Source organism: Pseudomonas sp. TH39(2020) (genome assembly GCF_016650715.1).
In the GTDB taxonomy this organism is placed as follows: Bacteria; Pseudomonadota; Gammaproteobacteria; order Pseudomonadales; family Pseudomonadaceae; genus Aquipseudomonas; species Aquipseudomonas mandelii_C.
On record NZ_JAEKFF010000008.1, the window covers coordinates 517,630 to 630,636 of the forward strand.

Annotated in this window: 107 protein-coding genes and 3 pseudogenes (2 of these 110 cut by a window edge); 53 read left to right on the forward strand and 57 right to left on the reverse strand. The window is 58.8% G+C overall.

Features of this window, described 5'->3' with window-relative positions:
• Together JFU47_RS30675 and JFU47_RS30680 are read left to right on the forward strand one after the other, a co-directional pair.
• Nucleotides 1-246 carry the final stretch of a carbohydrate kinase family protein gene (locus JFU47_RS30675; RefSeq protein WP_201187986.1) on the forward strand. It extends 654 nt beyond the left edge of the window, so only the last 246 of its 900 coding nucleotides appear in the window; the start codon falls outside the window, past its left edge; its stop codon occupies nucleotides 244-246.
• A gap of 148 nt (nucleotides 247-394) precedes the next feature.
• Complete coding sequence (locus JFU47_RS30680; protein ID WP_201187988.1) at nucleotides 395-835, forward strand: hypothetical protein; 441 nt, start codon at nucleotides 395-397, stop codon at nucleotides 833-835.
• 16 nt (nucleotides 836-851) lie between these two features.
• On the opposite strand, the pseudogene JFU47_RS33205 reads toward JFU47_RS30680, so the two are convergent.
• Nucleotides 852-1,062, reverse strand: a pseudogene (locus JFU47_RS33205) (hypothetical protein); the annotation flags it as partial.
• A gap of 97 nt (nucleotides 1,063-1,159) precedes the next feature.
• Here JFU47_RS33205 and JFU47_RS30685 point away from each other — a divergent pair.
• Nucleotides 1,160-2,086 carry a universal stress protein gene (locus JFU47_RS30685; protein ID WP_201187989.1) on the forward strand — a complete coding sequence of 309 codons (927 nt, stop codon included), beginning with the start codon at nucleotides 1,160-1,162 and terminating at the stop codon, nucleotides 2,084-2,086.
• 135 nt (nucleotides 2,087-2,221) lie between these two features.
• On the opposite strand, the gene JFU47_RS30690 is transcribed toward JFU47_RS30685, so the two are convergent.
• Nucleotides 2,222-3,037: a class I SAM-dependent methyltransferase gene (locus JFU47_RS30690; RefSeq protein ID WP_201187991.1), complete on the reverse strand. Its 816-nt coding sequence runs from the start codon at nucleotides 3,035-3,037 to the stop codon at nucleotides 2,222-2,224.
• Nucleotides 3,038-3,074: 37 nt separating this feature from the next.
• Nucleotides 3,075-3,344, reverse strand: a complete 270-nt coding sequence (locus JFU47_RS30695; RefSeq protein ID WP_033060295.1) for a DUF4242 domain-containing protein — start codon at nucleotides 3,342-3,344, stop codon at nucleotides 3,075-3,077.
• Between the two features lie 183 nt (nucleotides 3,345-3,527).
• Between JFU47_RS30695 and JFU47_RS30700 the strand changes: the two genes are divergently transcribed.
• On the forward strand, nucleotides 3,528-4,520 hold the full coding sequence (locus JFU47_RS30700; protein WP_201187992.1) for an AraC family transcriptional regulator: 993 nt from the start codon (nucleotides 3,528-3,530) through the stop codon (nucleotides 4,518-4,520).
• Between the two features lie 9 nt (nucleotides 4,521-4,529).
• On the opposite strand, the gene JFU47_RS30705 is transcribed toward JFU47_RS30700, so the two are convergent.
• The 3 genes from JFU47_RS30705 to JFU47_RS30715 all read right to left on the reverse strand — a co-directional run bounded on the left by JFU47_RS30705 (nucleotide 4,530) and on the right by JFU47_RS30715 (nucleotide 6,436).
• A complete protein-coding gene (locus JFU47_RS30705; protein WP_201187994.1) occupies nucleotides 4,530-5,741 on the reverse strand; it encodes a cytochrome c biogenesis protein DipZ in 1,212 nt (403 codons plus the stop codon).
• A gap of 170 nt (nucleotides 5,742-5,911) precedes the next feature.
• The gene (locus JFU47_RS30710; RefSeq protein ID WP_201187996.1) at nucleotides 5,912-6,124 is read right to left on the reverse strand and encodes a hypothetical protein; all 213 of its coding nucleotides are present in this window, start codon (nucleotides 6,122-6,124) and stop codon (nucleotides 5,912-5,914) included.
• 48 nt (nucleotides 6,125-6,172) lie between these two features.
• Nucleotides 6,173-6,436 carry a DUF2790 domain-containing protein gene (locus JFU47_RS30715; RefSeq protein ID WP_140683745.1) on the reverse strand — a complete coding sequence of 88 codons (264 nt, stop codon included), beginning with the start codon at nucleotides 6,434-6,436 and terminating at the stop codon, nucleotides 6,173-6,175.
• Between the two features lie 304 nt (nucleotides 6,437-6,740).
• On the opposite strand from JFU47_RS30715, the gene JFU47_RS30720 reads away from it, so the two are divergent.
• A complete protein-coding gene (locus JFU47_RS30720) occupies nucleotides 6,741-7,481 on the forward strand; it encodes a response regulator (protein WP_033060285.1) in 741 nt (246 codons plus the stop codon).
• A complete protein-coding gene (locus tag JFU47_RS30725) occupies nucleotides 7,478-8,779 on the forward strand; it encodes a sensor histidine kinase (RefSeq protein WP_201187999.1) in 1,302 nt (433 codons plus the stop codon). The genes JFU47_RS30720 and JFU47_RS30725 overlap by 4 nt, the downstream gene beginning before the upstream one ends.
• 120 nt (nucleotides 8,780-8,899) lie before the next feature.
• Here JFU47_RS30725 and JFU47_RS30730 read toward each other — a convergent pair whose 3' ends face one another.
• Genes JFU47_RS30730 through JFU47_RS30740 form a run of 3 tightly spaced genes read right to left on the reverse strand, consistent with a single transcriptional unit; the run spans nucleotide 8,900 to nucleotide 11,154 of the window.
• Complete coding sequence (locus JFU47_RS30730; protein ID WP_201188001.1) at nucleotides 8,900-9,310, reverse strand: SRPBCC family protein; 411 nt, start codon at nucleotides 9,308-9,310, stop codon at nucleotides 8,900-8,902.
• A gap of 27 nt (nucleotides 9,311-9,337) precedes the next feature.
• A complete protein-coding gene (locus tag JFU47_RS30735; RefSeq protein WP_201188003.1) occupies nucleotides 9,338-10,135 on the reverse strand; it encodes an SDR family NAD(P)-dependent oxidoreductase in 798 nt (265 codons plus the stop codon).
• Nucleotides 10,136-10,137: 2 nt separating this feature from the next.
• Entirely contained in the window at nucleotides 10,138-11,154 is a 1,017-nt protein-coding gene (locus tag JFU47_RS30740) for an aldo/keto reductase (protein WP_201188005.1), read from the reverse strand.
• A gap of 118 nt (nucleotides 11,155-11,272) precedes the next feature.
• Here JFU47_RS30740 and JFU47_RS30745 point away from each other — a divergent pair, with 118 nt between their 5' ends.
• Complete coding sequence (locus tag JFU47_RS30745; RefSeq protein ID WP_201188007.1) at nucleotides 11,273-12,169, forward strand: LysR substrate-binding domain-containing protein; 897 nt, start codon at nucleotides 11,273-11,275, stop codon at nucleotides 12,167-12,169.
• 186 nt (nucleotides 12,170-12,355) lie between these two features.
• A complete protein-coding gene (locus JFU47_RS30750; RefSeq protein WP_201188009.1) occupies nucleotides 12,356-13,276 on the forward strand; it encodes a LysR substrate-binding domain-containing protein in 921 nt (306 codons plus the stop codon).
• Here the strand turns inward: JFU47_RS30750 and JFU47_RS30755 are convergent.
• The 4 genes from JFU47_RS30755 to JFU47_RS30770 all read right to left on the reverse strand — a co-directional run bounded on the left by JFU47_RS30755 (nucleotide 13,197) and on the right by JFU47_RS30770 (nucleotide 17,553).
• A complete protein-coding gene (locus JFU47_RS30755) occupies nucleotides 13,197-13,793 on the reverse strand; it encodes a DinB family protein (RefSeq protein ID WP_123366452.1) in 597 nt (198 codons plus the stop codon). The two genes, JFU47_RS30750 and JFU47_RS30755, sit on opposite strands and share 80 nt — an antisense overlap.
• Nucleotides 13,794-14,037: 244 nt before the next feature.
• On the reverse strand, nucleotides 14,038-15,153 hold the full coding sequence (locus JFU47_RS30760; protein WP_201188011.1) for an FAD-dependent oxidoreductase: 1,116 nt from the start codon (nucleotides 15,151-15,153) through the stop codon (nucleotides 14,038-14,040).
• A gap of 16 nt (nucleotides 15,154-15,169) precedes the next feature.
• Nucleotides 15,170-16,483 carry an MFS transporter gene (locus JFU47_RS30765; RefSeq protein ID WP_201188013.1) on the reverse strand — a complete coding sequence of 438 codons (1,314 nt, stop codon included), beginning with the start codon at nucleotides 16,481-16,483 and terminating at the stop codon, nucleotides 15,170-15,172.
• 281 nt (nucleotides 16,484-16,764) lie between these two features.
• Nucleotides 16,765-17,553, reverse strand: coding sequence for an SDR family oxidoreductase (locus tag JFU47_RS30770; protein ID WP_140683718.1), 789 nt, complete (start codon nucleotides 17,551-17,553; stop codon nucleotides 16,765-16,767).
• Between the two features lie 154 nt (nucleotides 17,554-17,707).
• Here JFU47_RS30770 and JFU47_RS30775 point away from each other — a divergent pair, with 154 nt between their 5' ends.
• From JFU47_RS30775 to JFU47_RS30785, 3 genes are all read left to right on the forward strand, one after another.
• On the forward strand, nucleotides 17,708-18,874 hold the full coding sequence (locus JFU47_RS30775) for an iron-containing alcohol dehydrogenase (protein WP_201188015.1): 1,167 nt from the start codon (nucleotides 17,708-17,710) through the stop codon (nucleotides 18,872-18,874).
• Nucleotides 18,875-18,887: 13 nt separating this feature from the next.
• Nucleotides 18,888-19,202 (forward strand): NIPSNAP family protein, encoded by a 315-nt coding sequence (locus JFU47_RS30780; RefSeq protein ID WP_046055817.1) that lies wholly within the window; start codon nucleotides 18,888-18,890, stop codon nucleotides 19,200-19,202.
• 142 nt (nucleotides 19,203-19,344) lie between these two features.
• The gene (locus JFU47_RS30785; protein ID WP_201188017.1) at nucleotides 19,345-20,328 is read left to right on the forward strand and encodes a cyclase family protein; all 984 of its coding nucleotides are present in this window, start codon (nucleotides 19,345-19,347) and stop codon (nucleotides 20,326-20,328) included.
• On the opposite strand, the gene JFU47_RS30790 is transcribed toward JFU47_RS30785, so the two are convergent.
• The 5 genes from JFU47_RS30790 to JFU47_RS30810 form a co-directional block, all read right to left on the reverse strand.
• Nucleotides 20,321-21,253, reverse strand: coding sequence for a LysR family transcriptional regulator (locus tag JFU47_RS30790; RefSeq protein WP_201188018.1), 933 nt, complete (start codon nucleotides 21,251-21,253; stop codon nucleotides 20,321-20,323). The genes JFU47_RS30785 and JFU47_RS30790 overlap by 8 nt on opposite strands.
• Nucleotides 21,254-21,497: 244 nt before the next feature.
• The gene (locus JFU47_RS30795) at nucleotides 21,498-22,436 is read right to left on the reverse strand and encodes a cyclase family protein (RefSeq protein ID WP_140683712.1); all 939 of its coding nucleotides are present in this window, start codon (nucleotides 22,434-22,436) and stop codon (nucleotides 21,498-21,500) included.
• A gap of 163 nt (nucleotides 22,437-22,599) precedes the next feature.
• A complete protein-coding gene (locus JFU47_RS30800) occupies nucleotides 22,600-22,968 on the reverse strand; it encodes a DUF6124 family protein (protein WP_140683711.1) in 369 nt (122 codons plus the stop codon).
• Between the two features lie 1,065 nt (nucleotides 22,969-24,033).
• Nucleotides 24,034-25,374, reverse strand: a complete 1,341-nt coding sequence (locus JFU47_RS30805; protein ID WP_201188020.1) for a PQQ-dependent sugar dehydrogenase — start codon at nucleotides 25,372-25,374, stop codon at nucleotides 24,034-24,036.
• A 169-nt stretch (nucleotides 25,375-25,543) separates the two neighbouring features.
• A complete protein-coding gene (locus JFU47_RS30810) occupies nucleotides 25,544-26,482 on the reverse strand; it encodes a LysR family transcriptional regulator (protein ID WP_201188022.1) in 939 nt (312 codons plus the stop codon).
• 175 nt (nucleotides 26,483-26,657) lie between these two features.
• Here JFU47_RS30810 and JFU47_RS30815 point away from each other — a divergent pair, with 175 nt between their 5' ends.
• The 12 genes from JFU47_RS30815 to JFU47_RS30870 all read left to right on the forward strand — a co-directional run bounded on the left by JFU47_RS30815 (nucleotide 26,658) and on the right by JFU47_RS30870 (nucleotide 39,766).
• A complete protein-coding gene (locus JFU47_RS30815) occupies nucleotides 26,658-27,797 on the forward strand; it encodes an iron-containing alcohol dehydrogenase (protein WP_201188024.1) in 1,140 nt (379 codons plus the stop codon).
• A 75-nt stretch (nucleotides 27,798-27,872) separates the two neighbouring features.
• The gene (locus JFU47_RS30820) at nucleotides 27,873-28,652 is read left to right on the forward strand and encodes an enoyl-CoA hydratase-related protein (RefSeq protein WP_201188026.1); all 780 of its coding nucleotides are present in this window, start codon (nucleotides 27,873-27,875) and stop codon (nucleotides 28,650-28,652) included.
• 1 nt (nucleotide 28,653) lies between these two features.
• The gene (locus tag JFU47_RS30825; protein WP_140683701.1) at nucleotides 28,654-29,859 is read left to right on the forward strand and encodes a CaiB/BaiF CoA transferase family protein; all 1,206 of its coding nucleotides are present in this window, start codon (nucleotides 28,654-28,656) and stop codon (nucleotides 29,857-29,859) included.
• 166 nt (nucleotides 29,860-30,025) lie between these two features.
• Nucleotides 30,026-31,069 (forward strand): TRAP transporter substrate-binding protein, encoded by a 1,044-nt coding sequence (locus tag JFU47_RS30830; protein ID WP_140683699.1) that lies wholly within the window; start codon nucleotides 30,026-30,028, stop codon nucleotides 31,067-31,069.
• A gap of 15 nt (nucleotides 31,070-31,084) precedes the next feature.
• Nucleotides 31,085-32,983, forward strand: coding sequence for a TRAP transporter large permease (locus tag JFU47_RS30835; RefSeq protein ID WP_201188028.1), 1,899 nt, complete (start codon nucleotides 31,085-31,087; stop codon nucleotides 32,981-32,983).
• A gap of 63 nt (nucleotides 32,984-33,046) precedes the next feature.
• Nucleotides 33,047-33,505 carry a thioesterase family protein gene (locus JFU47_RS30840; RefSeq protein ID WP_201188030.1) on the forward strand — a complete coding sequence of 153 codons (459 nt, stop codon included), beginning with the start codon at nucleotides 33,047-33,049 and terminating at the stop codon, nucleotides 33,503-33,505.
• Nucleotides 33,506-33,520: 15 nt separating this feature from the next.
• On the forward strand, nucleotides 33,521-34,480 hold the full coding sequence (locus JFU47_RS30845; protein ID WP_201188032.1) for an amidohydrolase family protein: 960 nt from the start codon (nucleotides 33,521-33,523) through the stop codon (nucleotides 34,478-34,480).
• A complete protein-coding gene (locus JFU47_RS30850; protein WP_201188034.1) occupies nucleotides 34,473-35,432 on the forward strand; it encodes an amidohydrolase family protein in 960 nt (319 codons plus the stop codon). The genes JFU47_RS30845 and JFU47_RS30850 overlap by 8 nt, the downstream gene beginning before the upstream one ends.
• 31 nt (nucleotides 35,433-35,463) lie before the next feature.
• A complete protein-coding gene (locus tag JFU47_RS30855) occupies nucleotides 35,464-37,041 on the forward strand; it encodes an aldehyde dehydrogenase (NADP(+)) (protein ID WP_201188037.1) in 1,578 nt (525 codons plus the stop codon).
• Between the two features lie 118 nt (nucleotides 37,042-37,159).
• A complete protein-coding gene (locus JFU47_RS30860) occupies nucleotides 37,160-37,732 on the forward strand; it encodes a PPC domain-containing DNA-binding protein (RefSeq protein WP_201188039.1) in 573 nt (190 codons plus the stop codon).
• A gap of 102 nt (nucleotides 37,733-37,834) precedes the next feature.
• Nucleotides 37,835-39,142 carry an OprD family porin gene (locus tag JFU47_RS30865; protein WP_201188040.1) on the forward strand — a complete coding sequence of 436 codons (1,308 nt, stop codon included), beginning with the start codon at nucleotides 37,835-37,837 and terminating at the stop codon, nucleotides 39,140-39,142.
• Between the two features lie 306 nt (nucleotides 39,143-39,448).
• Nucleotides 39,449-39,766, forward strand: a complete 318-nt coding sequence (locus JFU47_RS30870; protein ID WP_123366494.1) for a DUF2388 domain-containing protein — start codon at nucleotides 39,449-39,451, stop codon at nucleotides 39,764-39,766.
• Nucleotides 39,767-39,818: 52 nt separating this feature from the next.
• Here the strand turns inward: JFU47_RS30870 and JFU47_RS30875 are convergent, their stop codons facing one another.
• Both JFU47_RS30875 and JFU47_RS30880 read right to left on the reverse strand, forming a co-directional pair.
• Complete coding sequence (locus JFU47_RS30875) at nucleotides 39,819-40,748, reverse strand: pyridoxal-phosphate dependent enzyme (RefSeq protein ID WP_201188042.1); 930 nt, start codon at nucleotides 40,746-40,748, stop codon at nucleotides 39,819-39,821.
• A gap of 67 nt (nucleotides 40,749-40,815) precedes the next feature.
• Nucleotides 40,816-41,607, reverse strand: a complete 792-nt coding sequence (locus JFU47_RS30880) for an SDR family NAD(P)-dependent oxidoreductase (RefSeq protein ID WP_201188044.1) — start codon at nucleotides 41,605-41,607, stop codon at nucleotides 40,816-40,818.
• 123 nt (nucleotides 41,608-41,730) lie between these two features.
• On the opposite strand from JFU47_RS30880, the gene JFU47_RS30885 reads away from it, so the two are divergent.
• Nucleotides 41,731-42,678, forward strand: a complete 948-nt coding sequence (locus JFU47_RS30885) for a GlxA family transcriptional regulator (protein ID WP_201188046.1) — start codon at nucleotides 41,731-41,733, stop codon at nucleotides 42,676-42,678.
• A 136-nt stretch (nucleotides 42,679-42,814) separates the two neighbouring features.
• Nucleotides 42,815-43,474, forward strand: a complete 660-nt coding sequence (locus tag JFU47_RS30890; protein WP_201188048.1) for a methyltransferase family protein — start codon at nucleotides 42,815-42,817, stop codon at nucleotides 43,472-43,474.
• Nucleotides 43,475-43,580: 106 nt separating this feature from the next.
• Here JFU47_RS30890 and JFU47_RS30895 read toward each other — a convergent pair whose 3' ends face one another.
• The 6 genes from JFU47_RS30895 to JFU47_RS30920 form a co-directional block, all read right to left on the reverse strand.
• Nucleotides 43,581-44,249: an HAD-IA family hydrolase gene (locus tag JFU47_RS30895; RefSeq protein WP_201188050.1), complete on the reverse strand. Its 669-nt coding sequence runs from the start codon at nucleotides 44,247-44,249 to the stop codon at nucleotides 43,581-43,583.
• A gap of 112 nt (nucleotides 44,250-44,361) precedes the next feature.
• Nucleotides 44,362-44,574, reverse strand: coding sequence for a DUF1059 domain-containing protein (locus JFU47_RS30900; protein ID WP_008156959.1), 213 nt, complete (start codon nucleotides 44,572-44,574; stop codon nucleotides 44,362-44,364).
• Nucleotides 44,575-44,749: 175 nt separating this feature from the next.
• Nucleotides 44,750-45,157 carry a response regulator gene (locus JFU47_RS30905; RefSeq protein ID WP_201188052.1) on the reverse strand — a complete coding sequence of 136 codons (408 nt, stop codon included), beginning with the start codon at nucleotides 45,155-45,157 and terminating at the stop codon, nucleotides 44,750-44,752.
• Between the two features lie 181 nt (nucleotides 45,158-45,338).
• Nucleotides 45,339-45,635, reverse strand: coding sequence for a pentapeptide MXKDX repeat protein (locus JFU47_RS30910; protein WP_201188055.1), 297 nt, complete (start codon nucleotides 45,633-45,635; stop codon nucleotides 45,339-45,341).
• 68 nt (nucleotides 45,636-45,703) lie between these two features.
• Entirely contained in the window at nucleotides 45,704-46,489 is a 786-nt protein-coding gene (locus JFU47_RS30915; protein WP_201188057.1) for a molybdopterin-dependent oxidoreductase, read from the reverse strand.
• On the reverse strand, nucleotides 46,486-47,106 hold the full coding sequence (locus JFU47_RS30920) for a cytochrome b/b6 domain-containing protein (RefSeq protein ID WP_201188059.1): 621 nt from the start codon (nucleotides 47,104-47,106) through the stop codon (nucleotides 46,486-46,488). The genes JFU47_RS30915 and JFU47_RS30920 overlap by 4 nt, the downstream gene beginning before the upstream one ends.
• 282 nt (nucleotides 47,107-47,388) lie before the next feature.
• Between JFU47_RS30920 and JFU47_RS30925 the strand changes: the two genes are divergently transcribed.
• Nucleotides 47,389-48,327, forward strand: coding sequence for a class I SAM-dependent methyltransferase (locus JFU47_RS30925; protein ID WP_201188061.1), 939 nt, complete (start codon nucleotides 47,389-47,391; stop codon nucleotides 48,325-48,327).
• A gap of 23 nt (nucleotides 48,328-48,350) precedes the next feature.
• Here JFU47_RS30925 and JFU47_RS30930 read toward each other — a convergent pair.
• A pseudogene (locus tag JFU47_RS30930) lies at nucleotides 48,351-49,124 on the reverse strand (helix-turn-helix transcriptional regulator).
• Nucleotides 49,125-49,235: 111 nt separating this feature from the next.
• On the opposite strand from JFU47_RS30930, the gene JFU47_RS30935 reads away from it, so the two are divergent.
• Together JFU47_RS30935 and JFU47_RS30940 are read left to right on the forward strand one after the other, a co-directional pair.
• Nucleotides 49,236-50,339: an extracellular solute-binding protein gene (locus JFU47_RS30935; protein WP_201188063.1), complete on the forward strand. Its 1,104-nt coding sequence runs from the start codon at nucleotides 49,236-49,238 to the stop codon at nucleotides 50,337-50,339.
• A gap of 205 nt (nucleotides 50,340-50,544) precedes the next feature.
• Entirely contained in the window at nucleotides 50,545-51,672 is a 1,128-nt protein-coding gene (locus JFU47_RS30940; protein WP_201188065.1) for a DmpA family aminopeptidase, read from the forward strand.
• Between the two features lie 251 nt (nucleotides 51,673-51,923).
• Here JFU47_RS30940 and JFU47_RS30945 read toward each other — a convergent pair whose 3' ends face one another.
• Both JFU47_RS30945 and JFU47_RS30950 read right to left on the reverse strand, forming a co-directional pair.
• Entirely contained in the window at nucleotides 51,924-52,646 is a 723-nt protein-coding gene (locus JFU47_RS30945; RefSeq protein WP_201188068.1) for a GNAT family N-acetyltransferase, read from the reverse strand.
• An 84-nt stretch (nucleotides 52,647-52,730) separates the two neighbouring features.
• Nucleotides 52,731-53,300, reverse strand: coding sequence for a YceI family protein (locus JFU47_RS30950; RefSeq protein ID WP_201188070.1), 570 nt, complete (start codon nucleotides 53,298-53,300; stop codon nucleotides 52,731-52,733).
• Nucleotides 53,301-53,504: 204 nt separating this feature from the next.
• On the opposite strand from JFU47_RS30950, the gene JFU47_RS30955 reads away from it, so the two are divergent.
• Nucleotides 53,505-54,260: an SDR family oxidoreductase gene (locus tag JFU47_RS30955; RefSeq protein WP_140683652.1), complete on the forward strand. Its 756-nt coding sequence runs from the start codon at nucleotides 53,505-53,507 to the stop codon at nucleotides 54,258-54,260.
• 1 nt (nucleotide 54,261) lies between these two features.
• Here the strand turns inward: JFU47_RS30955 and JFU47_RS30960 are convergent, their stop codons facing one another.
• The 4 genes from JFU47_RS30960 to JFU47_RS30975 all read right to left on the reverse strand — a co-directional run bounded on the left by JFU47_RS30960 (nucleotide 54,262) and on the right by JFU47_RS30975 (nucleotide 58,436).
• Entirely contained in the window at nucleotides 54,262-54,945 is a 684-nt protein-coding gene (locus JFU47_RS30960; RefSeq protein WP_140683649.1) for a phosphoribosyltransferase, read from the reverse strand.
• Nucleotides 54,946-55,192: 247 nt separating this feature from the next.
• Nucleotides 55,193-55,840: a hypothetical protein gene (locus JFU47_RS30965; RefSeq protein WP_201188072.1), complete on the reverse strand. Its 648-nt coding sequence runs from the start codon at nucleotides 55,838-55,840 to the stop codon at nucleotides 55,193-55,195.
• 596 nt (nucleotides 55,841-56,436) lie between these two features.
• Nucleotides 56,437-57,780: a HAMP domain-containing sensor histidine kinase gene (locus tag JFU47_RS30970; RefSeq protein WP_201188074.1), complete on the reverse strand. Its 1,344-nt coding sequence runs from the start codon at nucleotides 57,778-57,780 to the stop codon at nucleotides 56,437-56,439.
• The gene (locus tag JFU47_RS30975; RefSeq protein ID WP_046815239.1) at nucleotides 57,777-58,436 is read right to left on the reverse strand and encodes a response regulator transcription factor; all 660 of its coding nucleotides are present in this window, start codon (nucleotides 58,434-58,436) and stop codon (nucleotides 57,777-57,779) included. Before JFU47_RS30975 ends, JFU47_RS30970 begins: the two co-directional genes overlap by 4 nt.
• Nucleotides 58,437-58,568: 132 nt before the next feature.
• On the opposite strand from JFU47_RS30975, the gene JFU47_RS30980 reads away from it, so the two are divergent.
• The 5 genes from JFU47_RS30980 (at nucleotide 58,569) to JFU47_RS31000 (ending at nucleotide 63,387) form a co-directional block, all read left to right on the forward strand.
• Entirely contained in the window at nucleotides 58,569-58,892 is a 324-nt protein-coding gene (locus JFU47_RS30980; RefSeq protein ID WP_033060166.1) for a PepSY domain-containing protein, read from the forward strand.
• Between the two features lie 92 nt (nucleotides 58,893-58,984).
• Entirely contained in the window at nucleotides 58,985-59,455 is a 471-nt protein-coding gene (locus JFU47_RS30985; protein WP_201188076.1) for a DUF2271 domain-containing protein, read from the forward strand.
• 25 nt (nucleotides 59,456-59,480) lie between these two features.
• Nucleotides 59,481-61,661, forward strand: a complete 2,181-nt coding sequence (locus JFU47_RS30990) for a PepSY domain-containing protein (RefSeq protein ID WP_201188078.1) — start codon at nucleotides 59,481-59,483, stop codon at nucleotides 61,659-61,661.
• Entirely contained in the window at nucleotides 61,651-62,616 is a 966-nt protein-coding gene (locus JFU47_RS30995) for an FAD:protein FMN transferase (protein ID WP_201188534.1), read from the forward strand. Before JFU47_RS30990 ends, JFU47_RS30995 begins: the two co-directional genes overlap by 11 nt.
• 69 nt (nucleotides 62,617-62,685) lie before the next feature.
• Nucleotides 62,686-63,387 carry a VIT1/CCC1 transporter family protein gene (locus JFU47_RS31000; protein WP_201188080.1) on the forward strand — a complete coding sequence of 234 codons (702 nt, stop codon included), beginning with the start codon at nucleotides 62,686-62,688 and terminating at the stop codon, nucleotides 63,385-63,387.
• 66 nt (nucleotides 63,388-63,453) lie between these two features.
• Here JFU47_RS31000 and JFU47_RS31005 read toward each other — a convergent pair whose 3' ends face one another.
• On the reverse strand, nucleotides 63,454-69,405 hold the full coding sequence (locus JFU47_RS31005) for a peroxidase family protein (RefSeq protein WP_201188082.1): 5,952 nt from the start codon (nucleotides 69,403-69,405) through the stop codon (nucleotides 63,454-63,456).
• A 73-nt stretch (nucleotides 69,406-69,478) separates the two neighbouring features.
• Between JFU47_RS31005 and JFU47_RS31010 the strand changes: the two genes are divergently transcribed.
• Nucleotides 69,479-70,966 (forward strand): sensor histidine kinase, encoded by a 1,488-nt coding sequence (locus JFU47_RS31010; protein WP_201188084.1) that lies wholly within the window; start codon nucleotides 69,479-69,481, stop codon nucleotides 70,964-70,966.
• Here the strand turns inward: JFU47_RS31010 and JFU47_RS31015 are convergent, their stop codons facing one another.
• The gene (locus JFU47_RS31015) at nucleotides 70,967-71,662 is read right to left on the reverse strand and encodes a response regulator (RefSeq protein ID WP_201188086.1); all 696 of its coding nucleotides are present in this window, start codon (nucleotides 71,660-71,662) and stop codon (nucleotides 70,967-70,969) included.
• A gap of 315 nt (nucleotides 71,663-71,977) precedes the next feature.
• On the opposite strand from JFU47_RS31015, the gene JFU47_RS31020 reads away from it, so the two are divergent.
• The 3 genes from JFU47_RS31020 to JFU47_RS31030 all read left to right on the forward strand — a co-directional run bounded on the left by JFU47_RS31020 (nucleotide 71,978) and on the right by JFU47_RS31030 (nucleotide 75,562).
• Nucleotides 71,978-73,711, forward strand: a complete 1,734-nt coding sequence (locus tag JFU47_RS31020) for a type I secretion system permease/ATPase (RefSeq protein WP_201188088.1) — start codon at nucleotides 71,978-71,980, stop codon at nucleotides 73,709-73,711.
• Nucleotides 73,712-75,058 (forward strand): HlyD family type I secretion periplasmic adaptor subunit, encoded by a 1,347-nt coding sequence (locus tag JFU47_RS31025; protein ID WP_201188090.1) that lies wholly within the window; start codon nucleotides 73,712-73,714, stop codon nucleotides 75,056-75,058.
• Between the two features lie 90 nt (nucleotides 75,059-75,148).
• On the forward strand, nucleotides 75,149-75,562 hold the full coding sequence (locus tag JFU47_RS31030; protein WP_201188092.1) for a TolC family protein: 414 nt from the start codon (nucleotides 75,149-75,151) through the stop codon (nucleotides 75,560-75,562).
• Here JFU47_RS31030 and arsN2 read toward each other — a convergent pair.
• On the reverse strand, nucleotides 75,535-75,996 hold the full coding sequence (arsN2, locus tag JFU47_RS31035) for an arsenic resistance N-acetyltransferase ArsN2 (protein ID WP_201188094.1): 462 nt from the start codon (nucleotides 75,994-75,996) through the stop codon (nucleotides 75,535-75,537). The two genes, JFU47_RS31030 and arsN2, sit on opposite strands and share 28 nt — an antisense overlap.
• A gap of 26 nt (nucleotides 75,997-76,022) precedes the next feature.
• Complete coding sequence (locus tag JFU47_RS31040) at nucleotides 76,023-77,381, reverse strand: MATE family efflux transporter (protein ID WP_201188096.1); 1,359 nt, start codon at nucleotides 77,379-77,381, stop codon at nucleotides 76,023-76,025.
• 917 nt (nucleotides 77,382-78,298) lie between these two features.
• Here JFU47_RS31040 and JFU47_RS31045 point away from each other — a divergent pair.
• Both JFU47_RS31045 and JFU47_RS31050 read left to right on the forward strand, forming a co-directional pair.
• The gene (locus tag JFU47_RS31045; RefSeq protein ID WP_201188098.1) at nucleotides 78,299-79,252 is read left to right on the forward strand and encodes a reverse transcriptase family protein; all 954 of its coding nucleotides are present in this window, start codon (nucleotides 78,299-78,301) and stop codon (nucleotides 79,250-79,252) included.
• The gene (locus tag JFU47_RS31050) at nucleotides 79,249-80,592 is read left to right on the forward strand and encodes an AAA family ATPase (RefSeq protein WP_201188100.1); all 1,344 of its coding nucleotides are present in this window, start codon (nucleotides 79,249-79,251) and stop codon (nucleotides 80,590-80,592) included. Before JFU47_RS31045 ends, JFU47_RS31050 begins: the two co-directional genes overlap by 4 nt.
• Nucleotides 80,593-80,675: 83 nt before the next feature.
• On the opposite strand, the gene JFU47_RS31055 is transcribed toward JFU47_RS31050, so the two are convergent.
• Nucleotides 80,676-81,344 carry a hypothetical protein gene (locus tag JFU47_RS31055; protein WP_201188102.1) on the reverse strand — a complete coding sequence of 223 codons (669 nt, stop codon included), beginning with the start codon at nucleotides 81,342-81,344 and terminating at the stop codon, nucleotides 80,676-80,678.
• Between the two features lie 574 nt (nucleotides 81,345-81,918).
• Here JFU47_RS31055 and JFU47_RS31060 point away from each other — a divergent pair.
• Nucleotides 81,919-82,191: a hypothetical protein gene (locus JFU47_RS31060; protein WP_134098894.1), complete on the forward strand. Its 273-nt coding sequence runs from the start codon at nucleotides 81,919-81,921 to the stop codon at nucleotides 82,189-82,191.
• A gap of 141 nt (nucleotides 82,192-82,332) precedes the next feature.
• Here JFU47_RS31060 and JFU47_RS31065 read toward each other — a convergent pair whose 3' ends face one another.
• On the reverse strand, nucleotides 82,333-83,187 hold the full coding sequence (locus tag JFU47_RS31065) for a LysR substrate-binding domain-containing protein (RefSeq protein WP_201188105.1): 855 nt from the start codon (nucleotides 83,185-83,187) through the stop codon (nucleotides 82,333-82,335).
• 105 nt (nucleotides 83,188-83,292) lie between these two features.
• Here JFU47_RS31065 and JFU47_RS31070 point away from each other — a divergent pair, with 105 nt between their 5' ends.
• A complete protein-coding gene (locus JFU47_RS31070) occupies nucleotides 83,293-83,988 on the forward strand; it encodes an FMN-dependent NADH-azoreductase (protein ID WP_201188107.1) in 696 nt (231 codons plus the stop codon).
• Here the strand turns inward: JFU47_RS31070 and JFU47_RS31075 are convergent.
• Together JFU47_RS31075 and JFU47_RS31080 are read right to left on the reverse strand one after the other, a co-directional pair.
• Complete coding sequence (locus JFU47_RS31075) at nucleotides 83,965-84,291, reverse strand: AzlD domain-containing protein (protein ID WP_201188109.1); 327 nt, start codon at nucleotides 84,289-84,291, stop codon at nucleotides 83,965-83,967. The two genes, JFU47_RS31070 and JFU47_RS31075, sit on opposite strands and share 24 nt — an antisense overlap.
• Nucleotides 84,288-85,028, reverse strand: a complete 741-nt coding sequence (locus tag JFU47_RS31080; RefSeq protein ID WP_201188111.1) for an AzlC family ABC transporter permease — start codon at nucleotides 85,026-85,028, stop codon at nucleotides 84,288-84,290. Before JFU47_RS31080 ends, JFU47_RS31075 begins: the two co-directional genes overlap by 4 nt.
• A gap of 146 nt (nucleotides 85,029-85,174) precedes the next feature.
• Between JFU47_RS31080 and JFU47_RS31085 the strand changes: the two genes are divergently transcribed.
• Nucleotides 85,175-86,128 (forward strand): LysR family transcriptional regulator, encoded by a 954-nt coding sequence (locus JFU47_RS31085; RefSeq protein WP_201188535.1) that lies wholly within the window; start codon nucleotides 85,175-85,177, stop codon nucleotides 86,126-86,128.
• 49 nt (nucleotides 86,129-86,177) lie between these two features.
• Here the strand turns inward: JFU47_RS31085 and JFU47_RS31090 are convergent, their stop codons facing one another.
• Entirely contained in the window at nucleotides 86,178-86,522 is a 345-nt protein-coding gene (locus tag JFU47_RS31090) for a cupin domain-containing protein (RefSeq protein WP_201188113.1), read from the reverse strand.
• A 198-nt stretch (nucleotides 86,523-86,720) separates the two neighbouring features.
• Here JFU47_RS31090 and JFU47_RS31095 point away from each other — a divergent pair, with 198 nt between their 5' ends.
• Nucleotides 86,721-87,167: a GNAT family N-acetyltransferase gene (locus JFU47_RS31095; protein ID WP_201188115.1), complete on the forward strand. Its 447-nt coding sequence runs from the start codon at nucleotides 86,721-86,723 to the stop codon at nucleotides 87,165-87,167.
• A gap of 207 nt (nucleotides 87,168-87,374) precedes the next feature.
• Nucleotides 87,375-87,857 (forward strand): GNAT family N-acetyltransferase, encoded by a 483-nt coding sequence (locus JFU47_RS31100; protein WP_123366404.1) that lies wholly within the window; start codon nucleotides 87,375-87,377, stop codon nucleotides 87,855-87,857.
• 161 nt (nucleotides 87,858-88,018) lie between these two features.
• Here JFU47_RS31100 and JFU47_RS31105 read toward each other — a convergent pair whose 3' ends face one another.
• Nucleotides 88,019-89,110: a DUF3616 domain-containing protein gene (locus tag JFU47_RS31105; RefSeq protein WP_201188117.1), complete on the reverse strand. Its 1,092-nt coding sequence runs from the start codon at nucleotides 89,108-89,110 to the stop codon at nucleotides 88,019-88,021.
• Between the two features lie 350 nt (nucleotides 89,111-89,460).
• Here JFU47_RS31105 and JFU47_RS31110 point away from each other — a divergent pair, with 350 nt between their 5' ends.
• Both JFU47_RS31110 and JFU47_RS31115 read left to right on the forward strand, forming a co-directional pair.
• Nucleotides 89,461-90,129, forward strand: coding sequence for a polysaccharide lyase family 7 protein (locus tag JFU47_RS31110; RefSeq protein ID WP_201188119.1), 669 nt, complete (start codon nucleotides 89,461-89,463; stop codon nucleotides 90,127-90,129).
• Between the two features lie 267 nt (nucleotides 90,130-90,396).
• Nucleotides 90,397-91,449: an alpha/beta hydrolase family protein gene (locus JFU47_RS31115; RefSeq protein ID WP_201188536.1), complete on the forward strand. Its 1,053-nt coding sequence runs from the start codon at nucleotides 90,397-90,399 to the stop codon at nucleotides 91,447-91,449.
• A 151-nt stretch (nucleotides 91,450-91,600) separates the two neighbouring features.
• Here JFU47_RS31115 and JFU47_RS31120 read toward each other — a convergent pair whose 3' ends face one another.
• From JFU47_RS31120 to JFU47_RS31145, 6 genes are all read right to left on the reverse strand, one after another.
• Nucleotides 91,601-92,923, reverse strand: coding sequence for a purine-cytosine permease family protein (locus tag JFU47_RS31120; RefSeq protein WP_201188121.1), 1,323 nt, complete (start codon nucleotides 92,921-92,923; stop codon nucleotides 91,601-91,603).
• 111 nt (nucleotides 92,924-93,034) lie between these two features.
• Entirely contained in the window at nucleotides 93,035-94,009 is a 975-nt protein-coding gene (locus JFU47_RS31125; RefSeq protein WP_103315990.1) for a 5-oxoprolinase subunit C family protein, read from the reverse strand.
• Entirely contained in the window at nucleotides 94,006-94,878 is an 873-nt protein-coding gene (locus tag JFU47_RS31130; protein ID WP_201188123.1) for a 5-oxoprolinase subunit B family protein, read from the reverse strand. The genes JFU47_RS31125 and JFU47_RS31130 overlap by 4 nt, the downstream gene beginning before the upstream one ends.
• Nucleotides 94,875-96,248 (reverse strand): acetyl-CoA carboxylase biotin carboxylase subunit, encoded by a 1,374-nt coding sequence (locus tag JFU47_RS31135; RefSeq protein WP_201188125.1) that lies wholly within the window; start codon nucleotides 96,246-96,248, stop codon nucleotides 94,875-94,877. Before JFU47_RS31135 ends, JFU47_RS31130 begins: the two co-directional genes overlap by 4 nt.
• A gap of 10 nt (nucleotides 96,249-96,258) precedes the next feature.
• Entirely contained in the window at nucleotides 96,259-96,504 is a 246-nt protein-coding gene (locus JFU47_RS31140) for an acetyl-CoA carboxylase (RefSeq protein WP_201188127.1), read from the reverse strand.
• Between the two features lie 94 nt (nucleotides 96,505-96,598).
• On the reverse strand, nucleotides 96,599-97,357 hold the full coding sequence (locus tag JFU47_RS31145; protein ID WP_201188129.1) for a 5-oxoprolinase subunit PxpA: 759 nt from the start codon (nucleotides 97,355-97,357) through the stop codon (nucleotides 96,599-96,601).
• A 125-nt stretch (nucleotides 97,358-97,482) separates the two neighbouring features.
• Here JFU47_RS31145 and JFU47_RS31150 point away from each other — a divergent pair, with 125 nt between their 5' ends.
• The 3 genes from JFU47_RS31150 (at nucleotide 97,483) to JFU47_RS31160 (ending at nucleotide 101,038) form a co-directional block, all read left to right on the forward strand.
• Nucleotides 97,483-98,400 carry a LysR family transcriptional regulator gene (locus tag JFU47_RS31150; RefSeq protein ID WP_054598044.1) on the forward strand — a complete coding sequence of 306 codons (918 nt, stop codon included), beginning with the start codon at nucleotides 97,483-97,485 and terminating at the stop codon, nucleotides 98,398-98,400.
• Nucleotides 98,401-98,704: 304 nt separating this feature from the next.
• Entirely contained in the window at nucleotides 98,705-100,465 is a 1,761-nt protein-coding gene (gene arsA / locus JFU47_RS31155) for an arsenical pump-driving ATPase (protein ID WP_201188131.1), read from the forward strand.
• Between the two features lie 45 nt (nucleotides 100,466-100,510).
• Nucleotides 100,511-101,038, forward strand: a complete 528-nt coding sequence (locus tag JFU47_RS31160) for an aspartate carbamoyltransferase (protein ID WP_201188133.1) — start codon at nucleotides 100,511-100,513, stop codon at nucleotides 101,036-101,038.
• 243 nt (nucleotides 101,039-101,281) lie between these two features.
• On the opposite strand, the gene JFU47_RS31165 is transcribed toward JFU47_RS31160, so the two are convergent.
• A complete protein-coding gene (locus JFU47_RS31165) occupies nucleotides 101,282-101,851 on the reverse strand; it encodes a DJ-1/PfpI family protein (RefSeq protein WP_201188135.1) in 570 nt (189 codons plus the stop codon).
• Nucleotides 101,852-102,419: 568 nt separating this feature from the next.
• Here JFU47_RS31165 and JFU47_RS31170 point away from each other — a divergent pair.
• Nucleotides 102,420-103,433, forward strand: a complete 1,014-nt coding sequence (locus JFU47_RS31170) for an acyltransferase family protein (protein ID WP_201188138.1) — start codon at nucleotides 102,420-102,422, stop codon at nucleotides 103,431-103,433.
• 92 nt (nucleotides 103,434-103,525) lie between these two features.
• Here JFU47_RS31170 and JFU47_RS31175 read toward each other — a convergent pair whose 3' ends face one another.
• The gene (locus JFU47_RS31175) at nucleotides 103,526-104,815 is read right to left on the reverse strand and encodes an NAD(P)/FAD-dependent oxidoreductase (RefSeq protein WP_201188140.1); all 1,290 of its coding nucleotides are present in this window, start codon (nucleotides 104,813-104,815) and stop codon (nucleotides 103,526-103,528) included.
• Nucleotides 104,816-104,845: 30 nt separating this feature from the next.
• Nucleotides 104,846-105,685 carry an alpha/beta fold hydrolase gene (locus tag JFU47_RS31180; protein ID WP_201188142.1) on the reverse strand — a complete coding sequence of 280 codons (840 nt, stop codon included), beginning with the start codon at nucleotides 105,683-105,685 and terminating at the stop codon, nucleotides 104,846-104,848.
• A 107-nt stretch (nucleotides 105,686-105,792) separates the two neighbouring features.
• Between JFU47_RS31180 and JFU47_RS31185 the strand changes: the two genes are divergently transcribed.
• Nucleotides 105,793-106,413: a GntR family transcriptional regulator gene (locus tag JFU47_RS31185; RefSeq protein WP_242485190.1), complete on the forward strand. Its 621-nt coding sequence runs from the start codon at nucleotides 105,793-105,795 to the stop codon at nucleotides 106,411-106,413.
• 3 nt (nucleotides 106,414-106,416) lie between these two features.
• On the opposite strand, the gene JFU47_RS31190 is transcribed toward JFU47_RS31185, so the two are convergent.
• From JFU47_RS31190 to JFU47_RS31210, 5 genes are all read right to left on the reverse strand, one after another.
• The gene (locus tag JFU47_RS31190) at nucleotides 106,417-107,970 is read right to left on the reverse strand and encodes an ABC transporter substrate-binding protein (RefSeq protein ID WP_201188146.1); all 1,554 of its coding nucleotides are present in this window, start codon (nucleotides 107,968-107,970) and stop codon (nucleotides 106,417-106,419) included.
• 65 nt (nucleotides 107,971-108,035) lie between these two features.
• On the reverse strand, nucleotides 108,036-109,667 hold the full coding sequence (locus JFU47_RS31195) for an ABC transporter ATP-binding protein (protein WP_201188148.1): 1,632 nt from the start codon (nucleotides 109,665-109,667) through the stop codon (nucleotides 108,036-108,038).
• Nucleotides 109,667-110,539, reverse strand: coding sequence for an ABC transporter permease (locus JFU47_RS31200; RefSeq protein WP_201188150.1), 873 nt, complete (start codon nucleotides 110,537-110,539; stop codon nucleotides 109,667-109,669). Before JFU47_RS31200 ends, JFU47_RS31195 begins: the two co-directional genes overlap by 1 nt.
• Nucleotides 110,536-111,477, reverse strand: coding sequence for an ABC transporter permease (locus JFU47_RS31205; RefSeq protein WP_201188153.1), 942 nt, complete (start codon nucleotides 111,475-111,477; stop codon nucleotides 110,536-110,538). The genes JFU47_RS31200 and JFU47_RS31205 overlap by 4 nt, the downstream gene beginning before the upstream one ends.
• A 65-nt stretch (nucleotides 111,478-111,542) precedes the next feature.
• Complete coding sequence (locus JFU47_RS31210) at nucleotides 111,543-112,676, reverse strand: C45 family autoproteolytic acyltransferase/hydolase (RefSeq protein ID WP_201188155.1); 1,134 nt, start codon at nucleotides 112,674-112,676, stop codon at nucleotides 111,543-111,545.
• A 278-nt stretch (nucleotides 112,677-112,954) separates the two neighbouring features.
• On the opposite strand from JFU47_RS31210, the pseudogene JFU47_RS31215 reads away from it, so the two are divergent.
• Nucleotides 112,955-113,007: pseudogene (locus JFU47_RS31215) on the forward strand (nucleotidyltransferase domain-containing protein) (it continues 723 nt past the right edge of the window).

Consider the following 113,007-nt stretch of genomic DNA (forward strand, 5'->3'; position numbering starts at 1 on the left):
CACGGCATGGTTCTCTATACCCCCGACAGGCGGTACGAGCAGCCGGCTATAGCCGTAGACGTCGCAGATACCGTAGGTGCAGGTGACGCTTGCATGGCCGGCTGGCTGGCATCGGAGTTGCTCGGAATGACCGACTTGGCGGATCGCCTGCGATTTTCATCAGCCTGCGCATCCCTCTCCTGCCGCCATGCCGGGGCCCATGCTCCGACGTTGGTCGATGTTAAAGGGTTACTTAATGCGCCATAATCTTGAAGACACGCCGCTCCTTTACTACTGTAATTTGCATTGACATTGGACGGGGCTGGACCGGGTTCCGGTGCTACGCTTTCATTTCCTGATAGAGAACGAAGCGATGTCCACCGAACTCTCAACCCCCGGACTCACGACTGTAGCCATGAAACGGATCCTGATCGGTGGTATCACCGTAGCGATTATCGGCACGATGACGTATGGATTTTTCCAGTGGAAAACCGTCGAAAGCCAAAAACACGAGATGCTGTGCGGGCAGGCCAAGCAGACGCTGAAAGGCGTGGAAATCCGGGCGCGGGCGTTGGCTGCCGGACTGTCTGTAGAAGACTATGGCAAGGCTGAAGAACACGAAGTGGCGACACTCATTGGTGCGCTCGACGCCGCCAAGAGCGACGCTGAGGTCGACTCGGTCATAGAGGCTCATGCTGCCACCATAGAAGCAGAGGGTGCGGCTATTGACGCTCAGGTTGATACCCGAGGCGATCAGACATTCCTCGAGCAACGACTGGTGAAACAGCGGATACCGGTCGACGTCAAACAAGAACTGCAACGCGCCGCGAAGGCCGTTAGCGTCATGTGCAGCTAGTGTTCAACAATGCCCTACCCCACGGCCCCAAGTAATAGTTCTGGATATCCTCGCGCGCGGCCAACTCGGCAATATCGCCAATCTTGACCTCCCCGCGTTCCGCCCCGGAAAACCCGGAGCACATGATGTTCGGGGCACATCAGCACCTGTTTATCGCTGAGTCCATCGGGGAGCGGGCACAGGTTGGCCAACGCATCCGGCACCCGTACGAACCTCAACCTGCTCCCGGTTTGCGGACGGGAGGTTGATCATGGTCAATACTTAGAGACTGGATGTACGTCGCACGAGCCGCACGTCGGGCGGCTAATCCACGGGAGGTTCGTCATGTCTGGTCAATCCCGCTTCATGCTGGTTGCATCACCGCTGATGGAACACAGCCCTGCTTTCGACAGGGCCGCTGCACTGGCCAAGGCCGAAGACGCCGCGCTGCACATCGTCGCCTTCGATTACCTTGAAGGCCTGGCGACCGCCAGTCTGGTCAACGAAAAAGCCCTGGAACAGATGCGCGTGGGCTACGTCGAGCGCCACCGCCAATGGCTTGAGGAACAGGCCCGCCCCTTGCGCAAGATCGGGGTCCACGTCACCACCGAAGTGGCCTGGGTCGAACGCCCATTGGAGGAAATTCTGATTCACCTCAAAGAGCAGCCGATGGATGTGCTGATCAAGGCGCTGGAGCACGAATCGCTGCTGTCGCGGCTGATGTTTACCCCGCTCGATGTGCACTTGTTGCGCGAATGCCCGGTGCCGCTGCATTTCGTCAGCCACGCCATGCACGCCTTGCCGCGAAAGATCGTCGCGGCGGTCGACCCCTTTCATCGCGATGACCATTACAAAACCTTCAACGACCGGATCCTTCACGAGGCGGCGAAACTGGCGAGCGCCTGTAATGCCGAGCTCGATGTGGTCTACGCCTATGACCTTTCATCCATCAGCGCCGACGAATTCGGCTTCGACAACGGTTCGGCGTTCTTCTCATCGGGGAAGGCCAAGACCGTATTCGATTACCAGGAGGATGCCTTCAACGACCTGGCCGAGCGCAACGGCATCGCGCCGGAGCAGCGGCACATGATCATGGGCAACCCGGCCAAGGTCCTCACCCGCTATGCCGATGCCTATGACGTTGACGTGATTGTCATGGGCCGGATCGGCCATCGCGGCATGGGCCGGCTGATCGGCAGTACGGTGGAGCATCTGCTGTACAAAATGCCGTGCAGCGTTTGGGTGGTGTACACCGAGCGGCTGGATGAATAATTGATCTACCGGACACCACAAACCCCTGTGGGAGCGAGCTTGCTCGCGATGGCGGACTTTCAGTCAACATCGATGTTGAATGTAAGGTCCTCATCGCGAGCAGGCTCGCTCCCACAGGGGGGTTGTGTTGGCAGTTCAGCGCCGGGTGATGACTACTTCCAGGTATTCACTCGGCACCACCAGCGATTTTTCTCCCGCTCTGTTCATGCGATTGATCAGTTCGGTCATGTCGTTTTCCAGCGCTTTGGCGCCTTCAGGAGGCAGTGCCGCGAAGGCTTTGTGGACCGGGCCGTACCAGGTGCGGAACGTGTCGATGAAATGCGCGGCCGAGCGGTAACGGAAGTTGAAGGTCTTGCGCGTCACCTGGAGCAGAAAGTCACGTTCGTCGAACTGCGTGTGCAGCCAGGCTTCAGTGCCCCAGTTCGAAGGCGGTTGTGCCCCCGGCGGTGGCGGCGGCAGGTGGCGACCGAGGGTCTTGAACATCTGGCCGACAAACCCTTCGGGCGTCCAGTTCGCCAGGCCGATCCGCCCTCCGGGACGACAAACCCGCGCCAGCTCCGCGGCGGCCTTGGGTTGGTCCGGCGTAAACATCACCCCGAAGGTCGAAAGCACGGCATCGAAGCTGGCATCCTCGAACGGCAAGGCTTCAGCGTCAGCCACTTGAAACGTGACTTCCAGGCGTTCCGCCCTGGCCCGGTCTTCGCCGCGTTCCAGCAGCGTGGCCACGTAGTCGGTCGACGTGACATGGCAACCACGGCGCGCGGCAGCGAGCGTCGCGTTACCGTTGCCGGCGGCCACGTCGAGCACGCGTTCATCGCAAAGCAGGTCGCAGGCCTCGGCCAGTTGCTCGCCGACGATCTGCAAGGTGGTGCCGATCACGGCATAGTCGCCGCTGGCCCAAGAGGCCATCTGACGGTTTTTCAAGGCAGAAAGATCAATGGGTGTACTCATGAATTCCGCTCCGTTGCGGGTTGGAACGCAACCCGGCTTACTCGGCCGTGGTGGGATCGATGATGGCCGTGACCTGGGAAATGCGGTTGGCCGGGAAACCGCTCTGCCTGGCGTGTTCCTTGATCAACTCTTCGTTGGGCGCGATGTACACGCAGTAGAGCTTGTCACCGGTGACATAACTCTGCTGCCACTGCACTTCTGGCAAGTCGCGCAACGTCCTGCAGGACTTTTGCGAAGCCGCTTTCAAATCCCTTTCTGACAGTGTTCCAGCACCCGGAATCTCGCGTTCTATAACGAACTTAGGCATGGCAACCTCTCATTCTTGTTATTGATGACAGGGTCGGCAGACCCTGTGTGCCAACTATCGCGCCGGGCAACGCTGGCGTCCTGCCCGATCGTCGGCCAACCCTGTCCGATCGTCCGGAGATTTCGCGTTACGCGGCGACAGGGTCACAATCAAAAGCCGCCCCGCCAACACGGGAAAACCACCATGGATGCCTTGTCACAGACGCTGCGCGTCGTCCGCCTGGTCGGCGCGATTTTCATCAATGCCAGGTTTACTGCACCCTGGTGCTACCAATCGCCGAGCGCCGACACGGCGGCGCCGTTTCTGGAACCCGGCGCCGAACGCGTGGTGATCTTCCACTTGATCACCGAAGGCGAATGTTATGTCGAACTGGGTGATGATCCCCCGCTCCTGCTGACGGCCGGCGATGTGGTGGTTTTCCCTCAGGGAGATGCCCATCGCATGAGCTCACAACCTGGGCTCGCGCCTGCCACCGGTGCACGGCTGGACGTGGTGCTGGCGCGCCGTCCACGGCAATTGAGCTATGGCGGTGGCGGCGCAGTAACGCGTCTGGTATGCGGCTATCTGGCCTGCGATACCCGCCTGGCCGGGATGTTGCTGACCGGGTTGCCGGCGGTGGTCCGGGTCAATGTGCGCGGCTCGAATGCCGGTATCTGGCTGGAATCGTCGGTCCGTTATGCGCTGGCCGAAGCGCGCTCGCCCCGCCCCGGCGGCGAAGGTGTGCTGGCGAAACTGGCCGAGGTGTTGTTCATCGAGGTGCTGCGCCTGCACATGCACGAACAAGGCGAAGGTCGTACCGGTTGGCTGGCGGGTGTGGGCGACCGGATTGTCGGCGCCGCCCTCAACGCGTTGCACAAAAAACCGTGTCACGCCTGGACGCTGGATGAACTGGCGCGCACTGCCGGCACGTCAAGATCGGTGTTGGCGGAGCGCTTCCAGCAACTGGTGGGGAGTTCGCCAATGCAGTACCTGACGCAATGGCGCATGTTGCTGGCGGCCAACCTGTTACGCAGCAGTAACAGTTCGTTGATGCGGATTGCCGAAGAGGTGGGCTACCAGACCGACACGGCGTTCAGTCGGGCGTTTCGTCGAGAGTATGGAGCGCCGCCAGCGGCGTGGCGGCGCAGTCAGGAGAAAAAACCAATGGCCCACCGCGTGCAGCCTGTGAGCCATTGATTTGAAGCATTACGCAGCGGGTGCTTTAGCCTCTTCCAGCAACTGCTGGATCACTTTCTCCTGAGTCTCGTAGCTGCCTTCACCAAAGTGGGTGTAACGCACCTGCCCCTTGGCATCGATCAAGTAGTGAGCCGGCCAGTACTGGTTGTCGAAATTGCGCCAGATCGCATAGTTGTTGTCGATCGCCACCGGGTAGGTAATGCCGAGCTTTTTCACCTGATCCTTGACGTTGTCGATGATGCGCTCGAAACCGTACTCAGGCGTGTGCACGCCGATCACCACCAGGCCATCCTTCTCGTATTTCTTCGCCCAGTCCTTCACGTAGGGCAAAGTGTGCTGGCAGTTGATGCAGTCGAAGGTCCAGAAGTCCACCAGCACCACTTTGCCTTTCAGGGACTCGTTGGTCAGGGCTGGCGAGTTAAGCCATTGCACTGCGCCGGCAATGGACGGCATGGCGCCTTTGGCGTTGTCCATGGACGCGTCTGCGTTGACCTTGCTGACTAAGTAATCGACGATTTTCGGTACGGTTTCCAACACCCCCTTCTCAATGCTGCTGACGCCTTCGGACGAAGTGCCAGCCAGCAGTGTTTTGTCGGCACCGGTGGAAATCACCGCCGCAGCCGCCAGCACCGCAACCCCCGTACCACGACGCAGCCAACCGGTGACCGGAATCGACGACTTCAAGCGATTGACCAGGCCGCGACCGGCGAAGATCAAAGTGCCCAGGGACAATGCGCTGCCCAGGCCGTACGCCACCAGCAACAGGCTGGTTTGAGCGTTTGCGCCTTGCAGCATGGCGCCCGTGAGGATGACCCCGAGGATCGGCCCGGCGCACGGTGCCCAAAGCAGACCGGTAGCAACACCGATCATGACCGAACTCAACGGGCCGGACATTTTGCGAGTGTCCGGATCGAGGCGGTTGCCCAACGCCACGAAGGGACGGGCCAGCCAGTCACCGACGCGGGCGGAAATCAGCGACAGGGCGAACAGCACCATCACGATCAGCGCTACGTGGCGACCGGTGTTATTGGCGTGAACCACCCACTCGCTGCTGACCACGGCCAGGCTGGAGATCAGGGCGAAGGTCAGGACCATGCCGCCGAGGGTGAGCAGGATCGAGGAACGTGTGCGTTTAACACCGGCGAACAGGAACGGCACGACCGGGAGGATGCAAGGGCTGAGGACGGTCAATATGCCGCCCAGGAAAGCGATGAGAAACATGAGATCACCTTTGAATATAGAGAGGGCGACACACCACACATCCCTGTGGGAGCGAGCCTGCTCGCGAAGAGGCCATCACATTCAACATTTTCGTTGACTGACACCCCGCTTTCGCGAGCAGGCTCGCTCCCACACTGGAATTGTGGTGTTCACAAAACCTTGTCTGGGCCTCAGACCGTCTGGTTTTCCAGCTGCTGGCCCTGCGGCGTACGGTTCGAACCATCCTCTGCCAGAAAAGCGCTCCCACCCTTCTCCGCCACCGGCGTCAGCTGGAAGCAAGTCGCGCTGCCGCAGCTTTTTTGTTCCACAGCAGCGTTGGCATGGGCAGCGGCGCCAGCCGCGGAGAAGGCAATGGCAGTCAAAAAGCGGGTAACGTTATTCATGATGTGCTTCCTGTTTCAATTGGGATGGGCAATGGGTCAGCGCAGGACTCAGTTGTCCGAGTTGCAGCCATCAGCCAATTTGCGATAGTCCAGAACCTGGGTTTTGTTATGAGAATCCAGGTAAGTCAGCTGGGCATCCACAACCCCACAGGAAGTCGAGGCGTCCTGTTTCAGCGACACCACTTTCTTGATGTCCAGGTTTGTGCCGTAGGTGTAGGTTTTAGCGGTGACATCGGCTTCGGCGCGGGCCGACAAGGTGCAGATGTTCAGGGCGGCAAACAGGCAAGCGGCGTAGACGGCTTTGGTGTTCATGGTGGTTTCCTCAAGGCTTCAATAGGTCAATCGTTGATTGGGCCGAGGCGGTTTGATTTGCCTCGATGGAACCTATTAGAAGCCCGCGAGGTATCTCGACTGTGTCGGGAACAGGCGCGTGTAAATCGGTACGTATCAGAACCGGGCCGGGATACAGAGCGATACAAAAGCCCTGAAAATGGGTGTTTTTGCGTCCACGTGTATCCGCCGACAGGCCAGATACACTGCAATACAAAGGACTGCGGGCGAGCGGGCCAAGGCTCGATAGACTGCGCGACATCCCCATCTACAGAGGCCTGGCCAAATGGAACACGTCGATCACATTCTCATCGTGGACGATGACCGCGAGATCCGGGAACTGGTAGGCAACTACCTCAAGAAAAACGGCCTGCGCACCACCGTCGTGGCGGATGGACGGCAAATGCGCACGTTCCTGGAGTCCACGCCGGTGGACCTGATCGTGCTCGACATCATGATGCCGGGCGACGATGGCCTGATGCTGTGCCGTGAGTTGCGCGCCGGCAAACACAAGGCCACGCCAGTGCTGATGCTCACCGCGCGTAACGATGAAACCGACCGCATCATCGGCCTGGAAATGGGTGCCGATGATTACCTGGTCAAGCCGTTCGCCGCCCGTGAACTGCTCGCCCGAATCAACGCCGTATTGCGCCGCACGCGGATGCTGCCACCCAACCTGGTGGTCACCGAAAGCGGTCGCTTGCTGGCCTTCGGGCGCTGGCGTCTGGACACCTCGGCCCGGCACCTGCTCGATGAGGACGGCACGATGGTCGCGCTCAGTGGCGCGGAATATCGGTTACTGCGGGTGTTCCTCGATCATCCTCAGCGGGTGCTCAATCGCGATCAATTGCTGAACCTGACCCAAGGCCGCGATGCCGACCTGTTCGACCGTTCCATCGACTTGCTGGTCAGCCGCTTGCGCCAGCGCTTGCTGGACGATGCCCGCGAACCGGCCTACATCAAAACCGTGCGCAGCGAAGGCTATGTGTTTTCGCTGCCGGTGGAAGTCCTCGGGGCGCCCTCATGAACCTCTCGATGCGCTGGCCTCGCACCCTCGCCTCGCGGCTGTCGCTGATCTTCCTGATCGGCTTGATTCTCGCGCAGGCGCTGTCCTTCGGCGCGCAGTACTACGAGCGATACGAAAGCACGAAGAACACCATGCTGGGCAATCTGGAAACCGACGTCTCGACCTCCATCGCCATCCTCGACCGTTTGCCGGCCGAAGAACGCATGAGCTGGCTGCAACAACTGAATCGACGTAACTATCGCTATTTGTTGAACGAAGGCTCGCCGGGCGTGCCCATGAGCGATTCACCCATAGCGATGACTTCGATCAAAGAGGCCATCGGCAAGGATTACCCGATGACGGTGACCGACATCCCCGGGCCGGATAAACATTTTCAGGTCCACCTGAAACTGGCGGACGGCAGCCCGGTAACCATCGACGTGCGACCCTCGATGGTGCCGTTGTCGCCGTGGTTACCCATCGTGTTGCTGGGGCAACTGGCACTGATGCTCATCTGCACCTGGCTGGCCGTGAGAATCGCCATCCGCCCCCTGACCCGCCTGGCTCAGGCGGTGGAGACCCTGGACCCCAACACCCACGCGGTGCACCTGGACGAAAAAGGCCCGACCGAAGTCGCGCACGCCGCCATGGCCTTCAATTCGATGCAGGCGCGCATCGCCGCTTACCTCAAGGAACGCATGCAACTGCTGGCGGCGATTTCCCACGACCTGCAAACCCCGATCACCCGCATGAAACTGCGTGCCGAATTCATGGACGACTCCGCCGAGAAAGACAAACTCTGGAATGATCTTGGCGAGATAGAACACCTGGTGCGCGAAGGCGTGGCCTATGCCCGCAGCGTTCATGGCGCCACCGAGGAAAGTCGCCGCACCAATCTGGATTCGTTCCTCGACAGCCTGGTGTTCGACTATCAGGACATGGGCAAAGACGTTCAGCTGGGCGGTAAAAGTGACGCGGTGATCAATACCCGGCCGCACGCCTTGCGGCGGGTGCTGGTGAACCTGACGGACAACGCGCTGAAGTTCGCCGGCGCCGCCGAATTGAGGGTGGAAGCGAAGGCTGACGGCAGTTTGTCGGTGAAGGTGATGGACCGCGGGCCAGGGATTGCCGAGGAAGAATTGGCTCAGGTGATGGAACCGTTTTATCGCGTGGAGAACTCACGTAACCGCAGTACCGGCGGGACCGGGTTGGGGTTGGCGATTGCACAGCAGTTGGCGTTGGCGATCGGGGGATCGTTGACGTTGAGTAATCGTGAGGGAGGTGGGTTGTGCGCGGAGCTCAAATTACCGGCTGCATGATCGTTCCCACGCTCTGCGTGGGAATGCCTCAAGGGACGCTCCGCGTTCCAGCTCTGGAAAGGGACGCGGAGCGTCCCGGGCTGCATTTCCACGCGGAGCGTGGGAACGATCAGTACGGCGTCAGGCCGGGTAATTGGCGCGCAGGGCTTCGAGGCCGCCTTGGTAGATACCGGTAAACAGCGCCACCACTTCCTCGTCACTCACACCGACAGGTGCAAACCGCCCGGACCACGTCACTCGCGCGCCCTGCCCCTGCGCTTCAACACTGATAGTCGCCAGATAGTCAGTAGCCGGAAACGGCGCCTGCAAAATCGAATAACTGTAAGTCTTTCCAGCGTTATCAAACGCCTCCAACCGCTCAACCACCACCGCCCCATCCGCCGTTTGCAGGCTACGCACCCGGCCGCCTTCACTCAGCTCGCTTTGGGGAATGAACGGCAGCCAGTCCGGCAGCGAGTTAAAGCCGCCAATCAATTGCCAAACCTGGTCGGCGGTCGCCGGGATATCAATAAACGCTGATGCAGTTGCCATGAAATGTTCTCTCTTAATCAATAAGGTTCAGATCGCCATGCTGTCGACAACACCGCCGTCGACCCGCAAAGCCGCGCCAGTAGTGGCCGAAGACAGCGGCGAGGCAATATAAGCCACCAGGTTGGCGACCTCCTCGACATCCGCCACGCGCTGGATGATCGAGGTCGGCCGGGCCTTGCGCACGAAGGCGTCGGCTTCTTCCCGAACGCTGCGCCCCGATTTGGCTGTGGCGTCTTTGAGCATCTGCTCCAGGCCATCGGTCAGCGTCGGGCCAGGCAGGATCGAATTGACCGTAACCCCGGTGCCCGCCAACCGCTTGGCCAAACCATGGGACACCGCCAGGTTGGCGCTTTTGGTCACGCCATAATTGAGCATGTCGGCCGGTGTCGCGACCCCGGATTCCGAGGACAGGAAAATCACCCGCCCCCAACCCTGCTTGACCATGTCTGGCACGTAATGCCGTGACAGGCGCACGCCGGAGATCACGTTGACCTCATAAAAACGCGTCCACTCGCTGTCCGGTGTGTCGAAGAAATCCACATCGTTGAAGATCCCGAGGTTGTTCACCAGGATGTCCGCCCGTGGTTCGGCAGCGAACAACACCTCGGCACCTTCGGCCGTGCCCAAGTCAGCGGTCAAACCACGCAACTGCGCGTCCGGCACGCTCTGGCGAATGCTCGCCAGCGCCTGTTCGACTTTGGCCGTCTCACGGCCGATCACCACCACCGTGGCGCCGGATTCGGCCAGCGCCTTGCTGATGCCCAGGCCAATGCCGGCGGTGCTGCCGCTGACAATGGCGAGTTTTCCACTCAGATCGATTTTCATGCTCAACCTCCAATAATCGGCAATGGCGCACGTTCGGACACCAGTTTCGCGTCGCGCATCGCCTGCCAGAAAGCAGCGGGAATGACAGCCGTCATCGCCGCAACGTCTTCAGCAATCCGGTCAGGACGGCTGGAACCTGGAATCACCGCCGCCACGGCCGGGTTAGCCAACGAAAACTGCAACGCAGCTGCCTTGATGTCGACACCATGCGCGGCAGCAATTCGCTTGATGTGCTCGACTTTATTGATGATCGCCGGGCTGGCTTTCTGGTACTCGAAGTGTGTGCCACCGGCCAGAATGCCCGAGCTGTAAGGACCACCGACCACGATCTCGACGTTCTGCGCCAACGCGGCGTCCATCAGACGTTGCAAAGCACGGTCGTGGTCGAGCAGCGTGTAGCGACCCGCCAGCAGAAAACCGTCCGGCTGGGCTTCGGTCAAATCCAGGGTCAGCTCGCACGGCTCAACCTTGTTCACACCCAGGCCCCAGCCCTTGATCACGCCTTCTTCGCGCAAGCGGGTCAGCACTTTGAAAGCGCCGGTGCGGGCCTGGTTGAAGTATTCCAGCCATTGATCGCCATAGAAGTCCTGGGCGATGTCATGTACCCAGACGATGTCCAGACGATCGGTTTGCAGACGCTTGAGGCTGTCTTCGATGGAGCGCATCGTCGCGTCGGCGCTGTAGTCGTTGACGATCTTGTTCGGGCGACCGTGTTCGAACACTCCGCTTTTTTCGCCCAAGTCACGGGCCGCGGCGTCTTCGACTTCATCGAGAATCACTCGGCCGACTTTGCTGCTGAGTACATAGTCGTCGCGGTTGTACTGGGCCAACGCGGCGCCCAGACGAATTTCCGACAGGCCCGAGCCGTAAAACGGCGCGGTGTCAAAGTAACGCACACCGGCATCCCAAGCGGCGTGCACGGTGGCCAGCGCCTCGTCTTCAGGAATCGCGCGGAACATGTTGCCCAATGGGGCGGTACCAAATCCCAGCGCGCCGGGCAGTTTGTCTTTCAAGCTCATGGGTGAATCCTCTTGAGTGTCAGAGGTCAGCTGATGTGACCGATGAGCAGATCCTAGATTGCGATGATCGGACCGTCCAAGACATAATGCGCACCACTTGAGTCTCTATAGGTCTGACATGATCGACATTCGCCAATTGCGCTACTTCGTCGCTGTCGCCGAAGAAGAACACGTCGGTCGCGCCGCCGAACGCCTGCACATTTCCCAATCACCCCTGAGCCGGCAGATCGCCCAACTCGAAGAACGCCTGGGCCTGACCCTGTTCGAGCGTAGCCAGCAGCGCATTCGTCTGACCCGCGACGGCCAGACTTTTCTGGCTGAAACCCGTGCCCTGCTGACCCACGCCAATCGCCTGGAATCCCTGGGCAAGCGCCTCGGTCGTGGCGAAGAAGGCGGCTTGTGCATCGGCTACATCGAAAACGCCATGCACGCCGGCGTCTTGCCCAATGCCTTGCGGGTGCTGCGGGTCGACCGGCCGAACGTGCACGTCGCGCTGTACAACCTCAATTCCGCCGAACAACTCGAAGGCCTGCGTCAGCGTAGTCTGGATATCGCACTGGTCAGCGAACCGCCCGTCGCCGACGACCCGGACCTGCTGGGTTTTCAGGTGCTGGACGATCCGATGCTGCTGGCCTTGCCCGAACATCATCCTTTAGCGAACCACACAGCACTGACCCCGGCAGACCTGGCCGATCAGGAATGGATCGGCGTGCAACCCCGCCAAGACGCCGCCAGTCGCGACGACTTCGTCAGCGCCTGCATTCGCGCCGGTTTCACCCCGGACATCCGCATGGAAGCCACCGAACCTTTCACCGCGTTGGGATTAGTGGCGTCGGGGTTGGGCATCGCGATGATCCAGAAAGGCTTGAGCCGCAACGCACCACCCGGCGTGGTGCTGCGGGAAGTGCCATGGATTTCCTTCACCACACCGCTGTGGGCCGCGTGGCACCGGATCAATTTGCGACCGTTGGTGGAGACGTTCAGGAAAGTGCTGACGGAACCAGGCCCGCTATGATCGTTGATCGTTCCCACGCTCTGCGTGGGAATGCAGCCCGGGACGCTCCGCGTCCCTTTCTAAAGCTGGAACGCGAAGCGTCCCTTGAGGCATTCCCACGCGGGAGCGTGGGAATGATCAACCGGCTCGCTAAACAGGGTTTGGTGCTTTACTGAAAAGACCCCGAAATCCTGCGAGTAACCCCGCATGAACCGCAACGACCTGCGCCGCGTCGATATGAACCTGCTGGTGATTTTCGAAACCCTGATGTTCGAAAAGAACCTGACCCGGGCCGGGGAGAAGCTGTTTCTCGGTCAGCCCGCCGTCAGTGCCTCACTGGCCAAGTTGCGCGACCTGTTCGACGACCCGCTGCTGGTGCGTAACGGTCGGGTGCTGGAGCCGACCCAGCGGGCGTTGGCGATTCTCAAGGAGTTGCAGCCGGCGATGGACACCATCTCCGGCGCGGTCAGCCGGGCCAAGGATTTCGACCCGTCTACCAGCCGCGATGTGTTTCGTATCGGCTTGTCCGACGACGCCGAGTTCGGCCTGTTTCCGCCGCTGCTCAAGCAAATACGCGAAGAGGCGCAGAACATTGTGGTAGTGGTGCGGCGGGTGAATTTTCTGCTGATGTCGTCGATGCTCTCCAGCGGGGAGATTTCCGTCGGGATCAGCTACACCACGGAACTGCCGGCCAACGCCAAGCGCAAGAAGTTGCGTGACCTGAGCGTCAAGATCCTGCGCGGCGACAATCGTCCCGGCACCCTGACGCTGGATGAATACTGCGAACGTCCGCACGCGCTGGTGTCGTTTTCCGGGGATTTGACCGGTGCCATCGACAATGACCTTGCGCGCATCGGCCGCTCACGCCGGGTGGTGCTGGCGGTGCCGCAATTCGCCGGCCTGCGCGCCTTGCTGGCCGGCACCGATTTGCTGGCTACGGTGCCAGACTACGCGGCGTGCGCGCTGATCGAAGGCAGCAGCCAGTTGCGTGCCGACGACCCGCCGTTTGACATCGTACTGTCCGAACTGTCCATGGTCTGGAACGGCGTTAACGATAACGATCCGGCAGAACGTTGGTTGCGCTCGCGAATTTCCCAACACATGTCGGCGCCGCTGCCGGGGCATTGACCGATTGGAAAGCAGCAGGGTCGGTCTCACGCAGGTATACCGGCAGGTCAGTGACCGGAGGCATGACCGGGATCTCGAAATACATCTGGATCACCCAACCGCGGTGATAACTGGCGTGATTGACCACATGCATCAGTATCGCGCCGGCGCTCATGATGCCGCTTTCCCCCGAGACAAAGCTGAACTCGACGGGTTTATCCAGCGAAGCATCGGTCTGCCGTTCGCTCCAGTCGCAGTACCAGTGATCGATGTCCTTTTGCGCCAGGCGCAGCTCGGCGAGGTCGGGATGCAGCAGATCATGTGAAGTTTTAAAGCCGTGCCCTCGGCCTTCGAGGTGGGCCCGCCAGATGCAGTCCACCACGTAGATGTGGTTCAGGGTGCCGATCATGTTCTTGAACACCGACACGCGCTCTTTATTGACCTCACCCGGAGGCAGTGCGGCCAGGCTGTCAAAGAGGCGTTGATTGGCCCAGCGTTTGTAATCGGCAAGCATGCGGGCAGTGCGTACGTTAATCATCGCAGGTCTCCCATTGTGATGGGCGCACTGCAAAGCATAGCCCTCAGGGCGAACGGCATTGCAAACGCTGATTACCGGTCACCTCGCCGTAACACGGACTGTGTAGCAGCTGCCGAGCCTGCGAGGCTGCGTTCGGCTGCGAAGCAGTCGTGAATCCTGTGCACGCGGTTCATCTGAGACACCGCAGCGTATGGTTTAGCGACGGCTTCGCCGCCGAACGCAGCCTCGCGTTGCTCGGCAGCTGCTACAAAGAATGCGGAGTCAGATGGTCCACCACCCGATCAGCCAGCGCGAGGCAACTGGTCAAGCCCGGTGACTCGATTCCAAACAGGTTCACCAGCCCCGGCACACCATGCTCGGCCGGACCACTGATGACAAAGTCGGCCGCTGGCTCGGTCGGCCCGGTGATTTTCGGGCGGATACCGCTGTAGGCCGGTTGCAGGCTGTTATCAGGTAATGCCGGCCAGTAGCGCCGGATCGCCTGATAGAACCCGTTGGCTCGGCGTGGATCCACACGATAATCGACCTGATCGACCCATTCGACGTCCGGCCCGAAGCGCGCCTGGCCGCCCAGGTCCAGCGTCATGTGCACGCCCAGCCCCGCACTTTCCGGTGCCGGATACACCAGATGCCGGAACGGCGCCCGGCCGCTGAAACTGAAATAGCTGCCCTTGCACAATCGTGCCTCGGGAACATGCTGCGACGACAATCCTTCAATCCGGCTCGCCACCTCAGGCGCAAACAATCCGGCGCAATTGATCAACTCGCGGCAACTCAATGCCATCGGTTGGGCGCCGCCCATTTGCAGATCAAAACCTTGCTCGGTGCAACGGGACGACGCCAGTGGCGTATGAAAAACCAGCGACGTGCCGCTGGCCTCGGCATCTGCCTGAAGCGCCAACATCAGGGCATGGGAATCGACAATCCCGGTGGACGGCGACCAGAGCGCAGCAACGCAGGACACTGCCGGTTCAAGTTCCCGCGCCTGTCCGGCATCAAGCCATTGCAGGTCATCAACGCCATTGCGCCGGCCCTGCGCCAGCAACTTCTGCAAGGCTGCGCACTGACCGTCATCGGTGGCCACGATCAGCTTGCCCAGGCGCTGGTAATCAACGCCGCGTTCATCGCAATAGGCGTAAAGGCGTTGCTTGCCCTCCACGCACACTTGCGCCTTGAGGCTGCCGCTCGGGTAGTAAATGCCGGCGTGGATCACTTCCGAGTTGCGCGAACTGATGCCCACGCCGATGCCCTCGCCCGCCTCGACCAGGATCACTTCCCGCCCGCTGCGAGCCAGGGCTCTGGCGACCGCCAGCCCGACCACTCCGGCCCCGACCACCACGCATTCGATATCGACGCTCACCTGCCCTCTGCTCCTTTCACGCCAGCCCTCGTTCCCGATAATCGATCAGGCTGGAGAATATCGCCAGCAGCATGGCCATGACCACGAAGAAGATCAGCACCAGGAAATACGACCCGGTGAACTGCACGATCAGCCCGATCAGGATCGGCACGATCACCCCGGCCATGTTCCCGCAGAAGTTCATGGTGCCGGCCAGTACGCCGGTTTTCGAGGTGCCGCCGAGGATCGACGGAATGCACCAGTACATGCCGCACCACCGAATGAAAAACATCGCCACGCAGAGCAAACCGATCGCTTTGCTGGCCTCGCTCGCATACGCCACCGCCAGCATGCACAGGGCCGCCACGAGCGCCGAACCGCTGAACATGCTGCGCATCACCAGGTTTGGCGAAGCACCGCTGGACTTCCATTTATCCCCCAGATAACCGCCGACCAGCTCGCCGACAAAACCGCACATGAAGATCAGGAACGTCGCCCCGCCCATGCTCGAAATGTTCAGGCCGTGGGTCTGGTGCAGGTAGCTCGGCATCCAGGTCAACAGCCCGTAGAACACGCTGAGAATGCAGCAATAACCGGCGAACATCGCCAGCACCGAACGATCCTTGAGCAGCTCCTTGAGAGCAATGCTGGTGACCGCGCCGGGTTGGCTGACTTTGATATTGCCCTCGGTGATGTGCGCCAGTTCTGCGGCGTTGACGCCGGGGTGTTCGCCGGGATGGTTGCGGATGTATTTCCAGGCCAGCACGCCGGCGAGCATGGTGCCGATGCCGGCAATCACGAAGGCGATGCGCCAGGAGTCGAACCAGCCAATCAGGCCGGCAATGATGATCGCGCCGAAGGCACTGCCCAGCGGTGCGCCACCGTCGACCAGCACTGCGCCGCGCCCGCGTTCGTTAGGCGTCAGCCAGGCGCCGTTGAGCTTGGCCCCGGCCGGCATGATCGGCGACTCGGCAATGCCCAGGCCCATGCGAGTGATCAGCAGCGTGATCCAGTTGTGCGCGCCGGCGGCCAGGGCTTGAAAGGCGCCCCAGGCGACGGTCGCGATGACGATCACACGGCGGGTCTGAAAACGATCCAGCAGCATGCCGCCGGGAATCTGCATCAACGCGTAGGACCAGAAAAACGCACTGAGCATCAAGCCTTCCAGCGCCGGCGGGATCTGGAACTCACTGGAAATCAGCGGCAAGGCCACCGACAGCGAAGCGCGGTCGATGTAGTTGATCGCGGTCAGCAGCAACATGATAAGGAAGATCCGCCAGCGCACGCTGGTGGGGCGCTCGGTTGCAGACGCGGCGGTCAGCCGCAGGGTTTCGGCACTCGGATTTTTCATGAGGGGCGCTCTTTATTGTTGTGGATGCAAGCGGCCCAATGCCTGTCAGTCAAGGTTCTGAACACCGCAATCCCTGTGGGAGCGAGCCTGCTCGCGATAGCGGTGCATCATTCAACAGGGATGTTGGCTGACAGTCCGCTTTCGCGAGCAGGCTCGCTCCCACAGGTTCTGCGTCTTGACTGACTGGCATCAGGCACGCGGCCCCACTCTAATCACGCACCCGACAGCTGAATAATGAGGGGATCTGATGGGGGGATCACCAATCGTCATCCCCCAATCGATCAGAACGTACCGGGGTAACTGCCGCCGTCCAGCAACAGGTTTTGCCCGGTGAGGAAACCGGCGTGGGCGCTGCAGATGAACGCGCAGTAGGCGCCGAACTCGTCGGGCTGGCCGAAACGCTGGGCCGGCACGTGCTGGCGCCGCTGCTCGCTGATGCTCTCGACCGTGGTGCTGTTGGCTTCGGCGGCGGCACTGAGGGTTTTGTGCAGACGCTCAGTCTCGAACGGACCTGGCAGCAGATTGTTGATGGTCACGTTTTTGCCGGCCAGCCGCGACTGACGCGCGAGCCCGGCGATGAAACCGGTCAGCCCGCTACGGGCGCCGTTGGACAGGCCCAGCACATCGATCGGTGCCTTCACCGCCCCAGACGTGATGTTGACGATGCGCCCGAAACCACGCTCGGCCATGCCATCGACGCAGGCCTTGATCAGCTCGATGGGCGTGAGCATGTTGGCGTCCAGCGCCTTCAACCAGTCTTCACGCTGCCAGTCACGGAAGTCACCCGGCGGCGGACCGCCAGCGTTATTGACCAGGATGTCTACCTGCGGACACGCCGCCAACACCTGCTCGCGCACCGCAGGCGTGCTGATATCCCCGGCCACGGTGCGCACTTCGATGCTCGGTGCCAGTTGGCGCAATTGGTCGGCGGCAGCCTGCAGCGTTTCATCGCCGCGAGCGTTGATCACCAGATTGACGCCCTCCTTCGCCAAGGCACGCGCGCAGGCCAGACCCAAGCCCTTGCTGGCGGCGCAGACGATGGCCCAGCGACCCGAAATAGCCAAATCCATGATGGTGCTCCTGTTGGTTCAAAAACCTTACGTTACCACTGCAATAGGACGCATCAGGGGATGACAAACGGTGATCACCGGATCAGACCTTTTCATTATCAGCCGCCTCCCACGCTAATTACTGTCTCCAGACCAATAAGAACCGGAGACACCCATGAACCCGTTTCAGTTTTATTTCCCCACGACCCTGAAAAGCGGTAACGGCCTGGTACGTCAGGCCGGTGCGCTGCTCAAGCCGCATGTTCGAAAAAAACTGCTGGTGGTCACCGACGAAGGGCTGATGGCGTCGGGCGTGATGGAAGGTTTTTTCACCTCGCTGGTCGAGAGTGACATTCACTACGAAGTGTTCTCCGGCGTAGAACCCAACCCCACCACCGACGTGCTGGAGCGCGCCGTGGCGTTCCTGAAAAACCACGACTGCGACTCGGTGATCGGCGTCGGTGGCGGCAGCAGCATCGACACCGCCAAGGGTGTCGCGGCCATGGCCACCAACCCCGGCAACATCCTCGATTACGAGGGCTACGACAAGCTGCTGCACCCTCCTCTGCCGATCTTCGCCATTCCGACCACCTCCGGCACCGGCAGTGAATGCACGGCCTCCACGGTCTTCACCAACACCAAAACCCTGTTCAAGACCGTGATCATCAGCCCGGCGCTGTTTCCGAAACTGGCGATTCTCGACGCCGAGCTGACGCTCAAACTGCCGCCGTCGATCACCGCGGCCACAGGCATGGACGCGCTGACCCACGCCATCGAATCCTACGTATCAAAGCAGGCCAACCCGGTCAGCCAGGCCCTGGCGCTGCAAGCGATCAAGATGATCTGCACCCACCTGCCGAAGGCATTTTTCAGCGGCTCCGACCTGCACGCCCGGGAACAGATGCTGCTCGGTTCGTTCCTCGCCGGCGTCGCGTTCGCTCAATCGAAACTGGGCAACGTGCACGCGATCTCCCACACCTTCGGTGGTGTATTCAACATTCCCCATGGCATCGCCAACGCGACGCTGCTGCCCTACGTCATCGAATACAACCTGGCGGCCTGCCCGGAGCTGTTTCGTGAAATCGCCATCGCCATGGGCGAGAACGTCGATGGCCTGAGCGTTGCCCGCGCCGGGCACAAAGTGGTGGAGCACGTGGTGGCGCTGAACAAGGCCATCGGCATTCCCGACAACATCAAGGACCTGGGCGTGGACCTGGACTACATGCCGCAAATGGTCAGCGACTCGATGCGCAGCGGCAACGTGCTGGTCAATCCACGCCTGACCACCGCCGCCGACATCGAACGAATCATCAGCAACGCCTGGCACGGCACTCATTCCTAAAGAGACGACGCCCATGTTTTACGAAATGCGCACCTACACGATTCAAATCGGAAAAATGCAAACCTACCTCAAGCACTTCGAGGAAACCGGCCTGCCGGTGATCTCCCGCTACACCACGCTGGTGGGCTGGTGGTACACCGAAATCGGTGAGCTGAATCAGGTCATCCACATCTGGGCCTACGAGAGCCTTGATGACCGGATCAAGAAACGCGCGGCGCTGTATCAAGACCCGGACTGGCTCGAAGGCTTCGTGCCGAAGGCGTTCCCGATGCTGGAAAAGATGGAATCCAAATTGCTGATCGCCGCTGATTTCTCCCCCATCAAATAATCCCTGACCTGAAGCCATGCACAGAACCTGCTCGCGAATAGGGACTGTCAGTCAACATTGATGTGTCTGACACACCGCTTTCGCGAGCAGGCTCGCTCCCACAGGGGAACTGTGCAGGTCTGCCAATCCCAAGGACAACCTCATGTGCGACCACAATCCCAATAACACCGCCGCTGACCGTTCTCCCGACATCAAAGCCTTGCTCGAAGGCCTGCCCACCAACTGGGGCAAATGGGGGCCGGACGATGAAGTCGGCGCCCTGAATTACCTGCAAAGCGCGGAAATCCTCCGGGGTATCGCCTCGGTCCGCCAAGGCAAGACCTTTACCCTGCAAGTGCAGATCGGCCATCCCAAAGGCGAACCGTTGTGGCCCGGTCGACGTCCGTCAATGCGCGTCAACGTGCTGGACAGGGGCCATTTCCTGGCCGGCAAGACCCACTTCGACGGCCATGTGGAATACGCCGACGACGTGATCTTCATGCACCTGCAAGGCTCGACCCAATACGACGCGCTGGGCCACGTCTGGCACGACAACAAACTGTGGAATGGCTACGACGCCATGAGCACCATCGGCAGCATGGACAAGGCCAGCATCCTGCCAATTGCCGAACGCGGGATTGTCGGGCGTGCGGTGCTGATCGACATGGCTCGTCATCGCGGCAAAGCGGTGCTGGACAAGGGCGAAACCTTCAATCACCTGGACCTGCTGGCCGCAGCAAAAGCCCAGGGCATCGAGATCCAGAAGCGCGACATCCTGATCATCCGCACAGGCTGGATCGGCTCGTTCTATGAGCGCGAGCCGGAAGAGTTCTACAAGGACTTCGCCGAGCCGGGCCTGACCTTCAGCCGCGAGCTGGTGGAATGGTTTCACCAGATGGAAATCCCCAACCTGGTGACCGACACCATGGCCAACGAAGTGGCGGTCGACCCCACCTCGGGCGTGCTGATCCCGCTGCACAATGCCTTGATGCGCAACCTCGGCGTGACCTTCACCGAAGTGGCGATGCTCGATGATCTGGCCACTGATTGCGCCGAAGACGGCCAGTGGCAGTTCCTCTACACCGCCGCGCCGTTGAAGGTCGTTGGCGGCACGGGTGCACCGGTCAATCCGATCGTGATCAAGTAATCAGGTCCTGCTGCAGTTCGTTGATCAGCAGGGTTGCCGCCGGAGAAAGATCGGCGCCGGCCCGGCTGATCACACCGTAAGGCTCGATCAATGCACGCATCGACACCGGCAGCTTCACCAGCAAGTCGAATTGCTCGCAGAACCTGGCCACTTCCACCGGGATCACGGCCAACAAGGTCGGGTCTTGTTGCACCAATAAAATGGTGGCGAAAATCGACGAGGTTTCCAGCGGATGACGCGGAATCGCCAGCCCTGCCTCATTCAGCTCACGCTCCAGGGTCTGACGCATCGGCATGTCTTTGGGATAGACCACCCAGCGGTAGTCGCTCAACTGCGACAGCTGCAAAGACTCGGCACTGGCCAGTGGATGGTCCTTGCTGGCGACCACCGCCAAGGGTTCTTCACTCAGTTCGATGCAGTCATAAGCGTCCGAGCGCTGGCCGACGCTGGTGCGACAAATCGCCAGATCCAGTCGTCCCTGATCCAGCAACCCGAGCAACGTGGCGCTGGTGTTTTCCACCAGTTCGACCGACAACTCGGGCTGCTTCAGGCGCAACTCGGTCAGGGCCCGGGTCAGCAACGGCACCGCGCCCATGATCACCCCCACCGAGAGCCGCCCGCCCTGGCCTTGCATGATGCTGAGCATTTCCTCGCGCAGGTGCTCGACATCGCTGTAGATCAACCGTGCGTAACGAATCATGCAACGGCCCATTTCGTTGGCCACCAGACCTTTGGGCTGGCGTTCGAACAGCGGCATGCCGAGCAACGATTCGACTTCACCCAACGCCTTGGTGGCGCCGGACTGGGAAATCGAAATCTGCTCGGCGGCCTTGTGCAAGGAGCCGCGATCATCCAGCGCGATCAACAAACGCAGTTGTTTGAGGCGCAAGCGTGCAGCGATGCTGCAAAGGGAAGGAACAACCATATCCGTGTGTTCTCGCATTCAGGAAAAAAAGGCTCAGGCGAAAAACAGACTTTGTAGCAGCTGGCGAAGCCTGCGTTCGGTTCGGGCCGCGTTCGGACGCAGCAGTCGTGAGATCAGGCAATGCGGTGTTTCAGAAAAACCGCGTGCTCAGGTTTTACGACTGCTGCGTCCGAACGCGGCCCGAACCGAACGCAGGCTTCGCCAGCTGCTACAAAGTGTGCGTTACGGCTTCGAACGGTGGCTATCAGTGAATGGCGACCGGGTTGATGTTGACCTGGGTCGAGCCCTTGTACAGCGGCTGCCCCAGCACGAACATGAATTCCCACGCCTTGTCTTTCACCAGCGCTCGGCTGTCGATCAACTCAAGGTTGTAGATGCCGTTCTTGGCCAGCATGAATTGGTTGACCGGGAATTCCTGGCCGTCTTTGGCCGGGTAGATTTCCGAAGCCCAGGTGTCACCGCCGAACGCGACAATCTGTTTGTCCACCAGCCACTTGGCCGCTTCCATGCCGATGCCGGGCTCCACGGCGAGGAATTTCTCATTGTCCTTGCCCAGCAGTTCCAGCCAACCGGTGTTGAACAGCACCACATCGCCCTTCTGAATACTGATGCCTTGCAGGTCCAGTGCCTTCTGAATGTCGGCGACGCTGAACTCGGTTTTCTCCGGCACGATGGCGCTGCCATAAACGGCGGTCATGTCCAGCACTACGCCGCGGGTGACAATGGGCGGGACCTTTTCGATGCCGAGCTTTTTCACCCCTTCCACGGTGACGAAATCGGCGGCGCGGTTGCCGTTGTAGTAGACGTTGTCGATGCCGATGTGGCCGATGCCGTTGAGCTGGGTGCCGACACCGGTCCAGCCCACCACCAGTTCATCGTTGAAGGTGAATTTGTTCGGCCCCATCGTGGTGCCGCCCGCTTCACCCGGCTGGATGTTGGTCAGGTGAAAGCTGCGATGACGGAACGCCGGCAACGTCTTGTCGATGGGCACGGCCAGTGGATAGGTTTTGCCGGTCTTGATCAGTTTCGAGGCGTTGATCACCGACTCGGCGTTCAGCAGATTCAGCGCGCCGATTTCATCGTTGGCGCCGTATTGGGAGGGGTACCATTTTTCAGTGTCTGCGGCCTGGGCGGCGCTGAAGGTGAAGAGCAAGGTGAAGGGCAGTATCAAGCGATTCAGCATGAGGGGGTCCTTTTGGAGTAGCAGTGGACCCAAGGTACGCAGCCCTTCTGTGGGGAAACAGACAGGAATGGGCAATACATTTGTTCTGGATTGTCACGAGTAATGCGAGTGCTGTAGGAGCAAGGCCATCGCGAGCAAGCTTTGCTCCTACAGTGCCTGGCTGCTACCCAGGCTTGTGGTTGTCCAATACCCGATTGACCGCTAACTCACCCAACATGATCATCCGTTGCAGCACCAGCATCGTTTGCCGTCGCGGGCCGTCCGTTACGTCGGCGAGATCGTTGACCATGGCGCTGGCTGATGCCAACGATTCACAGGCCTCGACGAGCAACGTTTCGTCATCCACCGCTGCGTCGATGGTGAAAATGGTGCTGGGTTTGCGGGGCGGTATCTGCGTTTTCGACGCCCCGGGGTTGAGGTAGAAGCTGAGTGCGCGGTCGGCCGCCTCTTTCATTTTCCTGGGGTCAAGATCAAGAAAGGCGTCGTAGGGTAATGGACTGGTATTCGGGGGGTTGGGCGTAACTTTGAACATAGATGAAAACTCCTTGTTGCAAATTTTAAGGAGCCATCACGCTCGCTACCAAACGAGGGTGGCGGCCATGCGCGGATTGGTAGACCGGTGCAACAGGAAAAACCGGCGCTCACTAAGGAGCCCCACGCATGACCACCATATAAAACAGAGTCCCAAAAAAGAGACGTCATAAGGCGTTGCCATACGGCTGTTACAACGGGCTACCAAACCCGATCACTGTTTTGCAGTGACCCGGAAACGATATAGCCCACCCCAAAGCCGCACAAGCCGGCGGATTCTGGCGTACGCGTAGGTAACGACGCAAGACGTTGTAGCCGCTTATGACGTAACACCGAGTGTCTTTAAACAGTCGTCGTTAAACATGTTTATGCACTGCGCCAGATCCGACGCCATCGCGAGCAGGCTCACTCCCACAGGGCCCGGTGTCGACCACAAATCTCGCGAACAACATAAAACCAATGTGGGAGCGAGCCTGCTCGCGAAAGCGGTGTATCAGGCGACAGTATTTTTTGACTGTGCCACCGCCATCGCGAGCAGGCTCACTCCCACAGGGCCCGGTGTCGGCCACAAATCTCGCGAACAACATAAAACCAATGTGGGAGCGAGCCTGCTCGCGAAAGCGGTGTGTCAGGCGACAGTGTTTTTGACTGGGCCACCGCCATCGCGAGCAAGCTCGCTCCCACAGGGTCCGGTGTCGGCCACAAATCTTGCGAACAACATAAAACCAATGTGGGAGCGAGCCTGCTCGCGAAAGCGGTGTGTCAGGCGACAGTGTTTTTGACTGGGCCACCGCCATCGCGAGCAAGCTCGCTCCCACAGGGTCCGGTGTCGGCCACAAATCTTGCGAACAACATAAAACCAATGTGGGAGCGAGCCTGCTCGCGAAAGCGGTGTGTCAGGCGATAGTGTTTTTTGACTGTGCCATCGCCATCGCGAGCAGGCTCGCTCCCACAGGGCCCGGTGTCGGCCACAAATCTCGCAAACAACATAAAACCAATGTGGGAGCGAGCCTGCTCGCGATGACGGTAGCTCATCCAGCATCCATCTAACTGGCCTACCCCATCTCTAGGGTTTTGTGATCGCGATACGCCAGACCTTGTTCCCGACATCATCGGCCACCAACAACGCGCCGCCCTGGTCAAGCGTGACGCCCACCGGACGCCCTTGCGCCTCGCCATCGGCATTGAGAAAACCGGTCAAAAAATCGACCGGCATGCCTGAAGGCTTTCCGTCGGTGAACGGGATGAACACCACCTTATAGCCCGCCTGGGGGTTACGGTTCCAAGAGCCGTGCTCACCGACGAACACGCCATTGGCGAAATGGGCGGGCATGCCTCGGGCATCAGAGAACGTCAGGCCCAAGGGTGCGACGTGCGTGCCCAGCGCGTAGTCCGGCGCGATGGCCTTGGCCACCCTGTCCGGACGCGGCGGCTCGACTCGGGTGTCGACATGAGCACCGTAATAGCTCCACGGCCAGCCGTAGAACGCGCCGTCCTGCACCGACGTCAGGTAATCCGGCACCAGGTCGCTGCCGATTTCATCGCGCTCGTTGACCACGGTCCACAATTGGCTCGAACCGGGCTTCCAGGCCAGTCCGTTGGGGTTGCGCAGGCCGCTGGCAAACAGACGCTTGCTGCCGCTTTTGACGTCTACCTCCCAAATCGCCGCGCGCCCTTCTTCCACATCAAGGCCGTTCTCGCCGACATTGCTGTTGGAACCTATCGTGACGTAAAGCTTGGAGCCCTCGGGGTTGGCGATGACATTCTTGGTCCAGTGGTGATTGATGCCTGCGGGCAGGTCGGTGACTTTTATCGGCGTTGCACTCACCTCGGTTTGCCCCGTGCTGTAAGGCACTTTGACCAGGGCGTCGGCATTGGCAATAAACAGTTCATTGCCCACCAATGCCATGCCAAAAGGCGACGTCAGGCCGGACATGAACACCTTGCGCACCTCCGCGTGGCCATCACCGTCGACATCGCGCAACAAGGTAATGCGATTGGCGCTGGGTGCATCAGCGCCAATACGACCCATCACAAAACCCATGACTGTGCGTTTTGCCCAGGCGATCGGCCCGGTGCCACCGTCAGTAGCCCCTTCCGGCATGGGCGGGTGGTTGCTCTCTGCAACCAGGACATCGCCATTGGGCAGCGTATACACCCAGCGCGGGTGATCGAGGTTCTCGGCCAGCGCGGTCACTTTGAAACCGGCAGGTGCCTTGGGCATGTCATTACCCGCCCAGCCGATCGCTTTGGACACTTTTAACGTAGGGATCAGCGAGGTGGTGGGTTCAGGCAGTTGCGGGGCCGGGCCGACGCTGGCCTGAGACGGCAATTTGGAAGACTCACCACACGCGGCGAGCAGTGCGGCAGTGGTCATCAAGAGCGCAAGTCGGTTGGACACATTCATTGTTCTAACCTCGCAACGGCCATCCGTGGGCCAATTATTGGACAGGCAAAAGCCCGGCGGAGTATCGCGGCGTTGATCCGTTTCCAACACTGCGCCTGGCACAAATCAAATTTGCCTAAAACGCACGAATGCGCGCATTCAAAGCCGGGCACTATCGCAAGCGCCTGTTTCAACCGGTCCCGAGCTCAATCGGATTCAACAACGCCTCCCGTAGCAACCTGGCCGCTGGCGAGTCCGGCACGCCTTTGCGCGAAACCAGTTCATACGGTTCGCTGCGCGAGGTGATGGGCAGCGGCAGCGTGGTGGTGAAACCGTAGCCGGAGCAGAACTTCGCCACGTCGGTCGACACCAACGCGACGAGGGTGGGGTTTTCCTGAAGCAGCGACAAGGTGGCAAACGCCGACGTGGTTTCCAGCAGGTGCACCGGGAAACGCAGGTCGGCTTCGTGAAACTCGCGCTCCAGCAGCAAACGCATCGGCATGTTGGCGCGATAGACCACCCAGCGGTAATCAACGAGGTCCTTCAGCGACAGCTGCCGGGCATAGGCGAACGGATGCTGAGTGCTGGCGATCACCGCCAGGGTTTCTTCGACGAAGGTCGAGCTCTCATACAAGTAGGGCGTGGTGCTGATGGTCGTACGGCAGATCGCAAGGTCGAGGCGCCCGGCGTCAAGCTGGCTGAGCAGTGCGGCGCTGGTGTCTTCGACGATCTCGATGGACAGCTTCGGGTGGTCGGCAATCACCCGGCTGATCGCGGTGGTCAGCAGCGGGACAGCGCCCATGATGGTGCCGACGGACACCCGTCCGCCCTCGCCGCTCATGATGCCGATGATCTCCTCGCGCAGATGCGCGAGGTCGGTCTGGATCAAGCGTGCGTAACGAATGACCGAGCGTCCGGCATCGTTGGGCTCAAGCCCGCGGTTAGTACGGGTGAACAACGAGGTACCGAACGTCGTTTCAATTTCTTGAAGGGCTTTACTGGCGCCGGGCTGGGTCAGCGCGACCTGCTTGGCCGCGCCCAGCAAGGAGCCGTGTTCATCAAGGGCTATCAACAAGCGCAGCTGCTTGATGTGCAGGCGGGACATGATCGAATTGAGTGAGGGCGTCATCAGGGTTAACTAAAAGTTATAGAGGTATCGAAAGTTGTCAGTATCGAGGCTCGCCACGACGGCCCTATAGTCCACCCCACAACCAGGCAATGCAATGGGTTTGACCGAAGAGCGAAAGCCTTCCTGCCGCAGACCGATTGCAACAATAACAATCCTGTATAACTTGTGGTGAATCATGTCCCTCATCAATTACGTCACCAAGATCCAGTTCGGCTACGACAGCCTGCAGCATCTGGCCGCCGAAGCCGAGCGTGCGGGCATTACCCGGCCGCTGATCGTCACCGATATCGGCGTGCGCAATGCCGGCATCGTCGACAAGGTCATCGCGGCCCTTGGCGCCATCCTTCCCCCTTCGATTTTCGACGCCACCCCGTCCAACCCCAACGAACACGCCGTACGTGAAGCCGTGGCGCAATACCACCTCGACGAATGCAACGGCATCATCGCGGTCGGCGGTGGTTCTTCCATCGATCTGGCCAAAGGCGTTGCTGTCTGCGCCACGCACGACGGTCCTCTGCACAGCTTTGCGGTGATCGAAGGCGGGCTGGATCGCATCACCTCCGCCACCGCGCCGTTGATTGCCATTCCCACCACGGCGGGCACCGGCAGTGAAGTCGGCCGAGGCGCCATCCTGATCCTCGACGATGGTCGCAAGGTGGGCGTCATCTCACCTTATGTGGTGCCTCGCGTGGCCATCTGCGACCCCGAACTGACCCTGGGCCTGCCGCCGATGCTGACCGCCGCCACCGGCATGGACGCGATCGCTCATTGCATCGAGACGTTCATGGCGCCGGCCTTCAACCCGGCGGCGGATGGTATCGCCCTCGACGGCCTGTGGCGTGCCTGGGAACACATCGAGCGCGCCACCGCCGAACCCGGTGATCGCGAAGCGCGAATGAACATGATGAGCGCGTCGATGCAGGGCGCACTCGCCTTTCAGAAGGGATTGGGCTGCGTGCACAGCCTGTCCCACGCCTTGGGCGGCATCAATCCGAAGCTGCATCACGGCACCTTGAACGCGATCTTTCTGCCAGCGGTCGTGGACTTCAACGCCAACGCCCCGACCGTTCGCGACGAACGCAAGCTCGAACGCCTGCGACATGCCATGGGCCTTGAGGCCGGCGCGAACATCGGCACGGCCATCGAGGACATGACCCGCCGTCTGGGCCTGCCGACCCGCCTGAGCGAAATCGGCGTCGATGAGAGCCTGTTTGCCGGCATCGTTGAAGGCGCATTGCACGATCACAGCCACAAGACCAACCCCCGCGAAGCATCGTCCGCGGACTACCTGTCGATGCTTGCGCAGTCTTTGTAAACCGCCGCTATCCAACAACAATAAATCAGGAGGCAGCCGCAGCGTCGAACGTGATTCGACGCCAGCGGAACAATCATGAAGCCCACCGTCCTTATCGAACGGCAAGAATCCATTGCCATCGTCACCCTCAGTCACCCGGGGAAAATGAACGCCCTGACCTTGTCCATGTGGCAGGACCTGGGTGATGTCATGACCGAGTTGTCCGCCGACGCCACCGTGCGCTGCGTCGTGTTGCGCGGCGCCGGCGAACAAGCCTTCGCCGCCGGCGCCGATGTCAGCGAGTTTCCGACGGTACGCGCCAACGCAGCACAGGCCCGGGTCTATGCCGACATTACCTCCAGGGCCATGCGTGCAGTCGTGGACTGCCCGCACCCGGTGATCGCGATGATCCATGGCGTGTGTGTCGGCGGCGGCCTGGAAATCGCTGCGCTGTGCGACCTGCGTATCTGCGGCACCTCCAGTCGTTTCGGCGCGCCGGTCGGCAAGCTGGGGTTGGTCATGTCGTATGACGAAATGGCCGGTCTGGTGGCGCTGGCAGGACGCTCGACGACCCTGGAGATTCTTCTCGAAGGCCGCATCCTCGACGCCCATGACGCCTACGTAAAAAACCTCGTGACCCGCGTCGTACCTGATGCCGAGGTCGAGTCCGAAACCCTCGCCACTGCCAAACGCATCGTCAATGGCGCGCCCCTCGTCGCCCGCTGGCATCGCCAGGCCGCACGCCAGCTTGAGGCCGGCGTTGCACCCACCGTCGAGCAGATTGACGCGAGTTACTTCTGCTACGACACCGAAGACTTTCAGATCGGTCTGAACGCTTTCATCGAGAAAGCCAAACCACAATTCAAGGGGAAATAACATGGGACCGCTGACAGGAATGCGCGTGGTAGAACTGGCTCACATCATGTCCGGCCCAGTGTGCGGAATGATGCTGGCCGACATGGGCGCTGACGTGGTGAAAGTCGAGAAAGTCCCGGGCGGTGATGATTCGCGCCGCTTCTCGCCGATCATGGCCAGCGGTGAATCGGCTTCGTTCATGGTGGTGAACCGCAACAAACGCGGCATTGGCCTGAACCTGAAAACAGAGGGCGGGCGCGACGTGTTGCGCCGCCTTTTGATGGACGCCGATGTGGTCACGGAAAACTTCCGTGCCGGCACCATGGAGAAATTCGGCTTGGGCTACGAAACGCTGAAAACCCTCAATCCAGGGTTGATCTACTGCGCGATCTCCGGCTACGGCCGCAGTGGCCCGTTCGGCGAGAAAGGCGGCTTCGACCTGATTGCCCAGGGCATGAGCGGCATGATGAGCATGACCGGTGAAGCCGGGCGCGAGCCGGTCAAGGCCGGTTCGCCAGTCGCTGACATCAACTCCGGCATTCTCGCCGCCCTCGGCATCTGCGCCGCCTACGCTGCCAAGCAGAAAACCGGGCTGGGGCAGATGGTCGACACCTCGCTGTTCGAAGCCGGTCTGCAACAGATGTACTGGCCAGCGGCGGCATATTTCGCCGACGGCACCATCCTGCCGAAGATGGGTTCGGCCAACTCCACCAGCGCGCCGTATCAGGTGTTCCGCACCGCGGATGGCTGGATCAACATTGGTGCCGCCAACCAGGCCAACTACGAACGGCTGGTTGAGGCGCTCGCCGTGCCACAACTCGAAGCCGACCCACGCTTCGCCAGCAACGCGTTGCGCATGGAGCACCGTCTGGCCCTGGTGGAAATCCTCAACGAAGTCCTGGTCGCGCGCACCACGGATGAATGGATGGTGCTGTTCGACAGCCTCGGCCTGCCTGCCGGGCCGGTCCTCGATATCGCGGCGGCGCTGGCTCATCCGCAAACCGAAGCACGCGGCATGGTCGTCGAGACCCAGCACCCGACCGAAGGCCGGGTACGCGGCATGGGCCTGCCGATTCATTTCTCCGACATGGACAACGCCGCGCCACCGACCAGTCGGCACGCCCCGCTGCTCGGTGAACACACCCGCGAAGTGTTGAAAGAAAGCGGCTACGCGGAAGATGAAATCGACGAATTGATTCGAAGCCAGGCCGTCGTGGCACTGGCGTAACGCAAACCTGTGGGAGCGAGCCTGCTCGCGAATGCGGTGGGTCAGTCAACATAGATATCGAGTCTGACGACCTCATCGCGAGCAGGCTCGCTCCCACAAGGAGCAGCGTTCACTTAACTGATTCGCTGTTTTTTAGAACAACTACAAAAACAATAAGGTGAACATCATGAGCCGTATCTTGACCGAGGCCGTCAGCCGCCGATCATTCCTGGTATCTGCCGGCGTCACCGTCGGTGGCGCATTCGCCGCCAACCTGCTGCCTTCCAGCGTCTTCGCCGCGACCAAACCCATTGTGTTGCGCTACACCAGCAGCCTGCCCGACACCCATCCGCTGAACATACAAATGAAGGCGGCTTCGCTAGCCATCAAGGCCGAAACCAACGGCGCCGTGGATCTGCAGGTGTACGCCAACGGCGCCATGGGCGGCGACACCGACATGCTCTCCCAGGTGCGCGCCGGTGCCATCGATTTCATTCCATTGCCAGGCGCGATTCTCTCCACGCTGGTGCCGGCCATGTCGATCGAAAGCATGCCGTTCGCGTTCAAGGACTACGACAGTGTCTGGGCCGCGCTGGACGGCAAGCTGGGCGAGTACGTACGCGCCAAGACCGAGAAGGTCGGCCTGATCCCGATGGAGAAAGTCTGGAACAACGGCTTCCGCCAGATCACCAGCTCGACACGGCCGATCTACACACCGCAAGACCTGGCCGGTTTCAAACTGCGTGTGCTGGTCAGCCCGTTGTGGACCTCCATGTTCAGCGCCCTGGGCGCCTCCCCTACCGGCATCAGCATCAACGAAACTTACTCGGCGCTGCAAACCAAAGTGGTCGACGGTCAGGAAAACCCGCTCGTGGTGGTCGAAGCCGCACGTTTCTATGAAGTGCAGAAATACTGCTCCATGACCGACCACATCTGGGGCGGTTTCTGGATCGTCGCCTCGGGCAAGACCTTTCCAAAACTGCCGGCGGACGTGCAGGAAATCGTCTCCCGGCAAATCAACGCCGCCGCGCTGGTTCAGCGTCAACAGGTGATCGATCTCAACTCCAGCCTGGAGCCGTCCCTGACCGCCCATGGCATCACCTTCAATAAAGTCGACCGTTCATTGTTCAGGGCTGACTTGCAGTCCAAAGGCTTCTACACCCAATGGAAAGAAAAGTACGGCGATGAAGCCTGGAGCTTGCTGGAGCAGTACGCGGGTCAACTGTCCTAAGCCGGAGACAAGGTCATGAAAAACGAAATACCAATGACGGATGTTTCTCCCGCTGAAGGACTCAGCACGCGCCCCACTACGTTTCGCCTCGGTCGCGCTTTGGACACCGGGCTGCGCTGGCTGACCGAGGGCAGCGCGGCGTTGCTGGTGGTGATCGAAGTCACGCTGCTGTTTTGCAATGTGTTCTCGCGCTACGTGCTCAATCAACCCATCGTCTGGGGCGACGAACTGGCCTCGCTGCTGTTTCTCTGGCTGGCGATGCTCGGTTCAGTGGTGGCGATGCGTCGAGGCGAGCACATGCGCCTGACCTCGTTCATCGGACGGCTGCCGCTGGAAAAACGCGCCTTTGTCGACACCTTGGGCGCCGTGATCGTCATCACGTTCATTGGGTTGCTGTTCACGCCGGCCTGGGAGTACGTCAGCGACGAGTGGATCATCACCACCGCCGCCCTTGAAATCCCTAACGCCTTTCGCGTGTCCGCCATCGCGGTCGGTCTGAGCCTGATGCTGATGACCTGTGTCGCGCGTCTGCTGACCAGCGCCCGGTTGATCGACTTCTCCGTGTCGGTGGCGATGCTGGCTTCCCTGGCCGCGTTGTTGTGGGTGGCTGAAGGCTGGATGTTGCTGATGGGTAACTGGAACCTGATCATTTTCTTCATGATCGGTGTGATGGCGATGATCGTGATCGGCGTGCCGATCATGGTGGCGTTCGGCCTGGCCACGGTGGCTTATCTGTCGACCATGACCGGCACGCCCTTGACCCTGGTGGTGGGCCGGATGGACGAAGGCATGGCGAGCCTGATCTTGCTGGCCATCCCGTTGTTTGTATTTTTGGGTGCGTTGATCGAAGCCATGGGTATGGCTCGCGCGATGATCCACTTCCTTTGCTCGTTGATCGGCCATGTCCGTGGCGGCCTGTCTTATGTGCTGATCGGGGCCATCTACCTGATTTCCGGCATTTCCGGCTCCAAGGCTGCCGACATGGCGGCCATCGCACCGGCGCTGTTTCCGGAAATGAAAAAACGCGGTGAGGATGAAAACGAACTGGTGGCGATGCTCAATGCCTCCGGGGCGATGTCGGAAACCATTCCGCCAAGCCTGGTACTGATCACCATTGGCTCGGTGACCGGCGTGTCGATTTCCGCCCTGTTCACCGGTGGTTTCATGCCGGCGGTGGTGGGTGCCATCGCCATGGCGGCGGTGATCTGGTGGAAAAACCGCAAAGGCGAGGCCTCCACCGGTAAACGCGCCTCAGGCAAGGAAATCGGCCACTCGCTGCTGGTTGCGTTACCGGCACTGGCCCTGCCCTTCGTGATCCGCACCGCGGTGGTTGAAGGGGTCGCGACCGCCACCGAAGTCGCCGCCATCGGCGTGGCCTACACCTTTGTCGTCGGGTTGCTGTGCTACCGCTGCTTTGACTGGCGCCGGCTGTATCCGATCCTGGTCAGCACCGCGTCGCTGTCCGGCGCGATCCTGATCATCATCGGCAGCGCCACCGCCATGGCCTGGGCATTGACCCAGTCAGGCTTCTCGCACCAGTTGGCGCAGGTGATGTCGACGGTGCCGGGTGGCGCGATGGGCTTTTTGATCATCTCCGCCGTGGCGTTCATCCTTCTGGGCAGTTTTCTGGAAGGCATCCCGGCCATCGTGCTGTTCGGGCCGCTGCTGTTTCCGATTGCCAAGGCCATGGGCATCAACGACGTGCATTACGCCATGGTCGCGATCTTCGCCATGGGCCTGGGTTTGTTTGCCCCCCCGTTTGGCGTGGGCTTCTATGCCGCTTGCGCCATCGCCAAGGTCGACCCCAGCGGCGCCATGCGCCGGGTCTGGCCGTATCTCGGCGCACTCGTTATAGCCCTGGGCGTGCTGATCGCCGTGCCATGGGTTTCCATCGGTTTCCTGCCCACTGTCTGAATCACCTTTGACTTCAGCCGACGGTGCAAGCCCGACTGCCGGCCCTCAAACACGAGGTTTTTTATGAACTTTTCCACACTGCAAGCCGGCATCGCCACCGAGCGCCGATTGATCGTCGACCGGGAACGCACCATCTCGTTTCTGGGCGAGGACTTGCGCATCTACGCCACGCCCCGGTTGGTGGATGACATCGAACAGACCTGTCTTGATTACCTGCTCACCTTCCTGGATGAGGGCGAAAACACCGTCGGTGCGGCCGTCGACATCCGCCACGTCGGGGCCACGTTGTTGGGCATGTCGGTCAGCATCGTCGCCACGGTCACCCGAATCGACGGCCGCAGCGTCACCTTCAACGTCGAAGTGCGCGATGACGTCGAGCTGGTGGCCACGGCGGCGCATACCCGGGTGGTGGTGAACGTCGCCAAACTGCGCAGCCGCGTTCAGGCCAAGGCCGAGGCGGCGGCCGCCGGAGAAGTCGAAGACAGCGTGCTCAGCCCTTCCCAATTCGCCGCGTCACGCTGAGCAAGGGACGACCTCATGATCACGCTGCACGAACGCAATGGCCTGCCCAACCTTGCGGCCGAGGATGCGCTACCGATTGTCGATGCTCACCACCACCTGTGGGACCTGGGCAACGGTCGTTATCCCTGGCTGCAGGACGACTATCACGAAGATTTTTTTCTCGGCGACTATCGCAGCCTGTGCCGTGATTTCTTGCCGGAAAACTTTCTTGCCCTGACCGAAAGACAACGGTTGGTGGGCACGGTGCATGTCGAGGCCGAACGTGCTCGCGATGAGCAAGTCGCCGAGACACGCTGGCTGGAACAGGTGAATGCCCGTTACGGCTTCCCGAATGCCATCGTTGCCCACGCCTGGTTCGACCGTGAGGACAGCGCCGAAGTTCTCGCGGCTCAGGCCGCCAGGCCGCTGGTGAAAGGCATCCGCTCCAAACCGGTGACTTCGGCATCGCCGGACGTGTCGATTGCCGGGGCCCGCGGCACCATGCAAGACCCGAAATGGCTGGAAGGCTTTTCGCGGCTGGCTGACCACGGTCTGTCGTGGGACCTGCGCGTGCCGCCGTGGCACCTGGTCGAGGCCGCCGAAGTGGCGGCGATGTTTCCGCACATCCAGATCGCCCTCAACCACACCGGTTTCGCCTGGGATCGCAGCCCGCAAGGCATGACCCGCTGGCGCAAAGGCCTGGAAGCACTGGCCTTGCAGCCCAATGTGCACATCAAGCTGTCGGAGTTCGGGTTGAAAGACTCGCCCTGGAACTACGACGACAACCGGATCGTGGTGCTGACCGCATTGGAGATCTTCGGCCCCGAGCGCTGCATGTTCGCCAGCAATTTCCCGGTCGCCGGATTGCGCGCGTCCTACGACACGATTGCCGATGGCGTGGCCGCAATGCTCGCGCCACTGGGACGTGCCGTGCAGGAAGCAGTGTTCGCCGGCAATGCACAACGCTTTTATCGTTTGGAGGAACAGCATGGATAACCCATCCGTGATCGACTGGCGTGCGCGCTTTCTGGCCAGCGGCGAAGATGCGGACTTACCCATCGTCGACGCCCATCAGCACTATTTCGATATCGAGGCCCATTACTACCCGTGGCTGAACGACCGCCCGTTGCGCCCTTTTCGTTATGGCGATTACTCATCGATCTGCCGCAACTTTCTGCCTGAGGACTATCGCCGGCTGACGGGCAACCATCGCATCGTGCAGACCGTCGTCATCGAGGGTGAATGGGACCCCGCGACGCCGGCCGATGAGGTGAGGTTTGTCGAGTCACTGGCACACAACGAACCGAGCCTGGCGGCGATGGTGGCGCAGGCCTGGCTTGATCGTGAAGACGCATCGGACCTCTTGCGGCTGTACGGCGATCATCCGTTGGTGCGCGGCGTGCGCCACAAGCCTGCGGTCGCCACCCTTGAGGCATGGCACGAAGATTTCGTGGCGCCGGGCTCCATGCGCGACCCTCGTTGGCGCGAGGGTTACGCGCAACTGGCTGAAAACGGCCTGCATTTCGAGTTGCAGGCGCCTTGGTGGCATCTGTCGGAAGCCGCCGAGCTGGCCAGGGACTTTCCCGACGTGACCATCGTGGTCAATCACACGGCGCTGCCATCTGATCGTTCGGAAGAAGGGTTGGCGGGCTGGCGAAAAAACCTCGCGTTGCTGGCACGGGAGCCGAACGTCGCCCTGAAAATTTCCGGCATTTGTATCCCCGGCAAGGCCTGGCCCGTCGAGTCGAACCGCGTGGTGGTGAACGACGCAATTTCAATTGTTGATGTCAGTCGCTGTGCGTTTGCCAGCAATTACCCGGTCGACGGCGTCGTGAACGGCATGAGCGAGATCTTCGACGGCTTCAAAACGATTGTCAGCGACCGCTCCCTCACGGATCGGCTCGCCCTGTTTCATGACAACGCCCGACGCATTTACCGGCTCACTTGACCCTCATTTGAACAGCCCTTCAGGAGTTCCCATGTTCGAAGTTTCAGGCCACAACTACATCGCTGGCGCTCGTTCGGCTAAAGGCTCGAGCACCTTGCAAAGCCACGACGCCAGTACCGGCGAAGCACTGCCGTATCGCTTCCATCAGGCGACCGTGGATGAAGTGAATGCGGCGGCAGAAGCAGCGGCCACGGCTTACCCGATCTTTCGCACTCTTTCATCCGCCCGACGCGCTCAGTTTTTGGAGGCTATTGCCACTGAGCTTGAGGCGCTGGACGACTCGTTCATCGCCCTGGTGTGCCGGGAAACCGCCCTGCCCGCCGGCCGTATTCAAGGTGAGCGGGCACGTACCAGCGGCCAGATGCGCCTGTTCGCCAACATGCTGCGTCGCGGCGACTTCTACGGTGCCCGCATTGATCGTGCGCTGCCCGACCGCCAACCGTTACCTCGCCCCGACCTGCGCCAGTACCGCACCGGGCTCGGTCCGGTCGCCGTGTTCGGCGCCAGCAACTTTCCGCTGGCCTTCTCCACCGCCGGCGGTGACACCGCCTCTGCCCTCGCAGCGGGTTGCCCAGTGGTGTTCAAGGCCCACAGCGGTCACATGGCAACCGCCGATTACGTCGCCGATGCGATCACTCGCGCGGCCAGAAAAACCGGAATGCCTGACGGTGTGTTCAACATGCTTTACGGCAGCGTCGGTGAAGCATTGGTCAAGCACCCGTCTATCCAGGCGGTGGGTTTCACTGGGTCATTGCGTGGCGGTCGGGCGTTGTGTGACATGGCAGCGGCACGTCCTCAACCGATCCCGGTGTTCGCCGAGATGAGCAGCATCAATCCGGTGTTGCTGATGCCGGAAGCACTGAAGGCGCGCGGTGACAAGATCGCTGCCGAGCTGAGCGCTTCCGTGGTGCTGGGTGCGGGTCAGTTCTGCACCAATCCCGGTTTGGTACTGGGTATTCGTTCGCCAGAGTTCACTGCCTTCCTCGAACGTTTCACCGGATTGATGGGCGAGCAATCCGCGCAAACGATGCTTAACGTCGGCGCGCTGAAAAGCTATTGCCACGGTCTGGAAAATCTTCACGCACACCCCTGCATGACGCACCTGGCCGGCGCTGCACAACAGGGCAATCAGGCGCAGCCGCAAGTGTTCAAGGCCGATGTCAGCCTGCTGATTGATGGTGATGAGTTGCTTCAGGAAGAAGTCTTCGGCCCGACCACCATCGTGGTGGAAGTCGCTGACCAGGCCGAGTTGATCCAGGCACTGCACGGTTTGCGGGGTCAGTTGACCGCGACCTTGATTGTCGAAGACTCCGAAACCGACGCGCTGGGCGATGTTCTGGCCCTGCTGGAACAGAAAGTCGGGCGCGTGCTGTTCAACGGTTATCCGACCGGCGTGGAAGTCTGCGATGCGATGGTTCACGGCGGACCGTACCCGGCCACTTCGGATGCTCGCGGTACATCGGTCGGAACATTGGCGATTGATCGTTTTCTGCGTCCCGTTTGTTATCAGAACTGCCCCGACAGTTTGCTGCCGGACGCCCTGAAGGACGCCAACCCGCTGGGTATTGCCCGATTGATTGACGGTGTCAGCAGCTGTGATGCGCTGTAAGTCTCCGAACTAACACCCACCGTTAATAACAACTCCGTCGCCTATCGAAAAATAGGCGCCGGACACGCTCGCCTCAAAAAACGCTGTAGCCCACAACAACAAAAACAGAGGAAGTCTCATGCACGTTCAACTTCACCCGACACTGCGTCTCTCCAAGATGATGTTGGCGGTCACCGCTGCCGTTCTGATCAATTCAACGTTTTCTTCACTGGCGGTTGCAGAAACCGCACCCACCGCGACGGCAGCACCCATGCAATGTGTAACTGAAACGACACCGCGCTACACCAAAACCCCCACCGGTTATCTCATGGTGCTGCGCATGGGCGATAACGCCTTCAAGGAGCTGACCAAACTGGCCATCGCCGAAAAAATCCCCAGCGCCTCCATCAGCGGCATCGGCTTCGGCAATGTGAAGTTCGGCTTCTGGAACAAAGACAAGAAAGACTTCGACGCCAAGACCTTGAACAGTGTCGAGATGGCCAGCATCACCGGTTCCGTGGCCTGGAAGAACGAACAGCCTTCGATCCATATGCACGGTGTTGCCGGTGACGCCACGTTTCAAGCCTATGGCGGCCACATCCTCGACTTTGACGTCACCACCGGCTCGATGGAAATCACCGTGATCGTGCACCAGCGTCGTCTGGAGCGCGGGATTGACCCGTGCATCGGCGCCAACGTGTTGGGTATTTAAGCCAGGCGAACAACGCTCCCGCAGGCATCGAACGTTGCCGGCACCCGCTACTGCGGGAGCCACCCTCCCAAATACAAACTACAAAAAAAAGGGGCGATTCAGATGAGTAACAAGAAAACGGCGGTGACGTTTGCATTGGGTGCCATTGCACTCAGCACCCAGGCGCACGCCGACTTCCTGAGTGACAGCAAAGCGACATTGGGGATGAGAAATTTCTACTTCAACAACGACAACCGTGACGGCACCGCCGCGCCTTCGAAAACCGAAGAGTGGGCACAGGGTTTCATGCTGGACTACAAGTCGGGCTACACCGACGGCACGGTTGGTTTTGGCGTCGACGCGCTGGGCCTGATGGGGATTACGCTGGACAGCGGCAAGGGACGGCACGTCGGCAGCAGCATGATTCCTTCGGATAGCGACAACAGCGCCGTCGACGAATGGAGCCGGTTGGGGTTGACCGGCAAAGTCAAAATCTCGAAAACCGAACTTCGCTTGGGCACGCTGATGCCGAAGCTGCCGATCCTGGTGTCCAACGACGGCCGCCTGCTGCCGCAGACCTTCGAAGGTGGCCAGATCACCTCGGGCGAGTTTAACGATTTGACCCTCACGGGAGGCCGAATCGAACACGCCACCGGTCGGGGCTCGAGCGATCAGACGGGGTTGGCCGCCACGGGCGGCACCCGTGAAAGCAACGCGTTCGACTTCGCCGGCGGCGACTGGAAAGTCACCAAGGACCTGACGGCCCAGTATTACTACGCCAACCTCGACAACTACTACACCCAGCAGTTTTTCGGACTGATCCACACGCTGGCGATCACGGAAGGTCAATCGCTGAAAACCGACTTGCGCTACTTCAAGACCGATTCATCCGGTGCAAACAGTTCGGGCACTTCAGGCTACAAAATCAGCGGCTACACCCAAGGCAATGATGGCGAGATCGACAATCGAACCTGGAGCGCCGCGCTGATTTACACGGTGGGTGGCCATGGCCTCACAGCGGGCTATCAAAGCGTTTCGAGTGGCAGCAACTTCACGCAGCTCAATCAGGGCGGGCTGGCCAACAAGGGGGCCGGCGGCTCCAGCCTTTATCTGTACACCGACCGTCTGATTCAAACCTTCACCCGCGCGGGCGAGCGCACAGCCTTCGGTCAATACGCCTATGATTTTGCCGCCATGGGGGTGCCCGGACTGAAAGCGTCCGTCATGTACCTCAGCGGGGACGACATCAAGACGACCTCTGGCGATACCCAGAAGGAATGGGAGCGGGACATTGCGCTGGACTACGTGATTCAGTCCGGCACGCTTAAAGGTGTCGGGTTCGGATGGCGTAACGGCAAGTCCAACAGCGAGGCGTCCCGTGATCAGGACCAGAATCGCTTGATCGTGAGCTACAGCATTCCTTTGCTTTAGCAGAGAGCCCTAAAGGGATTGCGCGCAATGGGAGGATGCTCGCCTTGCCTCTTGGACTCAGCGCTGACACTGGGTCAGCGCTTTGCCTGTGCTGACCAAGGGCCACGGCCCGCGCCTGCGGCGAAGCCAAGCTGGCTGATCCGGCGTTATTGGTGGAGATCATCGTGTGTGCGGCGAGGGGCTGAGTTTTTTCAGAGGCAGGCGTTGGACTGATCACGCACCGACAGGGAACTCCTGACGACCGCCACGCATCCTAAATGATGAGGTACTTCCTTTTTTTGCTTCACGCTTTCAGAGGACACCGTCATGCGCCGCCTGATTATCATCTCTTCCCTTTTGCTGTGTTTACCCTTCGGCTCCGCTATGGCCAAAGTGGATGCGGGCGATGTCGCCACGTCAGCCGGGGTTTCCGCATCGTTGTACTCAACGTTCAAGGACCACAAACTCATGATTCCTGCCCGGGATGACGCCTCCAGCTTCGTTGCCAGTGGCGGTGCGATTCGTGGGGTTTATCTGGAGTCGGTCTTAAAACAGATTCGTCAGGACAATCCCGGCCTCAATGCCAGCGACGAAGATCTGGCCAGAGCGATCCTCGTCCAGGATGGCGCTGCTGCAGGGCAATGAAGGCTGAAAAAGTAGCGGTGGGGCTCGCGACACCCGGATAGCGTTTGCAGCCCTACCTTGCTTCAGCGCCGGATAAACGCGCCCAACCTGCCACCAATTGCGCGCTGATGCTCACGCCGCCGCACACCACAATCACCACATCATGGGCCTCGGCAATCGCCGGATGGTCCAGGTATCCAATCGCCAACGAAACACCACACGCCGGCTCCACCAACTGACGCAGGTCGTTGGCGTAACGAACCACGCCCATGATCGCCTCGTCATCGCTGAGCACGACACATTCGTGCGGGAAATCGAGGATGTGCTGCACCGGCCAGGCGGCTACCTGAGCAGCGCCTAGCGAAGTGGCAACGGTGTCGATCCGCGGCAATCTGACCGGATGCCCGGCAGCGACCGCGGCCGCAAAAGAGGCTGCCCCCTGGGTTTCGCAAGCAATGATCCGGCAGTCCATGCGGTCATGGCGAATCAACCCGGTGAGAATGCCCGCCAGCAAACCACCACCCCCTACCGACGTCACCACTGCATCGACCTGAGGACAATCTTCGAGGATTTCATCGACTATCGTGCTATGCCCTTCCCACAACACCGGATGATCGAAGGCCGGCACGTATTCAGTGTCCGCGCCTTGCGAGAGTTCCTTCGCCCGTTGATTCGCATCGTCCCAGAGCTTGCCATGGACGATCACCTCGGCACCGGTTTTCCTGATCCGTGCGCGGGTGGTTTCCGGTGTGGTGTGCGGCACTACAATGCAGGCTTTCAACCCCAGGCTGGCGGCAGCAACGGCGGTGGCGAACCCGGCATTGCCACCGGAAGGACAGACGACTTTGCGTTTGCCCTGCGCCTTTGCCTGACTGCACAAAAGACCCATGCCACGCAATTTGAACGAACCGCTGGGTTGCAGGTTTTCCAGCTTGAGCCAGATCCGCCGGGCCGGCGTTGACAGGCCCGGGTGCAGAATCAACGGAGTTCTGATGTGAAGCATGGTGGAGCTCCTTAAAGGGGAACGGTCCTTATCCAAGCTTAGTTCACCCTGCCCGGCGGCTACCGCTTCAGCGATAACGCGGGGCGGCCGTGGAATGGCCGAACAAGCCTGAAAGCGTCTGGCGCTGGGCTTCGTAGGTGTCCCACTGGTCGCCTTGGTGCAGGCCCGGAATGGTCACCACTTCGCCTTGCGCCAGGCCCGTCAGCGCGGCATCGACCATGTCCTGGGCAGACATCACGATCTCTTGCGGCAGGTTTTCCACCGGGTTGCCGGCCTCGCTCCAGAAGTCGGTGGCCGTGGCACCGGGCAATACGGCCTGGATGCGAAGGCCTTTGTCGGCCAGCTCGTGGTGCATCGATTGGCTCAGGCCGAGGACAAACGCCTTGGTCCCGCCATACACGCCGTTGAGAATTTCCGGGGCGATGGCAACGATCGAGGAGATATTGATCACCGTCCCGGTGCCGCGAGCGACAAAGCCTGGCACCACCGCGTAAGCCAGACGCATCAAAGCGGTCACGTTTAGGGTGATCATGTCTTCCATGTCATCCACAGGGCTACCGAGCAGCGGCATGACAGCGCCGACCCCGGCGTTGTTGACCAACAAGGTGATACTGGCGTCGGAGCGTAAAATTTCTTCGACCCGCCGCACGTCGGCCTTGTCTTTCAAATCGGCGACGACCACTTCGACGGCGCGACCGGTTTCGTTACTCAGGTGGTTGGCCAGGGCGTTCAGTTTTTCCTGGCTGCGGGCGACCAGAATCAGGTCGTAACCCTGCCGGGCGAGACGGTCGGCATACACCGCGCCGATGCCCGAAGAGGCGCCAGTGATCAGCGCGGTACCTTTGGATGAGAGAGCCATGTCGATTTCCTTCACATTGAGGCGATAACGTCGCCGGGTGTGAACCGTTATAAAGAGTCTAACGCCTGTCTCAAATGACGTATAACGTACGTTTTTCGGACACAACCTTTTGAGGACACCTCAATGACTTCCGTGGCGTTTGTGGTTTTTGAAGGTTTCCAGTCCATGGCGCTGGCGGCCATGCCGGTGTTCGAGTACGCCAACTTCAGCGCTGGCGAGGCGCTCTACGAAGTGAGCGTTATCTCCGAAGATGGCCGCACGTTGCGTGCTTCCGGTGGTTTGAGTGTCGGCACACAGGCTTTTGATGAGCGAGTGTTCGACACGGTGATTGTGGTGGGCGGCGATGCCATCCTCGAGCAGGCACCCGAGGGCGTGCTGACTTACCTGCGCGACAGCGTTAAAACCGCACGACGCACGGCGTCGATCTGCTCCGGGGCGTTCGTCCTGGCCCAGGCCGGTTTGCTCGACGGACGGCGGGCCACCACCCACTGGGCTTATGCACGGGAACTGCAAGCGCGGTTTCCGTCGATCAAGGTCGAAGAAGACCGCATCTACGTCGTCGACGGTTCGATCTGGACTTCCGCCGGGATGACCGCCGGCATCGACTTGGCGCTGGCCATGGTCGAAAAGGATCATGGCGCCGCACTCGCCCGTTCCGTGGCGCAGAAACTGGTGATGTACCACCGCCGCGCGGGCGGCCAGTCGCAGCACTCGGCGCTGCTGGAACTGGAGGCGAAATCCGACCGCATTCAAACCGTCCTGGGCTATGCGCGAGAACACCTCACCGAGACGTTATCGGTGGAGCAACTGGCGGACGTCGCACGCCTCAGCCCTCGGCAGTTCAGCCGGGCTTTTCGGGCGGAAACCGGTCAATCACCGGCCAAAGCCATCGAGAACCTGCGCCTGGAAGCCGCGCGGCAGATGCTGGAACGCGGGCGGCTGACCCTCGACCAGATCGCCGAAGAATCCGGCTTCAGCGACTGCCGCCGCATGCGCGAAGCCTTCCTTCGGGCGTTCGGGCAGCCGCCGCAGGTGATTCGGCGCAATGCCAGGGCCGACACCGCTACGTAGGAGCTGCCGCAGGTTCGGGCCGCGTTCGGACGATCTTTTGATCTTTGGCTGTCTTCAATACCGCTCAAGATCAAAAGATCGCAGCCTTCGGCAGCTCCTACACTGAACGGTGTCAGGTCCGTTTGTGGAGGTGTAGATGAAAATCTCGGCCAAACTGGCGTTTTTCGCCGTTGTTTCCACCCTCGCCTACCTTGGGCTCGCGGTGTGGGGGCTTGGCGGACTCTCGGCGTTTTTCTCTCATGCACCGCTGGTGGTCGTTGTGCTTGCCACTTTGGTGATGGCCATCGCGTCCTTGTTCACTGAGGTCAACCTGAGTTCCGGCGAACGTGAAGACCGGGCCAATCGTTGGGTGCTGCCGGCGTTCGGGGTGATCGGTTTATTGAGCGGGTACCTGCCGGCCTACACCGACCGGATCGATTTCTGGACCTTTGGTGGCGAAGGCGTGCGCTGGCTCGGCGCGTTGCTGTTCATCATCGGCGGCACGCTGCGGCTGTGGCCGGTGTTTGTGCTGGGCAAGCGTTTCAGTGGACTGGTGGCGATTCAGCCTGGGCACACGCTGGTCACCGACGGGATTTATCGCACCTTGCGCAACCCCAGTTATTTGGGGCTGATGGTCACTGCCGTGGGCTGGGCACTGGCCTTTCGTTCCGGCGTTGGCCTGTTGCTGGCCGCGGTGACGCTGATCCCGCTGATCGCCCGCATTCACGCCGAAGAAGCGCTGTTAAGGACGCAGTTCGGCAGCGAATACGAGGCTTACTGCGCCCGCAGTTGGCGGTTGATTCCCGGGGTTTACTGAAACAACACACCCCTAATGTGGGAGCGAGCCTGCTCGCGATGGGGGCCTGACATTCAACATTTATTTTGAATGACACTCCGCCATCGCGAGCAGGCTCGCTCCCACATTAGATCTTCGTTAGGCGGATGAGACCGTCGGCATCTGTGCGGGCCTCGACCGAGTTGTAGCTGGCTAATGTGGCATGCGGGGTCTGGAGCGGATGGTCGTGGGTCGCGGTCACCACGATCAGGCCCGCGCCCGCCGCCTCGGCCGCGAGAATGCCCACGGTGGCGTCTTCGAAAATCAGGCAATCGGCCGGTTCAACGCCCAAGCGCTTGGCCGCCAGTCGATAGCCCGCGGGATCAGGCTTTCCGGCACTGACGTCCTCGGCAGTGACCATCACCAAAGGCTCTGGAATACCCGCTGCGGCCATCCGCCGCAACGCCAACGCCTTCGGCGCCGAGGTGACGATCGCCCACTGGTTGGCGGGCAGCGACTTCAGGAAGTTCGCCGCGCCAGGCACTTCGATGATCCCCTCGACATCCTCGATTTCCGCCTCGGTAATGAACGCCGCTTCAGCCTCGGCATCCACCCCGGGCAACGCCAGACGATTGATGGTGTCGATGGCGCGAACGCCATGGATGGTGGGCAGGAATGAGACGACATCGACGCCGTGGCGCAAGGCCCAGGCCGCCCAGATCCGCTCGGCAGCGGCGATGGAATTGAGGACGGTGCCGTCCATATCAAACAGAAAAGCGCGGTACGGGGTGTTTAAGACGGATTCTTGAGCAGACAAGGGGGAGCTTCCTCTCGCAAGTGCCAGGCGGGTTCGCCGAGCAATGTAGCATTTGCGAGGAGCTGCCGAACGCGACCCGCGCCTTCGGCAACTCCTGAAGAGGATCTCCTTGCTAAGCGGGACGCGGTGCTTCAACAGGCGGGGTGCCGTCGTGAAACATCGTCTTCAGTTGAGCGCGCAGTTCCGGTGAGTCGGTATGCTTGTGAACACTGACCGCATGCTGTGCGGCGGCTTCGAGCAGTTCGTTTTCAGAGTCTGCGGACAGTGCGACCGAGCATTTGGCATCGCTTGGAAACTCGCGGCAGTCGATGTATTTACGCGCCATGATCTTCTCCTCCCTACGACGAAGGCAGGCTGAGGCCTGCGTTAACGATCACTCGACGCGCCACCCCAGACATCAAACACGACGAGTGTGCCGACTCTTGAAGTATAGGCCCGCCACAAGGCGCATCGTGGCAGGCTCGCAAACACCCCGAATCTCCGCGGAGCTGCCGCAGGTTCTACAGGGTACGTTTCGACTTCAAGGCACCTTCCACACAGTCCAGCAATTGCCCGAGCGCCCACGGTTTCTTGATGAATGAAACCGAATGCCTGACCCCGGCGCTTTCCGGTGTTTCAAAACCGGACATGATCATGATCGGTTTGTCCGGCCAGCGGTCGCCGAACTCGTTGGCCAGGTCCGCGCCATTGCGTTTGCCTGGCATGGTGATGTCCGTGAGCAACAGCACCACCTCGTTGGCGTGCTGTTCCAGATATTCCGATGCGGCGTCTGCGCTGACATGCGGTTCAACCACAAAGCCTTCCTCCTGAAGAATTTCGCAGAGAAACTCCAGGATCAGCGGGTCGTCCTCAACCACAAGAATCAACCCGCCAGGAAGGTGATCGCCTGCCGTCGATACTGGACACATGACTTTGCCGCTCCCTGATCGTATAAATGATTTCGCGGGCTCAAATCCGCTACCTATCAGGTATGAGCAGCGGACTTCGCGGAAATTCATTTTTGATGCAATCGGGCGATGAATCAGGCGCCATACAGCGCTGTATGGGCGCCGAAAACCAGGGTCTGGCCTCGAAAGAAGGGTGTGCGGATCAGTACGACGGAGCGTCTTTTTTCATGGTGTCCTTGGACATCGCGTCCTTTTTCATTCCGTCCTTGCTCATGGCGTCCTTGGACATGGTGTCATTCTTCATCGCGTCCTTGCTCATGGAATCCTTGGTCATGGCGTCCTTTTTCATCGTGTCTTTGTGCATGGCGTCTTTAGACATTGAATCCTTGCTCATGCTGTCGTTGCTCATGCCGTTATTGGTTGTTGCATCGGCGGCAAACACGCTGGCGGCGCCAAACGCCAGGCACATGGACAGTACGGTGGTCGCTAACTTTTTCATGATGGAACTCCTTGAAGCACAGGTTGCGAAACGCAGCGGACGCTGCGCAGTGAAGTGGCCAGGCGCCATCAGCTGCCACCGAACCAGTTGTAGCCCTGGTCTTCCCAGTAGCCACCCGGATAGGTGTTGGTGACGAACATCGCCTGAATATGTTTGGGATTCTTGTAGCCCAGCTTGGTGGGCATGCGCAGCTTCATCGGGAAGCCGTACTGGCGAGGCAGCACCGCGCCGTCATAGGTCAGCGTCAGCAAGGTTTGCGAATGCAGTGCGGTGGCCATGTCGATGCTGGTGTAGTAGTCGTCCGCGCATTTGAAGCCGACAAACTTGGCATCCGTATCGGCACCGACCCGTTTCAGGAAGTCGCTGAACCGTACGCCGCCCCAGCGGCCGATCGCGCTCCAGCCTTCGACGCAGATGTGTCGGGTAATCTGTTCGGTCTGGGCCATGGCGCGCAGTTCTTCCAGGCGCCAGCTGCGCTTGTCGGCGACCATGCCGGTCACTTCCAGTCGGTAACTTTCTTCCTCCACCGTCGGCGCCTCGTCGATGCCGTAGAAGGCATTGAACGGAAACGGCCGGGTGATCATTGACTCGGGATAGGTTGGCGCCAGGGCATTGGGGTTGAACAACCAGCCCTGCACCCGATCGTTGAACCGGGACATGGAGGACAACGCGGTTTCGACGCTCTCGTTGTCGGTGAGGTTGCAGCCGGACAACATGGCCACGCCGCCGAGGGTCAGGCCACGCATCAGGAACGAGCGTCGTGAGCGGTCCTCGATCTGTGGTGCAAGGACCTTTCTGGCGTCAGTCAGGATGGACGACTCGTCCAGCCCTGAGCCTTGAATGCGCTTTTTCATACGACCTCCTTGCGACCGACAATCATGGCCCACAACGTTTTGGGAACCAGCGCGACCATCACCAGATGAACCGCGACAAAGGCCACCAACAGCGACATCGCGATGAAGTGCACGTGCCGCGCACCTTCGTAACCGCCCAGCAGTTCACGCAACAGCGGAAACTGGACGGACTTCCACAACACCAGCCCGGACATCACCAGCAGCGTGATGTCGACCATCACGAACAGGTACGCCACCCGTTGCACCTGGTTGTAATGACTCAGATCGGCATGCCCCAACCGGCCCCGCAGTGCCGCCCACAGGTCATGCAAAACCCCTTTGGGTGAAACCGGGAAAAAGCGCCGTTTCAGACGACCACTGACGAGGTTGATGATCAGGTAGACAAGACCGTTGGCGGCCAGAAACCACATCGCCGCGAAATGCCATTGCAACGCGCCACCGAGCCAGCCACCCAAGGTGATCGTTTTGGGAAAGCTGAAATCGTAAAGCGGGGAAGCGTTATAGATTCGCCAACCGCTGGTCACCATGACCAATACCGCCAGGGCGTTCAGCCAATGGGTCAGCCGTAGCCAGCGGGGATGGCTGCTGACGGCGGGTGAAGCAGGTAACTGCGACATGATGGGCTCCCGGCGGTTGATCGTTGGAGCCGAGTATGCGAGCCGACAGATCGCCAAATCCTCACGTAAAGTTAAATTAATCGTGATAACTCCCCCCATATAACCTGTGGGAGCGAGACTGCTCGCGATGGCGGTGGGTCAGTCAACATGTATGTTGAATCTAATGCCGCCATCGTCGGAACGCCGCCCGGAGCCGGCTCGCTCCCACAGTTTTTTTGCGTGGTCCGCCCTTGGCTCAATTGTGGTTAAAATGCCGCCCCAACAAATTGCTGGCCCTGCCCGATGAACGCTGACGCTCTCTCCACCCTCCACGACCATCTGCTGACAGCACTGGCCACTGCCCCCGCCGAAACCCGTCGGCTGTTCCACGGCCGTGGCCGGTGCTGGCCGGGGCTGGAGCAATTGACGGTCGACTGGTTGCAGGGCGTGGTGCTGGTGTCGCTGTTCAAGGAACCCGAAGCGTCGCAGCTGGAAGCGTTGAAACAGACGCTGATGGACCTCACGCATTCGCCTGCGTGGACGCAATCCGGCGCGCACACCCTGCTGCTGCAACATCGCTACCTGCTGCAAAGCACCACCGAGTGGCTGTTGGGGGACGCGATCGACGAAATGACGATCACTGAGGGCGGCCTGCATTACCGGGTGGACCTGGGCCGCAAGCAGAACACGGGCCTGTTCCTCGACATGCGTTACGGCCGCGACTGGGTGCGGGCCAATGCTCAAGGCAAGCGCGTGCTGAATCTGTTCGCCTACACCTGCGGATTCTCAGTAGCGGCCATCGAAGGGGGTGCGACGCACGTGGTCAATCTGGACATGTCCAGCCCGGCCCTGAGCCGTGGTCGCGATAATCACCGGCTCAACGGCCACGACCTGAGCAAGGTGACGTTCCTCGGTCATGACCTGTTCAAATCCTGGGGCAAGGTGATCGGCAAGGGCCCTTACGACCTGGTGATCATCGACCCACCGTCCTTTCAGAAAGGCAGTTTTCTGCTGACCAAGGACTACCAGCGCGTGCTGCGCCGACTGCCGGAATTGCTCAGCCCTCAGGGCACGGTGCTGGCGTGCATGAACGATCCGGCGTTCGGTGCGGACTTCCTCATCGACGGCGTCACCCGCGAAGCACCGAGCCTGCGTTTCGAGCAACGGCTGGACAATCCGCCGGAGTTTCCCGATGCCGATGTTGAATGCGGGTTGAAGGCGCTAGTGTTCAGGCTGGGTTAGCCTGCGATCTTTTGATGTTGATCTCAGCGCGGCTGCAACACCAACGCAAACAACTCACCATGCCCATTCACATTGAGCTTGTGATAGAGATTGCGCCGGTGCACCTTCACCGTCTCCGGGGAAATGCCCATCTGCTAGGCGATGGCCTTGCTTGAGAAGCCCTGAAGAATCAGGCGCGCCGTTTCGATTTCCCGCACTGACAGACGCGCGTCGAAGCGATCCAGCAGGGTTGCCAGATCCCCGGCCACCGCCTCGGTTGCCGGTCCTTCCGGCGGCATCAATTGCAGGTGACGGCGCATCGCCGCCAGTATCCAATCGCGCACGCAAAGCAGACGGCCCTGTTCCTCAAGCGTGAATCGCGTCGAGCGTCCCAACGACAAACCGAGCACGGCGCCCTCGACGTTGACCATGAACTGCAACTCGTCACCGCCCACCACGGTGCGGAAGTAGCTCAGGTAGTACTCGCTCTGCTGGAACTGGTCGGGGGCCACCGACTCGAGGCTGTGCAAGCCGTCGGCGATGCCGGCACAAGCGGCCTGATAAAACGGGTCGAGCAAGTACATGCCAGCGCTGTAATCCGCCAGTTCTTCTTGCTCGGCAGCACCGCCCTTTGAGTCGAAGTCGATCAGCAGACGCGGCACCCGTCCGGCCCGCATTACCGCGACCAACGCGTTGTCCATCGGCACCAGCAGCCGCAGAGTGTCGACCAGCGCACGCCAGAACCCGTCCTGCCCCAAGGCACCAAATACCCGCGCCAGCCCTTGGTGCACCGGTAACTCTTTCAACAACGCGTCCACGCCCTACCCCTTTCGAGTAACCCATGATGGGAATGGGTGAGTCCACTCCCGATCGATACGCTGCAAGCACCTGATCATCACCGGCCTGCAGCAGGCCAGGAGTGCCGCATCATGAGTCGTCACCGCTCGCATTTCAATCTTGGACTGGGCGCCTGTCTGTCAGTCTCGCTATCGGCGGTTGCCGCCGACGGCCCGACGGTTCACGTGTACAACTGGTACGACTACATTGGTCCCACGACCCTGCAGGATTTCAAGCGTGACACCGGAATTGCACCGGTTTACGACACCTTCGACAGTGCCGAAGTACTGGAGGGCAAATTGCTCACCAGCCGCAGCGGATACGACGTGGTGGTGGCCAGCAACTTCAGCTTGCCGACCCTGATCAAGGCCGGTGCCCTTGCGCCTCTGCCCCACGCGCAGATGCCGGACTTCAAAAACATGGACGCCGACCTGTTGGCAAAACTGGCCAACAACGACCCGGGCAACCAGTACGCCGTGCCATATCTGTGGGGCACCAATGGCATCGGCTACAACATCGACAAGGTCCGCGCCGCGCTGGGTGACAAGGCGCCGGTGGATTCCTGGGACCTGGTGTTCAACGAAGAAAACCTGGCCAAACTCGGTCAGTGCGGCGTGGCCATGCTCGACTCGCCGGCCGAAATGCTGCCGGTCGCCCTGCACTACCTCGGCCTGCCACCCAACAGCACCAACCCCGAGGACTACAAAAAGGCCGAAGCACTGCTGCTCAAGCTGCGTCCGCACATTGCCTACTTCAACTCGTCCAAGTTCATCAGCGACCTGGCCAACGGCAACATCTGCGTGGCGGTGGGTTGGTCCGGCGCGATGCTGGAAGCCAAGAACACTGCCCAGCAGGCGAACAACGGCGTGAAGATCGCCTACAGCCTGCCGAAAGAAGGCGCGCCGGTGTGGTTCGACACACTGGTGTTGCTCAAGGACGCGCCGCACCCGGAACAGGGTTTGGCCTTTATCGACTACCTGATGCGCCCCGACGTCATCGCGCCGGTCAGTGATCACCTCTCCTACCCCAACGGCAACCGCAGCGCGACGCCACTGGTGGCCGAAGCGACCCGCAACAACCCTGCCGTGTATCCGTCCGCCGAAGCCATGGCCACATTATTCACCCTTCAGCCTCTGCCGCCCGCCACCGAGCGCGTACGCACGCGGATCTGGAGCAAAGTCAAAAACGGTCAGTGAACCCGATGGGATCTGTAGCAGCTGTCGAGCTTGCGAGGCTGCGTTCGGCTGCGAAGCAGTCGTAAATTCTGAAATCTCGGTCCACCAGGAACAACGCACTGCCTGATTTCACGACTGCTGCGCAGCCGAACGCAGGCTTCGCCAGCTGCTACAGGGATTGCGTTAGCCAATAATTTTTTTGAATGAATTGAAGATGAGAGAAACGATGAAACCACGTGCCCGCGACCTGAACATCCAGTTCGGCCAACTGCAACCCGGCCCGCTCAACGCCATCACCGATGTGCCCGGCGTACGGGTCGGCCACAGCAATGTGCGAGGACGCACCGCCAACGGCCGCGACATCCTGACCGGCGTCACCGTGATCGAACCACGTGCTGGCTCTACCAGCCAACAACCGTGCTTTGCCGGCGTCCATGTGCTCAATGGCAATGGCGACGCCACGGGTCTGGAGTGGATTCGCGAGGCCGGCCTGCTGACCAGCCCGATCGCCTTCACCAACACCCACAGCCTGGGCGTGGTGCGCGATGCGCTGGTTGTGCTGGACCGTGAACAGCAGCCCGATGACGGGCGACTCTACTGGAACATGCCGGTGGTGCTGGAGACCTTCGACGGTCTGCTCAACGACATCAACGGTTTCCACGTGAAGGTCGAACATGTGGCCGAAGCGCTGCGCACGGCGGTGGGTGGTCCGGTGATCGAAGGCGCCGTCGGCGGCGGCAGCGGCATGATCTGCCACGAATTCAAGGGCGGGATCGGCACCGCTTCGCGACGTCTGAACAGTGCTCAGGGCGGCTGGACCGTCGGTGCCATCGTCCAGGCCAACCATGGCATCCGCAACGAACTGCGCGTCGACGGTTACCCGGTCGGGCGCTATATGGAACAGGCCGACTCACCGTTCCTCAAGGCGTCCTTGCCGCATCCGGGCATGGGCTCGATTGTCGTCTGCCTGGCCACCGATGCACCGTTGCTGCCACACCAGTGCACGCGCCTCGCGCAGCGCGCCAGCCTCGGCCTGGCCCGCACCGGCGGCGGCAATGAAGACCACAGCGGTGACATCTTCATCGCCTTCGCCACCGGCAACGATGTGCCTCCCGCCGCTTACGAGAGCAAGCGTGCGCCGACCACCGACAACCTGAGCATGGTCAACAACGACCACATCAGCGAGTTGTTCCTGGCCGCCACCGAAGCGGTGGAGGAGGCGATCATCAATGCCTTGCTGGCCTCCGACACCGCCGAAGGCAACGGGCATGCGGTGCCGGGACTGGACGCCGGGACGCTGCTCAACGCCTTGCGTCGAGCGGGTTGGCCAGGGGATTCGACTAGCGGTACTTGAGCGCCAACCCTCAACTTTCTACGATGACTCTACGCAGCCGCTTGTTTGCTCAAGCCGTTGCGTAAGTGGTGAGTGAAATGAACCCCTACCAAGCTCACCACTTGTTTCATGCGCATCTTGAGCCTCGAGGGCTCTACTTCCTCCCCATCAACGAGCTTTGAGGCTCTTTTTTATCTGCACGAAATCCAGACACAAAAAAGCCCTTGGCGCGTTGTCCGCACCAAGGGCTTTTTTGCGTTGAATCGAAGCGACTAGACCAGCCGTAGCCGAGGGGAAGGAACTGGCACCGCACCTTCACCGAGTCGCTCCCGCACAAACTCACTCGCCTTGCGCGTCATCTGGTCCAGGTGTCGGTCACGCTGTTTTTCCGCATCGAGCATGGCCCGCTTGCCGTGTTTTTGCAGCAGGTACGTATGAATCTGTCGCACCTCGAGCGAGCTGTAGATCGATGCCACGTCCAGCACGGCCATCAAGCCATCGGTGCTGTGGTCGCGGGTGTTCATCAGCACTTGAGTAGCGCGCACGCCCAGCACCTGAAACCCCATTGCCTCAAAATACGGAACCTTGGCCACCGCGCACGTCAGCTCGGCATGCGGGTAGCGGCCGACCATTTCCTGCAGCATCCGCCGGGCAATACCTTGGCGTCGATGGCTGGCACTCACCGCCATATACGCGACACCGCATGCATCGGGATCGTCCTTGACCGGCAGGTACAGCAAGAAGCCGACGACCTTCTCGGGGTCGTCTTCGTCGGTCGCGACGAGCAACTCCACCGCAATCCCTTTCGCCCCGTTCAACGCCTCCAGATAGAGGTGAACCTCGTAGCCGATCGCGTACTGGTACACGTTGTACAACAGGTTGCTGGGCGCGATAGCGACCATGCTGATGTCGGTCAGGTAATCGACCACCATCTGCAGGATCTGGCTATTGATGTGCTCGGGGCACGGGGTTTTGAAATGGGTGATCTGGGGCATTCGTGGCTCTGATTCCGGGGCGGACGTGAAGGGTATGTTCGCGGGCGTGCCTATCATAACCGACGCCATGCGCGCCTGGCCGAGTTACCGCTGCGGCGCAACCATCCGAAACCGGATATTGATCTTGTCGGAGACAACACTGTCGGCCCATTCGCCTTCGCCGACTTTGAAGTCACTGCGCTTGAGCGTTAACTGGCCATCGAAAATCCCGATGGCGTTCTCGGACTTCAAAAGCACCGGTACATCCACTACATGCGTAATCCCTCTGAGCGTGAGTTTGCCAGTGATCGAGTAACGATTGTTGCCCAGGGCCTTCACGCCGGTCGATTCAAACGTCGCCACCGGATACGTTGCAGTGTTGAACCATGCTGGCTTTTTTAATTCGCTGTTAGCGTCGCTGCTTCCGGCATCGATGCTGTCGAGCTGGATGGTGAGCGCGGCGTGGGCTGCTGACGGTTTCGCCGTGTCGAAATCAAGCGTGGCGTCGAACTTGCCGAACGTGCCGTATACCCGTGAGGAGAACTGTTTATAGGTGAAGGCGATCGTGCTGGCGGTTTCATTGACCCGCGTGTATTCGGCCGCCTGGGCGCAAGGCAGCGCGCCGAATGCAAGGCCGGCAACCAGCAGGGCGCAGGTCGGGAGTCGATGTTTCATGGGATTCTCCGGTCGAGCTCCCGTTTGAGCTGAGGCGCCGCACGCATAAGCCAGCGATAGGTGGACTAAAGCAAATAAACGCGGTTAATGCCACCTGCCACTCAGACTTCCGACCACCTGTCGGTCCACGCAATTGGCCGCCCCAATACGGCCGCCGTGCAGGTGTTTAATGATTGTCCAACTCACCCTGTCGGGAGACTGGCCATGAAATTCGTCATCATCGGAGGAAGCGGGCTGATCGGCAGCAAAGTCTGCAAGAACCTCCAGGATCTGGGGCATGAAGTCATATCAGCGTCACCGAGTTCCGGCATCAACGTCATCACCGGCGAAGGCCTGGCGGACGCGCTCAAGGGCGCCGACGTGGTGGTCGACGTGGCCAACTCCCCCTCATTCGAGGATCACGCGGCGTTGCATTTCTTTGAGACCGCCGGGCATAACCTGTTCGCTGCCGAGAAGGTAGCCGGCACCAAACACCATGTCACCCTGTCCGTCGTGGGCACCGAACGGATGCTCGACAGTGGTTACTTCCGGGCCAAAATGGCCCAGGAAAAACTCATCAAGGCCTCGGGCATTCCCTACACCATCTTGCGGGCCACGCAGTTCTTCGAGTTCATTGGTGCCATTGCTTACTCGGGTCGCGAGGACGGCAACACCATCCATTTAACGTCCGCAGCCCTGCAACCGGTGGCCTCGGTCGATGTCGCGGCCGCACTGACGGCTATCGCTCAAAAAGCGCCGATCAATCAGACCGTGGAAGTGGCCGGGCCGGATCGCCGACCCATTGTCGAGTTCGTGAGTGAGTACCTGAAACACACCAAGGACCCGCGCGAAGCCGTTTCGGATGACACGGTTCCTTACTTCGGCGCATCGATCAATGACAAGTCCCTCACGCCAGGCGATAGCCCCATTGTCGGAGCGACCCGGTTTCAAGACTGGCTGAACACGTCGCATCCCTCTTGAGTCACCAGTGCTGAGCGGCGCTGGACTCCCGCAGCCAGGCCCGCTGCAACAGCTTGATGACCTCGGCATCCGAGGTCTGGGTAAAGTCCATGTACCAACGGCTGATCGACATCATCCAGTCGGGAATGAGCGGGCATATCAACTCATCCACCTCGCTGCGCAGCGCCTCCGCGGTCTCAATCGGCGCCACCGGCACGGCGACGACGATGCGAGACGGCGCGTGCGCACGCACCGCGTGGATCGCCGCCATCATCGAGGCGCCTGTCGCCAGGCCGTCGTCGATCAGGATCACCACCTGATCCTTGAGTTGCACAGGCGCGCGCGTTCCCCGGTAAATCTGCTCGCGACGTAGCAGCTCGCGGGTTTCCCGTGCGACCACGTCATCGAACGTGGCCGGGTCAATCGGGTGAACCCGCAGCGCATGTTCATTGAGGATTTGTATGCCGCCGCTGGCGATGGCGCCCATGGCGAACTCTTGATGAGAGGGAACGCCCAACTTGCGGACCAGCATCAGGTCCAGACGAACGTCCAGGGCCGTGGCCACTTCATAGGCCACCGGCACACCGCCTCGGGGCAAGGCAAGGACGATGACATCGGGTCGATGCGCGTATTTGAGTAACGGCTCCACCAGACGTCGACCGGCGGCGGCCCGGTCCTGCAGAAGGGTGGGCGATGAGGGACTCATTTGAAAACCTCCTCAGGCGATCACGCCTGTCGGTTCGCATCACACGCTCACTCAGGATTGTCGGTCTGACGGTGGCTGACAGCAAGCTCAGCCATGACGCACGCGCCCGCCGATCCCATCGCCGTCGTCAGCGCGAATGACTCAAAAAAAGCGACCTCCCTGATGCAGGCTTTTATTGTCAGCTGCATAAAGAAGGTCGCCCCTGTCAGGCTCCGAATAAGCCCTAAGGCTTACACACTGAACCGGCCTAACATGCGCTCGCTACTGTCCGTGGAGAAATAACGACGCGGTCCTGTAGTTTCACCCGCTGAGTCAAAACCAGCATCGTCAGGAAACCCAGTGCAATCAGTACCGGATACGCCATCAACAGTTCGGAAAGGGAGTATTTCCAGGCCAGCGGGCGCCCGACGCCCAGCATGGCCGCATACATCCAGGACACCGCCGACAGCGAGCCGCAGAACAGCGCCAGCATCCGTGCGCTGAAGCCGAGATTGAGCAAGGAGCCGGCCTTTTGCAGCGCGGGCAATACCAGGCGATGCAACAAGATGCCGTTGTAACTCAGCAACACGACAATAATTACTTTGGCGTGAAGCTTTGGATTCATAAAGTAATCCGTACCTTTTTCCAGGTAATCAATACCGATGACGGCGATACCGGTCACCCACAACGCTATCAATGCAGCGATGACAGACTTCTGCAGACTTTCCATGTGAGCATTATCATGTTCAGTCAATGTTTTGCGTTTTAACAAGTCTCTGACCATCGCAACATCACTGGTTAATACCAAACCAATAGCCACACAACACGACACTAAATGAACGTAAATAACGCCCAACCGCACAAACTCCATAAACTCTTTATTTTCTAGCAGGCTCATAATTGTATTTATCGCCACGGTACTTTCTCCACCTTATTCGATAGTACAGATCGATACTCAACAGGGCATCCAACGCTTCAAAACCCTGTGCGATCTTACTTTTATAAGATATGCCAACTCATCGACCTGGCACTGCTTAGCCCATTGATTAGCTTGGCAAATCAATGACCGGCTTATTTATTGCCTCCTGAATTTCAGGTAAAAAAATCCCCATTAGCATTCAATGCACATGAGGTTTATTTTCCACTTCTTTTCTGCGGCTGCAGGAGCAGGTCTTGGGTGACGTGCTGAAGGATCAGAGGCCCGAGATCCCGGAATGTTCATTTTTTGAGCACACTACCGACAAACGGTGGTTATTGTGAAAGATATTCTCCTCACAGTAATTCGTGCACCTCCCCGAAACGCCCACGGTAACTAGCCTGGTGAATGACATCAGCATAAAACAGTGTTTATTGGATCCATAAGTTGAGACTACGCGCACAACAATGGCAATAGCGATCCACTCTCATTCAGGACTGATACACCAACTAAATAGTCATACCTTTCGCTTAAAAAACCCACTGACTTTATCGAGCGTCCGGACAGCAAGTTAATGTCACTGTCCGGCACCGCCCTCAGCCTTCGACCGTCGACGCGAGCGTAAACCAGACGCAGACTTCGAATCCATCCGTTCGACCTGTCGCCGGCGATACCAGCCGTATTTTCGCGTTGACGCCCTGCACAATGGTTTTGGCGATCGCCAACCCCAACCCTGAACCGCTGGCTTCACTATTGCCCCGCACAAAGCGCTCGGTAAGTCGCTGCAACACCGCCTCGGGCACCGGCGGGCCACCATTGACCACCCGCAGCAGCGCCTGGTCGGTAAGACTGACTTCGACCGGTTGATCTGCGGCGCCATACTTGAGCGCGTTCTCGATCAGGTTGCGCAGCAGGATGGCGAAGGCGTCCGGATCAATTGTCGAGTACACGCTCGTCTGGGTTGGCAGGTGCAACTCGATCCGGTGCCCACTGTTGTGGTTCCACTCATCGACCACATGGGCCAACAACGGAATGAGGTCCTGGGGCGTTTCGGACAACAGTCCACCCCCCTCGGCCTTGGCCAGCTGCATGAGTTTTTCCGAGAGCCGCGTCAGTTCGCGCAACGAGGTTTCGATTTTAGCCGCGCGTAACCGCAACGGGCCTTCAGGCGCTTCGTGATGCAAACGCTGGATCTGCGCCAGGGTCGCGGCCAGCGGCGTGCGCAGTTCATGGGCGCTGTTGGCAGTAAAGCTGCGCTCGGTTTCCAAGGCCTTGCGCAAGCGCTCCAGCAGATGATTGACCGCCTCGGCCAGCGGGGCGATTTCCGCCGGCAGTCGCGCCACGTGGATCGGCGACAGATCACCCACGCCGCGAGCCTCCACGGCGCGACGATAGGCCAATACACTGCGCAGGCTGATGCGCACAAACATCCAGGTGCCAAACAGGCTGATGGGAATCAGCGCCAATAACGGCAACAACAAGGCAAGCAACGCTTCCCGCGCGGCTTCACGGCGATGTTCCAGAGGTTCGGCGATTTCGATAAACACCGTCTCACGCAGCGCACTGGCGCCGTACAGACGGTATTTTTTAGTGGTTGAAAAGCCTTCGGCCGGTTGTTGATTGAAGATCTTCGGGTTGGCGTCGTGGGACTGCATCAGGATCTCGCCCTTGGCATCGCGCACCAGATACGTCAGGTATTCCTTGTGCATTTTCAGGGTGGCGACATGTTGTGCCTCACTGGGGTTTTCCCGGTTGCTGATTTCCAGCACGGCCAGGGGCAGGATGCGCTGCGCGGTCTCTTCCAGCGCGCTGTCGAACGCCTCGTTCAATTCATGTTGCACCACCAGCCAGGCGCCGACGGTCGCCGCCAGCCACAGTAAGGTCGTGCCCAACGTCAATCCCAGGCCGAGACGTTTTTGCAGGCTTGACGACGGCTTCATGCGGACATCAACCGATAGCCCATGCCCCGCACGGTTTCAATCAGGTCGCGCCCGAGTTTTTTACGCAGACGGCTGATATAGACCTCGATGGTATTGCTCTCGATTTCGGCGCCGAAGGCATACAGCCGTTCTTCTAGCTGCGACTTGGACAGCAGCGCGCTGGGGCGCTGCACAAACGCCTCGAACAGCGCCCATTCCCGCGCCGTGAGGTCCACCGTCGCACCGGCCCGCTGCACCGTACGGGCACTCATGTCGACCTGCAAATCACCGAGCTTGATCTGCGGATTGGGGTTGCCGCTATAACGCCGGGCCACCGCCGCCACACGGGCCGAGAGTTCAAACAGGTCGAACGGTTTGACCAGGTAGTCGTCGGCGCCCGCGTTGAGGCCAGCGATACGATCGGAAATCTGATCCTGGGCAGTCAGGATAATCACCGGGGTCACGTCCCCTGCCGAGCGTTGCTGTCGCAAAAAATCCAGACCGCGACCGTCCGGGAGCATCAGGTCCAGCAGGATCAGGTCGTAAGGCGTGGTGCGCACGCTGTTGCGCGCATGGTCCAGGCGCTGCACCCAATCGACTGCGTGGCCGTCATCGGCGATCTGTTCGCGCACCGCCTCTCCCAACCCTGGTGCGTCCTCGACCAATAAAACCCGCATCTGGCACCTCCTGTGATGGTTGTCATGCAGCACCTTAATCGCCTTACCTGACGTGAATCTGAAGATTCAGCTGGTTGTCAGGAATGCACCTTAGGGTATGCCACAGACGCCGACCTCGGCAGGAGACAGATCATGAAATCAGGTTTTATTGCCAATGCCGCGCTGTTGAGCCTGCTGCTCAGCGGTTACGCCCTGGCCGATGACGACTGCAGCGACCCGGTGAGCGACTGGCAACCGCGCGAAACCTTGCGTCAGCAGGTCGAGCGGCAGTACGGCTGGAGCGTGCAGCGCATCAAGGTCGACGACGGTTGTTACGAGCTCAAGGGGTTAGACCGCAAAGGCAATGCCATCGAAGCCAGCTATTCACCGGCATCGCTGCGCCTGCACACACTCGAGATCCATTTCCGCGACGACGGCGATGCCAGGGATTACCTCGGCAGCCCGCTCACCGAATGACGCCTCACCTGTCGATGAGTTTTTCCTGCGTTTCAGGTTGCTGTCAGCAAGCAGGTCCAGGCTCTCGACCTAACGATCAAAAGGACACCGCCATGAAAAAGATCATCGCAGCAACCTGCCTCGTCGGCGCCATTGCCCTGCCGGGTCTGGCCCAGGCCCGTGAAGTGACCTTGACCACACAGCTCAAGGACTACAGCGGCAATGATGCCTACCTGGCGATCTACGTCACCGACGCCAATGGCCAATACCAGAAAACCCTCTGGGTGGCCGGCAAGAAGGCCAAGTACTACAAGCACCTGGGTGACTGGGCCCGTGGCAGCGGGATGAACCGGAGCGAGTTCGATGGGGTTAGCGGCGCCAGTGTCGGCAGCGGACGCACCCTCAAAGTCAGCGTCGAACTGGCAGACACCCTGATTGATGCCGGGTATCAGATCCGCATCGACAGCGCCGTCGAGGACAAACGTGATGCCCGCGCCGATGTCAGCGTGCCCCTGACGTCCAAGGGCGCAGGCAAGCCGGTGACCGGCAGTGCCTACGTCGACTCCTTTACTTACGATCTGTAGCACCCGCCATCTCTGGAGGCTGAACATGCTTCGTCAGTTCCATTCCCTTCCCGGCCTGATCGCCGCCCTGTTGGTCATGTTATTGGCCATCAGCGGCGCGATCCTGTCTGTCGACCCGGCGCTGGAACGCCTGCACAGCACGTCCACTCCTGCCGGACAACTCAACGTCGGCCAACTGGCCGGGCGCGTTGCCAGCCACTTTCCGGGCGTGGAGCAGATCCAGCGCTCAGCGTCCGGCACGGTGATCGTCTACTACAACCAGAACGGCCAGGCCGGGGCGGAAAAGGTCGACCCATTGACCGGCCAAGGCCTCGCCCCTTACGAGCCATCCGCGTTCTCCCGCTGGGTGAAAGACCTGCACCGCTCGCTGTTCCTTGGCACCCCGGGCCATGGGGTGTCGGGTGTCGGCGCCCTGTTCATGCTGATGCTGTCGGTGTCCGGCGCGCTATTGCTGGCCCGGCGCCTGGGCGGCTGGCGCAACCTGCTGCGGCCACTGCGGGGCACTTTCAGCCAGCGCTGGCATGCTGAAGTCGGGCGACTGGCCTTGCTCGGGCTGCTGCTGTCGGCATTGAGCGGGCTCTACATGTCCGCCACCACTTTTGGTTTTATCGCCGACGGCAGTCAGAGTGAACCCGCCTTCCCCGCCCACGTCAGCACCGGCCCGGCCTTGCCGGTGGCGAAGCTGCAAGCCTTGCAGGCCACCGACCTGAACGACCTGCGCGAGCTGGTCTACCCGAGCCCCGGCAACCCGCGCGATGTGTTTTCCCTGCGCACGGCCCAGGGCGACGGCTACGTGGATCAGGCCAGTGGCGCTTTGCTGTCCTATCAAGCCCACGACTCGATGCACAACCTCTACGAATTGATCTATCAGTTGCACACCGGCGAAGGCCTCTGGTGGCTGGGCCTGCCGCTGGGGCTCTGCGCCCTCTGCGTACCGTTGATGAGCGTGACCGGCATCCTGTTGTGGTGGCGCCGCCGCAAGGCTGGCCCGAACATCCGCCACAACAGCCCTGCCCACTCCGCCGACAGCGTGATTCTGGTGGGCAGCGAAAACAACAGCACCTGGGGTTTTGCCAAAACCTTGCACGACGCCTTGCACCAGAGTGGCCAACAGGTGCACAGCGCGGCGATGAATGAATGGGTGGGCGATTACCGCAATGCCCAACGGGTGTTCATCCTCACCGCGACCCACGGTGACGGCGATGCGCCGGCCTCGGCTTCGCAGTTCCTGGCGCGGATGGCCAAAACCGGCCTCAAGCCCGGCCTGCCCTTTGCGGTGCTGGGCCTGGGCGACCGCCAGTTTGCGCAGTTCTGTCAGTACGCCCATCAGGTGCAGGACGCGATGTTGCAGGCCGGTGGCTCGCCGTTGCTGGAGCTGGAAACCGTCAACCGCCAATCCTCTCAGGAGTTTGCGCGCTGGGGCCTCGCGTTGGGCGAAGTACTGGGGCAGGACCTGACGCTGGTTCACACCCCGCAGCAGCCGCGTACGCATCAATTGCAGCTGACAGAGCGGATTGCCTATGGCGAACAGGTGAATGCGCCGACCCACGTACTGCGTTTCAAAGCCTGCGGTGAGCTGCCGGAGTTTCTGGCCGGCGACCTGGTCGGGATTCTGCCCCCGGGCAGCCCGATCCCGCGTTTCTACTCACTGGCCAGCGGTTCCGAGGACGGCGTGCTGGAGATCTGTGTGCGTAAACACAACGGTGGCATGTGCTCGGAATTCCTTCATGGCCTGGACATCAGCGCGCAAATCGAAGCCTTTATCCAGCCCAACCCGCAATTTCGTCCGGCATCGGGCACGCACCCGGTGATCCTGATCGGCGCCGGTACCGGCATCGGTCCTCTGGCCGGTTTTATCCGCAACAACAAGGCCCGTCACCCGATGCACCTGTATTGGGGCGGGCGCAACCCGGCCTCGGATTTTCTCTATGAACCGGAGCTCAACCAATACTTGTCGGACCGACGCCTCACGGCACTGCGCGCCGCCTTCTCTCAGGTTCAGGACCGCAGCTACGTGCAAGACCGGCTGATCAGCGATGCCCTGGCCTTGCGCCGACTGATTGAAAAAGGTGCCCAGGTGCTGGTGTGTGGCAGCCGTGAAATGGCCAAAGGCGTGATGCAGGCCCTCGATGAAGTGTTGGCGCCTCTGAACCTGAGTGTGCTGACCCTCAAGGCACAAGGACGCTACCGTGAAGATGTCTACTGAGTTGCAGCGCTATAGCCTGAACGGCGAAACCATGGGCACCCGCTACACCGCCCTGTTTTATGCCGGGGCCGGGATCGATACCGACGACGTTGGCCATCGCCTGGCGCGCGCCGTGGGCCGGGTGGACCAGCAAATGTCCACCTGGAAACCCGACTCGGACCTCAACCGCCTCAACGCCGCCCCCGAGCAGGAATGGGTGTCGGTGCCCAAGGAACTGGCCACGGTGCTGTCTGCTGCATTGCGCGTCAGTCAGCAATCCGGCGGCGCTTTCGACATCGCTGTCGGTGATCTGGTTAACGCCTGGGGCTTCGGCCCCGGAGAGCAGACGGTCACAGAGCAGGCGATCGGCACGATTGCGCCAAGCGCCCGGCTGTTGGCCAGCGCCGCGTTGGTGGTTGACCCGCAACGCAATCAGGTGCGCAAGCGCGTGCCGCTGAACCTTGATTTGAGTGGCATCGCCAAAGGTTTTGGCGTGGATGAACTGGCTCGTTGCCTGGAGGGTTTGGGCATCAACCGCTACCTGGTCGGCATCGATGGCGAGATGCGCGCCCGAGGCTTCAAACCTGACGGCCAGTGCTGGGCCGTGGCCCTGGAAAAGCCCAACCGGGGCGTGCGTGAAGTCATGGGCGTGATGGAACTTGGCGATGCCGCTATCGCGACCTCCGGGGACTATCGACATTGGGTGGACGTGGCCGGTCAGTCCTATGCTCATACCATGAACCCGGCCACCGGCGCGCCGCTGTGCAACCCGCTCGCCGCCGTCACAGTGGTGGCGGCCTCGTGCATGCTCGCCGATGCCTGGGCCACGGCGCTGATGGTCCTGGGCGAAACCGAGGGCCCGCGTCTGGCTCAGGAACGCGGGATGGACGCGTTGTTCGTGCTGCGCGAGGGTGAACAGTTCAAAGAAATATCCATTGTCGGCGGCCAGTTGCAGGCGCAGATTGAAACCCGCTGACGCCGATTGCCGGACCGCTCGGAACCCGTCCTACTTGAACCGCCCAATGACAGGGAGTCCCGTTAAACAATGAAATTCATGCACAGGCACACCGAGGCACACCGAAGCGATCGTATCGGCTGGCTACGCGCCGCCGTCCTTGGGGCCAACGATGGAATTGTTTCTACCGCCAGCCTGCTGATCGGCGTCGCGGCCGCCAACGCCAGCCACGCCACGTTGCTGGTCACCGGTATGGCGGGGCTGATGGCCGGCGCCATGTCCATGGCCGCTGGCGAGTACATTTCCGTGCACTCCCAGGCCGATACCGAGCGGGCCGATCTGTCACGCGAACGGGCAGAACTGGCGAGCGACCCGAAAGCCGAACACATCGAGCTCGCCAACATCTACATGCATCGCGGCGTATCACCCGAACTGGCGCATCAAGTGGCCGATCAATTGATGGCCCATGACGCACTGGGCTCTCACGCCCGGGACGAGTTGGGCATCAGCGCCACCCTCACCGCCAAACCCTTGCAGGCCGCCATGGCCTCCGCCGCCAGTTTCGTGGTGGGTGCCGCGTTGCCTCTGGCCGTGACTTTCTTCGCGCCGCAGCACAGCGTCGGGACCTGGATATCGGCCATGTCATTGGTGTTTCTTGGGACATTGGGCGCCATTGCCGCCAAAGCAGGCGGGGCCAAAATCATGACCGGCGCCTGGCGGGTGACATTCTGGGGGGCTCTGGCCATGGGGATTACGGCACTGGTGGGGCACTTGTTTGGCGCAGTGGTCTAGCGGGTGCGTCCTCCAAAAACGAAGGGCGCCCGCTAGACGAAGGGGCGCCCTTTAAGGATTGACGACTTAAACCACGCCGACGAAATCGCTCGCTGTCAGGGCGACATGCCCGACCAGATCAATTTGGAAATCGGCACCATTACCGCTGTTTACATTGCCCTCCACATACGTGTGATCGACCCCGCCGACATTGACGAAGTGGTACTTCAATTGCGCCTGGTTACTGAACTCGTTGCCAGCGCCATTCCACTCGCCGAGGAAGGTGAAGTCCTGATTACCGGCGGAACCGGCGCCGGAGGTCCGGGCATCGATCAGGGTGAGATCGATATGGTCAGTTCCGTGCAAGAAATCCGTGATCACGTCACGGCTTGCGGCCGAAGTGCCCGAGTCATTGATCGAGCTGAACACAAACATGTCCGCCCCCGCACCGCCGGTCAAGGTGTCGCGGTTGCCATTGCCGGTCAAGGTGTCGGCACCGCCACCACCACTCAAAGTGTCGATGCTGCCCTGCCCGGTCAGCGCGTTATTGGCGTTGTCGCCGGTCAGGCTGTTGGTGCCGCTGCTGCCGATGACATTTTCGACGCCAGTCAACGTATCGTTACCGGTTTGCGAACTGCTGGCCAGGCCAGTGGACAAGTTGACCGTGGCGTTGGCCGAGGTCCCTGACAAGTCGTAGGTATCGGTGTCGCCACCGCCGTCGTAGCTGTCGTTACCGTCATTGACCGACGCCCGGAAGGTGTCATTGCCAAGGCCACCGAACAGGCTGTCCAGGCCTTGCCCACCGACCAGGGTGTCGTCGCCGCTGCCACCGTCCATCCAGTCATTGCCGCCCTGGCCTTGCAACACGTTGCTCACGCCATCGCCCTGAATGTGATCATCGCCAGCGCTGCCGGTGACGTTCTCGATCCCGGTCAGGGAATCGTTGCCGGTTTGGCTGCTGGTTGAAGTGCCGACGAGTAAATCAACCGTCGCCGCGGCCGAAGTGGCAGACAAATCATAGGTATCGGTGCCCGAACCACCGTCATAGTGGTCGTTGCCGTCGTTCAGCGAAGCCAGCATCGTGTCGTTGCCTGCCTCACCAAAGACCGTGTCGTTGCCGGCCAGCCCGCTGAGTTGGTTGTTACCGCTGTTGCCATGGATCACGTTGTCCAGCGCGTTACCGGTACCGTTGATGTTGTTCGAGCCCAGCAAGGTCAGGTTCTCGACGTTGGCACCCAGGGTGTAGCTGACCGAGGACATGACGGTGTCGGTGCCTTCGTTCAGATTCTCCTGAACCACATCGCCATTGGCATCGACCATGTAGACGTCATTGCCAGCGTTGCCGCGCATCGTATCGTTACCGGCGCCGCCATCCAGCAAGTCGGAACCCAGCCCGCCGTTGAGAACATCATTGCCCGAGTAGCCCAACAGGATGTCCTGATAGCTGGTGCCGGTAAGCGTATCACCGAAGAAGAATGAGTTAGTGCCCTCGATGAAGCGCCCCACCGCCTCCGACGGGTCTGACGTCAGTTGTTCCACCGTGCCGTTGTTGTCGGTGTAAGTGGTGATGACCCGCAGCTGCTGGCCGAACTGCGCCGAGGTCGGTGCAAAGGTCGAAGCATTCGCCCCGGCGATACTCAACCAGGTCGCCCCCACCAGTGCTTGCCACTGATAGGAGAACCCGCTCGGCCCAGGCAAGCCATCGGCGTCCTGGATGGCCGAGGTGTTGGCGGTCAGCCGGTATTGGGCGGGCACCGGACGACTTGGGGTGGTAGGTGCGGTGGCATAACCCGATAGCACCACATTACCGGTCGGCAGATGATTGGTGATGCTCAGATTGACCGTGCGGTCGGCGAAGCGAAGTTTCTCAACACCGATCACGATATCGGTGCCATCGATGTTAGCCGCACCGACCCGCAAATCCACCACTTTGAACGCCGTGATCAACTCGCCACCCGGCCGGGTGTCGGTGAACTTGGTGATGCTGTAATTGGCGTAGTTACCCGAGTATATCGCCGTGTCCGCCGCACCATCAGCGGTGCCGGCTGCTTGATGGTTGTCACCCAGAATGAAGTCGGGGCGGGCGGCTTGCAGACCGGTGAAATGCTCGGAAAACCCTTGACTGGCGAGCAGGTGATTCAGATCGGCAAGCTTGATCGAGTCGCCGACAATCACGTCATTGCCGCCGTTGCCCTGAGACACATCGTCACCGCTGCCGCCAATCAACCAGTTCTCCGTGGCGTTACCGATCAGGCCCGCCAAAGGATTGGCCGGGGTGACCGTGTTCGCGCGGCTATCGCTGAAGCGTGAACCGACCAGGCCTTCAATGTCGGTCAGCAAGGCGTTGAACGGCTGGAACAGCACTGAAGTGCCCGGTGCCGCCACGATGTTCTGATTGTTGAGGTCTGCTGCCGCGTCCAGCGCAATGTTCACATCGCTAAAGGCGGCAATGTCGAAGCCCACATCGCCAAGGGCTTCATCACCGTCACCCTGACCGGGTGCGCCACCCAGGCCCGGCAGCAAAATGTCGTCACCGACACCGCCAAACTCCTGGTCGCCGGTTGAGCCGCCGGAAATAATGTCGTCGCCGTCCTCCCCGAACAGAATGTCCGGGCCGTCGCCGCCGTAGATTTCGTCGCTGCCATCACCGCCATGCACCAGGTCCGTGTCGCCACCGGCATCGATGTAGTCATTGCCGGCGCCACCGTACAGCTCGTCGATCCCGGCTTCACCGTAGAGATGGTCATTGCCGTTACCGCCAATCACCACATCGAGGGCACCGGCGCTGGTCCCGGCATAGATGGTGTCGTCCCCTTCCCCGCCATCGAGGAAGTCTTCGATATCACCGCCATAGATCACGTCGTTGCCGTCGCCGCCGTAGATATGGTCGGCACCGGCCTTGCCATCCAGGATGTCGTCGCCGCCTTCGCCGTAGATCGTATCGTCACCGTCACCGGCATCGAGCCAGTCGTTGTAGTCGGTGCCAGACAATACTTCGTGGGAGTTGTAGCCCACTGCTGCGGTGCCATCGGGGTTCTCGCCCTGGTCCGGACGATAGTCACGGATATAGGTTTGAGCGGTATGCGTTTCCGGATTGGTCAGGCTCATCAGCAGACCGTTACCGCCGATCCCGCCCGTACCGCCACTCGAGTAAACGCCCACGTGGTTGGCCGCGATCAGCGTGCCGTACTTGTGCTCGCTCTTGTACGCCGTCGCACTGGCGCCGGAGTCGGTGTTGCTCAGTTCGATGTAGCTGTCGGCGTAACCGAATACATCACCGGCCAGGTGCCGAGCGTCGGTGGTGCGCTCAATGATGTCCTTGAACTGCTCGGTCACCACCTGCTCGTTGAGGTTGGTCATCGCCGGCAAGCCGAGGTCAAGGCGGAACAGGTAGTAGAAACGGTCACCGTCCATCAACCGTTCCATCTGATCCTCGAAGATGGCGTTGAAGGTGGTGCCCAGTTGTCCGGTGTAGACGTGTTTTTCCGCCAGGCCGCCGATCCACAGATCGATCGCGTTGTAGCCGTCGTAACCGGCCACATGATTGCCGTTGGCATCCGCCGCACCGGAAAGGAAATACGCGGCCTGTTCGGCCGTGACGCTGCCACCGGCATAGGTGACGGTGACGCCCGAGACATCAGCATCGATGATCGCCTGTGCGTGGGCCTTGTCACCGTCGAAAGAGTACGCGGCGATGAAGTTCACCAGGGATTCGGGGTGAATCATGTTGTTGGCGAAGTCACTCCAGCTGGTATAGGGCGTCAGGCCGTCCACGATCAGGTTGGTGTGATGCTGCGCACCGGCCGGCGACGCCCGCTCGGCAATCAGAGCATCGTGAATCTGCTGACGCGCCTGGTTCAGGGTCGGCAGGCCCAGGTCGCGGCCACGGGCCAGGTTGATGGTCGCCAGATCCAGTGGCTGACCGAGCAAGCCTTGTTGCAGGGCCGGGGTGACGAACTCATCGATTTCGTTGCTGATCTGCCGGGTCATGCCCAACGCAATAGCCGTCGGCCCGATATCGGCGAAACCGCCAGGGTTGAGAAAGGCCTGCTCCAGCGCATAGTGGGTAATCGCGCCGGTCAAGTCGTAGCCGCCACTGGCATTTTTCTCCAGGGCATCGATGGTTTCGCGCAGTTGCGAGTGGCCGAAGCGGAACGCCGCCTGGCCGTATTCCAGCGAAATGTTGGCGTTGATGCCCGAGTCGTAAGTCACGAACTCTGGCAGGTCCGGAGTGATCAACCGGGCGTACTGGTCAATCGCGACGTGCTGGTATTCCATTTCCACGGTCAGCTTGGCGGCGTAGAACAGCTTGTCCTGATCCCAGGACACCGTCACGCCATCGGCCAGGGTGAAGTTGCCGTTGGCATCGGTGTAAAAACCGCCGCTGCCGTTGCTCACCTGTACCTGCCAGTTGTGCCGCACATTGACGTCGGTCTGCCCCAGCACTTCGTTCTGCAGGTTGATCAGTTGCACGTTGTGGTCTTCGTGGAAGACGTGGTGAATCGCGGTCAGGCCGAAGTTTTCGTTCACCCGACCGTCACCGGCAATGTAGTGGTCGCCCACCGATTGCAGCAGCAACTCGTTGGCCACCGCAAAATCGGCACTGCCGGGCGCAGCGCTGATGGAGAAGTCGGCAAAGTTGACGAAGCTGAACAGATTCTTCGGCCCGGAGTTGTCGTAGGTGATGACCATGCCATAAGGGTTGTTCGCATCGAAGGTGATGCTGGTGATGTGCGCATCCAGCGACATCAGCTTCGCTTGATCGATATGCACATCGTCGAAGTGCGGGTTCATGTCCAGCAGGATCGCTTCGCGGGTATACACCACTTGCACGCCGGCGGTGTTCGGGTCGGCATCCAGCACATGGCCGTTGGCATCCCGGACGCGGAAGTTGGCGATGTCGTCCCAGGTCAGGTCGTCACGACCGGTGGCCAGCACATGGGCACGCAGTTCACTCAGGGTCGGCAGGGTCTGGTGGGTCAGCACGCCGTTGAGGGTCCAGGCGGCTTCGTCACTCAAGGTCGTGCCGTCGAACAGCGCCGCCCCGGCGATGAACTGGCCAGGGTGATTCGGGTCCGCCACCCACTGCCGCAGCAATTGGGTCACGGCGTCGTTGGAGCCGTAAGTCTGGTTCTGATCGATGTACGGCGAGTCGAGGTTGACGTATTGCGCCTGGCCTTGCCCGTCCACTTCGCTGACCGAGGCGCGGTGCACCTTGATCGAATAAACCGGCTGCCCGTCCGGGCCAATCGAGCCGTACAACGGATCATTCGGTGCCAGGGGAATGGTGATCGTGGCGTTCTGATTGGGCTTGTTGATGAAGTCCAGCCCGTGGTCGAAAAACTGCCCGAACAAGGTGAACCAGCCGGTTGTCGACGGGTCGCCGCTAACGGTGTTCTGGTTGCGAATGTAGTACTGGCCGGAGTCCGGCGAGGTGGTATCGACTTCGCCAATGGTGCCGAGGATGCCCGGATTAGTGACGATCGCCACGCCCGTGGCGGTGTGCTGGATATGCCCGTTGGCATCGGTGGCGAAGGTCACCCCACCACTGACGATGGTCTGGCTGATCATCCGGGGGGTGTAGTCCACCAGCGAAGCTGTCGGATCGCTATACAGTGAACTACTGTCAGTCATGGGCGTGGCGCCGACAGGAACGCCCGGCCCTGCCAACGCAGCGTTATCCAGGTTCTGATGTACGTAGTGCGTGTAGTCCGAGTGGGTCAGGCGAATGAAGTTCTGACCGAAGCTACCCCAGGCCTGACCGTCCTGGGTCAGGTTGTTGAAGTGGCCGGAGACATCGCGTAAGCCGATCGGGTCCCGCGCGCCGTTGTACCAGCGGGTTTCGCCGGCCGGGATATCCAGCGGGTTGAAACTGCCGAGAATCCCGAGCATATGGACATTGCCGTCCGAACCGCTGTAACCGTAAAGCGGATCACCGGAGGCGTTATAACCCACGACATGAATGGTCGGAAACGTAACCTGCTGCTCAAGAAACGAAATATCGTTTTGATTGAGGGTGAAGCGCTTTAGCTCATACATGGCAATCTCCAGATATCCATTGAGTTGCAGGGTTTACTAACCGACTTATCACGATGATCAGGGAACCGAATCAATGGCAAAAGATGCAAAAGTCGAATCAAAAAACGAGACTTTTGTCGGCGATCAGATTGAGACTTTGGTCGAGCCTCCCCCGGTTAACGAGGGTGGCCGCAAGGCTATCTGGCGCACCCGGTTCAAGACCCGGGCGCGCAACCTCGGCCGTTCTACGCAGTTCGTGATTGCCGCCGCACTGATCCTGGGACTGACGATGTTTTTTGTCGGCAAACTGGTGAGTGCGCGAATAGAGCGGGCTGCTGTGCAAAGCGCAGCAGAAGCCGGTGCCCACTACATGGAGGCGTTTCTGGAACCCTACGTTCAGGAGATGAGTCGCGATAACGGATTGTCGGACTCAAGCATCGAATCCCTGGACCACCTGATGGAGAGCCGTTCGCTGAAACGTCACATCGTCTCGATCAAGATCTGGCGCGTGGATGGCACGGTGGTTTACAGCACCGACAAATCCATCACCAATCGCAAATTCCCGATGGATGAAATCGCCGATGCGCTCAAGGGCAACGTGGTCACCGACCTTGAGAACCTGGATCAGGAAGAGAACAAATTCGAGCGAAAGCTGAACGTGCCGCTCTATGAAATTTATGCGCCGCTGCGAGAGTTCAACACCGGGAAAATCATCGCGGTGGGCGAATTCTATGAAATGGCGGCAAGCCTGGAGCAGGAAATCAACCGGATCCGCCAGCAAGTGTGGATGGTCGTCGGGGCCGCAACGCTGGCGATGTTGACGTTGCTGTTCTTCCTGGTTCGACGCGGCGACAAGATCATCCAGCGCCAGCAAGTAGCGTTGCGATTAAGACTGCTGGAGCAAACCCGGTTGCACATCAGCAATGCCGTGCTTCAGCGCAAGATGACCACGGCGACTCAAGAGTTTTCACGCATCAACGAGCTCACCCTGCGCCGTATCGGAGCGGACCTGCACGATGGCCCGGCACAATTGCTGACGCTGATTCTGATCCGCCTCGATGACCTGGCTGAAAACTGCACGGCGGTCGATCAGGAGTCCCTGGAAACCATCCGCGGCGCCGCTACCGATGCGTTACGTGAGGTGCGGGAACTGTCGCGGGGGTTGGCACTTCCGGAAATCAATGACCTGAGTCTGCCGGAGGAGTTGCAACTGGTGGCGCAGCGACACGAGCAACGCACCGGCACCAAGGTCAAATTAACGCTGGGGCCGCTGCCCGAGGTTGCGTCACTGCCACTCAAACTCTGTCTTTACCGGTTTGTGCAGGAAACCCTCAACAACGCCTACCGCCATGCCCAGGGCCAAGGCCAGGCCATCACCGCCGATTACATTGACGGGTTTTTATTCATCAGCGTCAAAGACAGTGGGCCGGGCATGGCGGCTGACGCCATGGTGGTCGAGACAGAGGGCAGAACCCGACTGGGGCTGGCCGGTTTGCGCTATCGTGTTGAATCTTTGGGCGGGCTGTTCAGCATCGAATCGTCCATCGCTGGCACATTGGTGAATGCACAATTCAAGCTCTAGTTAGGACCCACCTTGGGCATCTACGTGAGTACCCACCCCTATGTGCAGGCGACCTACGGCCTCGCGCTCCCAATAACGGCGAAGGGCCGTTACCGCCTCGACACGATTGCGTGCGTGCAGCTTCTGCATCACGCAGGTCATGTAGTACTTGACGGTTTTTTCGCTGATCAACAGCTTTGATGCCACTTCCTTATTGGTCAGGCCCTTTGAGACCTCACGAATGATCTGTTCCTCTCGATGGGTGAGGTCGATCTTGCGAACTTCGGCTTCATGCTTCTTGAAGTTGCTCAGCAACTTATTGGCAAACTCGGGGGTGATATAAGTTTCGCCCCTGGCGATCGACCGGATCGCCAGCACCAGGTCCGGCCCGCTGACGCCTTTCAATACATAGCCGCGCGCGCCCGCTTCCAGTGCTGAATAAGCGTCATCCTCTGACTCGGACACCGTGAGCATCAACACCTTTACATCCGGCAGGTGCGTGGAAATGAACCGTACCGAGCCAAACACGTCGCCCGGCATATTGACGTCCATCAGCATCACATCCGGCCTCATTCGCTGTGCGATATCTCGAGCATCGTCCGCGCTGGCGCCCTGCTCGACGACTTGCAGGTCAGCCCTTTTCCTCAGCGTATTGGCAACACCTTCACGCAACAGCGGATGATCATCGGCAATGCCAATACGGATAAAAGGGTTCATGACGCGCTCCCGGGAGGCCAAGTACTCGAACACCCATTGATTAATAGCAGGTAACCCCACCGCACGTTGGTCCCCGGTCGGCTAAGCCGGGGGGTTGAAGGTCGATAATTAGACTTAGGTCGGACGAATTTCACTCGTCAACAAGCCGTCATCATCACAACATCATGAAAAACCACTCGCCAACCCATTGTTTTTTAACGTAGTAAAAACCGCCAAAAAAACATCTCCAACATAAAACCCGGCCCAGCCCCTCTTCCGACCAACAGTCGCTCTCCTACGCTGAGGTACATAAAACCACGGCATTGGAACCTCCCGATGGACAAGAAACCCCACCCGCGATCCGAGTTTGCCGACGTGTTTTTTCGGCTGCGCCATATGTTCTATTCGCTGGCCGGATTCAGTGGCGTGATCAACGTGCTGATGCTGGCGCCAGCCATCTACATGCTGCAGGTGTATGACCGGGCGCTGGTCAGCAGCAACGTCACCACGCTGCTGATGCTGACCCTTCTGATGATCGGTTTGTACACCTTGCTGGCGATGCTCGAAGTGGTCCGCACACGGGTGCTGATCCGGGTCGGCAACCGACTGGACATGGCCCTGAACCGTCGGGTCTTCACCGCCGCGTTCGAACGCAACTTACAGCGCGCCGGCGGCAACCCGGCCCAGGCCCTGCAGGACCTTGCACAGGTACGGCAGTTTCTGACCGGCAACGGGTTATTTGCGTTCTTCGATGCGCCCTGGACCCCCATATACCTGTTCGTCGCCTACCTGATCCACCCTCTGCTCGGAATCGTCACCCTGTGCGGCTCGCTGATTCTGGTATCCCTGACCTGGCTCACGGAAATCGCCACCAAAAAACCGTTGAACGAGGCGAATCAGGCGTCACAAATCTCGGGCACCTTTGCCAACAACAATCTACGCAACGCCGAAGTCATCGAGGCGATGGGCATGTTGCCAGCGATCACCCAACGCTGGTTCGGCAGCCACCTGCGGATTCTGGAGATGCAAACCCTGGCCTCCGACCGTGCCGCCTACATCAGTGGGCTCGGGCGTTTCGTGCGGATCACGCTGCAATCGCTGATCCTCGGCACCGGCGCCCTGCTGGCCATCGAAGGCTCGATTACACCGGGCATGATGATCGCGTGCTCAATCCTCAGCGGCCGCGCGCTGGCGCCGGTGGAACAACTGATCGGCGCCTGGAAGCAACTGCTGACCAGCCGTCGCGCCTGGTCGCGGCTCAAGCAACTGCTGCAAGCATTTCCACCCCGGGCCGATGCGATGAAGCTGCAACGGCCATTGGGCATGCTCTCGGTTGAGCACCTGCACGCCGGCGCACCGGGCATGAGCCAATCGATTATTCACGGGCCGCACTTCAACCTGTCGCCGGGCGAATCCCTGGGCATCATCGGCCCGTCCGCGTCGGGCAAATCAACCCTGGCACGACTGCTGGTGGGTATCTGGCCGGCACAAAGTGGCAAGGTGCGGCTAGACGGTGTGGACGTCTACCTGTGGAACAAAGAAGAACTCGGCCCCTGGGTCGGTTACCTGCCCCAAGACGTGGAATTGTTCGAAGGCACTATCGCCGACAACATCGCCCGCTTCGGCGAGGTCGACAGCGACGCGGTGATCGTGGCGGCCAAGCGGGCCGGCGTGCACGACATGATCCTGCGCTTTGCCCAAGGTTATGACACGACGCTGGATATCGACGGCAACCCGCTGTCCGGTGGACAGCGTCAGCGCATTGGCCTGGCCCGTGCCTTGTACGGCGAGCCGTCGATCATCGTGCTGGATGAACCGAACGCCAACCTCGACGACGCCGGGGAAAAAGCCCTCATCGAGGTACTTGAAGACCTCAAATCCCGGGGTTGCACCACGGTGCTGATCAGCCACCGCCCGAGCATCCTCGGCACCGTCGACAAAGTCCTGATGCTGCGTGAAGGCAGCACCCAATTGTTCGGCCCCAGGGACGAAGTGTTTGCTGCACTGCGTCAAACCAGCGTACCGACGGTGGGCGCACCGACCCTGTCAGCTGTTCGCGGGAGAGAATAAATGGGCGCCTTGAGTCTCGATCCGCGTAGCCAGGAGTTGGTGCGCGCAGCGGCCAATATCGATGTCGACGACCATCGCCCGGCACGTTTGGGCGTGATGCTGGTGATCCTCGGATTTGGCGGATTTCTGCTCTGGTCATGGCTGGCACCGCTGGACGCCGGCATCGTCGCCACCGCCACGGTGAAGATCACCAGCAACCGAAAAGCCATCCAGCACCTCACCGGCGGCAGTGTCGAAGCGATTCTGGTGCGCGAAGGCGACGGCGTCAGCAAGGATCAGGAACTGGTGCGGCTTGACGCCACCCAGGCACGCTCGGAACAAGGGGTGGTGAACGCGCAGTACATCGCCACCAAAGCAATGGAAAACCGCCTGGAAGCCGAACGCGATGGTGCCGCCGATGTGGTCTTCGACCCCGCCATGTTACAGCGCTACGCCGGCAACGATCACCTGAACGACGCCATCAACCTGCAACGTGATCTATTCGTCACGCGCCGTACCAGCCTTGAGGGCGAGATTGGCATCCTGCGTGAGTCGCTCAACTCCGCCGAAGCACAGATCAAGGGTTTGCAGCACATCTACAGCGCCCGCTCGGAGCAACTCGGGTTTCTCAATCAGGAGCTCGTCGGGGTCCGCCAACTCGCCGCCGAAGGCTATGTACCCCGCAACCGTATGCTCGAACTCGAACGCACCGGGTCTGACCTCAACGCCTCGCAAGCCGACAACCTCAACAACATTGCCAGGGTGCGGGGCCAGGTCACCGATATCAAGCTGCGCATCCTTCAGCGCAAGTTCGACTATCGCAAGGAAGTGCAGTCGCTGCTGGCCGATGTGCAGAAAGAAAACAGCGCCCTCACCGACCGCTTGCAGGCACTGGACTATCAGGTGCGTCACACAGTCATTCGCTCGCCCATCGACGGCATGGTCCAGGGTTTGAACGTGTCGACCATCGGCGGCGTCATCGCTCCCGGATTCAAGATCATGGAAATCGTCCCGGCCCATGAACCGTTGCAAATCGACGCGATGATTCCCGTCCAGGCCATCGACCGCATGACCCCAGGGTTGCCGGTGATGATTTCCTTCCCCGCGTTCAACCACGTGCAGACGCCGAACGTCCCGGGGCAGGTGCTGACCATCTCCGCCGACCGCCTGGTCAGCGACGACAACAAACAGCCCTATTACCTGGCACAGATCGAAGTGACGCCAGCCGGCATGGCCATGCTGGGCAGCAACCATATACGTGCGGGAATGCCCGCCTCGGTCACCATCAAGACCGGTGAGCGCAACATGCTCAGCTACCTGTTGAAGCCGCTGCTGGACCGCGTCAACAGTGCGTTCAAGGAGCAGTGACGTGAGCGGCGACCGTTGTTTTGTTGGTTTCACCACTTTGCTGTGCCTGGCTCAGTCGGTGGCGGCGCTGACCTGCGCGAGTCTTGGAACTTGATACAGTTCCAAGGCCCGACCTACCTTTCTGCCGGGTACGAAAGAGATGCAGCACTGGAAAACCGCGCAATTGGTCAATCCGGGCTGCTGCCGAAAATCGGCATCACCGCTTTCGACAACCACATCAACGGCACGCAAAAGCAGCCGGATTTTTTCAGCAACAGTCACACCAACGACCTGAACTACAACTCGCGAGGCGCAACCCCGCAGCTACGCCAACCACTCTTCAATAAGCAGAAAATGGCCGAGTATCGCCAGGGCGAGTATCAGGCCGAGTACGGTGTGGCAGTGTTCGAGGCCACATTACGTTACCTGCCGGCCAAACTGCGGCTGGCTGCCGATGTCGGTGCATTGGGGGATGACGACATCGCCAGTGCCAATGCTTACCTGGGGTCGAAGTTGTCGTTTTGAGATGCACTTAACGTTTTTCTTAGATAACTCGCAGACGCCGGGCATAAATGTTCGAACTGGGCTGTCTGGTTGATAGCGCCAGGCGCCTCATGCCTGTCGAACCGTTCGTAGCCATTGGCTGCGAAAAAACCGGCAGCCCCTTGCGTCAACAAATGCAGTCGAAGCACACCTTGGGAGGCCGCACACTGCTCCAGTGCAAGCAGCACTTGTTTGCCCAAACCTTTTCCACGACGCTCATCACACACCACCATGGAGCGAAGCAACAGGTCGGGAGCCGAACCCTCCAGCCCTCCAAAAGCCACCCATTTCCCCGCCACTTCGAAACGGTAAAACTGCCGGCCTGGTTCACTGACATCGTCGCAGGGCAAATTCGCTCGGGTCAGCGCATCACGGAGCTGATCCAGACCGTTACCGTCTACTTTAATCATCTGCATGCTCAGCACCGTTACCTCCCGCCCGCCTACACCAACCGCTCAATCTTCTGATGCTGCCAGACCATTTTGTAATACGCCGTCTGCAACGCCAGCATCCCCAGGTACGCCACCGGAAACGCCATCCACACCCCCTGCAACCCGAAGTGCCCGTCCAGCACATACGCCACCGGCAACTGCACCCCGACCACACAAAAAATCGATATCGCCATCGGCACCAGTACCGAACCGCTGGCGCGCATGATGCCGCCAACAATCGCCTGGAAGCCAAACACCAACAGACTCCACAGCATGATGTGCAACAGATGCTCCGCCTTCGCCCGGGTGGAATCATCCGTGAGGAACAACCCCAGCAACCAGTGCGACAACAGATAACCCAACACCACCAACCCACCGGTCAGGCACACATTGATCAACAGCCCCGTGCGCAGAATCGGCCCCATGCGCTCAAGCCGCCCTGCCCCAATCGCCTGAGCACCGAGAATCGACGCCGTAATCGCAATCGACAGCGCCGGAAACTGCACGTAATTGACGATCTGCGTCACCGCGCCATACGCCGCCGTCGCCTGCGAACCGTGCTGATTCACCAGCGCCAGAATCACCAGCTCCGACACCGACAACACCACCATCTGCAACCCGGTCGGCAACCCGATGCGCAACACCTTGCCGAGAATCACCAGGTCCAGGCGCATCGCCGCAAACATCTCCCGATCCGGCGCCAACGGATGCCCCTTGCGAATCAACCGCCACGCCAGCCACCCCATCGCCGACAAATTACCCGCCAACCCCGCATACGCCGCACTCTGAATCCCCATCATCGGCAACCCGAACCAACCCCGAATCAACGCCGGCGTCAGCGCCAACCCGATACACGTCGACACCACCAACGCAATCAGCGGCGACACCGTATCGCTCACCCCGCGCAGCAGCTGGGTGAACAGCACGTACACCAACAGCGACGGCATGATCCACATCATCACGTGGGCGTAGGACACGGCGTCGTCGATAACGTCGACCGGGGTCCCCAAACCCTGCAACGCTGGCCTTGCGAATACGCTGCCGAGTACTGCCGCTGTCAGGCCGATCATTGCGCCTAACAGCAAGGTTGTGCCGGCGATGGTTTTCACCAGATGCGGTTCACGCGCGCCCCAGGCTTGGCCGATGAGCACACCCGCACCCGCGCCGAGGCCGATGACCAGGGCGATGAAGAAGAAGACGATGGGGAACATGCCGGACACGGCAGCCAGGGCTTGAGTGCCGAGCATTTGGCCGATGTAGATGCTGTTGATGGTGCCCGACATGGATTGGAGGAAATTGGAGAGGACCATGGGGGCCAGGAAAAGGAGGTAGGTTTTCCAGAGGGGGTGTTGGGTGGCGGGGGTTTGCATTGAGGGTCCGTCTCGGGGTGGGCTCGTGTTTTGGAAATTCTACGCTAGGGGACTGGGCACTACCCGATTCGATTTCGCAGAGAGTCTGGTTTCGGCCGAGACTGTGTAAAAACGTTTTTCAGCGCGACAGGTACTTAAAACCGGACTGGAAATCGCGCTTCTACGTAAAATCCACATCTGCTGACGTGCCGATAAATTTCAGATTTAACGTAGTCGCGCACACTGCAATTTTGGCGAAGCGTTTTTACACACTCTGGGCCAAAAGCAGCCCTTCCGCTTGATTGCGTAATTAGTGGGAACTGAAAACGTCTGTATGGGCCTACCGTCCACCGCGGTCAGTAGCCATGGTGACGATAGGCCGTGGCGAAGTAGCATTCCGTTCCCCATAGTCTCTTGCTATCTAAGACTCTCCAGGGCTTCAATAGAGCAGTAGACCCAATCGTGGTGCGACGGCTTCCTCGTATGTAGAGGTTGGATGCAGCAGAGGCGACACTGCAGCCCCCCTCACAAATAAAAATATTCATCTAAATCAGCGGAATAAATCATATTTCCACATAAAATCCCAGCGGTTGTTTTTTTGTTCTGTAGGCCTTACTATGCCTCTATGTCAGTGACTAGGGGTATCTCCAGTCGTTAAGCTGACCTCTAGAGGTCTTGATCCATGTTACGTTTGTATGGCCTCCCTGCTAGGTTATCGTTTGAGCAGGGTGGCCATGCGAATTGTAAAGTTTGCTCCCTTCCGCATCTTCTCTTTTTTATTGTCGCTCTACCTCGCCTCGATATAAAACTCCGAATACTCGGCTCGTCAGCATTGATATTACGTGACATTAATTCGCACCAATTTTTTCTTGTGCGACATGTAACCGTTCTGGGTCGCGTTGCCGTGATATTTGTTGAATCTAATCAGAGATTGATAAATGGTTAATAGAGACTTTAAATCTGCATTTGAAGCTATGTACCATGGTAAGTATGATTTTGAAGATTTTAAGTCAGGTGATATTTCCGAAAAATTCAGAAAGCTTGACCTTAATAAAAAAAATGTATACGAAGCTGATCAGACACTAAAAATCTACCATAAATTTCTCAATCTATTTGTATTTCAATGGCTCGAGTTTAATGAGAATTGCGTATATTCCTATAGAAAAGGAATGAATGTAGCTGACGCAGTAAAAAAACACGCTCACAGCAAGCACTTTTATCAAACAGATCTGAATAATTTTTTTGGAAGTATTCGCAGCGATTTTGTCAAAGGTAGCATAATAGCCAGCATTGATAGAATGCCTATTACCGACGTACTTTTATATGTCGACAGAATTATCGAGATCTGCACCGTTTCTAACAAACTGCCGGTGGGCTTTTCAACATCGCCTTTAATTAGCAATGCATGCTTACTGCACTTTGATAATGAAGTGGAGCGTTACTGTGAGGAGAGCGGATTAATATATACGCGCTACTCAGATGACATCATAATTTCTGGGGGTGATAAAAAACTGTACGGGACAGGTGAAATAATAGCAGAAGTTCTTTATCGGCAATTTGAGGGTCATCTATCTATTAATTCATCCAAAACAAAATACAGCTCTGCAGGTAACAAACTTAAAATACTCGGAATGATGATTTTGCCGAACGGCACCATCACGATAGATTCGAAGTTGAAGGCCGATATTGAAGTGTTATTGCATTTTTTCACAAAAGATAAACAAAAATTTTTAGATAAGATTGAAGCCGACAGTGCGACTGCGCTCGCCAAAGTGTCTGGGTATTTAAACTACATCAACACAACGGATAAGGTTTACCTCAACAAACTTCGCAAAAAATATGGCGCATCTGTGGTTGATATGTTTGTGCGCGGGTCGGTGAAGTCCCTATGAAAATTGAGATCGAAATCAATAACATTCAACATGTGTCCATTTTGAGATTTGATATTGATCTAAGCTTAAATAAGCTGACGTGTTTAATAGGGAAGAATGGCATAGGCAAAACTACGCTAATTAAAGCAATACAGAATTTAAGGTTTGCCGACACCTTTGCTCAAACATCACAACCAGGCATATTTCGTGCCGATAGTCATATAAAATACTTAGTCGACGAAATCCCTTTCACGTTCACCTATGATCCGGGCATTCGGAGCTTAAACTCAAAAGACGTCATACCAGATATTATAAAAAACAATATTGATGTAGAGTTGCCGATGCCATACGGTCAGCGATTTAGTTTTTTTCAAACACTGACAAAAGCCGACCCCGATATCCGAAGCAACATTGTAATGGGAACACACGAAGGCCCTGCGGAGCTAATTGAGTTTCTAAACTATATATATTCCACCACAAAATTTAATAATCTGGTCCAAATAAAAGTAAAGCGCAACCTATATTACTGCGTTCTCTTGGAAGAGAGCAGGTATATACGCGAAGATTATTTGAGTTCTGGCGAATATCTTCTTATTAGCGTTTACAGAAAAATAAAAAATCGCTGCAAACTTATCGTGATTGACGAAATCGATATATCATTAGATGCAGCGGCCCAAACTAGATTAGCAACAAAGCTACGATCATTTTGCGCTACCTACAAAGTAAATATTTTATTTACGACGCACTCTCTAGCGTTGATGAAAACACTCAACGATGACGAGATTTTTTATTTGCTTGATGATTCTACTTGTGTTCGACCAATTCCGGCTTCTTATAGCTACGTGAAAAGCATCCTCTTCGGATTTAAAGGATGGGACAGGTATATTCTTACTGAGGATGACTTGCTCCAGAAACTTCTAGAGCATCTACTTGGAAAACACCATCCTAAAACACATTTTCAATATAAGATTATATATATTGGAGGCGGGAGTGGTGTTGTCGATTTGATGAGCAGAAATGCAAAAGAAGAATTTTTTGCTGACCAGAAAAACGTAATTTCTATTCTTGATGGCGACCAAGCGAAAGAAAAACATGTCAAAAACTATAAAAATGTGTACTGCATCCCATTCGAAAGCGTCGAAAAACAATTACACTCAGACTATTATGGAGGTTCAGGTTTTTTAGAGAATGCGATAGGTAAAGTACAAGGGCTCGATAATAAGAAATTGTATAAACATGTAACGAGAAATAAGCTTATGACGGAAGCGCAAGTCATCGAATATCTTTGCACTACCTACGCGAAAGAAACTGAAAAATTTATGCATATTTTCGACGAGTTTCTTTATTTGCCAAAAGTTTAAGGCGAGGAACGAATATTCGACTTCACCTCGTTGTGCCGTGCAATGTGGTCACACTAACTTACGAAGCTCAATTTATCCCTACGCTATGTATTGGGCAGGCTTAAAACCGAGTTAGCTTTCTCAGCGTTTGACTTCAACATGCTTAACCACACTATTCGTTCTTGATCCATGCCCAACTCGGCAAGAGCCTCATCATGCTCTGAAAATTCGAATTTATTATCATGCATTATGCAATAGCACCGCTTGTAAACTTCAAGCAGACAGACCTCCAAGTTAATCACCAGTAAAGAAATCCGAAATAATGAAGTTTTTGCTTCATGTCTTATCAGCAGGTCGAGATCCTTGTTTATATCATCTACATGTCTAAAAACAAGCTTAATCCAGTACCGCTGATCGACGCTGAATGTGTGGGCTATTTCGGAATAATATTTATCCAATAGCGGCAAACTCACTGCTGAGGGCAGGTCGTGTCCAGCTGGACGATTTTTCGTGGCTATTGTTTCGCATATTTCAAGGAGACTTCCCAGCGTATGCTTACATATGTGCATGAGTTCGTGAATATCCTCTTCGCAACAACTCTTCTTCGCAACCTTCGTCTTTGCCTCTTTACGTGTTGTCGAAAAGTAATTTAGACCAAAAGCCAGACCAGCACCGACAATCGTACCCGCCAGCGGTAAAAACTTATCCACCGAAGTTTTCACTGTTGTAGCTTGGATATATGTGAGGCACTGCGCGAAACCATCAATGTCCATGTTCTAGCCGAATCTGTGGGATCAGTGCAGTATGCCATGACAGAATCGATTGAGAAGGTGTTCACCATATGGAAGAGCGATTTCGGTAAATCTACATGGTGCCGAGGAAAAATGACCACTTTCGGCTAAAAGTAACCATGGGCCGAACGTCCGCTTCTAGCCCAGAGTGTGTAAAAACGCTTCGCCAAAATTGAAGTGTGCGCGTCTACGTTAAATCTGAAATTTATCGGCACGTCAGCAGATGTGGATTTCGCGTAGAAGCGCGAGTTCCAGTCCAGTTTTGAGTACCTGTCGCGCTCAAAAACGTTTTTACACAGCCTCGGCCGATACCGGCCGTTCGCCAAAGGCTACTTTGGGCGAACGCTGCCTGCCTTGAACGACCGCGATGCTGGGAGTCTAAGTGCTCTCCAATATCACGCCTTCTTTCCATACCGGTCCTACAGCAACCTCGGAAATCACTCATATCCCCCATAAAGCGATAAAACCTATAGTCCACGCGTCGCCCACCCTGCGACCAGGTTTGGCGACCTGCAGATCGGATCAGCCCCCATTAATCTGATTCGGAGTTTCACCTATGGAAAGATACATGCCCCTAACCGGAATCGACCTGATCCCGGCCTCCCTGCTCATCGACACCCAAGCCCCACTCGACGTCCTGCAAGCCATGGCCGATTACCGCATCCGCACGGTCACGCAGGTGCTGGAGAACATCGCCTACCGCGGCGAACTCGGTTGCGACACGGTGGTGCTGTCGGACTTCTCCAAACTGCTGGCCATTCCGTTACGCGACGGTTGTGACTTGATGGACGTGATCGGCCGGCGCTTGCGAGCGCAGGTGAAGGAGTAAGTAAAAACGGGCGCCATCAAGGCGCCCGTTTTTTGTGTCCATGATCAAAGTGGTTCCCAGCATCCAACAGACGGATGACCTTCCCTCAGGAATGCAAAGACCGCATACCCGAGACGTTCAAGCAGCCCCTCGAAATGACAATCAAGCCCTGCGCGTAGAGCAATACTCCACAATCAGCTGAGTGACCGCTGCCACAATCGCCTGATCCGCGTCAGGCGAGGTGAACAGCCGACATTGCGCATCCGGCAAATCCGGCAACCCTTGTTCAGCCCCAACAACCGCCAATCCATGCCCCAACTGACTGAGTGGCATGGGCGCTACCGCGAAGCCTGCCAGGGCTGCCGCCCGTAACCCGGCGGTGCTGCTGCACAACATCGCCGTGCGTTGGGCGATCCCCGCCTGTGCCAGCCTCGTCAGCGCGGCCTCGCGATAAGGGCACGGCTCGGGGAACAGGGCCAGCGGCAACGGCGTGGGTAACCGGGCGACGGGTTGCGCCGACCAGGCCCACACCAGCGGTTCTTGCCATAGCAACAGCCCCGTTTCGCTGGTTTCGCACAGCGAACCGATGACGACCTCCAGATGCCCTTGCTTCATCAGCGCCAGTAACGTACCCGGAATGTTCACCTGCACTTCGATCTTCATGCCGGGGTACTGCGCTGCGAAATCCTGAACAGTGCGCAGTAATCGAGACTCGACAAAATCTTCGGACACCCCGATCCGCAGTCGCCCGTGAAACGGCGTGCGTGTCAGGTCTGTCCAGGCATCACGGTTCAGCGCAAGGATTGTGCGCGCATAAGAGACCAGGCGCTCGCCATCGGCCGTCAATTGCTGGGAACGGGTGGTGCGCGTCAACAGGGGTTTACCAATCTGTTCTTCCAATCGGCGCACATGGCCACTGACCGCCGACTGAGTCAGGTGCAGCTTCTCGGCTGCACGGCTGAAACCGTCTTCATCGACGACGGTGACAAATGTCTTGAGTAGCAGAGCATCAAACATAGTTTTATTCGTGATCAATCGAGTAGTAATTTACGATTTATATTTCAAATCCAACTATGTTGCAATGCTCCCACCTGCCCTGCCCCCCATCATTCGAGGTGTGCCATGACGACTCTTCTCCATATTCAGTGTTCTCCCCGCAAGCAGCGTTCGGCTTCCCTTGAAGTCGCCCGCAGCTTCATTGCGCGTTATCAAGCCAACACCCCGGACACCGAAATCATCACCCTCGACCTCTGGAACCTGGCGCTGCCGGAATTCGATGATCTGGCCATGGAAGCCAAATACGCCGGGCTCAATGGCACGCCATTGACCCCCGCACAACAAGATGCCTGGAACACGTTAAAAGCGTTGGCCAGTCACCTGCACCGCGCGGATGTGCTCGTGATGTCCGTACCGCTGTGGAATTTCAGCATCCCGTACAAACTCAAGCACTTCATCGACCTGGTATCGCAGAAAGACATCCTGTTCAGCGTTGACCCGGAACGCGGTCTGGAAGGCATGCTGCACAACAAACTCGCCGTGGTGATGTACGCCCGCGGTCTGGATTTTTCGGCGCAGTCGAGCACACCGGCGGAGCGCTTCGACTTCCAGAAGCCTTACGTGGAAGCCTGGCTGAAATTTATCGGCGTCACGGATGTGCATTCGGTGATTGTGGAGAAAACCATCCTGGGGGAAGACGTTGATCGACGCGCGCGTGAGGACGCGACTCAGCAGGCCAGGCGCCTGGCAGACAGTTTGTCGCTGACGCTTCAGGCCCCCCGGCTGCACATCGATTCATTACAAACCGACATACTTGAATAGCCACAGCCCTCCCATCCCGACCGCCAGCGTCAGGAGCGTATTGCGAGTCTGCCAAGCGACCCAGGCCGCAATAATGGCGGCGGGTATCTGGGGGTTATTCAACACGAATTCCCCCTGCCCGTTGGGGTACACCACGGCGGGCAGTACAAGGGCCGCCAGCACACTCGCCGGTACGTAAAGCAAGGCCCGACTCAGCACTGACGGGATGCGCAACCGGCCATACAGTTCGACAAAGGAAAGACGCATGGCGAAGGTTCCCAAACCGACCGCCAGGAACATCCCCCACAAGGCTAGATCACTCATGGTGTCTCCCTCTCGACGTCATGGGTCAGCGCATCGCTCAATGGGCGTTTGCGAATGCTCTCGATCAACAGACCCGCGATGACACCGCCGATGGAAGCGGTTACCAGTCCAAGGTTGTAGGGCATATTCACCGCAACCACGGCGAGCAACCCGCCGACCGAGGCGGCGGCCAGGCTCGCCGCGCTGCGTATGCCGGGAACCAGAAGCGCCAGAAAAGAAAGCGGTATGGCAAAGCTCAATGACCAGGTTTCGGGGATGCTTGCGCCCAGGTAGATGCCCGCCAATACCGACAATTGCCAGGTCAGCCACATGGCAGCGGCGGTGCCGGCATAGTAGTGGTGAGCGAATTGACCCAGTTCGCCAGAGGAAAGCTTGAGACTGAACAGTGCGTAGGACTGGTCAGAAAGCATGTAGGACACCGGCCACGTCCAGCGCCGGGGCAAGTGGTGCAGATGGGGGGCCAGTGACGCGCTGTACATGATGAAGCGCAAGTTGATGACCAGGGCGGTCACCACAATCGCCAGCGGCACAACGCCCGTATGGAGCAGTTGCAGCGCAACCATCTGAGCGGACCCAGAGTAGAACAGCAGCGTCATGCCCATGGTCGTGCCGGGCGACAGGCCCATGTTGATCGCCATGACCCCCGTCAGCAAGCCGAAAGGAACGACTCCGGGACTCAATGGAATGAGCGCCCGGACACCTTGCATGAACGCTTCCCTTCCTGATTGGTACGGCATTTCGTCTCCTTGTTTTGTGTTTGCGCCACCCGTTTGATCGACCGTTGACTGGCCCGTGGTCCGCAGCCCATCGTGCGGTAGAGTGTGGACCCGTAGCCCGATGGGCAGAACCGACTTTTTTTTCGAGAATACAGGTAGTTTTTGTTATGGCTAAAAGCTCCCAGCCTGATCAGGCCCTGCTCTCAATGCCGTCCTTCAAGGCCATGAGATCCTTCGTGGCCGCCGCCAAGTATCGGAACTTTACCCGGGCCGCCGAGGCGTTGTGCGTCACACAGGCGGCTATCAGCCGTCAGATTCGCGAGCTTGAACTCTACTTGGGAACGGAGTTGTTCACACGTACCGGGAGGGAAGTCAGGCTGACAGCGTCGGGCACCGCACTCTTCGACGCTGCACAACTGTCCCTGCTCAACATCTTTCAAGCAACCGAAAGAATCCGCCGGGAAAAAAGCGATAAGCGCACCCTGACCCTTTGCTGCTCACCCGCCTTATCGGCGCTTTGGTTATCCCACCGACTGAAAGACTTCTTCAGCGCCAACCCCGATGTCGATTTGAATGTCATCACCACCCAGCATTTTCTGGTGATGGAGCCCGGGATAAATCCGGATATCTTCATCACCAAGAACAGTGATCTGCGCCCCGACTATCTGCGAATACCCTTGTTTCATGAAGTCGTCTATCCCGTGTGCACACCTCGTTATCTGGAGGCTCATCCAGAACTCAGCACCCTGGAGGGCATGCGCAACAGCGTCCTGCTGGACCTGAACCCTTATGGCCGTTCCCAGCTGTCAGAACAGGTCGACTGGAATGTGTGGTTCGCTTTCCAGTCCCATGATCTACAGATTCCGGCCTCGGAAAACCCGCACTATTTCAGCAGCAACGACTACAGCCTTCTCGTGCAAATGGCGCTGGATGATCAGGGGCTCGCCTTGGGCTGGGATCATTTGGTGAGACATCTGGTACAGCAGGGGCGCCTGGTTCGGCCGGTGCCAGAGGAGCTGACGCTCAGGGAGGCGGTTCAGTATTTGATGATCAATGAGAAGAAGGCGGAGGACCCGGCGTGTGGGCGCTTGAAGGATTGGCTGATTGCTCAGTTCAAGTGAGACCAGGGGACACGACTACAAAATACGTCTGTCCCTTTTGGTCCCGTGCTTACTCTTGCCTGACAATATCGACCGAGATCTCCACCGCCGCAATCGTGCCTCTGTTCTCAAGCCAGTGTGTGGTGTTCCTGTCCTCGGGCCAGCCCACTCCCGGCCCATAATCCGTGGCGACTCCATTTCGATGGTCAGTGATCGTTCCTTGCAGAATGTAGACGGTGCCGGGTCTGTCGATATGGTTGTGAATCGGCCCGAAGACGCCTCCGGGCTCGATGGTCACCCTGCGCATTCTGAGTTGGCGCCCTGCCATACCCTCGATCTCAGGACCCAGGTCAATCGTTGCCAGTAACTTCACCGTAACGCCTTTCGTCTCAGCTGCCGCCTGTTCGTCGCTCATCGCGCGCTCCTCTCTGTATGTACAGGGCCTAACTAGAAGTAGAGACCGTAAAAGGAGTGATCAGGCGGGAGGCGACAAAGGGTCGATTGCCGCCCTTCGCGAGAGGCTGTTATCGGCCAGCGGTCACTCGCAGACCCTTTGAGGTAGTGTGTCGAATTGAACCATTGAAGCTTCCCCCCTTTCACTTGAGGATCTCTAATGACAAACCAATCCGCTATTGTCGAGGTGGTTCAAGAAACCGATCCTATACTGCTCAGATCTTTGAATGACCTTCTCCCACAGCTTTCCAAAAACGCTCAAGCGATGACAATGGATGATTTGAAGCAGATCGTGGATTCAGAGTGCTCCCATTTATTTGTCGTGAGAGCAGCAAGTGGAGGAAGCATTTTGGGTGCGCTAACCCTAATTCATTTTCGTATTCCAACAGGCGTTCGTGCTTGGATCGAAGACGTCGTGGTAGATGCCAGTGCTCGAGGTCAAGGGGTCGGTAAAGCACTCATAGAAGCAGCAATAGAAAAAAGCCGTGATCTCGGCGCGAAAACACTGGATTTAACATCCAACCCAGATCGTGAATCTGCCCATCGCTTGTACGAGGGGGCAGGATTTTCGGTCCGTACAACAAAGGTTTACCGACATATCAAATGACTGATGGATAGTCCTTCAACGCATGGCGATCACTCTTGCGTGCAGGAGCGTCCGGAATGGCTACTTTCGGCCTGCGGATTTAGCCAATCTGTTGCATCGACCGGTTGAATCCACAGCCCCAAAGCAGCCATTGGAATATCATCCCTGCCATGAGACAAAGACCGGGAGCCCTGCGAACCACCACATAATCAAGGAGAGTTGCACATCATGGACGAAGCCATTACTTACCGAGCTGCAACGGTAGAAGACGCATTGAGCATTTGTGAGTTGGGACAATTGCTTAACGCGGTGCACCACGCTGCCCGTCCCGATATTTACGCGGCTGCCACCCAAGACTTTTCGCGCGACCTTCCTCACTGGTCAGGTCTTTTCGAGAAACCGGGTCAGGTTGTATTCATCGCGAATGTCGGTCACCAGGCCGCAGCCTTCATTACTGCCAGCCTGTCGGCAAGCTCTGGGCCACTGATGCAACCGCTGAATGTTGTTCGCATCGGATCGATATGTGTTGCCGAGCAATTTTGGGGGAAAGGTATTGGACGTAGGCTTATTCAGCTCGTTAAAAACTGGGCAATCGAAAATGACGCTCAGGACTTGAGGTTGTCCGTCTGGCCGTTCAATGCACGTGCTGCTCGCATGTACACAGAGTTCGGGTTTGAGACTCGTGCTTTCGAGATGGGAATGCGTCTGTAAAGGCGACTCACCTAAAGGTGAAAAGAGGTTCGAGGGACTTTGGCTGGGTCATTCGTAACTGACAACTTTCGGCCAGAAGCGGTCCGGGCCATCCAGTCACCGAAGACAATGAAGCCTCAGACAAACTGATCTACAGGCCGCGTTGACGTCGATGTGCGTGGCTAATCCAGGATGAACAGGTCCCCTTCCACATCCGTATCGCCGTGTTTACGACTCTCCGCCGCAGAGTCGTAGACGATCATCAGAACCTCCCCAGGCTGCTCGCCCGATTGGAACAGACACATGCCCTCAGCGTGATCGTTGCCTTGCCCGAAAGGCACCTCCAGCACCTTCTCCAATTGATCGGTGAAGACCACGCTTTCCTCGTCGGACGCGAAACCGCCGCGCCAGCGGAAGACCGTTACCGGACCGTCCTGCTCCATGGTGGGGCCCGCCAGGATCAGCAGATCGTCACCGCGAGTGCACAGGTCACGCAAGCCCAGGCCATTGAGCGCGAAGAAGTGTTTGCGGTAGCGGCGCCCATCCGGACCGATCTTCTTCAGCACCAGCGTGTCAGACGAGGCGTCGGTCAGCTCGGGTTCGATCTCCAACAACACGGCCCAGCCGCGTAGCACCGGTCCACGCAGCCCCAGCAGAAGGCGCGAGCCGATCATCACCAACCCTTCGATATCGAAGCCGTTGTCCTTACCCGGGATACGCAGGAAGTCGCGTAGCTGAGGATCTTCAGCAATGGCCGCGGTCAGGTCGTTACCGACTTCGTTGCCCTGCAGCTGCGCCGCTGTACGTCCATCGGCATCCACTTTCCTGGCGAGTACATAGCTGTCGTTCTGCTGCACCACAGGGATACGGGCCAGCAGAAAACGATTGCCGTGCGCCTCTACCGTCGACAGGCGCTTGATATTCTTCTGTGCAGAAGTGCCGGCCTCGGACTTCTTGCGCTTCAGGCTATGGGAGCCCACCACCCAGAGGTAACCACTGTCAGGGACATAGGCCAAACCCTCGATATCGATCTCGGCGTCTTGTTTCGGTATGGGCAGATCCAGATATTCCAGGAGCGGAAACGATTGGTGCTCGTCGCACATTACGACGCCGCCGGGCGCAGCATCCTGGATTTTCAGGCGTTCCAGGCTCGTGGTTTCGTCGTTCGCCACCCAGAGTGTGTCGTCAATCTGCTGAGCGACCGAAAGGCCATCGCGCAACGACGCAAACGCCGGATCAAAGCTCAACAGCGCAAAATTGCTTCGGTGGCTCATGAGCTGTCTCCTGTCTTTATGGCGCGGCGCGCCGGTTATTTAGAACCGGATTCTGCGCGTGTTCTTCGTCCAGTGCATGCACTCGTCCTGGCCGACCCTTCACCGCTGATGGCTTAGGTCCCTTCGCTGTAGCAGCTAAGCAAACCGGATTAGTTCCATCAATTTCCAAAATAGCCGACTAACGGTAACCCCCGTAGGCACAAAGCCTGCACCAAACACCTCGACGAACATTTGACGTCAATCTACCGCCATACGGATTTCCTAATCAGCAGACCCAACTGACACAGCTCAATAGCGCAGGTTCGAGCGCAACTGTGGCCGCAACTTTCTCCGCATACAGGATTCTTGACATGATCGACCTCGCCACTTGGAATTTGAGCATCCCTGAAGGCAGCCCACCGGCCACCATAGAAACGCCTCGATTGGCGCAAGGCTTCAAGGACCAGTATTTCAGTTCTGAAGCCGCTACCCTTTCCTTCTGGGCACCTGTGACCGGTTCCAGGACGGCCAACGCTATTTACCCGCGCAGCGAGTTGCGGGAAACCTATAGCGATGGAACGGTGCGCAACTGGCAGTATTCAGCGGCGGATAACATTCTGCGGGCGAGTCTGACCGTCAATCAGGTTCCGAGCACCGGCAAGATCGTGATTGGCCAGATTCACAACAAGGACAGCAACAACCCCATGGTGAAGCTGGAATACCAGTACAAAACGTCGACTTCGACGGGAAACATTGTCGCCAAGGTGCGCATGCGTCCCGACGATGAAGAAGGCCAGGTCATTACCATTGCGACGGGGGTGCCGCTCAACAGCAACTTTTCCTACCAGATCCACCTTAGCCCGAAGGGCGCGCTGGGCATCAGCGCAGTAGGATACAACTGGAGAACCACCATCGACCCGAGCTGGAAGACCAAACCACTGTATTTCAAAGCGGGTGCGTATGTGCAGGACAACACCGGCTATCCCACCGAGGGCGGAAAAGTGACGTTCAGGATGCTGGAGATCCAGCACAACATTTAGTCGCTTCTTTAGGTCACTACCGTTGGCACGCCGATCCGAAGGGGCGAAGACTTTAGTGGATTTCCTCGTCGATCGGCTACCAGTTCAACCTTCTCGCTAAAGACCACGAATAGGTTAACGATCAAAGTTATGCGCGGCGGTTCGAATATGGGCTTTAATGTCCGTGCTTATATACCGCCACATTAGCTTCGACTCCCTACGAAGGTGGATTCGCCTAACGGCGGGTTCTGGTTGCTATGCACTTGTCTAATCAAGGAAGAAACGACATTGAAAATAGCTTTTGGCGCCCTGTTGTTGAGCTGGCTGACTACCATCGCACTCGCTGACGAGAACCCTGTCGGCTTCCACTCTTCCACACTGGCGGACTCGCACAATGACCACTCACTGGAGATGGTCGTCTGGTACCCCAGTGCAACTACCGCCGCCACGCAATTGATTGGCGATGATGTGGTGTTCGTCGGGGCTTCTGCCGTTCGTGACGCGCCGCCCGCTGCTGGCAAGCATCCATTGTTGGTGCTCTCCCACGGGTACCGAGGTAACTGGAGCAACCAGATCTGGCTTGCCAGTGCTCTGGCTCATAGAGGTTACATCGTCGCCGCAATCAATCACCCTGGCACCACCACTCATGACCGTAGCCCTCAAGCAGCGGCGCAGTTATGGCAGCGGCCCATTGATGTGCGTCGAGCCATTGATGGGGTCACGACTCAACCTGAAAAATTCGGCTTGGTCGCCAATGACCGAATTGCAGTAGTGGGCCATTCACTCGGCGGCTGGACCGCCCTGGAGATCGCCGGTGCTCGTTTCGATCCAGACCGCTTCGCCCATGACTGCAAAGCCCACCCGCAGTTAGCAAGTTGCACCGTCTATGGAAAGATAAACCCTGCAAGCACCTCAGAATCAAAGGCCGCGTTGGCCGCCGATTTGCGCGATAAACGCGTCACTGCTGTGGTTACCTTGGACCTGGGCCTTTCACGGGGCATGACCGATGAAAGCCTGGCCGCGCTGCCGGTACCAACGCTGGTGATCGCCGCCGGCGTACCGTCGCGCGAGCTTCCCGCTGAGTTGGAGTCTGCCAACCTGGCCAAACGCCTGCCTGCGGCGTCAAGCCGTTACGTCGAAATCAGCGACGCAAGTCATTTCAGTTTCTTGTCGGTGTGCAAACCTGGCGCGCAGGTATTGCTCGAAGAAGATGTACCAGGCGATGGCATCATTTGTCGGGATGGCGACAGCGCTCGCTCGCGTGGGGTGATCCAACAGCAGGTTACATCGCTGATCGACGAGTTTCTTCAGTCATCTATCAACAAAGAAGACAGTTTGTAGAATCGCGGTATGAGACCTGCGGCCCTTCCTGACAGACAACTATCGGCCAGAAGCAGTCACGGGAAACCCATCAGCGAATTCGTAATGAGCTTCCCATTGCCCGCTCTACCTTGTTAGAGCAGGCGGGTACGGGATGAGTGACTGCAAAACTCTAGTCTGCCAACCGTAACCGCAACCGGCTTCGATGGGATAAGCCTGCTTGCAAGGCAAATGCAACTATCACGGTAGATGGCGCGGAAAAGCTGCTCAGGTCGCCGCCGGAAAACATCAACGCAAGACCCAATGCGGTGGCGCCAAACCAGGCCGTCAAGCCCACCGGGTTAAACGCGACCGCCCGTTCGAGCGCTGCCACGTCACTGCGTCCGTAGACAATCTGCGCCAACGCCACACCCACCCAGGCCACCACGAAAATCCCCTGATAGGCCAACGCCTTGAGGATGTAGGCAAACACGTCCGCGAGCATCAAGCCGTAGACGATCACCCCCACCGCCACTGCCCACATCAGGTACGAACCGCGAAGGCCAAATCGACCAAAGAACGCCTGCATGTTCAGGGTCGCCAAGTAATAGTTGGCGGTGTTGATCCGGGTTTGCGTGGCCCAGACAAACAGCAATCCCCACAGGCCCATCAACTGCAAAATCGCCATCACCACCGAGACTTCGTTCAGCGCGCCTTCGTGGGGAATGCTGCTGACCAGGTAAATGCCCGCCGCGCCGTTGAGCAGAAACGTCACCGCGTAGAACGGCATGCCGAAGTTCCAGCGACCGTGGTACTCGGCGTCTTCAGGCTTGCCGAAACGCGCATAGTCGAAGGTGAACAGCATCAACACCCAGACGCCCATGTAGGCGACAAAACAATCCCACCAGCCGAATGCACTAGGCGTTGCCGGGCCGAAATCCAGCCATTGCGGCTGGTAGCCATAACGGCTGATCGATAGCCCCACCGCCACCAGCAAACCACCGAGGTACACCGGCAGCAACACGCCGTTGAGCTTGTCCAGCCAGTGCTGCACGCTGCCCAGGATCATCGGCACGCTGTAGAGCACCACCGCCAATGCCGCCAGCGGATAGACCAGTTCCGGGTACAGGTGATTGAGTGCGACGGCGATCACCGAACCTTCGAACACCGCGTAATAGATCGCGGTCGAGAAGAAAATCAACGTCGCCAGGCACGCCCCGGTGCTGCCGAACAATAGCCGTGAAAACAACGCCACCGACAAGCCGCTGCGAATCGCAAAACGGCTGAGCACGCTGTTGACCAGTCCATAACTGATCACCGACAGGACCATGCCGATCAGCGCATTGCGCGCACCGAACGACAACGCCAATGAAGCACCCACCACGATGTAAAACATCGCACTGCACACTGCCCACCAGGCCATGGTCAGGGACAGTCGGCCCATGCGCGCTTCGGTGGGAACAGGATGATGCGCCGGGTCTTGCCCGGTTTGACTCGATTGCGATAAAGCAGGCATATGCGTGAACTCCAAAACCAGTCAAAGGTTGAAGCGCGGGCAGCCGTCACCGCACCGAAGTGCGGCGTTGGCGTACCGTTTGGCATGGCCCGCGCTAGACGGCGGGCAGAATCAGGAAGGGAACAGCTTGCTCAGGCAGCTGAGTTTTTTCTTATAGGAACGTCGCGCTTCCAGCGCCTCTTCGAGGGTTACCGCGACAAAGCGGGCCTTCTGGTTGGGTTGCATCTGGCCGATCAAATCGAGGTCGGCGCTGATCACCGTGCCAATCATCGCGTAGCCGCCACCGGACACCGCATCACGGTGCAGCACGATGGGTTCGAGCCCGGCGGGCACCTGGATCGAGCCGATCGGGTAACAACTGTCGACGATGTTCGACGGATCGGAACCGGCGCCGAACGGCTGCTCCCGGGGCTGAAAGCTCAGCGCGCTGCCGCCCTTGAAGCGATAGCCGATGCGGTCGGCTTCCGAACCGACCGTCCACGGCTCAGCGAAAAAGCTCTTCGCAGCCGATTCGGTCAAGCGGTGGTAGTACAAACCGGGCACCACCCGCAGGGTGATTTCGCCACCCAATGATTGCCGTAACGCCATGGGCAAACTGGCCCCGGCGCGGCTCTTGCCACTGGCGATGCCCACCGGCAATTCGTCGCCTGCAATCAGGCGTCGCCCCTGAAAACCGCCGAGCGCGCCCAGCGCATAGGTGGAGCGACTGCCGAGCACCACCGGCACATCAATACCGCCGGCCACCGCCACATAAGCGCGGGCACCAGCCTTGGGAAAGTCAAAGCGCAGCACTTGCCCGGCCTTCACGGTGAACGCGGTGTCATGGTGCATTTCCACGCCATCGACCCGTGGCGTCATGTGCGCGCCGCTGACCGCCACCAATGCATCCTGCTGAAACTCCAACTCAGGCCCGAGCAGCGTGCATTCCAGCGCCGCCAAACCTGCCGGGTTGCCGACCAATTGATTGGCCGCGCTCAAGGCGTATTGATCAAGCGCGCCGGACGGCGGAATGCCCAAGTGGTAATACCCTTCGCGGCCCAGGTCTTGTACCGAAGTGGCGAGGCCGGGTTTGAGGACCTTGATCATGCCAACACCTCCTGCAACGACTTGGGATAGCCAACGGGATCGGCGAGGAACGCGTCCAGCGAAAACTCCACCGGCCGAATCCGCAGATCAAAGCAACCGGCTTCCACTTCGGCCACCGCGTGGTCGTAGGCTTCACGGTCCATCGGTTTGAACTGCACGATGTCGCCTGGACGGAAAAACACCATGTGTTCTTTCAGGTACGCGAGGTTCTGTTGCGGGTCGTAGATCGGCGCGGGCGTGACACCAAACATCTGATAACCGCCGGCGCCGCGCACTGAGTAAATGCAACCAAAGCAACCGCCGTGACCAAGGGTCAATTTCGGTGTGTCGGTGCGCGGGCGCAGGTACTTGGGCACCTGCAACTGACGCTCGCGCTCGACCATCTGGAACATGAATGGCAACCCGGCAACGAAGCCGACCATCGAGACAAACCACGGCGCGCCACTGTGGGCCGCGATGAATGCATCGACGTCGGCCAGACCGTTGATTCGTGCGGCGTATTCCAGGTCCGTGGCGCTCGGGTCTTGATGGCGGTCGCGAAAACGCATCAGGGTTTCGTGGGTCCAGGGGTCGTTGTAGAGCACGGGAATCTCGATAATCCGCGTGTGCAACGTGCGCTCGGCGACGGCCCCGGCCTCGGCGATTTTTACCGCTTCGAGCAAGGTGTGAGGGGCGATGCGATCCGGGTCGAAACGAATCTGGAATGACGCGTTAGCCAGGCAGATATCGAGCACGCCATCCAGCGCCAGCCGTTCCACGGCGCGGGTGACGGCCAGACCTTTGAAGAACGCGTCCAGGGACATGCTGTCGCTGACTTCGGCAAACAAATGCTCATCGGCGCCAAAGCTGTAGCGGATGGGAGTACTCATGCTTCACCTCCGCGGCAGCGCTCGGCCAGCCAGGTTTCCAGGGTGCCGGTGTGAAAGTCGGCGCTGTGCAGCCACGGTTGTTCCAGCAGTTCACCGTGCAAGGCCAAGGTGCTGGCCATGCCGGTGAGCGTGGTCCGCCTTACCGCAACCCGCGCACGGGCCAGGGCTTCGGCGCGATCCGCACCGTGAACAATCAACTTCGCCAGCAGCGAGTCATAGTACGGCGGCACGCGGTAGCCTTGATACAGATGTGTGTCGACGCGGATGCCCTCGCCCTGCGGCCAGGTCAGTTCCTCGACCACGCCTGGGCTGGGGAAGAAATCCCGCGCCGGGTCTTCGGCGTTCAGGCGCATTTGCAGGGCGGCGCCGTTGAGTCGGATGTCGCTTTGCTTGAAGCCCAGCGGCTCGCCGCCAGCGATGCGCAACATGGCCTGGACCAGGTCGATGCCCGTGATCAGTTCGCTGACCGGGTGCTCCACCTGAATCCGCGTGTTCATCTCGATAAAGAAGAACTCACCAGTAGCATCGTCATACAGGTATTCCAGGGTGCCGGCGCCCTTGTAGCCCAGGGATTCGGTCAGGCGCACGGCGCTGGCGCACAGCGTTTCCCGTTGCTGCTGGCTGAGGACTGGCGACGGCGCTTCTTCGAAGATTTTCTGCCGGCGCCGTTGCAGCGAACACTCGCGCTCAAACAAATGCACGGCGTGCTGACCGTCGCCCAGCACCTGCACTTCAATATGCCGGGCCCGGCTGATAAACCGCTCCAGGTACACCGCGCCATTGCCAAACGCCGCTTGGGCTTCGCGCTGGGAACGGGGGAATTCTTCGCTCAGTTGCTCGGCGTTTTCCGCCAGCCGAATACCGCGCCCGCCGCCACCGGCCGAAGCTTTGATCAACAGCGGGAAGCCAACGGATTCGGCAGCCTTGAGCGCCGATTCAACGTCGAACAGTTCACCCGGCGAACCCGGCACCACCGGCACGCCAGCGGCTTGCGCCGTGCGCCGCGCCTCGGCTTTATCGCCCATGCGCCGGATCGTCTCCGCGCTCGGGCCGACGAAAATGGCGCCGGCAGCCACCACTGCTTCGGCGAAATCGGCGTTCTCCGACAGAAAGCCGTAACCGGGATGCACTGCGTTGGCGCCCGTGGCTTTCAAGGCGCCGAGCAAGGCCTCGACGTTCAGGTAACTTTTGTCGGCACGGGCCGGGCCGAGAATGTGCACCTCATCGGCCATGCGCGCAGCCTGGGAATCGACGTCCGCCTCGCTGCACGCGGCAACGGTGGGAATCCCCAGTTCCTTGGCAGCGCGGATAATCCGCACGGCGATCTCGCCACGGTTGGCGATCAGCAATTTATGAATGGCGTGGGTCATGATCGCGCCCTCACTCGTCGTCGAGTGTTGCGACGACTTGACCCGGCTCCACCGGATCACCGTCTTCTACCAAAAAGGCATTGAGGCGACCGGCCGTCCCGGCGGTCAGTTCGGAGAACTGCTTCATGACCTCGATCAGGCCAATCACCGTGTCGGCGCTGACCTGCGCGCCAACCTCGACGAAGTTCGCCGATTCCGGGGTGGCTTTGCGGTAGAAGGTTCCCGGCAACGGGGTGATAACAGTGTGTTCGGCCATGTCTGTTCCTCTTGGAATAGTTGTAGAAAGGCAGGCAAAAAGTGAATCGGAGTGCAAACCCTGGCATCTGTGTGCCAGGTGTTTTCGATTGGTCTCAGCGCGGTGCTCGGACCTCTATGCCCGCGCCATCAAGTGCCTTGCGCGTGGCTTCGACCAACGCCAGGGCACCCGGCGTGTCGCTGTGCAAACAGATGGAATCGAATTCAATCGCCAGGTCTTCGCCCTCGACAGTGCGCACCACGCCTTGCTGGCAAGCACGCAGCACTCGCTCGGCGACGTGGGCCGGGTCGTAAGCCCGCACGTTGCGGGTGAAGACGATGGAGCCGCTGAGGTCGTATTCGCGGTCGGCGTAGAACTCGCGGATCACCGGTTGGCCGAGTTCCGTGGCAACCCGCCAGATCACCGAACCGGGCATGCAATACAGCAGCAACTCCGGTTCCAGACGTTGGAGGTTCTCCACCAGCAAACGGGCGGCCTCTTCGTCTCGGGCCAGGTGCATGTAGAGCGCGCCGTGGGGTTTGATGTGTTGCAGGGCCACGCCTTGAACCCGGGCGAGTTCACGCAAGGCGCCCAACTGATAGAGCATGTCGTCGACCAGTTCCTGGGCCGGCGCATTGATGTGCCGACGGCCAAAACCAACCAGGTCGCGAAACCCCGGATGCGCGCCGATGGCCACGCCCAGGCGCTTGGCCTGCTCGACGGTGCGACGCATGGTGCTGGGGTCGCCGGCATGAAAACCGGTGGCGATGTTGGCCGAACTGATAAAGCCCATCAGCTCATTGTCGACGCCATCGCCGATGGTCCAGGGGCCAAAGCCTTCGCCCATGTCCGAGTTGAAATCTACTGCCTGCATGACGCTTGCTCCCGACGCTTGTGACTTCATGCAGGCCAAGTTAGATTCCTGTTAACCCCTTGGGAAGATCTATTATCAGATGGGGTATCTTCTGAAAAACAGATACCTCGTCACCCGGAGTGCTCATGTCCCTGACCCTGCGCCAAGTCCGTTATTTCGTCGCCACCGCCGAGATCGGGCAAATCTCTCAAGCCGCGATTCATTTGAATATTTCCCAGTCGGCGGTGACCACGGCGATCAAGGAACTGGAAAGCATCCTCGGCACGCTGTTGTTCCAGCGCTCGGCCCAGGGCATGAGCCTGACCGACGCCGGGCGGCACTTTTTGAATCGGGCCTACGTGATTTTGCGCAGCGTCGATGACGCGTTGAACAGCCCGTTGCCGGACATCCGCGCCAGTGGTGTATTGCGCTTGGCGGCGAGCTATACGGTGATCGGTTACTTCCTGCCGCACCACCTGCAACGGCTTGAACACTGGCATCCGGACGTGGCCATCGAAGTCCACGAACAAGAGCGGACGGCCATCGAGCAGGGTCTGCTGGAAGGTCGATTCGACATGGCAGTGGTGCTCACCGCGAACCTCACCCACCCGGACATCGTCTCGGAGATTCTCTTCAACTCCGAGCGCCGGTTATGGCTGCCCAGCCGCCATCCCCTGTGCGAGCGTTCGGCAGTCAGCCTCGCCGACGTTGCGAAGGAACCTTACATTCTGCTGACCGTCGACGAAGCCGAACAAAGTGCCATGCGCTACTGGGAACACGCGCGACAGCAGCCAAACGTGCGGGTGCGCACCAGTTCAGTCGAAGCGGTGCGCAGCATGGTCGCCAATGGCAGCGGCGTGGCAATCCTCTCGGACTTGGTGCACCGCCCCTGGTCACTGGAAGGAAAACGCATCGAAACCCTGACAGTCACCGACAAGGTGACGCCGATGAGTGTCGGACTGGCGTGGCATCGCGAGCGCGAATTCAGCCCGGCGATGCAGGCGTTTCGTAACTATTTCCACGATGCATTTTTGGCGCCGCAACAGCTGTCTGCGCGACGCTGAAAACAGCGAAAACCATGCCCTCCTTTTGTGGATTTACGATGAGAGCCTTGGGCCATTTCCGGTCTGTTGTGATGGGAAGATTTTGGCCGTTTTCTGCCCGTCACGAATGACCGGTTTGGGATAGCGGTCGGTCGCGAACAGCTGCTTTCGGCGAAAGCAGCCTATCGTGAGGCACTGCAAACGGCCAAAGTCGGTCACTCGATGGCTAAAACTTTCCGCTTGATTCATAAGATAAAGTGGGAGGTGCTGAACATCGGTCTAAACTCTGAGCCTCAGTTGTGCTCCGCAGGGAGGCTAGCGTGCCATGCAGTCCACCATCAAACTGTTCGATCATCCCACCAAATATATGTTCTTCACTGGCAAGGGCGGGGTTGGCAAAACGTCGGTCTCCACAGCGGTATCAATCGCCTTGGCTGATGCAGGCAAGAAGGTGCTGCTGGTTAGCACAGACGCCGCCTCGAACCTTGATGAGATGCTCGGTGTCGAGCTGAGCAATCAGCCTGTAGCAGTGCCGGACGTGCCTGGAATGTTCGTGCTCAACATCGACCCCGGGACCGCTGCCATCGACTACCGATCCCGGGTGGTTGAGCAAATGGGCTCCCAGGCCAGCGATCAAGATATTGCTCTGGTGCGCGAGCAACTCTCGGGGGCATGCACGACCGAAATCGCAACCTTCGATGAGTTCTCCCACCTCCTGTCTCAAGGCGGCGCGGACTATGACCACGTCGTGTTCGATACCGCTCCCACAGGACACACGCTCAGGCTGTTGAGCCTGCCAAAAGCGTGGAGCGGATTTCTGGAAGGCAATGATCGTGGTGCGTCATGTCTGGGGCCGCACTCGGGTTTGAAAATGCAGGAGCAGCTTTTCAATCAGGCGTTGACTGCGCTCAATAATCCAGCCCTGACCACCGTCGTGCTAGTGGCTCGCCCTGACAAAGGCGCGCTCGGTGAGGCCGCGCGATCCTCTGACGAGCTTCGTGAATTGGGTCTGGAAAACCAACGTCTAGTGGTGAACGCTGTATTCAAACGCAGCGACTTGAATGATCCGATCGCAGCAGCCATCGAAGCCATCGGCCAGCAGGCGCTCGACGAGATGCCAGCTTCGTTGCGCCAGCTTGCAGTCGACTACATTCCGCTCAAGGCTGTGGATTCCGTTGGCTTGCCGGCACTACGCGGGCTGCTTGCCCCGGAGTTTACTCGGCCAACTAGCACTTTAACCCACGAGCCCTCACGCCTCGAACATCACAAACTCTCGGAACTGGTTGCCGAGCTTGCGAATGACGAACGCGGGTTGATCATGGTCATGGGCAAAGGGGGGGTTGGCAAAACAACCATTGCCGCCGCTATCGCGCTTGGCCTGGTGCAGCACGGCAAGTCCGTGCATTTGAGCACGACGGATCCTGCGGCGCATCTGACGATGACCCTCAATGCCGATGTTCAAGGGCTCAGCGTCGGCCGCATCGACCCGAAGGTCGAAACCCAAAAATACGTCGACAAGATCGTAGCTTCCCGCGCTTCGACCCTGACGGAAGATGAAATAGCCTTGCTCATTGAGGATCTGCGCTCGCCCTGCACCGAAGAGGTCGCCGTCTTCCATGCTTTCTCCCGCGTGGTTTCTCAAGCCAGGACCTCGTTCGTGGTGCTGGACACCGCTCCCACGGGTCATTCGCTACTATTGATGGATGCCACAGGCGCCTATCACCGTCAGATGGTTAGGGAATTCAAAGGCCAAGCCTCGGACCACATCGTCACGCCATTAATGCGCCTGCAAGATGCGCACTACACCAAAATCCTCCTCGTGACGCTGCCCGAAGCCACGCCGGTGTCTCAGGCGGCAGCGCTGCAAGATGACTTGCGCAGGGCCAGCATCGAACCGTTTGCATGGGTGGTCAATAAGTCGCTATTGGCCACAGACACCATCGACCCGCTGCTGCGAGCGCGCCTGGATAGCGAGCAAAAACAGATGACGCGAGTAGCCGACCAAACCAGCCATGCTTTCATTGTGGTGCCCTGGACGGCGGAGCCGCCTGTTGGCGTCGCTGCGCTAAAGCACCTGCTGGATTGACGCGCCAGCGTCGGCTCGACGCCCTGTCTCTACTGGAGAAAGACCGTGCTAAAAACTGTTATCGCCTCAATCGTTCTCTCGGCGCTTGCTGCAAACCTTCATGCTCAGGCCCTGGATCATTCGAACGACGATGCGCAACGGCAAGCTGAGGTAGCAGGTCACGGTAAGGACGTAATGCCGTTTAGCCTCGCAGCGACAACCCATATCTTCACCAAGACCGCTGAAGGCGGCATTCAGCAAGTGGTGGCCAAAAAGCCTGACGATGCTGCCCAAGTGCAGCTAGTTCGCCAGCACCTTCAAGAAATCCGCGTGCGATTTCTCAAGGGCGACTTCTCAGGTCCTACGCACATCCATGGCCAAGACATGCCTGGTCTGGCAGACCTGAAAGCTGCCAAGCCAGGGCAAATTGCGATCACGTACAAAGACGTCGAAGGTGGAGCCCAATTGGCCTTCAAGACCTCGGATCCCGCCTTGATAGCGGCTCTTCACAAGTGGTTTGACGCCCAGCTTTCCGACCATGGCAAGGACGCGATGGAAGTAGACGCACATCATGGCGACATGATGAACAAATGAACGATTAAGTGTTCAGCAGCACCTCCTGGCAGCTCAACATCACTCCAGTCCTTCTTCCTGGAGCGCCTTTTGGACCGCTGGGCGCTGACGCACCGGGCCGTACGACCAAGCAGGAGTTGGACAGCGCACAATAAGTGGAGGGCGCTATCCGACCCAAAGCTGCCCTTCGCAAAAGGCAGCTAACGGGCCATGAGCGGCCACTCGAACACATCACCTGATCGGCTGTTTTGTAGGACGAAGCGGTCACCGATGTTCCGCTGCCAACATTGACCTGAACTGAGAAATGATCTCTGAAGATAGCCCGGCACCTTCGAATACTGCGCAGGTGAAGCTAACGGGTGCAGGGCCTGGAGCAGTTATGATGCGGTCTGCAACCACAGCTACCGGACTGTTTCGATAAAGCGTGCGCCCTTCATAACCTACGGCATTCTGTTTTAAGAAGTCAGCGCTGTTCGAGGTATGAGGAACCGTGTCGAGAAGCCCGGCCCTAGCAAGTGCCAGCGTTCCCCCACAGATACCGGCAATTGTCGCTCCACTTGAACGACTAGCATGAAGAAAGTCTCGAATATCCGGTGCTTCTGCACTTTCCCAGACCATTCCTCCAATGACGACAACAACGTCCGGTTTCCAGTCCAGACATTGTTGCAAACTGCTATCGACAGTTACAGCCAATCCACCCTGCGAGCGGAACTGACCCGTAGCAGAAGCGAAAAACCTGACGTCGATCCCGTAAAACGGGGACGCAGTTCCAGCAATGAAAGCATATTCCCAGTCCGCAAAACCGGGTGTCAGTATCAATCCCACACGTGCCATCAGTCAGAATCCTCCATGAATGCCAATAACATATGGCGACAACAAACATACATCAAGGGTTGCTTTGGGTCGATTGAAGCCCCTTGCGACAGGCAGCGATCGGCCCTGGCTGTGTAAAAAAGTAGTCACTGTTTTGAAGTCTGCGTCGCTACGTAAAATCTGCCAGTGATTGGTTAACGAACGGACCTGAAATTTGCGTAGGAACGCGATTTTTGTTCTGGTTCTGACCGTCAAACCTGCTCTAAAACGTTTTTACACAGCCTCGGCCAAATGCCGCCGGTCAGGATATCTACCCAAAGTGGGCGATTCACTTAGCGCCCTGCTATCAAGCAACGTCAAACAAGCAACGTCAAAACCCAGTCATTTAGCGCATTCCTCGCGACTGGAATTTTTTCATGGCGTGAAGTGTAAAGTGCAAAAGGTGTCCTAGACTACAGGCTTAAATGGTCTGATTTTTTGAGTTTTTCACCGCTGCAACTACTGGGTTTGTATATGAATTCAGACAGTTTTCAGACGCAGCACTGCCTTTATCAAATGCCCTCTTTCGACCCAAGAGCGGGATGCAAATATGAACAGTAGTTCCGTAGCGGGCTCTCGATTCAGCGTACTTGATGGATGGCGCGGCATAAGCATCTTGCTTGTCTTGGCGTGCCACCTGCTACCACTTGGCCCAAAGCTTTGGCAATTTAATGCCGCCGCAGGCGTTATGGGAATGGCTATATTTTTTACGCTATCGGGTTTCCTGATAACAAATTTTCTGCTCAACAACAGCAGCGTCGTTGATTTTTTAATCCGCAGAATCTTTCGGGTTGTGCCGCTCGCCTGGTTGTACATGATCATTGCTTTACCTGTCATGAACAGCACTTCGGATTTCTACATCGCAAACTTTCTGTTCATCGCCAACTGGCCGCCTATGTGGCTTGGCGATGTAAACGGCCACCTATGGAGTTTGTGCATGGAGGTCCAATTTTATTTCGCCATCGCTTTGCTGGTAGTTCTGCTGAGAAACAAGTGGGTAGTGCTAATCCCTTTTCTCTGCATCGCCGTCACGATGTACCGAGTCATGAATGATGTCCATGTCGCAATCAACACTTATTACCGCATTGATGAAATACTTTCCGGATGCATACTTGCACTGATATACAACAATAGACTGGGCAACATCCTTGCTAAACTTCCGACACAAACAGGGATCGCACAAATATTTTTATTCCTCCTATTTATCTTGTCCTGTCATCCCGATGCGGGCTTCATGAACTACTTCCGCCCCTATCTTGCCGCAGCAATGGTGGGGAGCACATTACTCAATAGCCGGACACGAGTTGCCCAGCTTCTGAATAATCGCGCTCTATTTTATATCGCCACCATCTCGTACGCTCTCTACGTTGTTCATCCGCTGCTAATACATACTTGGCTGGGTAGCGGAGACACCGTCATAAAATATTTGAAGCGCCCTTTGTTGTTCGCCGCAATCTTTCTCACCGCGCATATCTCGACCTTCTATTATGAAAAATGGTGGATTGCTTTTGGTAAGAGATTTGCCAAGAAAGTAGCTAGCCAATCTGTGACATCGATCGGTTGAATCCTGGCAGGAAGCACGACTGCAGACAGGAACTTTAACCTGCTTTGTCGTCAAAACAGGTCGTGTCACCGATAGCGTTACTATCGTTGCCGTTACTTGTTGAGGCGCAGAGCGTCGAAAGCATCTCGCGCTTGGCATGCGGTATAGGTCATTTGCGCGGCGACTAGTCCGGCCAGACCAAAAGTACGGGTCAACCCGAATTTGCGGAAACCGTCGGGAATCGGAATGGACTTGGCGATAGCGTCAGCCAGAACCTCACCCGCCACCGTCGTGGGCGCCATGCCATGACCACCAAAACCAACGGCGTGCCAGACGCCTGCGTCATCTTGGCCAATCTGGGCCATTTGATGCCGGCCATAACTCATCAACCCGCCCCAGGAATATTGGATTTCTACACCTTCCAGCTGGGGATAGACCGTTAAAAGATCTGTTTTGAGCAGACTGGCAATCGCTTCCGGGCTCCGACTGAGCACTGAAATCCGCCCTCCCCATAAAATCCTGCTGTCGCGAAGTGGCCGGTAGTAATCAAACGCGAATCGCGTGTCGTAGACCGCTGATTCACAGTCAATAGCCTCTTTCAAGCGAGCCCCGAGAGGTTCGGTTGCAACGACATAGGTCGCAATGGGTAACACAGCACGTTCGACTGGACGATAGACGCCGCGCGCGTACCCGCCACAGGAAAAGATGACATGCTCGGCATGCACTTCCCCGCCATCGGTTTGCACAACATATTTCTTTCCACGCTTCTCGATGTTCAGGGCGGATGATTGCTCATGGATACGCACACCGAATTCAGCCACAGCGCGAGCAATGCCGTACACGTACTTGAGAGGATGGAAGTGGAAGGCGTTACGCTCCAGCAGGCCGCCGAAATAGCGGTCAGTCTTGAGTAGCTCTTTCAACTGACCTGGCGGCATGTATTCCCAATCAACCCCATAGACGTCACTCATAAGTTTTCGCGGCGTTTCAAGTCTTGACGGGTCGTTGAACCAATTAGCGAGAATCACCCCCTGGTCAACCAGGTCACAATCGATACCGTATTGTTTGACGCGATTACGGATCAACTCAACGGCATCAAGCGTTAGCCTATAAAGGCGTTGCGCCTCTTGAACGCCAAGGGTGGCGAGAAGGTCACCGCTTCCCAGGCTGTAGCCTCCGAAGACGAAGCCGCCATTACGCCCCGAAGCACCATGACCGATGCGATGAGATTCCAGAACAACGACGTCATTGACACCACGCTCCGCCAACCCGAGTGCGGTCGATAGGCCGGCCAGGCCACCACCGAGGATGCACACCTTAGTATCTACACGACCCGATTGGGCGGGATAGGTGGTGATGTCGGCCGTGGTTTCATAAAAGGTTTGCTGGTAATCAGTGCTCATAAATTTATGTGGCCTCGACGGCGTTTTTATTCAATCGCCTAGTTGCAATAGAAAGTCTTGGACGTAGGGCACAACCGATATTCCAGCGTGGGCGGTGTTGGGAACAATGTCTTGTTGAACACGAATGTCATAGGCCTCAAGGTTGCGTGCCAGCGTTGCATTGCGCTCCACCCTTGTGCGTCCGGCGTCGTTGATACCGTCCATGTATTGCACTGAACCAGGTGCGTAATGAATCTCCCAGGTTTCCAGGTCTGCGGCACCCACTAACAGTTGAACATCGACTTCACGCAGCGCATCGAGATTCAGTCGTTTGCCGAAAATCGCCTCAATCCCTCCGGTACCCACCCACCAATCGCGCCCCTCATCGATCAAGGTCACCGACCCCGGTGCACCGATAGAAACGGAGCGTAGACGTTCGGGGTGCAGGTAGTAAAATCGGTTGGCAAAGTGCCCACCGCCCGAATAACCAAACAATGAAAACTTCTCGAACGAAGTGCTGAGCGCCTCGGATACTTCATCAACCATTGCCAGCAGGACTTCGTCATAACGAATGTCCCCTTCCTTAAGGTATTTGAAACCATGCGGGTTGCCATCGCCCAGCGGACCTACCGGAAACAGCGGTGCGAGAATGATGTAGCGATTGAAGCGCCCGAACTCGGCAAACGCATCCCGATACTCCACCATCGTGCGCCCGGTACCATGGACCGCGACCAGCAGACGGTGGCCCTCAGGGGCTTGATCGAAGGTTTGCGGAACATAAAGACAATAGACAAAACGCGGATCCTTACGGCACGAAAAAATGGTCGTGCTACCTCGGTAGTACATCTGACGATGCCGCGCTTCGGGAGTGTCTTGAGGGTTGCTCAACATTGTGAAACCTCGTTGATAATTGTGCCATTATTGAAAACTACAGCGGGTCAGGGTCATGCACGGTCGACGACTCACACGCCCACTACCAAGTTTTGTGGAAGTCACCTTTGAACAAAAAAACTACTGATCGCAGCCAATTGGTGCTGCTGATTTCAAACGACATTAATGCCGGTGTTCTTCCGACCGGCAGCTGGCTCAAGCAGATCGATCTCGAACACCGCTACGGCTGTACCCGACTGGACATCCGTCGTGCGCTGGACCAGTTGGTCCTCAAAAATATGGTCGAACACATCCCCAATCGGGGTTATTACGTCCACACGCCTGACTTGACCCAGGTGTCGGATACCCGCGAAGTTCGCATCGCACTCGAATGTGCAGCCGTCGATCAGATGGAGGTCACCGAGGAGCGTTTGCAGGCGCTGGACGTCATCGCGCAGCGCTTCAGCCGTCTGGTAAACGAAGGCACGATGCAAGAGTGCTACAGCGCGAATCTCGAGTTTCATCGCGGGATCTATGACATGTGCACCAACCGGGTCATGATCGAGTTCATTGAAGAAATTCGCAGCCGTCCCCCATCGTCTCCAGGTGGCACCTGGCGTACGCATCTGCGCGCTGAGCAGTCGAGCCGCGAACACTTCCAGATCGTTGACCTCCTGCGTAAGGGTGACCGCGAACAACTCAAGCGACTGATCGCGGCGCACATCCGTCAAACTCCACTGGAGCAATGAGTTTCAAGGCTTGATGCTGACGCCCCACAGGCGCGGCTTCTGCCCGATCCAGGCGTCGTAGCCCTCGACGTTCTGATTCAGCGCGACGATGTCCAGGCCGTTGTACATGACGATCATCGGCACTTGATCGATGAAGCGCTCATGCAGTTGATCGAAGATTGACTGACGCTTGGCGACGTCACCTTCCTTCAGTGCCTGGGACAACAACTCAATCGCCACGGGATCCTCCCAGACCTTGCGCGACTCTTTGTCCTTGTTACCCGTCACCTGCTCAAAACTCAGCGCCGGGTCGAAGCGTGCGGAATAGGTGAAGGACATCGCTTGATAACGCCCGGCCTGGTAACGCTCAAGCTGAGTCCCCCATTCCATGACCTCAACCTGCGCGTTAATACCGACCGCTTGCAGCATCGCCTGGGCAATAATTGCCAGGTCATAACTGGGAACCATCGAGCGTTTGTTGGCGACGATCGTCAGAGGTTGGCCGCGATAGCCTGCCTCCTGGAGTAGTTGCGCAGCCTTCTGTGGGTCATAGGTGAAGCCGCGTTGCTCGCTTGGGCCGTAGTAGTTGGAGGCCACGCTGATGATTGAGTTATTGGGCACACCGAAGCCATTGCTCGTCGTCGCTACCAGTTGTTTGACATCGATGGCGGCGGCAATAGCCTGACGAATGCGCTTGTCCTTGAGCAACGGATCCCGGGTTTGGAACATCAGCACATTCATGGTCGCGCTGGGGTCTGTCGAGACCTTGAGCGTTGCGTGGGTCTTGATTTCTGGCAGGTCGGTTTCGGTGACTTCAGCCATGTCCAGGTCGCCCGAAAATAGCGCCGCCTTGACCGTCGCCTGATCGGGAATAATCACAAACCGTACTTCATGGGTCAGCGCGTTCTTGCCTCCGGTATAGCCGTCGCGAGGGCCGGACAAGGACTGATAGCCTGTGAATTTGGTCAGCGTGACGTACTGCCCACGCTTCCATTCGCTTAGCTGATAAGGACCAGTGCCTATCGGCGCCAGGAACTCACCTTGAGCGTTGACTGAGGCTTTGTTCAGTACCGCGGTGCCGCCGCAATCGGTACGCGCCAGAGTGGCGAGGAACATACCGCTGGGCTTTTCCAACTCCATCACCACGGTATGGTCATCCGGTGCCGTTACCTTGGCCACCTTGGTCAAACCGCTGCCATCGAACTCCGGAAGGCAACGCCACTGAGTCTTGGGGTCCATGTCCCGGTTCCAGCTCCATAGCACGTCGGCGGCGGTCAACAACTCGCCGTTATGGAACTTCACACCTTGGCGCAAGGTGAAGGTGTAGGTCAGACCATCGGCAGAGACATCGATCTTCTGTGCCAGTAACGGTTTGACGTCGCCCTTTTCCCCATAGGCCACCAACCCTTCGGTCATATGCAGCACGACCGCATCGGAACGGTCGTCACGATTGACCCCTGGGTCCAGGCTGCGAATATCGGAGTTCATTGCCAGACGCAAGGTTTGCGCCTGGGCGATACCGCAACCGATCATGGTCATCATGCCCAGAGTCAGAGCGTTTACTAAAAAACGATTCATAAGCGAGTCCTAGATAAAGATGAAACAGGTTCGCGCCGCCACAGGTACGACGGCCTTGAAGTCCTTCACACAGCAGCACTGCTGCGCAATTGATAACTCCCATCGGCCAGCCGCACCAACGGATTGGCGGCAGCCAGTAGTCGATGAGTGAAGGCGTGTTGCGGGTTGTCAAACACTTGCGCGGTGGTGCCAATTTCAACCAGTCGACCTTGCTGCATGACGGCCACGCGATGGGCAATTCGTTCCACCGCCGCAAGGTCATGCGAGATGAACAGACAAGCAAAGCCGTACTGCTTTTGCAGCCGCTCAAACAACGCCAGGATTTGCTTTTGAATGGTCATGTCGAGCGCGGAAATCGGTTCGTCGGCGATGACCAGTTTGGGGTGACGAATCAGCGCCCGACCAATCGCCACGCGTTGCCGCTGACCACCTGAAAGCTGGTGGGGGAAGCGGTTGGCGAAGAGCGGGTCCAGACCAACATCCTGCAGAATGGTGCGCACGCGCTCGGCACGCTGCTCGCGACTAAGGCCCGGCACATGGCGCAGCGGTTCAGCGAGAATTTCAGAAATCCGGGCGCGCGGATCGAGGGACGATACCGGGTCTTGAAAAATCATCTGGCATTGCAACCGATGCTCACGATTGGCGTTTTTGAGGATGTCGACGCCATCGAAAAAGATCTCGCCAGCAATCGGATTGACCAGCCCGACGACCGAACGGCCAAGGGTGGTTTTACCTGAACCGCTGCCACCGACCAGCGCCAGCGTTTCACCCGCAGCGATTTGCAGACTGACTCCATCCACCGCGCGTTTGGCTTTACCGCGCCACAGGAAACCCTGACGACCCGGGTGCTCGATGGTGACGTTGCGCATGTCGATCAACGGCGCGGCCAGTGAGGCGCTGTCAAGGTTGCCTCGGGTGGGCAGTGCTTCGAGTAATTGCCGGGTGTAATCGGCCTTGGGGCCTAGCAGGATCTGCTCGGTCGGGCCGCTTTCGATCGCTTTGCCGTTGCGCATCACCACGACTTTGTGGGCATGGCGCACCACCAGCGACAAGTCATGACTGATGAACAGGATCGCGGTGCCCTCCTCCCGCGTCAGTTCGAGCATCAACTCGATCACATCGGCCTGGGCCAGGGTGTCGAGGGCAGTGGTCGGCTCGTCGGCGATCAACAACGCCGGGCGCAACAACATGACCGAAGCCAGCATGATGCGTTGTCGCATGCCACCGGAGAACTCGTGAGGAAAGGCGTTCAAACAGCGCTGCGGATCATCCATGCCGATTCGGCGCAGCATCTCCAACGACCGGGCAAGAATGGTTTTTTCATCCAGATCGGTGTGCAGGCGCAACCCTTCCGCCATCTGCTGACCGATCGTCATTGTCGGGTTGAGCGAGACCATCGGCTCCTGAAACACCATCCCGATCTTCGAGCCGCGAACATCACGCAACTGATCGTAAGGCAAGGTGCACAGGTCGGTATCGGCAAACTCGATACGACCGGACGCGACGCGCATCGGCGGCGGCAACAGCCCGATGACAGCACGCGCCGCCATCGTCTTTCCGCTGCCGGACTCACCCACCAGTGCGACGATCTCGCCGGGTGCCATGTCGAAACTGAGGTGGTCAACCGCAAGCGAACCCTCGGTTCCCACCTGAATGCAAAGATTACTGACGCGAAGCAAAGGCTTGACGGTATCCATTAGCGACTCATCCGGGGGTCAAGGCGATCACGCAGGGCGTCACCGAAAAGATTGATGCCGATCAGGGCAATGGAAATCATCAAGCCAGGGAAGAAGCCCAGCCACGGTGCCGTAACCAGATGCGGCCGGCTGGAGGCAAGCATGTTTCCCCACGTGGCCGCAGGCGGTGGAACGCCCAACCCGAGAAAGCTCAATGCGCTCTCAGAGAGAATCGCCCAGCCAAACATGCTGGTGGCCAGCACAATCAACGGTGCCACGCAGTTCGGCGCTATATGCCGCCACATCGTGTACAGCTCGCCATTGCCAATGACCCTGGAGGCTTCGATGAACTCTCGTTCACGCAATGACAACACCGTGCTGCGCACCACCCGAACCACGGTGGGGATATAGGCCAGGCCCAGCGCCAGCACGATGCCGTACTGACTCGCACCCACAATGGCGAGCAACCCCAGCGCCAGCAACATCCCGGGGAATGCCAGCAAGGCATCGTTAACCATCATCAACAGGCGGTCCGTCCAGCCACGCAGATAACCGGCAAGCAATCCGAACAGCGTGCCGATGCTGATGGCCAATATTACTGTCAGCAGGCTGATCCACAGGCTGGTGCGGGCACCGATGATGATGCGGCTGAAGACATCGCGGCCGAACTCATCAGTACCCAGAATGTGCGGCCAGGTCGGCGCCATAAATCGGTTGGCCAGATCCAGCCGCAGCGGGTCATACGGTGTCCAGACGATACCGGCCACCGCGAGCAGCACCAGCACCCCCAGCAGGCTGCCTCCGATCAGCGCGTTGAACGGGAGCGGACGTTTGTGCCCCGAGGCCTTCGGCACCGCGGTCGGCGGCGCGGCAATTTCGCTTAAAATCTTCATGCTTTCACCCGAGGATCGAACAGCGGATACATCAAATCTACGAGCAGGTTGACCAACACGTAGACGAACGTAATGAGCAACAGGCAGCCCTGCAGTACGGGGTAATCACGCGCATAAATGGAGTCGACCATCAGGCGCCCGATGCCGGGAATGGTGAACACCGTTTCGATGACAGCGATCCCGCCCAGCAGGTTGCCGAGGATCAGGCCGATCAGTGTCCAGGTGGGTGCAAAGGCGTTACGCAACGTATGTCGCCAAAGCACCGCGCGCTCCGACAACCCTTTGGCTCTTGCATGAGCGATGTAGTCCAGGCGCAAGACTTCGATCGAGCTGGCCCTCTGCATCCGGATAATCACGCCGCTTTCATGCAGCACCAACGTTGTCACCGGCAAAATGATGTAGGCCAGCGCTTTGCCAAAATCAGCCGAAAACGGCATATACCCCACCACCGGCAACCAGCCCAGCTCCAGGCCAAACACATACAGCAGCAACAGGCCCATCCAGAAGCCGGGGATCGACAGTAACAACGTCGCCGTCGTCACCAGTCCCAAATCAACCAGCGTGTCCTGTTTCCAGGCCGCCAGCATGCCCAGAGGAACAGCAATCACCGCCGCCAACGCGACCGACGTCAGAACGATGGTCACACTGACGCTGAACCTTTCAAGCACTAGCGGCAAAACCGCTTCATGACTGGTGATCGAAAAGCCCAGATCCCCATGGAACACTGCCTTGAGCCAGATCAGGTACTGCGCGATCACCGGTTGATCCAGCCCGAGGGACTGCCGCATCTTGAGCAGACTGGCCGGATCAGCCATGTCGCCCAGCATCAAGAGCGCCGGGTCACCGGGTATCAGCCGGATCATTGCGAAGACCGCAATAGAGATCAGCAATAACGTCGGGACAGCCATGGCCAGACGCTGAATGATCAAACGAAACATGTGGGTTCCTCGATGTTGATACGGCCCTCAATCGGGCAGGGCTCAGGCTGACAACGGGTCAATGATTACCAAGTGGCATACCGCGCGTAATCGGATTCCATCTCGAGGCGGTACTGCCCAAATGTACGGTTGATCGCCGGCAAGGAGGCAATTTCCATGAACCCACTGGCGGGGCGCATCAAAATCATCGCCACCGTCGCCGACAGATTGTCCTCGCCACTCGAGCTCGGACGTGGTGGTCGGCAGACGGCGAAGGGCTTGCCGAAATCATCGAAAAACGCGCTTTTCAGGTGTTCCAGCGTCAGGCTGCCATGAAATGGCTTGAGCAGTTTCTCGACCCGGATATCGCGATAAAAGCTTTCGGGTGCACCACCAATGCCAGTGTTCTTCAGTTTGATTTGCGCCACCGGACTGCGCCAATGGTTGGCGTGCACCAACAGATCGTCGATCTCGAACAGCGGGAACACTTCATCAGGTGCACATTCGTAATTGATACCAAACCCGGCCGCATGACTGAGCATCATGTTGTTCGAACCCGACTTTGGCGTCACCGCCACGGTTTTCATCGACAAGGCGAAATGATTGGCTTCCAGCGCCTTGCGGCGGATCAGTGGCAATGGCACGCCAAGCACTTGATAGTCACGATCCGATTCCAGGTTGTTGCCCGTGATTGCCGTGCCGATGGAGTTCATGCCTGCGCGGGCCAACCCACCTGCTTCGGTGAACGTCAGCACATCAGGGCCGTCGTCACGACGAATATGCAGGACCACGCCAGTCTCCGCGCACTCCATGCGCCAGTCCCAGTTCTGGCCGTGCAGTACTTCATTGTTCGCGGTGGCGCCTGGAAGGACGATTGCGCCGGTGCAGCCATCCAGTTCTGGTTTGTCCTGCATCGAACGCCGCCCCAGGTGAATAATCTCGGTGCGGGCATTGATCATCACAATGGCCTCGAAGTCGTGACCGGAGCCTTGCGCGATGCCCCGCATCTCTTCCAGGTACTGCGGCTCGAACGCTTCAATATTGGGAATGAATTGATTGACCAATCGCTTGATACCGGTCCAGTCATAACCCATGTCCAGCAGTTGCTGTCCGTAGATTTCAATGCTGCGAGCGATGATCTGTGGACAGGCTTTGCCGTACTGCACACCCCGGGCAAATGGCCCGCCACTTAGTTCGATACACGGAAATTGACCACTCATGCCCTGCCCTCAAATAGGTTGAGCAAGACCTAGAGCAAGGATCAGACCAATTTTTAGAAAAACCCAGTCAATATTGGCGCCAATTTGATTCCCAATAAATGACCGCCGCAAAAATGCACCGTTTCCGGTCAAAAAATTGGGTAGTAAATTCACAAGCGTGTACAAAAGTGGCGCTCCAGATTGAGCTAAAGCCCCCCGGATGAGTAACGGACATTCGCGTGGCACGCTGAGCGGGCTCGGTTAAAGTACCTCTCTGAACGCAACTAACGGACGGCTTCATGGAACGATTCCATCCTCGTGGCATTGATGCAGACGGTTATATCCTTACCGT

Excerpts from the sequence above, each read along its gene's own strand:
- JFU47_RS30720 (WP_033060285.1), top strand. The coding sequence starts at position 6,741 with ATGGAACACGTCGATCACATTCTCATCGTGGACGATGACCGCGAGATC.
- JFU47_RS30680 (WP_201187988.1), top strand. The coding sequence starts at position 395 with ATGAAACGGATCCTGATCGGTGGTATCACCGTAGCGATTATCGGCACG.
- JFU47_RS30790 (WP_201188018.1), bottom strand. The coding sequence starts at position 21,253 with ATGGTTGTTCCTTCCCTTTGCAGCATCGCTGCACGCTTGCGCCTCAAA.
- JFU47_RS30955 (WP_140683652.1), top strand. The coding sequence starts at position 53,505 with ATGAAATTCGTCATCATCGGAGGAAGCGGGCTGATCGGCAGCAAAGTC.
- JFU47_RS30825 (WP_140683701.1), top strand. The coding sequence starts at position 28,654 with ATGGGACCGCTGACAGGAATGCGCGTGGTAGAACTGGCTCACATCATG.
- JFU47_RS30690 (WP_201187991.1), bottom strand. The coding sequence starts at position 3,037 with ATGAGTACACCCATTGATCTTTCTGCCTTGAAAAACCGTCAGATGGCC.
- JFU47_RS30980 (WP_033060166.1), top strand. The coding sequence starts at position 58,569 with ATGAAATCAGGTTTTATTGCCAATGCCGCGCTGTTGAGCCTGCTGCTC.
- JFU47_RS31140 (WP_201188127.1), bottom strand. The coding sequence starts at position 96,504 with ATGGCCGAACACACTGTTATCACCCCGTTGCCGGGAACCTTCTACCGC.
- JFU47_RS31050 (WP_201188100.1), top strand. The coding sequence starts at position 79,249 with ATGAAAATTGAGATCGAAATCAATAACATTCAACATGTGTCCATTTTG.
- JFU47_RS30750 (WP_201188009.1), top strand. The coding sequence starts at position 12,356 with ATGAACCGCAACGACCTGCGCCGCGTCGATATGAACCTGCTGGTGATT.
- JFU47_RS30875 (WP_201188042.1), bottom strand. The coding sequence starts at position 40,748 with ATGCTTCACATCAGAACTCCGTTGATTCTGCACCCGGGCCTGTCAACG.
- JFU47_RS30855 (WP_201188037.1), top strand. The coding sequence starts at position 35,464 with ATGTTCGAAGTTTCAGGCCACAACTACATCGCTGGCGCTCGTTCGGCT.
- JFU47_RS31065 (WP_201188105.1), bottom strand. The coding sequence starts at position 83,187 with ATGTTTGATGCTCTGCTACTCAAGACATTTGTCACCGTCGTCGATGAA.
- JFU47_RS30785 (WP_201188017.1), top strand. The coding sequence starts at position 19,345 with ATGTGCGACCACAATCCCAATAACACCGCCGCTGACCGTTCTCCCGAC.
- JFU47_RS30685 (WP_201187989.1), top strand. The coding sequence starts at position 1,160 with ATGTCTGGTCAATCCCGCTTCATGCTGGTTGCATCACCGCTGATGGAA.
- JFU47_RS31060 (WP_134098894.1), top strand. The coding sequence starts at position 81,919 with ATGGAAAGATACATGCCCCTAACCGGAATCGACCTGATCCCGGCCTCC.
- JFU47_RS30990 (WP_201188078.1), top strand. The coding sequence starts at position 59,481 with ATGCTTCGTCAGTTCCATTCCCTTCCCGGCCTGATCGCCGCCCTGTTG.
- JFU47_RS30795 (WP_140683712.1), bottom strand. The coding sequence starts at position 22,436 with ATGCTGAATCGCTTGATACTGCCCTTCACCTTGCTCTTCACCTTCAGC.
- JFU47_RS30975 (WP_046815239.1), bottom strand. The coding sequence starts at position 58,436 with ATGCGGGTTTTATTGGTCGAGGACGCACCAGGGTTGGGAGAGGCGGTG.
- JFU47_RS30810 (WP_201188022.1), bottom strand. The coding sequence starts at position 26,482 with ATGACGCCCTCACTCAATTCGATCATGTCCCGCCTGCACATCAAGCAG.
- JFU47_RS30735 (WP_201188003.1), bottom strand. The coding sequence starts at position 10,135 with ATGAAAATCGATCTGAGTGGAAAACTCGCCATTGTCAGCGGCAGCACC.
- JFU47_RS30950 (WP_201188070.1), bottom strand. The coding sequence starts at position 53,300 with ATGAAACATCGACTCCCGACCTGCGCCCTGCTGGTTGCCGGCCTTGCA.
- JFU47_RS31195 (WP_201188148.1), bottom strand. The coding sequence starts at position 109,667 with ATGGATACCGTCAAGCCTTTGCTTCGCGTCAGTAATCTTTGCATTCAG.
- JFU47_RS31025 (WP_201188090.1), top strand. The coding sequence starts at position 73,712 with ATGGGCGCCTTGAGTCTCGATCCGCGTAGCCAGGAGTTGGTGCGCGCA.
- JFU47_RS30960 (WP_140683649.1), bottom strand. The coding sequence starts at position 54,945 with ATGAGTCCCTCATCGCCCACCCTTCTGCAGGACCGGGCCGCCGCCGGT.
- JFU47_RS31070 (WP_201188107.1), top strand. The coding sequence starts at position 83,293 with ATGACGACTCTTCTCCATATTCAGTGTTCTCCCCGCAAGCAGCGTTCG.
- JFU47_RS31110 (WP_201188119.1), top strand. The coding sequence starts at position 89,461 with ATGATCGACCTCGCCACTTGGAATTTGAGCATCCCTGAAGGCAGCCCA.
- JFU47_RS31165 (WP_201188135.1), bottom strand. The coding sequence starts at position 101,851 with ATGGCACGTGTGGGATTGATACTGACACCCGGTTTTGCGGACTGGGAA.
- JFU47_RS31125 (WP_103315990.1), bottom strand. The coding sequence starts at position 94,009 with ATGATCAAGGTCCTCAAACCCGGCCTCGCCACTTCGGTACAAGACCTG.
- JFU47_RS30905 (WP_201188052.1), bottom strand. The coding sequence starts at position 45,157 with ATGTGTCCAGTATCGACGGCAGGCGATCACCTTCCTGGCGGGTTGATT.
- JFU47_RS30820 (WP_201188026.1), top strand. The coding sequence starts at position 27,873 with ATGAAGCCCACCGTCCTTATCGAACGGCAAGAATCCATTGCCATCGTC.
- JFU47_RS30910 (WP_201188055.1), bottom strand. The coding sequence starts at position 45,635 with ATGAAAAAGTTAGCGACCACCGTACTGTCCATGTGCCTGGCGTTTGGC.
- JFU47_RS30780 (WP_046055817.1), top strand. The coding sequence starts at position 18,888 with ATGTTTTACGAAATGCGCACCTACACGATTCAAATCGGAAAAATGCAA.
- JFU47_RS30740 (WP_201188005.1), bottom strand. The coding sequence starts at position 11,154 with ATGAGCTTGAAAGACAAACTGCCCGGCGCGCTGGGATTTGGTACCGCC.
- JFU47_RS30770 (WP_140683718.1), bottom strand. The coding sequence starts at position 17,553 with ATGGATTTGGCTATTTCGGGTCGCTGGGCCATCGTCTGCGCCGCCAGC.
- JFU47_RS31145 (WP_201188129.1), bottom strand. The coding sequence starts at position 97,357 with ATGCAGGCAGTAGATTTCAACTCGGACATGGGCGAAGGCTTTGGCCCC.
- JFU47_RS31175 (WP_201188140.1), bottom strand. The coding sequence starts at position 104,815 with ATGAGCACTGATTACCAGCAAACCTTTTATGAAACCACGGCCGACATC.
- JFU47_RS30765 (WP_201188013.1), bottom strand. The coding sequence starts at position 16,483 with ATGAAAAATCCGAGTGCCGAAACCCTGCGGCTGACCGCCGCGTCTGCA.
- JFU47_RS31210 (WP_201188155.1), bottom strand. The coding sequence starts at position 112,676 with ATGAGTGGTCAATTTCCGTGTATCGAACTAAGTGGCGGGCCATTTGCC.
- JFU47_RS31130 (WP_201188123.1), bottom strand. The coding sequence starts at position 94,878 with ATGAGTACTCCCATCCGCTACAGCTTTGGCGCCGATGAGCATTTGTTT.
- JFU47_RS30870 (WP_123366494.1), top strand. The coding sequence starts at position 39,449 with ATGCGCCGCCTGATTATCATCTCTTCCCTTTTGCTGTGTTTACCCTTC.
- JFU47_RS30710 (WP_201187996.1), bottom strand. The coding sequence starts at position 6,124 with ATGAATAACGTTACCCGCTTTTTGACTGCCATTGCCTTCTCCGCGGCT.
- JFU47_RS30915 (WP_201188057.1), bottom strand. The coding sequence starts at position 46,489 with ATGAAAAAGCGCATTCAAGGCTCAGGGCTGGACGAGTCGTCCATCCTG.
- JFU47_RS30925 (WP_201188061.1), top strand. The coding sequence starts at position 47,389 with ATGAACGCTGACGCTCTCTCCACCCTCCACGACCATCTGCTGACAGCA.
- JFU47_RS30865 (WP_201188040.1), top strand. The coding sequence starts at position 37,835 with ATGAGTAACAAGAAAACGGCGGTGACGTTTGCATTGGGTGCCATTGCA.
- JFU47_RS31105 (WP_201188117.1), bottom strand. The coding sequence starts at position 89,110 with ATGAGCCACCGAAGCAATTTTGCGCTGTTGAGCTTTGATCCGGCGTTT.
- JFU47_RS30730 (WP_201188001.1), bottom strand. The coding sequence starts at position 9,310 with ATGGCAACTGCATCAGCGTTTATTGATATCCCGGCGACCGCCGACCAG.
- JFU47_RS30880 (WP_201188044.1), bottom strand. The coding sequence starts at position 41,607 with ATGGCTCTCTCATCCAAAGGTACCGCGCTGATCACTGGCGCCTCTTCG.
- JFU47_RS31005 (WP_201188082.1), bottom strand. The coding sequence starts at position 69,405 with ATGTATGAGCTAAAGCGCTTCACCCTCAATCAAAACGATATTTCGTTT.
- arsA (WP_201188131.1), top strand. The coding sequence starts at position 98,705 with ATGCAGTCCACCATCAAACTGTTCGATCATCCCACCAAATATATGTTC.
- JFU47_RS31055 (WP_201188102.1), bottom strand. The coding sequence starts at position 81,344 with ATGGACATTGATGGTTTCGCGCAGTGCCTCACATATATCCAAGCTACA.
- JFU47_RS31200 (WP_201188150.1), bottom strand. The coding sequence starts at position 110,539 with ATGAAGATTTTAAGCGAAATTGCCGCGCCGCCGACCGCGGTGCCGAAG.
- JFU47_RS31015 (WP_201188086.1), bottom strand. The coding sequence starts at position 71,662 with ATGAACCCTTTTATCCGTATTGGCATTGCCGATGATCATCCGCTGTTG.
- JFU47_RS30725 (WP_201187999.1), top strand. The coding sequence starts at position 7,478 with ATGAACCTCTCGATGCGCTGGCCTCGCACCCTCGCCTCGCGGCTGTCG.
- JFU47_RS31020 (WP_201188088.1), top strand. The coding sequence starts at position 71,978 with ATGGACAAGAAACCCCACCCGCGATCCGAGTTTGCCGACGTGTTTTTT.
- JFU47_RS31080 (WP_201188111.1), bottom strand. The coding sequence starts at position 85,028 with ATGCCGTACCAATCAGGAAGGGAAGCGTTCATGCAAGGTGTCCGGGCG.
- JFU47_RS30715 (WP_140683745.1), bottom strand. The coding sequence starts at position 6,436 with ATGAACACCAAAGCCGTCTACGCCGCTTGCCTGTTTGCCGCCCTGAAC.
- JFU47_RS30705 (WP_201187994.1), bottom strand. The coding sequence starts at position 5,741 with ATGTTTCTCATCGCTTTCCTGGGCGGCATATTGACCGTCCTCAGCCCT.
- JFU47_RS31095 (WP_201188115.1), top strand. The coding sequence starts at position 86,721 with ATGACAAACCAATCCGCTATTGTCGAGGTGGTTCAAGAAACCGATCCT.
- JFU47_RS31090 (WP_201188113.1), bottom strand. The coding sequence starts at position 86,522 with ATGAGCGACGAACAGGCGGCAGCTGAGACGAAAGGCGTTACGGTGAAG.
- JFU47_RS31205 (WP_201188153.1), bottom strand. The coding sequence starts at position 111,477 with ATGTTTCGTTTGATCATTCAGCGTCTGGCCATGGCTGTCCCGACGTTA.
- JFU47_RS31135 (WP_201188125.1), bottom strand. The coding sequence starts at position 96,248 with ATGACCCACGCCATTCATAAATTGCTGATCGCCAACCGTGGCGAGATC.
- JFU47_RS30985 (WP_201188076.1), top strand. The coding sequence starts at position 58,985 with ATGAAAAAGATCATCGCAGCAACCTGCCTCGTCGGCGCCATTGCCCTG.
- JFU47_RS30815 (WP_201188024.1), top strand. The coding sequence starts at position 26,658 with ATGTCCCTCATCAATTACGTCACCAAGATCCAGTTCGGCTACGACAGC.
- JFU47_RS31150 (WP_054598044.1), top strand. The coding sequence starts at position 97,483 with ATGTCCCTGACCCTGCGCCAAGTCCGTTATTTCGTCGCCACCGCCGAG.
- JFU47_RS30935 (WP_201188063.1), top strand. The coding sequence starts at position 49,236 with ATGAGTCGTCACCGCTCGCATTTCAATCTTGGACTGGGCGCCTGTCTG.
- JFU47_RS30755 (WP_123366452.1), bottom strand. The coding sequence starts at position 13,793 with ATGATTAACGTACGCACTGCCCGCATGCTTGCCGATTACAAACGCTGG.
- JFU47_RS30840 (WP_201188030.1), top strand. The coding sequence starts at position 33,047 with ATGAACTTTTCCACACTGCAAGCCGGCATCGCCACCGAGCGCCGATTG.
- JFU47_RS31170 (WP_201188138.1), top strand. The coding sequence starts at position 102,420 with ATGAACAGTAGTTCCGTAGCGGGCTCTCGATTCAGCGTACTTGATGGA.
- JFU47_RS30970 (WP_201188074.1), bottom strand. The coding sequence starts at position 57,780 with ATGAAGCCGTCGTCAAGCCTGCAAAAACGTCTCGGCCTGGGATTGACG.
- JFU47_RS30920 (WP_201188059.1), bottom strand. The coding sequence starts at position 47,106 with ATGTCGCAGTTACCTGCTTCACCCGCCGTCAGCAGCCATCCCCGCTGG.
- JFU47_RS30830 (WP_140683699.1), top strand. The coding sequence starts at position 30,026 with ATGAGCCGTATCTTGACCGAGGCCGTCAGCCGCCGATCATTCCTGGTA.
- JFU47_RS31000 (WP_201188080.1), top strand. The coding sequence starts at position 62,686 with ATGAAATTCATGCACAGGCACACCGAGGCACACCGAAGCGATCGTATC.
- JFU47_RS31075 (WP_201188109.1), bottom strand. The coding sequence starts at position 84,291 with ATGAGTGATCTAGCCTTGTGGGGGATGTTCCTGGCGGTCGGTTTGGGA.
- JFU47_RS31085 (WP_201188535.1), top strand. The coding sequence starts at position 85,175 with ATGGCTAAAAGCTCCCAGCCTGATCAGGCCCTGCTCTCAATGCCGTCC.
- JFU47_RS31045 (WP_201188098.1), top strand. The coding sequence starts at position 78,299 with ATGGTTAATAGAGACTTTAAATCTGCATTTGAAGCTATGTACCATGGT.
- JFU47_RS30945 (WP_201188068.1), bottom strand. The coding sequence starts at position 52,646 with ATGCCCCAGATCACCCATTTCAAAACCCCGTGCCCCGAGCACATCAAT.
- JFU47_RS30845 (WP_201188032.1), top strand. The coding sequence starts at position 33,521 with ATGATCACGCTGCACGAACGCAATGGCCTGCCCAACCTTGCGGCCGAG.
- JFU47_RS30860 (WP_201188039.1), top strand. The coding sequence starts at position 37,160 with ATGCACGTTCAACTTCACCCGACACTGCGTCTCTCCAAGATGATGTTG.
- JFU47_RS31040 (WP_201188096.1), bottom strand. The coding sequence starts at position 77,381 with ATGCAAACCCCCGCCACCCAACACCCCCTCTGGAAAACCTACCTCCTT.
- JFU47_RS30885 (WP_201188046.1), top strand. The coding sequence starts at position 41,731 with ATGACTTCCGTGGCGTTTGTGGTTTTTGAAGGTTTCCAGTCCATGGCG.
- JFU47_RS30890 (WP_201188048.1), top strand. The coding sequence starts at position 42,815 with ATGAAAATCTCGGCCAAACTGGCGTTTTTCGCCGTTGTTTCCACCCTC.
- JFU47_RS30900 (WP_008156959.1), bottom strand. The coding sequence starts at position 44,574 with ATGGCGCGTAAATACATCGACTGCCGCGAGTTTCCAAGCGATGCCAAA.
- JFU47_RS31120 (WP_201188121.1), bottom strand. The coding sequence starts at position 92,923 with ATGCCTGCTTTATCGCAATCGAGTCAAACCGGGCAAGACCCGGCGCAT.
- JFU47_RS30940 (WP_201188065.1), top strand. The coding sequence starts at position 50,545 with ATGAAACCACGTGCCCGCGACCTGAACATCCAGTTCGGCCAACTGCAA.
- JFU47_RS30695 (WP_033060295.1), bottom strand. The coding sequence starts at position 3,344 with ATGCCTAAGTTCGTTATAGAACGCGAGATTCCGGGTGCTGGAACACTG.
- JFU47_RS31180 (WP_201188142.1), bottom strand. The coding sequence starts at position 105,685 with ATGTTGAGCAACCCTCAAGACACTCCCGAAGCGCGGCATCGTCAGATG.
- JFU47_RS30835 (WP_201188028.1), top strand. The coding sequence starts at position 31,085 with ATGAAAAACGAAATACCAATGACGGATGTTTCTCCCGCTGAAGGACTC.
- JFU47_RS30700 (WP_201187992.1), top strand. The coding sequence starts at position 3,528 with ATGGATGCCTTGTCACAGACGCTGCGCGTCGTCCGCCTGGTCGGCGCG.
- JFU47_RS31100 (WP_123366404.1), top strand. The coding sequence starts at position 87,375 with ATGGACGAAGCCATTACTTACCGAGCTGCAACGGTAGAAGACGCATTG.
- JFU47_RS30800 (WP_140683711.1), bottom strand. The coding sequence starts at position 22,968 with ATGTTCAAAGTTACGCCCAACCCCCCGAATACCAGTCCATTACCCTAC.
- JFU47_RS30775 (WP_201188015.1), top strand. The coding sequence starts at position 17,708 with ATGAACCCGTTTCAGTTTTATTTCCCCACGACCCTGAAAAGCGGTAAC.
- JFU47_RS31010 (WP_201188084.1), top strand. The coding sequence starts at position 69,479 with ATGGCAAAAGATGCAAAAGTCGAATCAAAAAACGAGACTTTTGTCGGC.
- arsN2 (WP_201188094.1), bottom strand. The coding sequence starts at position 75,996 with ATGCAGATGATTAAAGTAGACGGTAACGGTCTGGATCAGCTCCGTGAT.
- JFU47_RS31190 (WP_201188146.1), bottom strand. The coding sequence starts at position 107,970 with ATGAATCGTTTTTTAGTAAACGCTCTGACTCTGGGCATGATGACCATG.
- JFU47_RS30745 (WP_201188007.1), top strand. The coding sequence starts at position 11,273 with ATGATCGACATTCGCCAATTGCGCTACTTCGTCGCTGTCGCCGAAGAA.
- JFU47_RS30995 (WP_201188534.1), top strand. The coding sequence starts at position 61,651 with ATGTCTACTGAGTTGCAGCGCTATAGCCTGAACGGCGAAACCATGGGC.
- JFU47_RS30850 (WP_201188034.1), top strand. The coding sequence starts at position 34,473 with ATGGATAACCCATCCGTGATCGACTGGCGTGCGCGCTTTCTGGCCAGC.
- JFU47_RS30805 (WP_201188020.1), bottom strand. The coding sequence starts at position 25,374 with ATGAATGTGTCCAACCGACTTGCGCTCTTGATGACCACTGCCGCACTG.